Source organism: Treponema vincentii (assembly GCF_018336815.1).
Taxonomy (GTDB): domain Bacteria; phylum Spirochaetota; class Spirochaetia; order Treponematales; family Treponemataceae; genus Treponema.
This window is the reverse complement of sequence record NZ_CP050497.1, coordinates 518763-634105: the sequence shown is the minus strand read 5'-3', so window position 1 is coordinate 634105 and position 115343 is coordinate 518763. Positions and strand designations below refer to the sequence as shown.

99 protein-coding genes, 3 tRNA genes and 4 pseudogenes (2 of these 106 cut by a window edge) are annotated in these 115343 nt (G+C 44.7%); 38 read left to right on the top strand and 68 right to left on the bottom strand.

Annotated features, from left to right (window positions below; genetic code table 11):
- From fusA to GWP40_RS02855, 18 genes and pseudogenes are all read right to left on the bottom strand, one after another.
- Positions 1–229, bottom strand: partial view of an elongation factor G gene (gene fusA / locus GWP40_RS02935; protein WP_212565985.1) — the start only. The gene continues 1835 nt to the left of window position 1, outside the view; the window shows 229 of its 2064 coding nt (coding positions 1–229); its start codon is at positions 227–229; its stop codon lies off the left edge, out of view.
- Positions 230–246: 17 nt separating this feature from the next.
- Positions 247–3225, bottom strand: coding sequence for a ligand-binding sensor domain-containing protein (locus GWP40_RS02930; protein WP_212565984.1), 2979 nt, complete (start codon positions 3223–3225; stop codon positions 247–249).
- 183 nt (positions 3226–3408) lie between these two features.
- On the bottom strand, positions 3409–3807 hold the full coding sequence (gene secG / locus GWP40_RS02925) for a preprotein translocase subunit SecG (RefSeq protein ID WP_212565983.1): 399 nt from the start codon (positions 3805–3807) through the stop codon (positions 3409–3411).
- A gap of 62 nt (positions 3808–3869) precedes the next feature.
- Positions 3870–5144: a serine--tRNA ligase gene (gene serS, locus GWP40_RS02920; protein ID WP_212565982.1), complete on the bottom strand. Its 1275-nt coding sequence runs from the start codon at positions 5142–5144 to the stop codon at positions 3870–3872.
- A 44-nt stretch (positions 5145–5188) separates the two neighbouring features.
- Positions 5189–5746, bottom strand: coding sequence for a GNAT family N-acetyltransferase (locus GWP40_RS02915; RefSeq protein ID WP_212565981.1), 558 nt, complete (start codon positions 5744–5746; stop codon positions 5189–5191).
- A gap of 458 nt (positions 5747–6204) precedes the next feature.
- The gene (locus GWP40_RS02910) at positions 6205–6558 is read right to left on the bottom strand and encodes a HigA family addiction module antitoxin (protein WP_230974560.1); all 354 of its coding nucleotides are present in this window, start codon (positions 6556–6558) and stop codon (positions 6205–6207) included.
- Positions 6559–6599: 41 nt separating this feature from the next.
- Positions 6600–6851: a hypothetical protein gene (locus GWP40_RS02905; protein WP_212565980.1), complete on the bottom strand. Its 252-nt coding sequence runs from the start codon at positions 6849–6851 to the stop codon at positions 6600–6602.
- Between the two features lie 341 nt (positions 6852–7192).
- Positions 7193–8086, bottom strand: a complete 894-nt coding sequence (locus GWP40_RS02900) for an Rpn family recombination-promoting nuclease/putative transposase (RefSeq protein WP_212565979.1) — start codon at positions 8084–8086, stop codon at positions 7193–7195.
- Positions 8087–8239: 153 nt separating this feature from the next.
- Positions 8240–9859 (bottom strand): InlB B-repeat-containing protein, encoded by a 1620-nt coding sequence (locus tag GWP40_RS02895; protein ID WP_212565978.1) that lies wholly within the window; start codon positions 9857–9859, stop codon positions 8240–8242.
- 156 nt (positions 9860–10015) lie between these two features.
- Positions 10016–10129, bottom strand: a pseudogene (locus GWP40_RS12620) (InlB B-repeat-containing protein); the annotation flags it as partial.
- A 7-nt stretch (positions 10130–10136) separates the two neighbouring features.
- On the bottom strand, positions 10137–10334 hold the full coding sequence (locus GWP40_RS02890) for a hypothetical protein (protein ID WP_212565977.1): 198 nt from the start codon (positions 10332–10334) through the stop codon (positions 10137–10139).
- Between the two features lie 496 nt (positions 10335–10830).
- On the bottom strand, positions 10831–12180 hold the full coding sequence (locus GWP40_RS02885; protein WP_212565976.1) for an acetate kinase: 1350 nt from the start codon (positions 12178–12180) through the stop codon (positions 10831–10833).
- A gap of 500 nt (positions 12181–12680) precedes the next feature.
- Complete coding sequence (locus tag GWP40_RS02880) at positions 12681–13127, bottom strand: hypothetical protein (protein ID WP_212565975.1); 447 nt, start codon at positions 13125–13127, stop codon at positions 12681–12683.
- Positions 13128–13259: 132 nt separating this feature from the next.
- Positions 13260–13742 carry a hypothetical protein gene (locus tag GWP40_RS02875; RefSeq protein ID WP_212565974.1) on the bottom strand — a complete coding sequence of 161 codons (483 nt, stop codon included), beginning with the start codon at positions 13740–13742 and terminating at the stop codon, positions 13260–13262.
- A 4-nt stretch (positions 13743–13746) separates the two neighbouring features.
- Positions 13747–14193, bottom strand: coding sequence for a YkvA family protein (locus GWP40_RS12615; RefSeq protein WP_230974559.1), 447 nt, complete (start codon positions 14191–14193; stop codon positions 13747–13749).
- 3 nt (positions 14194–14196) lie between these two features.
- The gene (locus GWP40_RS02865; RefSeq protein ID WP_212565973.1) at positions 14197–14361 is read right to left on the bottom strand and encodes a hypothetical protein; all 165 of its coding nucleotides are present in this window, start codon (positions 14359–14361) and stop codon (positions 14197–14199) included.
- Positions 14362–14479: 118 nt separating this feature from the next.
- Positions 14480–14914, bottom strand: a complete 435-nt coding sequence (gene vapC, locus GWP40_RS02860) for a type II toxin-antitoxin system VapC family toxin (RefSeq protein ID WP_212565972.1) — start codon at positions 14912–14914, stop codon at positions 14480–14482.
- Positions 14911–15108 (bottom strand): type II toxin-antitoxin system VapB family antitoxin, encoded by a 198-nt coding sequence (locus GWP40_RS02855; RefSeq protein WP_212565971.1) that lies wholly within the window; start codon positions 15106–15108, stop codon positions 14911–14913. The genes vapC (GWP40_RS02860) and GWP40_RS02855 overlap by 4 nt, the downstream gene beginning before the upstream one ends.
- A gap of 363 nt (positions 15109–15471) precedes the next feature.
- On the opposite strand from GWP40_RS02855, the pseudogene GWP40_RS12610 reads away from it, so the two are divergent.
- Positions 15472–15873 (top strand): annotated as a pseudogene (locus GWP40_RS12610) (hypothetical protein); the annotation flags it as partial.
- A gap of 299 nt (positions 15874–16172) precedes the next feature.
- On the opposite strand, the gene GWP40_RS02845 reads toward GWP40_RS12610, so the two are convergent.
- The 9 genes and pseudogenes from GWP40_RS02845 to GWP40_RS02805 form a co-directional block, all read right to left on the bottom strand.
- On the bottom strand, positions 16173–16613 hold the full coding sequence (locus tag GWP40_RS02845; RefSeq protein ID WP_212565969.1) for a DUF5680 domain-containing protein: 441 nt from the start codon (positions 16611–16613) through the stop codon (positions 16173–16175).
- Positions 16614–16834: 221 nt separating this feature from the next.
- Positions 16835–17128: a type II toxin-antitoxin system Phd/YefM family antitoxin gene (locus GWP40_RS02840; protein WP_212565968.1), complete on the bottom strand. Its 294-nt coding sequence runs from the start codon at positions 17126–17128 to the stop codon at positions 16835–16837.
- A 149-nt stretch (positions 17129–17277) separates the two neighbouring features.
- Positions 17278–17679, bottom strand: a complete 402-nt coding sequence (vapC, locus tag GWP40_RS02835) for a type II toxin-antitoxin system tRNA(fMet)-specific endonuclease VapC (RefSeq protein WP_162662476.1) — start codon at positions 17677–17679, stop codon at positions 17278–17280.
- Positions 17679–17900 carry a hypothetical protein gene (locus tag GWP40_RS02830; RefSeq protein ID WP_212565967.1) on the bottom strand — a complete coding sequence of 74 codons (222 nt, stop codon included), beginning with the start codon at positions 17898–17900 and terminating at the stop codon, positions 17679–17681. Before GWP40_RS02830 ends, vapC (GWP40_RS02835) begins: the two co-directional genes overlap by 1 nt.
- A 129-nt stretch (positions 17901–18029) precedes the next feature.
- A complete protein-coding gene (locus GWP40_RS02825) occupies positions 18030–18524 on the bottom strand; it encodes a hypothetical protein (protein ID WP_212565966.1) in 495 nt (164 codons plus the stop codon).
- Positions 18525–18971: 447 nt separating this feature from the next.
- On the bottom strand, positions 18972–19904 hold the full coding sequence (locus GWP40_RS02820) for an ABC transporter permease (RefSeq protein WP_212565965.1): 933 nt from the start codon (positions 19902–19904) through the stop codon (positions 18972–18974).
- A 3-nt stretch (positions 19905–19907) separates the two neighbouring features.
- Positions 19908–21008, bottom strand: a complete 1101-nt coding sequence (locus tag GWP40_RS02815; RefSeq protein ID WP_212565964.1) for an ABC transporter permease — start codon at positions 21006–21008, stop codon at positions 19908–19910.
- Positions 21008–22514 (bottom strand): annotated as a pseudogene (locus GWP40_RS02810) (ABC transporter ATP-binding protein). Before GWP40_RS02810 ends, GWP40_RS02815 begins: the two are co-directional and overlap by 1 nt.
- Before the next feature lie 134 nt (positions 22515–22648).
- Positions 22649–23740 carry a BMP family lipoprotein gene (locus tag GWP40_RS02805; protein WP_212565963.1) on the bottom strand — a complete coding sequence of 364 codons (1092 nt, stop codon included), beginning with the start codon at positions 23738–23740 and terminating at the stop codon, positions 22649–22651.
- A gap of 229 nt (positions 23741–23969) precedes the next feature.
- Here GWP40_RS02805 and GWP40_RS02800 point away from each other — a divergent pair, with 229 nt between their 5' ends.
- Positions 23970–24578: an ATP-dependent Clp protease proteolytic subunit gene (locus GWP40_RS02800; RefSeq protein WP_212565962.1), complete on the top strand. Its 609-nt coding sequence runs from the start codon at positions 23970–23972 to the stop codon at positions 24576–24578.
- 114 nt (positions 24579–24692) lie between these two features.
- On the opposite strand, the gene GWP40_RS02795 is transcribed toward GWP40_RS02800, so the two are convergent.
- On the bottom strand, positions 24693–25865 hold the full coding sequence (locus GWP40_RS02795) for a thymidine kinase (RefSeq protein WP_212565961.1): 1173 nt from the start codon (positions 25863–25865) through the stop codon (positions 24693–24695).
- Entirely contained in the window at positions 25866–27596 is a 1731-nt protein-coding gene (gene lepB, locus GWP40_RS02790; protein WP_212565960.1) for a signal peptidase I, read from the bottom strand.
- 447 nt (positions 27597–28043) lie between these two features.
- Here lepB and GWP40_RS02785 point away from each other — a divergent pair, with 447 nt between their 5' ends.
- Positions 28044–30146 (top strand): methyl-accepting chemotaxis protein, encoded by a 2103-nt coding sequence (locus GWP40_RS02785; RefSeq protein ID WP_212565959.1) that lies wholly within the window; start codon positions 28044–28046, stop codon positions 30144–30146.
- Between the two features lie 240 nt (positions 30147–30386).
- Here the strand turns inward: GWP40_RS02785 and htpG are convergent, their stop codons facing one another.
- From htpG to GWP40_RS02765, 4 genes are all read right to left on the bottom strand, one after another.
- The gene (gene htpG, locus GWP40_RS02780; protein WP_212565958.1) at positions 30387–32300 is read right to left on the bottom strand and encodes a molecular chaperone HtpG; all 1914 of its coding nucleotides are present in this window, start codon (positions 32298–32300) and stop codon (positions 30387–30389) included.
- Positions 32301–33132: 832 nt separating this feature from the next.
- Positions 33133–33573, bottom strand: a complete 441-nt coding sequence (locus GWP40_RS02775) for a Dps family protein (RefSeq protein ID WP_212565957.1) — start codon at positions 33571–33573, stop codon at positions 33133–33135.
- A 273-nt stretch (positions 33574–33846) separates the two neighbouring features.
- Positions 33847–35046 (bottom strand): knotted carbamoyltransferase YgeW, encoded by a 1200-nt coding sequence (ygeW, locus tag GWP40_RS02770; RefSeq protein WP_212565956.1) that lies wholly within the window; start codon positions 35044–35046, stop codon positions 33847–33849.
- Between the two features lie 61 nt (positions 35047–35107).
- Positions 35108–36454 (bottom strand): YgeY family selenium metabolism-linked hydrolase, encoded by a 1347-nt coding sequence (locus GWP40_RS02765; RefSeq protein WP_212565955.1) that lies wholly within the window; start codon positions 36452–36454, stop codon positions 35108–35110.
- Positions 36455–37020: 566 nt separating this feature from the next.
- On the opposite strand from GWP40_RS02765, the gene GWP40_RS02760 reads away from it, so the two are divergent.
- Genes GWP40_RS02760 through GWP40_RS12605 form a run of 5 tightly spaced genes read left to right on the top strand, consistent with a single transcriptional unit; the run spans position 37021 to position 43098 of the window.
- A complete protein-coding gene (locus GWP40_RS02760) occupies positions 37021–38574 on the top strand; it encodes a type I restriction-modification system subunit M (RefSeq protein WP_212565954.1) in 1554 nt (517 codons plus the stop codon).
- Positions 38575–38578: 4 nt separating this feature from the next.
- Positions 38579–38824, top strand: a complete 246-nt coding sequence (locus tag GWP40_RS02755; protein WP_212565953.1) for a virulence RhuM family protein — start codon at positions 38579–38581, stop codon at positions 38822–38824.
- Positions 38821–39993, top strand: a complete 1173-nt coding sequence (locus GWP40_RS02750; protein ID WP_212565952.1) for a restriction endonuclease subunit S — start codon at positions 38821–38823, stop codon at positions 39991–39993. The genes GWP40_RS02755 and GWP40_RS02750 overlap by 4 nt, the downstream gene beginning before the upstream one ends.
- On the top strand, positions 39990–42332 hold the full coding sequence (locus GWP40_RS02745; protein WP_230974557.1) for a type I restriction endonuclease subunit R: 2343 nt from the start codon (positions 39990–39992) through the stop codon (positions 42330–42332). Before GWP40_RS02750 ends, GWP40_RS02745 begins: the two co-directional genes overlap by 4 nt.
- A 22-nt stretch (positions 42333–42354) precedes the next feature.
- Positions 42355–43098 (top strand): type I restriction endonuclease subunit R, EcoR124 family, encoded by a 744-nt coding sequence (locus GWP40_RS12605; RefSeq protein WP_230974556.1) that lies wholly within the window; start codon positions 42355–42357, stop codon positions 43096–43098.
- Positions 43099–43260: 162 nt separating this feature from the next.
- Here GWP40_RS12605 and GWP40_RS02740 read toward each other — a convergent pair.
- Positions 43261–43334 (bottom strand) — tRNA-Val (locus GWP40_RS02740).
- A gap of 286 nt (positions 43335–43620) precedes the next feature.
- On the opposite strand from GWP40_RS02740, the gene GWP40_RS12600 reads away from it, so the two are divergent.
- From GWP40_RS12600 to GWP40_RS02720, 5 genes are read left to right on the top strand one after another with little or no spacing between them, the layout of a single operon-like run.
- Positions 43621–43812, top strand: coding sequence for a hypothetical protein (locus GWP40_RS12600; protein WP_230974555.1), 192 nt, complete (start codon positions 43621–43623; stop codon positions 43810–43812).
- Between the two features lie 9 nt (positions 43813–43821).
- Complete coding sequence (locus GWP40_RS02735; protein WP_230974554.1) at positions 43822–44925, top strand: TolC family protein; 1104 nt, start codon at positions 43822–43824, stop codon at positions 44923–44925.
- A gap of 57 nt (positions 44926–44982) precedes the next feature.
- Positions 44983–45957: an efflux RND transporter periplasmic adaptor subunit gene (locus tag GWP40_RS02730; RefSeq protein WP_230974553.1), complete on the top strand. Its 975-nt coding sequence runs from the start codon at positions 44983–44985 to the stop codon at positions 45955–45957.
- An 8-nt stretch (positions 45958–45965) separates the two neighbouring features.
- Positions 45966–49145 carry an efflux RND transporter permease subunit gene (locus tag GWP40_RS02725; RefSeq protein WP_212565951.1) on the top strand — a complete coding sequence of 1060 codons (3180 nt, stop codon included), beginning with the start codon at positions 45966–45968 and terminating at the stop codon, positions 49143–49145.
- Positions 49138–49443 carry a PG0541 family transporter-associated protein gene (locus GWP40_RS02720; protein ID WP_212565950.1) on the top strand — a complete coding sequence of 102 codons (306 nt, stop codon included), beginning with the start codon at positions 49138–49140 and terminating at the stop codon, positions 49441–49443. The genes GWP40_RS02725 and GWP40_RS02720 overlap by 8 nt, the downstream gene beginning before the upstream one ends.
- A gap of 428 nt (positions 49444–49871) precedes the next feature.
- Here GWP40_RS02720 and GWP40_RS02715 read toward each other — a convergent pair whose 3' ends face one another.
- The 6 genes from GWP40_RS02715 to GWP40_RS02690 form a co-directional block, all read right to left on the bottom strand.
- The gene (locus tag GWP40_RS02715; RefSeq protein ID WP_212565949.1) at positions 49872–50630 is read right to left on the bottom strand and encodes a TPM domain-containing protein; all 759 of its coding nucleotides are present in this window, start codon (positions 50628–50630) and stop codon (positions 49872–49874) included.
- Between the two features lie 16 nt (positions 50631–50646).
- Positions 50647–51309 (bottom strand): regulatory protein RecX, encoded by a 663-nt coding sequence (locus GWP40_RS02710; protein WP_212565948.1) that lies wholly within the window; start codon positions 51307–51309, stop codon positions 50647–50649.
- Positions 51263–51652 carry a 30S ribosomal protein S9 gene (gene rpsI / locus GWP40_RS02705; protein WP_044017141.1) on the bottom strand — a complete coding sequence of 130 codons (390 nt, stop codon included), beginning with the start codon at positions 51650–51652 and terminating at the stop codon, positions 51263–51265. The genes GWP40_RS02710 and rpsI overlap by 47 nt, the downstream gene beginning before the upstream one ends.
- Positions 51653–51667: 15 nt before the next feature.
- Positions 51668–52096, bottom strand: coding sequence for a 50S ribosomal protein L13 (gene rplM / locus GWP40_RS02700; RefSeq protein ID WP_212565947.1), 429 nt, complete (start codon positions 52094–52096; stop codon positions 51668–51670).
- A gap of 88 nt (positions 52097–52184) precedes the next feature.
- Positions 52185–52433: a hypothetical protein gene (locus tag GWP40_RS02695; RefSeq protein WP_212565946.1), complete on the bottom strand. Its 249-nt coding sequence runs from the start codon at positions 52431–52433 to the stop codon at positions 52185–52187.
- 20 nt (positions 52434–52453) lie between these two features.
- A tRNA-Arg gene (locus GWP40_RS02690) sits at positions 52454–52527 on the bottom strand.
- A gap of 178 nt (positions 52528–52705) precedes the next feature.
- Here GWP40_RS02690 and secA point away from each other — a divergent pair.
- Both secA and GWP40_RS02680 read left to right on the top strand, forming a co-directional pair.
- A complete protein-coding gene (secA, locus tag GWP40_RS02685; protein WP_230974552.1) occupies positions 52706–55453 on the top strand; it encodes a preprotein translocase subunit SecA in 2748 nt (915 codons plus the stop codon).
- A 512-nt stretch (positions 55454–55965) separates the two neighbouring features.
- Positions 55966–56445, top strand: a complete 480-nt coding sequence (locus tag GWP40_RS02680) for a hypothetical protein (protein ID WP_212565945.1) — start codon at positions 55966–55968, stop codon at positions 56443–56445.
- Between the two features lie 133 nt (positions 56446–56578).
- Here the strand turns inward: GWP40_RS02680 and GWP40_RS02675 are convergent, their stop codons facing one another.
- The 4 genes from GWP40_RS02675 to arcA all read right to left on the bottom strand — a co-directional run bounded on the left by GWP40_RS02675 (position 56579) and on the right by arcA (position 61508).
- A complete protein-coding gene (locus GWP40_RS02675; RefSeq protein WP_212565944.1) occupies positions 56579–58000 on the bottom strand; it encodes a YfcC family protein in 1422 nt (473 codons plus the stop codon).
- 158 nt (positions 58001–58158) lie between these two features.
- On the bottom strand, positions 58159–59103 hold the full coding sequence (arcC, locus tag GWP40_RS02670) for a carbamate kinase (RefSeq protein WP_212565943.1): 945 nt from the start codon (positions 59101–59103) through the stop codon (positions 58159–58161).
- Positions 59104–59122: 19 nt separating this feature from the next.
- Positions 59123–60115: an ornithine carbamoyltransferase gene (argF, locus tag GWP40_RS02665; RefSeq protein ID WP_212565942.1), complete on the bottom strand. Its 993-nt coding sequence runs from the start codon at positions 60113–60115 to the stop codon at positions 59123–59125.
- Between the two features lie 166 nt (positions 60116–60281).
- On the bottom strand, positions 60282–61508 hold the full coding sequence (gene arcA, locus GWP40_RS02660; RefSeq protein WP_212565941.1) for an arginine deiminase: 1227 nt from the start codon (positions 61506–61508) through the stop codon (positions 60282–60284).
- A gap of 320 nt (positions 61509–61828) precedes the next feature.
- Between arcA and argS the strand changes: the two genes are divergently transcribed.
- The 4 genes from argS (at position 61829) to lepA (ending at position 67463) form a co-directional block, all read left to right on the top strand.
- A complete protein-coding gene (gene argS / locus GWP40_RS02655; RefSeq protein ID WP_212565940.1) occupies positions 61829–63592 on the top strand; it encodes an arginine--tRNA ligase in 1764 nt (587 codons plus the stop codon).
- A gap of 85 nt (positions 63593–63677) precedes the next feature.
- Complete coding sequence (locus tag GWP40_RS02650) at positions 63678–64604, top strand: DUF58 domain-containing protein (RefSeq protein ID WP_212565939.1); 927 nt, start codon at positions 63678–63680, stop codon at positions 64602–64604.
- Positions 64601–65593 (top strand): hypothetical protein, encoded by a 993-nt coding sequence (locus GWP40_RS02645; RefSeq protein WP_212565938.1) that lies wholly within the window; start codon positions 64601–64603, stop codon positions 65591–65593. The genes GWP40_RS02650 and GWP40_RS02645 overlap by 4 nt, the downstream gene beginning before the upstream one ends.
- A 64-nt stretch (positions 65594–65657) precedes the next feature.
- The gene (gene lepA / locus GWP40_RS02640) at positions 65658–67463 is read left to right on the top strand and encodes a translation elongation factor 4 (RefSeq protein ID WP_212565937.1); all 1806 of its coding nucleotides are present in this window, start codon (positions 65658–65660) and stop codon (positions 67461–67463) included.
- Between the two features lie 10 nt (positions 67464–67473).
- On the opposite strand, the gene GWP40_RS02635 is transcribed toward lepA, so the two are convergent.
- The gene (locus tag GWP40_RS02635; protein WP_212565936.1) at positions 67474–68148 is read right to left on the bottom strand and encodes a B3/B4 domain-containing protein; all 675 of its coding nucleotides are present in this window, start codon (positions 68146–68148) and stop codon (positions 67474–67476) included.
- 253 nt (positions 68149–68401) lie between these two features.
- On the opposite strand from GWP40_RS02635, the gene GWP40_RS12595 reads away from it, so the two are divergent.
- The 10 genes from GWP40_RS12595 (at position 68402) to ruvC (ending at position 78399) form a co-directional block, all read left to right on the top strand.
- On the top strand, positions 68402–68761 hold the full coding sequence (locus tag GWP40_RS12595; protein WP_230974551.1) for a hypothetical protein: 360 nt from the start codon (positions 68402–68404) through the stop codon (positions 68759–68761).
- Positions 68718–70340 carry a beta-N-acetylhexosaminidase gene (locus tag GWP40_RS02630; protein WP_230974550.1) on the top strand — a complete coding sequence of 541 codons (1623 nt, stop codon included), beginning with the start codon at positions 68718–68720 and terminating at the stop codon, positions 70338–70340. Before GWP40_RS12595 ends, GWP40_RS02630 begins: the two co-directional genes overlap by 44 nt.
- A gap of 175 nt (positions 70341–70515) precedes the next feature.
- Positions 70516–71430, top strand: coding sequence for an alpha/beta hydrolase (locus GWP40_RS02625; RefSeq protein WP_212565935.1), 915 nt, complete (start codon positions 70516–70518; stop codon positions 71428–71430).
- A 42-nt stretch (positions 71431–71472) separates the two neighbouring features.
- Positions 71473–72051 (top strand): CPBP family intramembrane glutamic endopeptidase, encoded by a 579-nt coding sequence (locus tag GWP40_RS02620; RefSeq protein ID WP_212565934.1) that lies wholly within the window; start codon positions 71473–71475, stop codon positions 72049–72051.
- 160 nt (positions 72052–72211) lie between these two features.
- Complete coding sequence (locus tag GWP40_RS02615) at positions 72212–72949, top strand: class I SAM-dependent methyltransferase (RefSeq protein ID WP_212565933.1); 738 nt, start codon at positions 72212–72214, stop codon at positions 72947–72949.
- 67 nt (positions 72950–73016) lie between these two features.
- Positions 73017–73838 carry a glycoside hydrolase family 191 protein gene (locus GWP40_RS02610; protein ID WP_212565932.1) on the top strand — a complete coding sequence of 274 codons (822 nt, stop codon included), beginning with the start codon at positions 73017–73019 and terminating at the stop codon, positions 73836–73838.
- A gap of 117 nt (positions 73839–73955) precedes the next feature.
- Positions 73956–75503, top strand: a complete 1548-nt coding sequence (guaA, locus tag GWP40_RS02605) for a glutamine-hydrolyzing GMP synthase (RefSeq protein WP_212565931.1) — start codon at positions 73956–73958, stop codon at positions 75501–75503.
- Between the two features lie 69 nt (positions 75504–75572).
- Positions 75573–76130 (top strand): glucosaminidase domain-containing protein, encoded by a 558-nt coding sequence (locus GWP40_RS02600; protein ID WP_371922029.1) that lies wholly within the window; start codon positions 75573–75575, stop codon positions 76128–76130.
- A 12-nt stretch (positions 76131–76142) separates the two neighbouring features.
- Complete coding sequence (locus GWP40_RS02595) at positions 76143–77900, top strand: aminopeptidase P family protein (protein ID WP_212565929.1); 1758 nt, start codon at positions 76143–76145, stop codon at positions 77898–77900.
- Position 77901: 1 nt separating this feature from the next.
- Positions 77902–78399 (top strand): crossover junction endodeoxyribonuclease RuvC, encoded by a 498-nt coding sequence (ruvC, locus tag GWP40_RS02590; protein WP_212565928.1) that lies wholly within the window; start codon positions 77902–77904, stop codon positions 78397–78399.
- Positions 78400–78457: 58 nt separating this feature from the next.
- Here ruvC and GWP40_RS02585 read toward each other — a convergent pair whose 3' ends face one another.
- From GWP40_RS02585 to GWP40_RS02550, 8 genes are all read right to left on the bottom strand, one after another.
- On the bottom strand, positions 78458–79807 hold the full coding sequence (locus GWP40_RS02585; protein ID WP_212565927.1) for a sodium-dependent transporter: 1350 nt from the start codon (positions 79805–79807) through the stop codon (positions 78458–78460).
- Positions 79791–80720: a tetratricopeptide repeat protein gene (locus tag GWP40_RS02580; RefSeq protein ID WP_230974549.1), complete on the bottom strand. Its 930-nt coding sequence runs from the start codon at positions 80718–80720 to the stop codon at positions 79791–79793. The genes GWP40_RS02585 and GWP40_RS02580 overlap by 17 nt, the downstream gene beginning before the upstream one ends.
- Before the next feature lie 19 nt (positions 80721–80739).
- A complete protein-coding gene (locus GWP40_RS02575; protein ID WP_212565925.1) occupies positions 80740–81822 on the bottom strand; it encodes a uracil phosphoribosyltransferase in 1083 nt (360 codons plus the stop codon).
- A 253-nt stretch (positions 81823–82075) separates the two neighbouring features.
- Entirely contained in the window at positions 82076–83677 is a 1602-nt protein-coding gene (gene lysS / locus GWP40_RS02570; RefSeq protein WP_212565924.1) for a lysine--tRNA ligase, read from the bottom strand.
- A gap of 124 nt (positions 83678–83801) precedes the next feature.
- On the bottom strand, positions 83802–84806 hold the full coding sequence (gene holA, locus GWP40_RS02565) for a DNA polymerase III subunit delta (protein WP_212565923.1): 1005 nt from the start codon (positions 84804–84806) through the stop codon (positions 83802–83804).
- Positions 84807–84815: 9 nt separating this feature from the next.
- Positions 84816–85082, bottom strand: a complete 267-nt coding sequence (locus GWP40_RS02560) for an HPr family phosphocarrier protein (RefSeq protein ID WP_212565922.1) — start codon at positions 85080–85082, stop codon at positions 84816–84818.
- A gap of 11 nt (positions 85083–85093) precedes the next feature.
- Positions 85094–86083 carry an HPr(Ser) kinase/phosphatase gene (gene hprK / locus GWP40_RS02555; protein WP_212565921.1) on the bottom strand — a complete coding sequence of 330 codons (990 nt, stop codon included), beginning with the start codon at positions 86081–86083 and terminating at the stop codon, positions 85094–85096.
- A 52-nt stretch (positions 86084–86135) separates the two neighbouring features.
- The gene (locus GWP40_RS02550) at positions 86136–87434 is read right to left on the bottom strand and encodes a cyclic nucleotide-binding domain-containing protein (protein WP_212565920.1); all 1299 of its coding nucleotides are present in this window, start codon (positions 87432–87434) and stop codon (positions 86136–86138) included.
- A 344-nt stretch (positions 87435–87778) separates the two neighbouring features.
- On the opposite strand from GWP40_RS02550, the gene glgX reads away from it, so the two are divergent.
- From glgX to GWP40_RS02520, 6 genes and pseudogenes are all read left to right on the top strand, one after another.
- The gene (gene glgX / locus GWP40_RS02545; RefSeq protein ID WP_212565919.1) at positions 87779–89923 is read left to right on the top strand and encodes a glycogen debranching protein GlgX; all 2145 of its coding nucleotides are present in this window, start codon (positions 87779–87781) and stop codon (positions 89921–89923) included.
- Positions 89924–89933: 10 nt separating this feature from the next.
- Positions 89934–92384 (top strand): glycogen/starch/alpha-glucan phosphorylase, encoded by a 2451-nt coding sequence (locus GWP40_RS02540; RefSeq protein WP_212565918.1) that lies wholly within the window; start codon positions 89934–89936, stop codon positions 92382–92384.
- Between the two features lie 65 nt (positions 92385–92449).
- A pseudogene (ndk, locus tag GWP40_RS02535) lies at positions 92450–92894 on the top strand (nucleoside-diphosphate kinase).
- Between the two features lie 118 nt (positions 92895–93012).
- Positions 93013–94338, top strand: a complete 1326-nt coding sequence (gene ffh, locus GWP40_RS02530; protein WP_212565917.1) for a signal recognition particle protein — start codon at positions 93013–93015, stop codon at positions 94336–94338.
- A 93-nt stretch (positions 94339–94431) separates the two neighbouring features.
- Positions 94432–95163 carry a hypothetical protein gene (locus tag GWP40_RS02525; RefSeq protein WP_212565916.1) on the top strand — a complete coding sequence of 244 codons (732 nt, stop codon included), beginning with the start codon at positions 94432–94434 and terminating at the stop codon, positions 95161–95163.
- A 77-nt stretch (positions 95164–95240) separates the two neighbouring features.
- The gene (locus GWP40_RS02520; protein WP_212565915.1) at positions 95241–96023 is read left to right on the top strand and encodes a ComFC family protein; all 783 of its coding nucleotides are present in this window, start codon (positions 95241–95243) and stop codon (positions 96021–96023) included.
- A gap of 67 nt (positions 96024–96090) precedes the next feature.
- Here GWP40_RS02520 and secF read toward each other — a convergent pair whose 3' ends face one another.
- The 13 genes from secF to GWP40_RS02455 all read right to left on the bottom strand — a co-directional run bounded on the left by secF (position 96091) and on the right by GWP40_RS02455 (position 108656).
- Positions 96091–97329, bottom strand: a complete 1239-nt coding sequence (gene secF / locus GWP40_RS02515; RefSeq protein ID WP_212565914.1) for a protein translocase subunit SecF — start codon at positions 97327–97329, stop codon at positions 96091–96093.
- Positions 97326–99071 (bottom strand): protein translocase subunit SecD, encoded by a 1746-nt coding sequence (secD, locus tag GWP40_RS02510; protein WP_212565913.1) that lies wholly within the window; start codon positions 99069–99071, stop codon positions 97326–97328. Before secD ends, secF begins: the two co-directional genes overlap by 4 nt.
- Positions 99072–99165: 94 nt before the next feature.
- Positions 99166–99603 carry a preprotein translocase subunit YajC gene (yajC, locus tag GWP40_RS02505; RefSeq protein WP_212565912.1) on the bottom strand — a complete coding sequence of 146 codons (438 nt, stop codon included), beginning with the start codon at positions 99601–99603 and terminating at the stop codon, positions 99166–99168.
- Between the two features lie 84 nt (positions 99604–99687).
- The gene (locus GWP40_RS02500) at positions 99688–100758 is read right to left on the bottom strand and encodes a peptidylprolyl isomerase (RefSeq protein ID WP_212565911.1); all 1071 of its coding nucleotides are present in this window, start codon (positions 100756–100758) and stop codon (positions 99688–99690) included.
- Positions 100759–100768: 10 nt separating this feature from the next.
- A complete protein-coding gene (locus GWP40_RS02495) occupies positions 100769–101572 on the bottom strand; it encodes a DUF6675 family protein (RefSeq protein WP_212565910.1) in 804 nt (267 codons plus the stop codon).
- A 3-nt stretch (positions 101573–101575) separates the two neighbouring features.
- Positions 101576–102256 carry an RNA-binding cell elongation regulator Jag/EloR gene (jag, locus tag GWP40_RS02490; RefSeq protein ID WP_212565909.1) on the bottom strand — a complete coding sequence of 227 codons (681 nt, stop codon included), beginning with the start codon at positions 102254–102256 and terminating at the stop codon, positions 101576–101578.
- Positions 102253–104010, bottom strand: coding sequence for a membrane protein insertase YidC (gene yidC / locus GWP40_RS02485; protein WP_212565908.1), 1758 nt, complete (start codon positions 104008–104010; stop codon positions 102253–102255). Before yidC ends, jag begins: the two co-directional genes overlap by 4 nt.
- A gap of 11 nt (positions 104011–104021) precedes the next feature.
- Complete coding sequence (yidD, locus tag GWP40_RS02480; RefSeq protein ID WP_371922018.1) at positions 104022–104267, bottom strand: membrane protein insertion efficiency factor YidD; 246 nt, start codon at positions 104265–104267, stop codon at positions 104022–104024.
- A gap of 1 nt (position 104268) precedes the next feature.
- A complete protein-coding gene (locus tag GWP40_RS02475) occupies positions 104269–104625 on the bottom strand; it encodes a ribonuclease P protein component (protein WP_212565907.1) in 357 nt (118 codons plus the stop codon).
- A gap of 12 nt (positions 104626–104637) precedes the next feature.
- The gene (rpmH, locus tag GWP40_RS02470; protein WP_006188846.1) at positions 104638–104793 is read right to left on the bottom strand and encodes a 50S ribosomal protein L34; all 156 of its coding nucleotides are present in this window, start codon (positions 104791–104793) and stop codon (positions 104638–104640) included.
- 591 nt (positions 104794–105384) lie between these two features.
- Positions 105385–105457, bottom strand: a tRNA-Met gene (locus GWP40_RS02465).
- A 61-nt stretch (positions 105458–105518) separates the two neighbouring features.
- Entirely contained in the window at positions 105519–107744 is a 2226-nt protein-coding gene (locus GWP40_RS02460) for a SpoIIE family protein phosphatase (protein WP_212565906.1), read from the bottom strand.
- A 246-nt stretch (positions 107745–107990) separates the two neighbouring features.
- Positions 107991–108656, bottom strand: a complete 666-nt coding sequence (locus GWP40_RS02455) for a CAP domain-containing protein (RefSeq protein WP_212565905.1) — start codon at positions 108654–108656, stop codon at positions 107991–107993.
- A gap of 82 nt (positions 108657–108738) precedes the next feature.
- Here GWP40_RS02455 and GWP40_RS02450 point away from each other — a divergent pair, with 82 nt between their 5' ends.
- Entirely contained in the window at positions 108739–110760 is a 2022-nt protein-coding gene (locus tag GWP40_RS02450) for a putative glycoside hydrolase (protein ID WP_212565904.1), read from the top strand.
- Between the two features lie 56 nt (positions 110761–110816).
- On the opposite strand, the gene GWP40_RS02445 is transcribed toward GWP40_RS02450, so the two are convergent.
- Positions 110817–111944 carry a glycosyltransferase family 4 protein gene (locus GWP40_RS02445; protein WP_212565903.1) on the bottom strand — a complete coding sequence of 376 codons (1128 nt, stop codon included), beginning with the start codon at positions 111942–111944 and terminating at the stop codon, positions 110817–110819.
- A gap of 52 nt (positions 111945–111996) precedes the next feature.
- Here GWP40_RS02445 and GWP40_RS02440 point away from each other — a divergent pair, with 52 nt between their 5' ends.
- Complete coding sequence (locus GWP40_RS02440; protein ID WP_230974548.1) at positions 111997–113310, top strand: DEAD/DEAH box helicase; 1314 nt, start codon at positions 111997–111999, stop codon at positions 113308–113310.
- A gap of 452 nt (positions 113311–113762) precedes the next feature.
- Positions 113763–115262, top strand: a complete 1500-nt coding sequence (locus GWP40_RS02435) for an NAD(P)-dependent malic enzyme (protein WP_212565902.1) — start codon at positions 113763–113765, stop codon at positions 115260–115262.
- 72 nt (positions 115263–115334) lie between these two features.
- Here GWP40_RS02435 and GWP40_RS02430 read toward each other — a convergent pair whose 3' ends face one another.
- Positions 115335–115343: the 3' portion of a single-stranded DNA-binding protein gene (locus GWP40_RS02430; RefSeq protein WP_212565901.1), read on the bottom strand. 402 nt of this gene lie beyond the right edge of the window; only the last 9 of its 411 coding nucleotides appear in the window; its start codon lies off the right edge, out of view; the stop codon is at positions 115335–115337.

Sequence of the window (115343 nt, the reverse complement as noted above, 5' to 3'; positions counted from 1 at the left end):
TGTCGATAATGTTGATTTGATGATCACGCCAATAGGTTGTCGTTGCAGCGCTCTGAATGGTGATACCCCTGTCTTGTTCTTGCTGCATCCAATCCATTGCCGCAGCTCCGTCATCAATTTCTCCAATACGGTGAATTTTTCCGGTATAAAAAAGAATACGTTCGGTTGTTGTTGTTTTTCCGGCATCGATATGCGCCATGATGCCGATATTTCGCATAGTGTTAAGCACGTGCTGCTCCTTTTTAATCAGTGACAGTCGGTTATTTGATCCATCGTTGTGTCATAAAATACAACTTTATTTCTTCCCGTCTGTTTTGCACGATAGAGTGCACAGTCCGCTTTATGGATCATTTGTTCAAAAGTGTCTTTTTCGGTAGGTTCCCCCGCAAAAACTCCGATACTGATAGTTGTTTGTCCTACCATTTCTTTGGCATGCCGCTCATGCATCGTTTCCACTGTTTTTCGGATTCCTTCCGCAATATGCATTGCCTTTTCGGGAAGCAAGTTATACAACACAATCAAAAATTCTTCGCCACCGTATCGACCGATTAAGTCTGTTTCCGTCCGGATGCGCTTCTTTAAATCCGTTCCGATTAAACGCAACAGTTCATCGCCTGCCTGATGACCGAAGCAGTCGTTATAATTTTTAAACAAGTCGATATCAAACATCATAACCGCTATCGAAACATTATGCTCTACCGCCATTTGCCATATCTTTAAGCCGATCATATCGATATACCGGCGGTTCCCAATGCCGGTTAAGTGGTCGAGCAAGGAAAGCTCTTTAAGGGTAAAGTTGTCTTGAATCAATACCAGCTGTTTTTCCTCAAGCAGGTCTGCATACCGCTGCAGCCAATATAGCTTATGAATCTTGTAAGCCAAGAAGATAATAATGGCTATAATTACTATATAGAACCAAATCATAACGGGTGAGATGAGAAAACTTTGTCGTATGGTGAACGAGACTCTGTCTTGTACGACACTCCGATCCTCTGCCGCATTTTTTACTAAAAACGTATACGATCCGGGGGGCAGATGTGTATATTGTACATAATTTCGATCGGATGCAACAATCCAGTCTTTATCAAAGCCGACTAATTTATAGGCGTAGACCGGTTTCTTGCGTCGGGAAGAATAGGGTGCAGCAAATGAAATTTTAATATCATTTGTTTTGTAATCAAATATGAACGGCTGCTTTTTTGTATAGAGATTAACCGACTGTCCGTCTACCGTAAGTCCCCGTATCTTAATAGGTATAAATTGGAGACGGGATGCATAGAGTTTTGCTTGAGAGATTTTTAATATGCCTTTATTGGTGCCGAAGAAAAACATCCCCTTATTTTTTAAAGCGATGGGGGGGCAAGAAAAATAACCGTATTGGTGTATGTTCGTGATATTATACGCTTGGGCTGTTTGATGGGCTGTATCGAATAAATTTAAATATTTGAGTCCCGCTATCCATAAAAAGTCGTCATCTGCATCGGTTATACCGATAATCTGATTGGAGGAGAGTCCGATATCCTTTGTATAGGTACGGAAAAGTTCTGTTTTTGGGTCAAACCGGCAAATACCGCCATCGTTTGTACCGAACCATAGATATCCCTTTGAATCTTCACAAAAAGAATCGACACGGTTGGCGGAAATACCGGTCGGTTTATTTACATCATATAAATACGAAATAAAATCCTGTGTTTCGGGGACGTACCGGCATAGACCTTTGTTTGTACCGATCCACAACGTACCGCGACTGTCTCGGTTGATAAAAAAGATAATGTCATTACTTAACGAACGCGGGGCATCGGAATGACGGTACTGTGCTAGAATACCGTTTTCGGGAGAAAAATGGATAAGCCCTGCGCCATACGTGCCTATCCAGAGGGTATTATCTGAATCTTGATAGATAGACCGTATCAAAAAACTTGAAGCATCGGATATCCGGTTATTATATAATGAAATAGGCGTAAATGAAGCAGTGGTTGAATCAAAGAAAAACAGACCTTTGTTGGTACCGACCCATGCTTCCGTATCGCTGGTGGCACTGATAGAATAAATGAGTGCGCCGTTCACTTGATTTTTGCCTACTATGAACGGGAACTCTTCCGCTTCCCACTGATAAAAACTATATCGAACGAGAATATTATTGGAGGCTGCCCAGAGATAGTTATTACTGGCGGTTAAACAAGCAATACTATCATCAAGATGCAATAATTTTTTTTTGCTTGCGTAAGATTCGGCATGGAGCGGTACTGCAATATCACCCGAAAGGCGGTTTAAATCCGCTATATTGAGTGCATCCGCCGTTCCGACAAACAGCATGTTATATTTATTTATAAAGAATGAATATACGACATTATTGGTTAAAGAGCCCTCCGGGTTTTGATTCGCTTTATATGGGGTTACTTCTTTTGTTTTTTTGTTGATGATGTATATTCCGCCGCCCCATGTCCCCACTGCAATGTATTCGTCGGTAAGAAAATTATTATAGAGCGTATATATCCGTGCATCCGGCAGCGAGTATACCTCATAGCTGTTGTCGCCGGGCGTAATCCGGACAAGCCCGATACCCCAGACGGAAAGCCAGTACACACCATCGCTATCTTCTATAAAGTGATACACGACACCGCTTTTTCCGGGGCACCCTTCGGGTATCAAGCTACACGGTTCAAAAGCTCCTTCCGATTCGTTGTATTGCCATACTCCGTTATATGTTGAGGCATAGATGATACCATGAGAGTCTTCGCTGATGGATCGGATAGTATTGTTCCCGATAAAAGAATGATATTGATGGTTATTAAAAGGTATAAAGTTTTTGCAACTTCCATCGCGGCAAAAGTATAATCCGTTGATTGTCCCTACCCATAGCTGCCGTTTTGAATCGCGAAAAATCGCTGTAATGACATCATCGCTGACAGGAAAATGTTTGAGTATTCCGCTTTTGGTATCGAAACGCTCTAATCCGCTGTATGTACCAAGCCAAAGTACATCATCAGTATCCATATAAATGGTTTGAATTTGACTTGAGCGCATAGTGGTATTGTCAAAGGGAAGGTGTTCGTATTTTTCGCAAGTAATTCCGTTATACTTAATGAGTCCCGAACGGGTAGCAAAATACAGACAATCTTGACTGTCTTCTGCAACACCGACAACTGCATTAAAGGGGAATAAAGCCGGTTCGGTATAAAATGAAAGCGGCGCCAAGTCCGTACAAAATACTAAGCCGGCCATTAAAAAAAGTATGCTAACGAATGTAATAAAATATTTCACGCCTACTCGCACGCTCCTTTTACAGAGGAACAATCCTAACATGAGATGGCACTATATTCATCTCGTTGCAACTTATTGGAATACATATTCCAAGAAACAGTTATTAAACAGTTATTAAACAGTTATTAAATATGAGAACATTGCTTAATGAGATGTGTTTTCGGCAGCTGTTCCTTCGGAAGATTGAAGAGTAGTTTCGGTATCCTCCGCATTGTCGGTTCCATTAGCATCGGATGATGCCTCTTTCCACCATTCTGTTGCCGTTTCTGCCTGCTGTATTTGAGCATCCTGCTGTAAACCGGAATCCCCCGGACTCTTGTTTAACCATGCAAGGAAGAACGTAACAACAAAAAAGAGCGTTATCAGTGTATACGTTGCTCTTGTCAATATGTTGCCGGAACGTGAGCCGAAAGCGGAATTCGATCCGCCTGAAAAAAGACCGCCTAAGCTGTCTCCTTCTTCATTCTGCAATAACACCAGTCCGACAATCAAAAACGCAACTATAATAAAAAACACCAATAATGCGATACTTATTCCGCTCATAAATACTCCAGATTTAGTAAATTATCCTTCATTATATAAATAATTACAGGGTTATGCAAGCATTATTTCTTTTTGATGACATCAAATCCGCAGTAGGGTACCAATGCTTCAGGTATTTTGATGCTGCCGTCCTTCTGCTGATAGTTTTCGATAATAGCAACAAGCGCACGGGACACAGCAATCGCCGTACCGTTCAGCATGTGCACGTATTTGTTTTTCCCGTCATCGTCTTTAAACCGTACATTAAGGCGGCGTGCCTGATAGTCGGTACAATTCGATGTGGAGGTAACCTCACCCCACTCTCCGCCGTTGCGCCCGGGCATCCATGCTTCCAAGTCCCATTTACGGTAGGCGGGAGCGCCGAGGTCTCCGGTGCAGGTATCGACAACACGGAACGCAATGCCTAAACCGGTGAATATTTCTTCTTCGATAAGGCGGAGTTTTTCGTGGATTGCATCGGATTCTTCGGGGGTGCAGTATACGAACATTTCCAGCTTGGTAAATTGGTGTACGCGGTACAATCCCTTCGAGAACTGACCTGCCGCTCCCGCTTCGCGCCGGAAACAGTGCGAAAGACCGCAATACATCAACGGGAGCTTTGCTTTTTCAAGGATTTCGTCCGCGTGGTATCCGCCGAGCGTAATTTCCGCCGTGGCGACAAGGCAGGTGCCTTCGTCTTCTATAGTATAGACATTCGATTCGCTTCCGCGCGGATTAAAGCCGATACCGCGAAGGATTTCTTCTTTTGCAACGTCAGGGGTAATAAATGGAGTAAACCCGTGCTTGCGCAGAATATTCAAACCGTACAGCACCAGCGCCTGCTCCAAAAACACCGCCTCGTTTTTAAGATAGTAGAATTTTACGCCGGAAACCTTGGTTGCAGCATCGAAGTCGATTAAATCGAGCGCTTCCGCCAGTTGTACGTGATCTTTCGGCTCAAAATCAAACTGAGGAACGGTACCGACCTGTTTTACTTCGCAGTTTTCCGTATCTTCCTTGCCGATTGGAGCATCAGGATGTGCCATATTCGGGATCTGCATCATCGCTGCCTCAAGTGCCGCTTCTTTTTCTTTTAAAGCTGCTTCGGCAGCCGCGATTTCGGCTTTAATCGCCTTGCCCGTTTCGATGAGCGCATTGCGTTCTGCGACATCCTTTGCTTTTTTCATTGCAAGGGAGTTTTCGTTTCGTTTTGCCTGAAGCCCTTGCAATGCAGTTGTCATTTCAGTCCGTTCGTCAAAGAGGCGGACGGCAGCCTCTGCATCGGCATGCATAGCGCGGTTAATAATATTTTGTTTAACCGCTTCCAAATTATTTTTGATAAATCGATAGTCAAGCATAGTTGATATTGTATGAAGTTATTGTGCTTTATGCAAGCGTTTTCTTATTTTTCAATTTTATACTGCGGATTTGTTTCATAAAAATCTGCGGGTAGAATATCCATCAGTATAATGTTGTGATATTCCATATTCCTGATTAAGCCGTCACGGATTTCTCCTATTTTTTTAAAGCCGACTTTTTCGTAGCAGGCAATGGCACGTTGATTAAAGTCATACACTCGTAACAGAATATTATGCAGGTTGAGCTTTTTAAAAGCGTAATCCAGCAGCAGCGACAGCGCTTCTCGCCCGTATCCCTTACCCCAATAGCTCTTATTGCCGATGAAGATACCGATTTCCGCCGTCCGGTGAAGGTGATTGATATCGATAAAGCCGACATTGCCGAGCAGCTCATTAGTCTCTTTGTCGATGATGCCGTAATTGTGATCTTGAGCGAGTTTTTTTAGAAGCTCCCTTTCCCCATCGACGGGAATAATCGATGAAATTAATTGCAGATTTTCGGTGACTTCTACGTCGTTCAGCCAAACGGCATACTGTTCGGCATCTTCGATATTGAGCGGCGAAAGGTAGCATTGGGTGCCTACTAGTTTTTTTATGTACATACTAGTCTCCTTTTCTCCGTTTGAAAATATACGGCGCATCTACTTCGTTGCTGCGCACAAATTAATCCTCAACGTATCATAGATACGCCTGCGGTTAATTTGTGCTCGCGCCTCGTATCTGCATCGTCTATTTTCAAACGGCTTACGGAAAGTTTATTTTCAGAAGCGCTTATTTATCCGTGCCACTGCTGAAAATCCTCAACGTATCATAGTCATATTCGGCTGCTAACATTCGCTTAATCTGCAAATGGGCATAGTCCCGTTTGTCAGCATTGAAGCGGATGTTAGACAATTTATGCATATGCGTGCATTTTTATTGTTTCAAATTCTCGGGAATGATTATTGGGCATCTCTAAAAACTTGGTTAGATTTTTAGAGATGCCCGACGAGTATTTTTGATAAGTCTTTACATCGTTATGACTTATCAAAAAACATCGCAAAAAATCTAAGGAAAACCTCTAAAAAACTGAGGTTTTTAGAGGTTCCCAATTGTTTTCTTCTTCTAAATCATACAGATTCTGAAGATTGAGCCAGAATTCTGCTGTCGTCCCAAAGAATTTTGAAAATCTGATAGCGGTATCCGCAGTAATTGAACGCTTCCCGTGAATTATCTCTGAGATTCTTGTTTCAGGAACATTGATTTCTTTTGCCAGACGATATGCAGAAATGTTCATCGCATCTAAAAAATCTTCTTTAAGAATTTCCCCTGGATGAATATTGGGTAATTTTTCATCTTCATCAGTGATAATCTGTGATTCTAACGTTTTCTGCACCTCCATTTTCAAACTTAAATACAATTCTCCATTACACATTATCCATTGTTTACCTATCACCGATTGATTACTGCGCACTTCTAAAGCTTTTCGATTTCTTCAACAGAAAGACCTGTTCCTTCGGCTATTTTAGCAATGTCGATTCCAAGGCGCTTAAATGCTACGGCCGTTTCACGCTTTGTTTGGTATGAGCCTTCTGAAAAGCCTCGCTCAATACCTTGTTCAATTCCTTGTTCAATGCCTTGCTCAATGCCTTCAGCAAAGGCGATTTCATGTTCTTCGGCTCGCTGTACTGCAATATCTGTTTCATAATCATATTCGGCTATTAACAATATTTATTACCTCCTCTTTCGCAAATATGCGGGCATCTGCGTTGTCACTACGCCGAAATAAATGCTCAACGTATACCCGATACGTCTCCGCTTTATTTCGGCTAAGTTCCTAGCATCTGCTCCGCCTATTTGCAAAAGGCGGTTCAGGACCGTCATGGATGCCGCTACTGAACATCCTCAACGTATCAGAACGGACACGGATGTCCGTGGTGTAAGTCAGCAACGAGTTTAGACGTAAGGCTAAACTCGCAGTTAAAAAATATACACGGATGTATATTTTTTAACGTGCATGCGGTACTTTTTTGCCTAACTCCTTAGCGAAACGCATATATACGACCCAATTAGTTAATCGCTGCTACCTCTTCTTGCGAGAGTCCGGTCATCTTTGTAATCATACCAATATCAAAAGCTTCAAGCTTCATCAGTTTTGCTGTTTCGAGCGCTTTTTGGCGGGAACCTTGGGATATTCCTTGAGATATTCCTTGAGATATTCCTTGAGCAAAGGCTATTTTGCCTGCTTCTTCCCGCTGCACTGCTATATCCGTATCATAATCATATTCCGCTATTAACATGTTGATTACCTCCCGTGCTTTTCTTTGTAAATATTCTTTTAGGATCCCTTTTTCTATACATATCTTTACCGCATTAGTAAAGCCGTTTTCAGGGTCGAGTTGTGTTTGGATTCTCACTTCTTCTACAAAAAGGCTGTATTCGTCGAGCGTTTTACACGTCTTGAGTATTTCGCCACCTTTATCTTTATTTATATTCAGTACCCGTACTGTCAGCTCCAGTGGTGCCTGTTCAGGTTTTGTAATAAAAGCATCGGATAGTTTGAGCGTTATCGTTTCCGGATAATCTTCTATGCCATTGTAAAATACATAGAACTCAGGTGTCGGTATTTTTGATAGTGTTCTTAAATACCTGTCGGTTGGTTTTTGCAGTTTTTCATACAGTCTTGCGATGTATTGTAAAAAGCGTAAGGGCATATTCTCGTTTATTGTCGATTGATGTTCTGCCAATACAATAATCTTATCGTCTACAAGGCAGGAAACATCATTAACAATGTTCATGTACATTATATTATCAAGCCTTATATTTTCTACAGGACAGGAAAGCGGTAAATTAGTATGATGCAAAGCATTATAGAGTGATAAAAAGTTTTCTTTAGCCTTTTCATCTTCACTGAATAGGTCAACGAATACCGAATCTTTATACTTTCTGTTTGCCGTACTCATAGCGGTTTCCCTCACTTATTGCAGTATAGCATAACTTACTCGGATGTTCAAAGAGATCGAATAGGGGAAGAGTTTTCTTTTTTTCGATAAAAAGAAAACTCTTCCCCTCTGACCCCATAATCCACAATTACCCATTACCCATTACCAATTATCTTAAATGTCTTCCCCGAATCCGAATTTACCCATTTTTTGCACCTTCCAGTGCTTTATGTTTTTTGCGTCCTCAAAGGCTTTTTTAAGGCTTGCAGGCTGGGTGAAGTCGGTACAGTTGCCTTCGGCAACGTTTGTCTTCTTAATGTAAAGTATAGCCTTTGCCCCGTCGCTTTCTTCCCATTTCGGCAAATCGTTAAAGATTTTTATGAACGCATCGGCATTAAGCTTATTTTTGAAGCATTCCAGCGTTTTCAAAGAGGTGCAGCCTTGCACGTTGAGGGTGCTAAGCTGATTGGTGTGGCAGACAAGCTCTTGCAAAGCAGTTAAGCCTGACACATCAAGGTCGGCAAGCTGATTGCCTCGGCAGTAAAACTTTTGCAATGCGGTTAAGCCGTGTACATTAAGCTCAGGTATCTGATTGGTTCTGCAGTCAAGCTCTTTCAAGACAACGCAGTCTGATACGTTAAGAGTCTTGAGCTTATTGTACTGGCAGTTAAGCTCTTGCAATTCGGTTAAGCCGTGCACATTGAGGGTGGCGAGATAATCGTTGTCATTGCAGATAAGCTCTTGCAATTCAGTTAAGCCGTGCACGTTAAGGGCGGTAAGCTGATTGACGTTGCAGTCCAGCTTTTGCAATTTGGTTAAGCCTTGCACATCAAGGGCAGTAAGCATATTGCTGTTGCAGTAAAGCTCTTGCAATGCAGTTAAGCCTTGCACGTCAAACTCAGTAATAAAATTGAACTGGCAGTTAAGCTTTTGCAATGCGGTACAGCCTGAGACGTCAAGGGCGATGAGCGGTCTGTTACCGCCTACATTTTCATCACCCCTACAGTCAAGCTCGATGATGTCTCCTATGAGGACAAGTTTTCTCTCTGGGTTTGTTACAGTCAGTGTGGTTTCCGCCTCGTTTGCAAGCTCATTCACGGTGCAGCCTTCCACAGTTATGGGTTTGCCGTCAGCCGTCTTTGCCTTCACTTTGACGGTGTTTTTGCCTGCCTCAAGGGTGAGGAGGGCTTTTTTTAGCTCAAAGCTTACGGTGATTGTTGCAGGCTGGGTTACAGTAAGCGTGTATTCTGTGTTTGTGCCTGCTTCGGCGATGACCTCTTCGCCGAGCTTCCACTCTTTTATCCTATAGCCTGCGGCTGGCGTTGCGGTAAAGGTTACGGTTTTGCCGTGCTCGACCTTGTCGCCCGAGTTGATTTCGGTTTCGCCGACCGTTGCTTTAAGCGTGCCTCCGGCGCCGTCTACGCTAAAGGTGATTGCATAAACCGGTGCCCACTGTGCGGTGTATTCGGCATTAGCAGCAGGAAAGAGAAACGGTGTAGGCGGTTCGGGATTCCATCCTTTAAAAACAGAATCCGTTTTAACGGGAGCGGGGACTGTCAAGGCTGTTCCGTATTTGCCTGTTTTTATGATATCGGCCGTATTGCCGCTGACATTGCCGCCTGCAAGTTTAAGGGTTACGTTCACCGTATTGCGCTCGTAATAGAGTTCTACGACGGTGCTGTTGCCGGCGGCTATCGTACCTTCTGTCTGTACGGTGCCGTTTACTTTGGTAAGGGTAGGCTGATATGTAAAACCCTCGTAGGTCTTCGCCGTGTATGAAGCCTCGCCGTCCACAGTGCCGTTTAAGGTCTCGCTTTCCGTCGGTTCTGCAGGGTAGCCGCCTTCTATTTTTTCCCGATAGTGTTTTACCGTATACGAAGCTCCGCCTGCAAGAAAGCTTACCTTAACGGTTAGCGCTTTTGTTACGGTGCAGGTATAAGTGTTTGATGTACTGCCTGTAACAGCGGATCCGTCTGCCTTCCACTCTTTTACCGTATAGCCTGCATCCGGCGTTGCCGTAAAGGTTACGGTTTTATTCGCTTCTACTTCGTTACCGCTCTTTATTTCCGTTTCACCTATCTTTGCGGTAAGGGTACCCCCCCCCCCCGTCTACGTTAAAGGTTACCTTGTACTTGGTCGTTACCGTTTGCACCGTCGGCTGTTTACAAGCGGTAAAAGCCATCGCTGCAAGCGTAAAAAATGCAGCTATGATGAGCGCCGCGGCTCCTCTCAAGGTGCGCGCCTTTTTGCCGATTCTACACTTTGTCATATAAACCTCCTATATTCAATGTGTAATGGGTAATGTGTAATTCATAATTACTCATTACCAATTACCAATTACGCATTATTAAAACAATTATGATAGAAAAAATCTTCTTAATAAAGCAATTTTAATGAAAAAAGAACTCCGGTTGCTTAAAAAGAACCATGATTACAGTAAAAGGGGAGTGAGGGGAGAACGCTGCCTGATGGCAAATTTTGGCAAAGCCACAATATCGCTGCTGACAGGATGTCAGTGCTTCTCCGCAGAATCGAGTTTGTTCCACAAACTCGAAATTAAAAAATGTACACGGATGTACATTTTTTAATGATGCCGTCCGTGGCTGCCTCGTTAACCGATACGTTTGCCGTTCGGCAAACGTCACAGATTGTATGCCGTTTCTCACTAATGTTACGAAACGGCGTAATGCAACAGTTTCCAAAGTGCAAACTTTGTTCAACTGTTGCATTTTAAAGAACGCTCTGCGTCGAGGGGTGTTGATTTTTTACCGTGCGCCCGGAATCTTTACGACGATGTTTGCAAGCTCCGGTTTCTTTTCAAGGTCTTTTTTTAAGCCTTCTGCGCGAGCTTTGTTGACATAGTCGGGTGACTGGAATGAATAGGTGAACTTGGTATGCACGTCGTAGGTTCCCTTCATCAATGCATACGCGTCTTCCGTCATAACGAGCTCTTCGTCGGTGGGGATAACGAATATCTTTACCGGCGAGTCATCAGCGCTGATGCAGGTTTCCGCGTTGCGGGTGCGGGCAAGCGCGTTCTTCTTGGGATCAATCTTGATACCGAGATGAGTTAAGCCTTCGCAGACGGCGAGCCGGGTGTCAAAGCCGAATTCTCCGACACCGGCGGTGAAGACGATTGCATCCGGTTTTTGACCAAGCGCGGCGATATAGGCGCCGAAGTATTTTTGCAAGCGATATACTTCCATATTAAAGGCGAGCCGTGCCCGTTTATCGCCTTCTTCCATTGCCTTAGAAACATCGCGGCGGTCAACATATTGTCCGGTAACGCCGAGCAAGCCTGATTTTTTGTTCAAGGCAGTATCCATTTCCGCCGGTGTCATGCCGGTTTTCCGCATAATATAGAAAGGAAGCGCCGGGTCGCAGTCGCCGGAGCGGGTACCCATGACCAGGCCTTCCAAGGGGGTTAGTCCCATCGAGGTATCGAAACACTTGCCCTGCTTAACGCAGCACATCGATGCGCCGTTCCCGATATGCGCAATGACGATATTGGTATCCTCCGGCTTTTTCCCGAGAATGACGGCGGCGCGCTTGGCCGTGTAGAGGAAGCTGGTGCCGTGGAAGCCGTAACGGCGGGCGGAATATTTTTCGTACCATTCGTGGGGGATGGCGTACATAAAGCTTGTTTCGGGCATCGTCTGATGCCACGCCGTGTCAATAACCGCACAGTGCGGAACATTCGGCAGTACTTTCTGAGCAGCTTCGATACCCATAATATTGGCGGGGTTATGCAGCGGCCCTAAGTCCTGTACTTCACGGAACGTGTTAAGGATTTCGGGGGTTACGATAACCGACTTGATAAACTTATCTCCGCCGTGGGTTACGCGGTGCCCGACAGCCTTAATCACATTCATGTCGGTGATAACACCTACGGATGAATCTGTCAGGGTTTTAATGATAAGCTCAACCGCATGGGTATGGGTTGGGCAGGGGCTTTCCAGCACATACTTGTCTTTTCCCTTTGCTTCGTGGGTAATAACGCTGCCGGGCTGGGTTACCCGCTCTACAACACCCGATGCAAGGACGCTTTTATTGTCCCAATCATACACCTGATACTTTACCGAAGAACTGCCGCAGTTCAATGTCAAAATAACCATGAAAAAACTCCTGTTTATTGATAATAAATGTAGAATACCGATAGACTTTCTCTCTTTAAAGAGCTCCTATCATCTATGAGTGTTCAGTATATAGCGAAATCGGGGAAATGTCAAAAAGGAAGCCTGCCACTTGGAATATTTCAGATGCAGGAGCTTTCCTCCAGTGTTCGTATGGAGTGAATTTCGCAAACAGAATGCATATAAGCCGTAAATGCGCTCCTCGCTTTAATCAGCACTTCCTTAGATGTATAATTCATTTTCTTGCAAAAATAGAGTTTTTTAAATCATCTACATGATCGCGTCTTTGGTATAGCATTCTGAATAGATCTATTACTGCTTGCTGATAGGCTGGTCACATAACGGGCGGCGGATAAGCTGCATTTGCGCCTTTGCTGTCGCGAAGCGTAAGACAAAGTTGGCGAGAAAGTTGCGGTGCCGTATAGACACAGCAAGCAACTTTCGTGACAAAACAAATGTCAGTATTGAAGAGGGGTGTTATGCTATTCTTCAATATATAATTTGTCACGTTCAATATAAAATATCTTTCCATTAGAATCTAACTCTCTTATATTTTCGATTGTACTTTCAATATTAGCTTTTATAGAATTATTATACCTGTCCCGAGTTATTTCTCTAATACCTGTAATTATTGATTTTATTTCAATTACTTGTTGTTGCATTTTTATATTTGAAGCATTTTTTAATTGATGAATTATAATATCAATTTTGTAGTCTAACTGTTTTACTGTGTTTAAAAAGAGAACATCATCATCTGTATTTAATACAGACTTTATATCTTCAGCATTTTTTTCTGTAATACTTGAAGACAAGAAAAGAACAATCAATTTTAAACAACTTCGAGTTTCATATGCAAGTTTCAAGAAATCTTTATTTCTTCCCAATTCATTTCTAAGTGAACCATCTGCTATTTTATTTCTTTCTAACAATATTTTTAATTCATTTATTTTTGAATTTAATCTATTTTCAAAATAATAGATTTGTGAAGTTAGATTGTTTATTGTTGTAATTATATTTGAAATAATAGAATTTCTATAAGTCTCTAATTCTAAGATTATAGTCTAATCATTTTTTATTTCTTGCAGAAATATTGTTGAAGAAAAAATCAAAGCTTCTTGTGTTGTATCAATCTGATGCTGGACTTCTTCGATATTTTCCGTAAGAGCTTTTATCGATTGATTGATTTGAGCCATAAAATATTGACCGGTAATCATTGAAACCACTGAAAAAACTGCTAACGGAGATACTAAATTTGATAATGATTGCAATCCCTCTTGTCCAACAATTCTACCAGAGCCATCAATTATACTAGTTGTATTTAAGCCAGCATTTGTTCCATTTTTAATTTCCATTAATGTTCCTGTAACGCCTTTAGGAAAAATAACTTTGTAAGATTTTGATAACTGCTCTGCTGTAATCATATTGGGAATTTGATTAATAAGCATATTTGCAGAACCTATTTCTTTTCGATTCTTGCGTTCTTCAGTATCAGGTAAAACTTGGATAGTAGGAAGTTGGTAAGTATTATTTCCGATCATTTCCATATTTCTATTTTTCCTCGGCATATTCTTCGTCTAATATTTTCGAATTCTGTTTCCATGTTTTATACTTATCCAAATCACCTTTTACAAATGGAATACATAATCCTAAAATAAAAATATCATCAAGCCATCCAATTACAGGGATAATATCTAAAATTAAATCAATTGGGGATAAAATATACAAAAGTGTACATATTATTGCAGCAATAGCACCTACAGGAACTTCTTTATATTTTCCAGAAAAAACATCTTTCAACATTTCAAAGAAAAGTGGTATATAATCAGCATATTCTCCAAAATTTCCTTTTTTTACTTTTTCTTTAATCTTTTCTTCATTTTTAAATACTTTTTCAAAATCATTATCTGTATATTGATATGATTTAAATCCTTCAAATTTTTCACTTGCTTTAACTTTTTTCTTTTCATCAAATTTTTCAGACACAAATTCTTCCATATATTACTGCAACGCATTCAGGCGTGTGAGCATAACAGGCGGCGGATAAGCTGCAAGAAGCGAGAAGGCCGTAAGGCTTTTGAGCTTCGCCGTCAGCTTAATTTGCGTGTTGGACGGCGCTGTGCGCTTGACGACGGGCGGATGTTCCACCGCCCGTTGAACCTGCATTGCCGTGCCCGTATAGGGTTTGGCGTGGAAATTGCATAAAAGAAGCGTAGCCGCTTTAGCGGCGCAGCGACACAAGCAATTTACATGACAAAGGCTTTTGTCAGTGTTGAAGCGGGTGTTAGAACGTTTCTATATCCCATTTATTTTCATTAATAATATCTATATCAATATATTTTTTATAATTCCAAAAATCCTTATCTAAAGAAAGTATAGAAAAGTTATTATTCACTGCTACGCTACAAATTAAATAATCAATATGAGAACCTTGTAACCCATGTTTCCGGCAAAGATTAAAATATTCAGCAGCTGTCTCATAATCCTTTGTTGTTATTTCAAAGTCTGAAAATGTTTCAAGCCTCTGCCTCAGAACTATAAAGGTATTTAAATCAGAAATGCCGCTTAAAATTTCTTGACGTATCGGGCCAAGCATTATCACACATCCATTTCGTATCAGATTGATCAAATACAATTCAAGATTTTTGTCTTTTTGACAAAGCTCTCTTTTTCTGAGAATCAATGACCACACCGATGTATCTACAAGTATAAAATTCATCTGCTTCTCATTTTTTTGTAATCATAGTCTGAATCATATTCTATCTGGCCAAACATTTGTATCAGTTCTTCCGATTGCCGCCTTTGGATAAACTCCTTTAAGGCTGTATTCACTGTTTCTTTCTTTGAATGGTAACCGCCTATCTTATAGGCCGTTTCGAGAAGTGTTTCGCTTATTGCAAGATTCGTAGCCATACTAAACCTCCACACATATATTATACACATAATAGTGTGTAATCGCAAGGAAAATACAGTATAGTATCTTTTACGGTAAGTTGTAAAATAAAATGCCCAAAAAAGGAGAAAAAAAACGGTTCACCTGAACCGAAAAACCATTATAATGAGTTTGTGAAACAAGATAATAGGAGGAACAGATGAACCGTCTTGATAGTAGTACAAAAAGAAGAACGCGGACATACTTGAGCGAAAGAGAGCGCTACAGTATTGAACTCTTATTAAAAGAAGAGTTCAAGCCAAAACAAATAGCTAGAGACCTTACAGCGGGATAGAAGAACTATTGAGCGGGAAATAAAAAAAGGCACCGTCTGCAAACGTATTGAAAATACATACCTCAGCCGCAACCCTCAGGTACCCGATTATCTTGAAAAAGTCTTTTATTCTGCAAAAAGAGGACAAGAATATGCTGAGCGCAAGAAACTATGGAAAGGACGTGACTTAAAGATTAAAGGCGATCAGGCACTGTTGAAGCATTTAGAGAAGCGTATTGCAGACGATAAGTTCTCTCCAGATGCGGCTATAGGAGAAATAAAAGCGCAGAGGCTGACCTTTTCAGTGAGCATTTGCACTGGGAAATGGATGCAAGTGGTAGGTAAAGGCAAAGCTTGTCTGCAAGTCCTTACCGAACGGGTAACAAGGAAAGAACTGATAGTTAAGATACCCAATAAGAAACCGGAAACGATTGTCAAAACAATCGATATATTAGAAAAGCAGTATAAAGAACGCTCGTATCAGCGGATAGCATAAAATCCTTTTTGGGGCAATACCTCTTGCAATTTATATTTCATATTTTTTACTACTCGTGAATAAAGACATCTCTATGACCGTCCGAAGGACTTATAACTCTTTGATTCTCTGAACAAGTTTTGAAATCTGCTTAACCTGCATTTGTGCCTTTGCCGTCGCGCAAAGCGGCGGCAAAGTTGGCGCGAAAGTTGCATAAAAAGGGAGCCAGAGGCGACCGCCCAAGCAAGTTTCGTGACAAAACAAATGTCAGCGTTGAAGGGGGTGTTAGAACGCTTCTACTTTATCAACCCGCCATGAAAATAACATTCATAAACTTCTTTTCCGCAGAAACTTATTATTTCTTTCCCTTGAAACCAATCAAAATTCCCATTTATAGAACATTTATATTCATAACTACCGTCTTCATATTTTTCCGGACCTCTAAACGGTTTTTCAAAAGGAACATTCAATAATGCTTCCTTCAAAAAATCTACATTAAAATTTTCTCCAGTCACACGTCCAATATAATTCATGCTCCAATACGGATTATCTGCAATCCAAAGAGCTTCTTCTCCGGCAAATTTTTCCCCGCCAAGATAGGTATCATAATACATAAAATTATTTTCACGATATACTAAGTCATGTGATTTTTCTCTTGAAGAAACCGTTTCAGATCCTTTTCCTGCATACGTTTTCTGTTTAGCTTTTATTAAAAACTCAATTAGTTTCTTGTCCATTTTATTCCTCAATCGGTGTAAAGTCGCTATTTTTAAATCAAAGTCTCTTCATCCCTCCGTGAATATAAAATTCGTCTCACTTCCATTATATGATCAATTACCACATACCAAACCGTATAATTGCCTACATTAATCTTTCTATACGGATATTCGTGCGGAGGGTTTAATACTCCGGCGCTCTGCGCCGCAACTCAGGGTATTAAAGCCCGACTGCAACCATCTTATGAGAACAACATACCCCGATGCTCTGCGTCGGGGTTGTTGATTTGAGAACGGATATGAGAAAAAACTTCTTCATGCGAAAGACGAGCATTTGTTGATGCCGCTTGAGTATCCGCTTCATTAAGTTGGCTTTCAATAGTATGTGTAAGGCTTTCGTACAAATCAAGACTCATCACAACCATAGAGCCATAACCATTTTTTGTAAGGAATACAGGACTTCTGTTTGCTGAAACTATATTTTCTATTTCTGAAAATTTATTACGCAGATCTGAAACAGGTCTAATGTGCATCATACGAATCTCCATTATCAAGATAATATCATAATTTTATCATAATATCTAGGAATTTGTAGAAAAATGTCAGCAATATGTCGTTCTAACTTGCGTTTTAAACCGCAACGCAGCTTGCCTGCGCTGTCGGCTTTGAAAACGGTGTTAGGTTTTCATTCTTCTACCCAATCTTCAATTTTCAAATCGGTTACTCTTGAAAATTCATTCGTATTGTGAGTAATAAGAGTCGCTTTTTCATGCAGTGCGGCGGCGGCAATAAGCAAATCATTTGCACCTATCAGTGTACCTGCATGCTCCAAATCTTTTCGGATTTCTGCATAGTCGTAAGACATTTTGTCTGTAAAATCCACAATTTCAAACGGCTTTAAAAATTTTTCCACTTTCTCTGTAGTCTTTTCTCTTGTCTTGCTTTTAAATGCACCCAGCAAAAGCTCTCCTTTTACTACTGAAGAAATTTTTATCTCTTTTGGTGAAACTGACAAGAATTTTTCTCGAACAGACGGATACTTTCCATTCATAAAGTAAATGCAAGTGTTTGAGTCTACAAAATACATTAAAAAGCCTCTCGCATTCCAAGTTTTGGTTGATCCGGTCTGGTAAATGACGAATCTGAAACAGAACCGAACAAATCAGCCCAGCCCTCCGGATAATGCGGTTCTATCCTTTCCATAATTTTGCTTACAACCCATTTTGAAAGCGACATTTTTTCTGCATGAGCTTCGTTTTCAATTTTGAGAAACTGCTCTTGCGTAACATACAATGATAATTGCGGCATTTTCGCACCTCTTAGTATAAAAGTATAACATTTTATCGCAAAAATCAAGTATGTTTACAAGTATATTATAAAAAAGGCGGGATTGCCCCGCCGTACAAAATATTCAGCCAAGATGAACTTGGCTAAATATTAATCTAAAGCTTTTTGGGCTATATCTTTTTGAATACTATCAAACTGAGTTTTTTCAATTTTTGATAGCTTAAACTCCTTGTTTTTATCATAATACCCATGATAGTATATTGTTTCATTACTATCATCATTTGCGACCAACTTAGGATCAATTAAAGCACTTCCCTCGACTATAAATGCTTGTTTCCCATAGACATATGGAATATAAAAGGACTGTGAACGCAAAACTGCATCAACCAAAGCAACAGCTCCAGGCACTTTTCCTAAAGCATTATCGACTGCATCTTCAATAGTTATATTCCCTTTTGTTGGAACGAATACAACTATATGGCAAACATCTTCGCCAAGAACTCTATTGCTATTTCTTTGATATTCATTTGCTCTACTCCACTCAATGTTTTTGGTCGATATAACAGTGAATGTTCCTAATCTAGTAGCACAACTTGTAAAAAAAATACTTGCTAAAATTGCAAGATATAAAAATAGTTTTCTCATAAAATCCTCCTATGATTTTATTTCCTTTTTTGGAGAAAATCTGTCGGAAGATTTATCTTACTAACAGCAAGTGGCGCACTGCGCCATCAACCTAACATCTTTTCGACCTTTCCTCATAATACCATAAAAACTACCCGTTTGCAATCTAAACTGCTACAAGATAAGCAATTAATCTTTCTTCCATAGTATCCCACCGGAACACATCATCAACAGCCGGATTAGGCCTATCTTCACTAAACAGATTAAAGAAAAATTACTGCCTATCTATGGGAATCTGCACCCCGAGAGCATCGCGGTTGAGGATGTAGGTGTAAACCATAACCGAGCAAGAGGCAGAAAATGAGGTTATCAATAAGTGAAAAAAGATGTAATATTTTGAATTTCTTTGTAAATCTATATCAATCAACACCCCCGACGTAGAGCGCCGGGGTGTAAAGGGATAATTTTTTAATACGGTTCGCCGTTTGCTTTAGGAGCGGCGGAGTTCTTACTGAACAGCACGAGGGCTATCAGCGTAACAAGGTAGGGGAATATCTTGAGCCATACCGGCGGTATACCGCTTAAAGCGGGGATGACCTGCGAGACATTTGCTACGGTACGGGCAAAGCCGAAGAAGAAGGTTGCACCGAGGATTCCGAACGGCTTCCATTGACCGAAGATTAATGCTGCGATGGCCAAAAAGCCGAGGCCGTCTACGCTGCCGTTAAATTCTCCCGAATAGGTTACGAGGATAATAGCGCCGCCGAGTGCGGAAAGCGCACCGCTCGCACATACCGCGAAGTACCGCATTCGGTGTACATTGATACCGGCGCTCGCAACGGCGGACGGATGCTCGCCGCAGGCACGTAGCCGTAATCCGAATGAAGTTTTATACAGCAGTATCCACGATAAAATCAATATTACCAATACCAGCCACGTACTCCAGTATGCTTGCGAAAAGAAAAGCGGTCCCAATACGGGGATTTTTGAAAGCCCGGGGACGTCCTGCCGGATAATACTTGCGACACGCACGTTGCCTGATCCCGTTACGGTACGGGCAATATAAATCGTCAACGCAGCGGCGAGCATGTTGATGGCCGTACCGCTGATAACCTGATCCGCTTTCAGCGTAATCGATGCAAACGCATGCAGCAGCGAAAAAAGAATGCCGGCTATAGCCGCAACCAGCAAGCCGATCGGAATAACCAGTCCTGCCGGGATGGAGTGCTGCAGTAAATTGATAACTACCGCTGCGGAAAAACTTCCGATCAGCATCAAACCTTCAAGGCCGAGGTTGGTAACCCCGCTTCGTTCGCTGTATAATCCGCCGAGGGAAGTAATCAAAAGAGGAATTGTGTATGCAATTACATAGGGAAAAATTAAGGTTAAAATATGCCACATACGTTATACCTCCTCTGCAGAAAGCCCGGCTGTTTGGCGTGTACGTATCTTTTTGGAAATAGTTCCCCAGAAGCGTTTAAAGAGCAGACTGGTTGCAGTAAAATAGATAATAACCGCAATGATAGTGTCTGCAATTTCCGGCGGAACAATAGTGTTCGCGCTCATAAAGCCTTTGCCGACGTGCAGCACACCGAAGAAAATTGAACTGAGTGCAACTCCAATCGGTGTCCCTGCGCCGAGCAAAGAAACTGCGATGCCATCAAACCCTTGCGAGGGCATTACGCCGATCTGCATATTCAGCGCATAGCCGGTGTAGTAGGTAAGCCCTGCCAAGCCCGAAAGCGCTCCCGCTATCATCATCGAAATAACGATATTCCGGTTTACTTTAATTCCTGCATACTCCGCACAGTTGCGGTTATAACCGACTGCTTTTAATTCAAAGCCGAGGGTTGTTTTGTCCAAAATAATTTTAAGAAGAATCATTGCAAGAATGCCGAGAAAGATACCGTAGTTGACGTATTCACTGCTGAACAAGTTGGTAAGCCATGGAGTACGAAGCGAACGGGCAACTGCAATGGATTTACTTTCCGTTTCCAGATATTCCGCTTTTAAGTAACCCGGTACGATATAAAAGACCAACCAATAGGCAATCCAGTTCATCATAATGGTGGAAACGACTTCGTGTACATTGAACAGAGCTTTTAATAGACCGGGAACGAGACCCCAAACCGCACCGCCTGCGACACCGATAAGAATCAGTAAAATAAAAAAGAGCGGGCGGGGCATGGACGTTGCCGACAACGCAAACATACTGCCGAGCAATCCGCCGATCAGCATTTGCCCCGAACCTCCGATATTAAAGAGACCGGTTTTAAATGCAAATGAGACGGAAAGGCCGACCAACAAAAGCGTCGTTGCCGTTGCAAGCGTATTCCCGATACGTTCGATGTTCATCAAACCGCCGCGAAAAAGATAGCTAAAGGCAATAAAAGGGTTTTCACCGATACAAACGATGAGAATTGCTCCTGCAATTAAACCGAGCAATACGGCAGAAAGGCTGATTACGAGGGTATTATCCGCAAGCGCCGTGTGTTTTTTTATCATCACTGTTGGCCTCCATGTTTGTGCTTGTCCCCAGCCATCATCAAGCCTACTTCTTCGACTGTGGTTTCTTCCGGGCGGACAATACCGGTTAATGCGCCGCGGTGCATGACCGCAATTCGATCCGATAGGTTGAAGATTTCGTCCAACTCAAAGGAAATGAGTAAAACTGCCCGTCCTCTGTCGCGGTGCTTTACCAATTCTTTATGGATTGCTTCAATAGCGCCGACGTCCAACCCGCGGGTAGGCTGCACGGCAATCAGTAATTCGGGGTCAAGGGCAATTTCGCGGCCAAGGATAGCCTTTTGCTGATTACCACCGCTCAAGTTGCGTGCTGCGGAATAAACGCCTTCACCCGAACGGACGTCGAATTGTTTGGTGATATCGCCTGCAAATGAGAACATCTTGTTTTTATGCAGGAAGCCGTGCTTTTGGAAAGGTTCTTTGTAGTACGATTTAATAATCGTGTTTTCGGCAATGGAATACTGCATAACCAACCCGTGCTTTTGGCGGTCTTCGGGAACCAAACCCATACCTGATTCGTTACGTTCGCGGATTGAAGTTTGGGTAATATCCTTACCGCAAAGCAGAACAGATCCTTCCGCGACCGGCATTAAGCCTGAAAGTGCATGAACAAGCTCGCTTTGTCCGTTCCCGTCTACACCTGCGATACCGACGATTTCACCCTTGCGTACTTGCAGCGAAAAATCGTTGACAGCAGGTACTTTTTTTTGCCCCGATAACTTTGAGGTGTTGTATATCAAGCACTACTTCACCGGGTTGGGCGGGGGCTTTTTGTACTTTAAATTCAACCGGACGCCCGACCATTTTTGCCGCCATCTCATTTTTGGAAGTAGTCGCAACGTCTATCACGTCGATAAGTTTTCCTCTCCGTATGATGGTGCAGCGATCTGCAACGTCCTTAATTTCCTGTAATTTATGGGTGATGAGGATAATGGATTTTCCTTCTTTTACCAGATTCCTCATTATTTGGATAAGTTCTTCAATTTCTTGCGGAGTTAAGACAGCGGTCGGTTCGTCAAAGATCAGCACTTCCGCATCACGGTACAGCATTTTTAAAATCTCTACGCGCTGCTGCATACCGACCGTTATATCCATAATGCGTGCATTCGGATCGATTTGTAATCCGTAGCGGGCGCTTAATTCTTTAATCTTTTTTTCGGCCTTATGCAGGTCAAGAAAAAAGCCGCCTTCTTTCCCGAGGATAATATTTTCGGTAACGGTAAAGTTATGTACAAGCTGGAAATGCTGGTGTACCATACCGATACCGAGTTCATTGGCATCATTCGGATTATTGATAACTACCGGCTTACCGTTTACGAAGATTTCTCCCGCATCGGGGTGATATAAACCGAATAAGATACTCATAAGGGTGGATTTACCTGCGCCGTTTTCCCCGAGAATTGCGTGGATTTCCCCTTTTTTTACCTGCAATGTTATATCATCATTTGCAACAATACCGGGGAATTCTTTGCGGATATGGCGCATTTCGATAGCATATTGTTCAGACAGATCAGGCCTTCCTTTATTTACACTGTAAACTTTTATCTAATTAACGAACAAAGAAAAATCCGAGGTATATGCACTCATACAGCCTCGGATTCACAAAAAACGATTATCGATTAACGGAACAAATCGCCCTGCTTGTCGGCAACGACGATGGCTCCCGATTTGATCTGCTGATAAATTTCATCTACTTTCTTTTGTACATCATCGGAAAGATTGGGGTTTTCAGGAGGAATACCGACCGCATCTTCTTTAGCAGTCAATACAAGTGTGGCTCCGCCCTTGAATTTTCCGTCGAGTTCATCTTTGATCATATCATAGGACGCACGATCGACATACTTCATTGCAGAGGTCAGGATGATCGATTTTCCGTCGGGGAGTAATCCTTCGTTATACTGATTGACGTCAACGCCGACAACCCATACGTCTTTTCCAACCTGACGACGTGCTTTTGCTTCGTTGATAACGCCAACGCCGACACCGCCTGCCGCCGCGTGGATACAGGTAACGCCGCGGTCAAACATAGAAGCTGCAATCTGCTGTCCCGCTGCGATATCGCTGAATGTCCCCTGATATACAAAGTCTTCCGGATGCATTTCGATGTTTGTTCCGAGATTTTCATTGGCATATTTGATACCCTGCTGCCATCCCCAGTTAAACTTCTGGACAGCCGGGATTTCCATACCGCCGATAAAGCCGAAACGACCTTCCTGCAACTGGAGCGCTGCGGCAAGTCCTGCGGCAAAGCCTGCTTCTTGTTCGGCAAAGAGAATACCGATGGTATTCGGTCCGTTTTGAGCATCATAAGAATCGGCCGGGTGAGCGTTACCGTCGATGATAACGAGCTTTGCATCAGGATATTTTGTCTGGGCCTTGAAAATTGCGGTTTCAAACTTAAAGCCGGGGCACACGATGAATTTATATCCTGAATCATAAAGGTTGGAAATTTCTTTTACATAGTCCGCTTCGGTTGTCCCGACCGGCTTTAAGTATTTAATTTCAACGCCGAGTTCTTTTTCTGCGCGGATAATACCTTCCCATGTTCCCTGATTGAATGATTTATCATCAATCGTCCCCGCGTCGGTAACCATACCGACTTTCATAGCTTTCTTTGCCGTTTCTTCGCTCTTTGTACATGAGCAAATGACAAACGCACTGAATACCAGTAGAGCTGTTCCCAGTACTGTTTTTAAGCTTATTTTTCGCATATTTGCGCCTCCTCAAATAAGTTGAGTAAGTATACCTCAATAGAAATGCCGTGTCAAATCGTTAATACTGAGTTAATGTAGAGTAATCGCATCAGAGTTTTTTTAACAGCTCCGCAGAATAATCTAATCCGGTTTGCCGCTGTACTAAAGCGATTTTTTTTAGTATGTTAGAACCTCAACGGTTTTTATGGTAACCGTATTTTTATTTAAACTTATAAAGGGCGGCTGAATGAATACTTTTTATAACGCGGAAGAAACATCAAAAGAAAAAACAAACGATAGCGCGAATGAGCAGCTGATGCAAAAATTCCTGAACACTCGTCAAATTATCTTATCGGGTGAAGTGAATAAAGAACTGGCGGAAAAGGTTATCCGTCAGCTGTTGATACTTGAAGCCGATTCCGCTTCAAAACCGATTTATGTGTATATCGATTCTCCTGGAGGAGATGTTGATGCCGGTTTTGCGATTTTTGATATGATCCGGTTTATCAAACCGCCGGTTTATACGATCGGTATGGGATTAGTAGCCAGTGCAGGCGCACTTATTCTTTTAGCGGCGCCGAAAAACTACCGGCTCGGGCTCCCGAACAGCCACTACCTCATCCATCAGCCGTTATCCGGCATCAAAGGGGTCGCGACGGATATCGAAATCCATGCAAAAGAAATTGAAAAAATCCGTGCAAAAATAAATGCGCTTATCGCCGAAGAAACCGGTAAGAACGTAGCGGCAGTTGCAAAGGATACCGACCGTGACTATTGGCTTTCGGCTGATGAAGCAGTCTCTTACGGGCTGATCTTACAGGTCATTAAAACCCGCAGCGACCTTCCCAAAAAATAAAAACAGCATCCTTGACGCAGTGTATAGCCGTAAAACGTCAGGTACTAACCCTTTCACATGGATAACAGGCGGCTCTTAATCTACATGGTTGACTTCAATTTTAGAGCCGTCTGTTCAGTTCCACACAAGCGGCCGTTTGTTATCGGACAGCCGCTTATCAAGATATTCCTTATTTAAGTGCAGCTCTTTTACTAATGTCCGCATTTGATCGGCGGAGAGCAGGTTCTGTTCGGCAAAAAGGAAGATGAGCGCCCGCTCCGCAATACAGGGAACGCGGAGAGCATTGATCCGTTCCGGCGAAGGATTGGCACAGTCGAGGTATTCAGCCTTAAATGTATTGAATAATACGGAATGCTCCATATCATTTTGAATTGCTGCCAGCTCCTGCATAAGCGGCTGCATATTTCCTCTGCTTGCTTCTATTCCGAGCGGCTTTAACGTAAAGAACGTGTATTGCTTGCCGGGTAGAAAATGATGCTGGTCGCAGCGGGTACAGTAATTCGGCTCGAAGGGATCTTCTTTTTTGCGGTCTCCGCCGATGATAATCAGCGGATCAAAATAGAGTGCGGGACATTCAACACCGTTTACAATATAATAACGATAGGTGTTGTAGCCGTTTTGCAGACAATCGGGATGTTCGCAATAGGCGGAGAACGGATATATTTCCGTCGCTGTTTCCACTAAGAGCCGCGCCGTCGCATTGAAGATTTCGCCGCGGAAGTTTAATAGCAAGGTCGGCATAACAAACACAAGCCCGCGCCGGTCGCTTTCCTTTTTAATCACGTATGCAAGCCGTTCGTCGTAGAAAGCCGCCTCGTCGATAATCCACGTACCGATGTGCGGGTTTTCCTGCAATAGTTTTTCAAGCGCAAACGAATTGCCGACCGTCGCGATATTTTCTCCGCACCGTTGATAACCGCCGCGGTAAGCAAGCGCGTCATCAGGATAATCGGGGAACCGTTCTTTATCGAGGCTGTAGCGCGCAAAAAACGTGTACCGTCTATCCGCCGAACCGATACCGCTTGCAGGGTCAAACAAGTCTTTTTGAGAGTTTGCACCGCTGGTCAGTTTTTGCACGGCGCCGCTTTTGGTACGGGCAACTTGCGCATCCCGCCATACGTTCCCCGCATATTCTGTTTTTCCCGAACCCATCGGGCCGACCACCAGAATACGGCGAGAGGCAGTAGTAAAGTCAAAATGAGCTTTCGGCTCATGCATCAATAAAGAAGGAAAACCAAGGTTTTTAAACCAAGCGTTAATCTGTTCTTGTGCGGGTTCCAATTGCATTTATAAAGCTCCAAATCGTGAGAAGGGGAATACCCGCAGTATTGTTGTGCCGAGTATTTTTTCTGCAGGGACATATTTCGGTTCGATATTACTTAAAAATCGAATTGATTGCGCATCGTTTTTATCAACAGAAGTTAATTTAAAAACAGTGGTATGGCGCATATCGGTTGAATTGAACCGGTTGTCGCCCATCATAAAATATGCGTTTTCGGGAATATACTCATCCGCTCCGGCAGGGAAGACATTCATATTGCGCTGATTAGTCCATACAAGATAAAAGGCGTAATTTTGCGCTTCTTGCAAAAGCCTATTTCGCACTTCGTCGTTGATGAATTGCTCCGCCGTAGCGTTTGCGCGGAATAGCTCGATATTGCGGATAACGATTTTACCGAAGCAGAGTTTGATAAGCGCATTTAATTGCGCAAACCGTTTTTCGTATAATGAAGCGTGCTGAGTATCGCCGCTTTGCCAATAGGGTACCCACCCTGTCATAAAGCTGCGGAACCATGCAAGCCCGCCGTTGGTGGTTAAAATTTCGCGGCTTATCGTATCGTTGGCACGGAAGAGTGCACTCATTTCATATTCGGATTCTCGCAAGAAATCTGCAGCTGCCGCCGTATCCTTATTATCTTTTAAGAGAGCAAGACGTCTAATAAGCGATTCGGTTTGCCGTACCGCATCGGCTAAGTTGAGTTCTTTCCGCTGCGATTCAACCGCTTCCAGCACACGCAGTTCTTCGGCGCCGATGTATATGTCTTTGATTAAACGGCGCTCCGATTCAGGCAGACTCGCTAAATCCCAATGTGCATAGAGACTATCTTCTTCTACCGGTAAAAATTCGGTATCGCCGCGGTGTTTAACGTACAAAACCCCGTCGACCAGCATCAGCTTTTCGCCGGGAAGCCCCGTAACCCGCTTTACCAGCGGATCCGCTTTCAGTTTGCCATTATCATCAGTATTGATATTAACTTGCGCAAGGGTGAGCATATATACCAGCTGCGACATAAAAGTTTTAAGCCGCGCCTTGGGCGTATTGGGATAATTCGGATTATTTAAGATAACAATGTCGCCGCGTTTGTAGTGCTTCCACTGAGGAAGTCTAAAAGAAGAAAGCGGGAAAGCAGGCCCCGAAGGGGTTTTAACGCCGATCACCGTATCGCCGATCATAAATTCAGGCACCATAGATTCCGAAGGAATGCGGTATACTTGAAAGATAAAGATATTGACGAGCAGCACAAAAAAGATTGCATAAAAAGCGGCATCGACCCATTCGAGTAATTCAATGAATAGTGATTTTAGTATTTCGCCGCCTTTTTTACCCTTGCGTGGAAACATCTTTTTCTTTAATTGAATGGGTTGAATATCCGGAAAATATTTTTTTAAATTTTTATTTTTCAGATAATGAACGGTAACGGCTTTTAAAATAACGATACCGAACCACAGCAGTGCAAGAATGGCATCCAACATATAAGGTGAATGTTCTACAAGTGCACGGGAGCAGATAAAACAGGCAATCATAACAAACGGCCAGTAATCAAAGAGCTTTCTTGTGATAACCAGCGAGATGTAAGTTCCTTTCCGCTTTAATTGCAATTGCGAATACACAAGCGCCGCAGAAAAAACGATACCGGCAATGCTCCCCGTAATGGCTAAGCCGTGTATATTATTGACAACTAATAAAAGTGAAAAAATAAAAGACAGTCCCGTACAAATACGGAAAAATATCACCATGGATTACCTCGTAAATGATTTTTTATTGTAGCGGTTATCATTCAGAATGTCAATTTTTCGATTTGTGCATTGTTCATAGCATTGCTGTACTTTCGTACGCCGTACCTTGAACAGTTAATAATAAAATGATAGTATTTATTCCTAATTAGAGAAAGCTGATACGGGGACTCATAATATCAGCATTTCTCTATTGGCAAGCGTTTGCTTGCTGCGCATCCTACAAGTGAAGTACCCCCATAATTACAGCGGATTTTCTAGCAATTATTCACTGCTAACACGGACGGTCTCCACGGTATTCAATGTAATGCAGTAGTTGATGTATAATTCTATTATCAAAAGGAGATACTTGACAAAATGAAAGAAAAAAGTATAATACCCCCGATACATACACCTGCCAATAAGCCTATACACATACAGGAATCATCATTGCAAGACGGGAGATACCTTATGACTACGGGAAAGAAAATTTTTTCGCTTAGATATAAGCTTGCTTTGCTTTTCGGTGCATTAATTTTAATTGTCGGTGTTACGATGGGTGTTTTAGCTGTCAGAATAGCCCGTAAAGCGGTAATCGAAAAAATTGAGGCGCATCTTACCGATAAGGCAACGGATGTCGCCGCGATTGTGGACGGAAAAATGTCCGCGGTTATGCAATTTATCGAAGGTCTTGCCCGTATGCCGTTCTTACGCGACGAGAACCTTTCTTTGCAGCAAAAAGCGCAAATGTTGGAACAAGAGGCGAAGCGTAATGCAAAAATAGACTATTTCGGGATATGCGATCTTGAAGGCAATCGGTATGACGCACATAGAGCTCTTACGTTTGTAAATGACAGGGTATGGTTCCAAACCGCTGCTAAAGGAAAAAGTTATATTATGGAACCGTTCCTTTCTCAAATAACGAATGATATGCAAATACTCTTTGCCGTTCCGATTTATGACGATGCGAATACCATCATCGGTGTCCTTAGCGCAGCCGTGCCGGCAAAGCTGCTTTCTGAAGAAATAAGTGATATTGTAGTCGGTCAAAACGGATACTGTTATATTGAGGATTCGTCGGGTACAGTCATCGCGCATAGAGATTTCTCGTTAGTGCAGAGCCGTGCTAATTCACAAGAAAAAGTGAAAACAGACGCAGCGCTTGAGTCTCTGTCCGCGTTTGAAAAACAGGCGTTAGCATCGCAAGTTTCTTCCGTAGGATACTATGAGTATAACGGCATCGATAATATAGCTTCTTATGCGACAATTTCGTTAACCGGTTGGACGGTTATTATAAAAGCCCCTGTTAATGAGTTTATGGGAACCGTTAAGACGCTTCGAATCAGCATCCGTATTCTGGGAATTGTTCTTTTTGCAATAAGTCTTATTGTTGTTTATATTATCGCCTATAGAATTATGCGTCCTATTCAGTCGGTTGTGGCTGCATTACGGGATATCGCTCGCGGTGAAGGAGATTTAACGGTTCGTTTGCCGGTTTTCGGAAATGATGAAATAACAAATTTGTCCGCATACTTCAACGAAACAATAGAAAAGATTGCTTTATCGGTACGTGCTGTCGCAACCAATAGTGAGTCAATGGAAGAAATCGGAACCGAGCTTGCTTCCAATATGACCGAAACTGCAAGCGCTATTCATCAAATCAGCGCCAATATCGAAGGGGTAAAACAGCAGGCAATGACACAAGCTGCAAGCGTAACGGAAACAGCAGCCACGATCGAAGAAATTGTTCGGACAATTAAACAGCTTAACACCAGCATCGAAACACAGGCGGCAAGTGTTGCACAGTCCTCAGCTTCGGTAGAACAGATGGTTGCAAATATCACTTCAATCACGAAGACCCTTGAAAATACCGACAGTACGATTAAAAAGCTGGCCTCTGCAACCGGAGACGGAAAAGAAACAGTTGTAACCGCCAATAGCGTAACGCAAAAAATTGCAGAGGAGTCAGGTGGTTTGCTGGAAGCTTCGAGTGTTATTCAGCATATTGCTTCGCAGACAAACTTGCTTGCAATGAACGCGGCAATAGAAGCTGCTCATGCAGGAGAGGCCGGTAAGGGTTTTGCGGTTGTTGCTGACGAAATCCGAAAGCTGGCGGAAGATTCCGCAACACAAGGAAAGGCAATAACTGCGACACTGAAAATATTAAGCGGAGAAATCGAAATGCTTTCGGATTCTTCCAGAACAGCTGAAGAGAAATTCAATACTATCTTTAACTTATCGGAGCAGGTAAAGTCGATGAGCGACCGTTTAACCGAAGCCATGCGTGAACAAGAAAACGGTAGTAGGGAAGTTCTTACTGCAATTAAAAATATCAATATGGTAACGATTGAAGTAAGCGAGGGCTCTGCCGAAATGCTCAAAGGGGGCGAAGGTGTTGCGGAAGAGATGCAAAAGCTGAATGATCTTACTCGTATTATTACCGACAGCATGAATGAGATGGCTGCAGGCGCGGTACAAATCAATAATGCCGTGCAGGAAGTAAATGAAATTACACAAAAGAATAAACAGAATATTGAAGGCTTAGTAGCCGAAGTCAATAAGTTTAAGGTTTAACACCTCTGTTTTACAAATACACCAAAGGGGAGACGAATTTGTTGTCTGCCCTTTGGATGTATCCACCTGCTTTTAATTTCCTCTATAAACTATTATTATGTTTATAACATCTCCTGCGAACTCTGTAAGGGGGGCCTTGACTTTTAGGGGGGGGGGTATTGAACCAGACGGTTGGCATTGCTAGTAACCTTTCCGGTAATCCCGATAGGAAGAAAGCCTTTCTATCGGGATTTTTTTACCCTACCTCGCAAGCAGCTTGTTCAAGCGTTTTACAAAGTCGGCGGTGTCTTTGAGCGTACTGCCTTCCAGCAGCAGCGCCTGATCTAACAGCACAAATGCAGTGTCGGCAATGAACGCTTCATCATCGGTATCCTTGAGCCGCTGTAGGATGGGGTGTTCCGCATTGATTTCCAAAATAGGCTTCACCTCGCCGCGGAGCTGCTGCCCCATTGCCCGCATCATGCGCTCCATTTGCAAGCTCGGATCGTTTTCATCCACAACAATACACGAAGGCGAGTCGGCAAGCCGCTTGGAGAGGCGCACTTCTTTTACCGCATCGCCGAGCGCGTTTTTAATCTTTTCGACAATCGGCTTAAAGTCCTTTTCCTTCTGCTTTGCTTCTTTCTTTTCTTCGTCGGTGCTCAGCTCTTCGTCGGAGCCGGCGCGGTTTGCTGCCTTGAGTTCCCAATCCTTATACTTGCCGACGGAGGGAATAACAATATCGTCAATTTCATCCGGCATAATCAGCACTTCAAAGCCCTTTGCCTTGTATGCTTCCAAGTGCGGGGACTGTCTCAGCGCCTTTTCATCGCCGCCGGTGATATAGTAAATCGCCTTTTGCCCTTCCTTCATCCGCTGTACATAGTCGGCAAGGCTCGTCCATGTGTTTTCCTCATTCGTTGTTCTAAAGCGGATCAGTTCCAAAAGCTCGTCGCGATGTTCGTAGTCGCTGTACAAGCCTTCTTTTAACGGGCGGTTATATTCGGCGATAAAGGTTTCGTATTTTTCCTTATCGCTTTCTGCAAGTTTTTTAAATTCGCCTAAGAGTTTTTTTACCGATGCAGAGCGGATATTGTTCAAAATACGGTTCTGCTGCAGGATTTCGCGGCTGACGTTGAGCGGCAGGTCTTCACTGTCGATAATACCGCGCACAAACCGCAGATACACCGGCAGCAATTCTTTTTCGTCCTCCGTGATAAACACCCGCTTTACAAAGAGCTTTACGCCGGGCTTGTAGTCGGCATGGTACATATCGAACGGAGCTTTTGCCGGAACATAAAAGAGCGTAGTGTACTCCAGCGTTCCCTCCGCCTTGGTGTGGACATATAAGAGAGGATCGGTAGAATCGTGCGAAAGCGACTTATAAAAATTCTTGTAGTCCTCGTCTTTCAGCTCAGACTTAGGTTTTTGCCACAGAGCGCTCGCATCGTTGATCTGCTCGCTCTTTGCTGCCTGCGATTTTTCGTTGCCCTTATCATCATATTCTTTGTGAATATAATGGAGATAAATCGGGAATGCGATATGATCCGAATAGCGTTTGATAATGTCTTCAATCTTCCAGCGGCTTGCAAATTCGGAATCTTCATTGTTTAAATACAGGGTGATGCAAGTACCGTTGGCGCCTTCGGGAACATCATCGATGAGCGGAAACGCAGAATCATCGGTTTGCTCCAGTTCATATTCGCCCTTACCGTCGGAAATCCACTTCCATACGGTATTTTCGCCTGCTTTCTTCGAAATCACTTCGATTTTTGACGCAACCATAAAGGCTGAATAAAAACCGACGCCGAATTGCCCGATCAGGTTGGAGTCTTTTTTATCATCCGCGGCAAGCTGCTCCAAAAACGCCTTGGTGCCGGATCGGGCAATCGTTCCGAGGTTATTTTTGATATCCTCATCGTTCATACCGATACCCGTGTCGCGGATAGTCAGTGTTGGTGTTGCGGCATCTTCGTTAAACGTAATATCGATACGGGGATTGAATTGCAGATTTTTTAATGCGGCATCCGATACGGTCAGATATTTCAGCTTATCGAGCGCATCGGAGGCATTCGACACCAGCTCCCGCAGGAATATTTCCTTATTTGAATACAGAGAATGGATAATCAGGTGGAGCAGCTGATTAACTTCCGTTTGAAATTCATACTTTGCCATACTATAACCTCAATATATGTAAGTAATTTGAGCGGTTTGAAGCCTATTCATTACTGAATGATAAGTAATACCGCTTTTAAGCCTTTGCTGTTTTTAAATGAAAAGGCAGATTAAATGTACTTAAAATAGAGAGAAACGGCAAATCGCTGTAGCGTCCGGGTAAACGCATCAGACATTTGGGCGTAGTTTCTCGCAAAATAATGAGGCTGGAGCAGCATTTGAGTCACGAAGTGGCGAAATTCTGCTGATACAGCCTCATTATTTTGCGATTTATATTTATTCTGTCTGATGCGTTTACCCTGCTTACAGAGAAAAAAAGGGGGCGCGAAATTTTGAACAAAATTTCGCATCCAAGGAAGGGACGAGATTCGTGCGTAACACAAATCTTGCTACTGCTTATAACCACGGACATCCCTCATCAGCATAGCTGATAACGAGTTTAAAGTTAAGTTTTTATACAGTAATGATTTTTAAATTAGCCATGGATGGCAGTGGTTTTAACAGTAACAAGTTTTCGATGAGAAAACTTGAAGATAAAGACGGTACAAGGACGTACCGTTTTTATCGTAACATCGCATCTAGATCTAAGGAAACTGCCCAAAAACTATTACGCAATCCGCTTTAGCGGATATGATAAATCATTTCCTTACAGAAAAGCCGATAGGCTTCCAGTTTTTGGACAGCTCCTTTGGAAGCATAAAAATGAATTTATTCAAAAAATCAGGAGTTTTTAAAAGATGCCCATAGCAACAAAAAAAAGGAAATTCCAAAACTCTGTTATTTTAGAATTTCCTTGTGTGTTCGCTTTCAACAATCGTTAAACACTCGTCTCTTAGCTCTGATATGCTTTTAGCATCCACGCCAGTTTTTGATAGTCTTTGGTATAACCGTTGAACATATCAGCCGTAACGCCATCTTCTTCTTTTTCCGCAAGTTCGACAATTTCTTTCGAATCTTTAATCCAACAGTCGGTATCGGCAATGAGCGTTTTTATTGTCTGCTCGGTTGATTTAGGACCGTCTTCCAGTTCTTTAATCGTTGCAATTGCGAGTGCTTCTTTCATGTTGGAAACAGGATTACCGCCGAGCGAGAGAATGCGTTCAGCAACTTCATCAAGAATGTCGCCCGCTTCGTCGTATAATTCTTCAAGTTTTGCATGAAGAGTAAAAAAGTTACTTCCCTTTAAATTCCAGTGCAGATTATGTTTTTTTACATAATCGACCAGTTGATTGGCAAGATACAGATTTAATTTCTGTCCTAATTCTTTTGTCATATTCGGCTCCTATTGAAAGATTTACTCTTTTGCACTTCTAAAGAAATGCATCATAAGTATTGTTTTTAAGATACGTAAAAAAAAGGCAGTTGTCAACAAAGTTTATAGCAATATTGATGCAGGTTATTTTTATACTGGCTTCATGGTGTAAATCAAGTGGCATCTATCGGAGAATTAAAGAGCCGGATACACAACCGAAGCTACGTATTCTCGGCTCCTTAACGGTTTATTTTTAACTGTTAAAAAACTAACCGAGCTTTTTTAGATGCCCGGCTATCTGCCGGTATGGCGGAGCGTTGCCCGCTTTTCCAGTTCTTCCAGCGTAAGCTGCGGATAGCGTACTTTCGCAAGGAAGATCATTGCGGCGATGATGTACGGCTTAAAGCTTGCTTGCTTGTAGAGCGGTATGCGGTAGCGGTCGAACACCGAACCGGCAACTTCGCCCTCTTTGCAGCTGACGCCGGTAATATCCGCCGGTAAGCAGTGCAGATAGAGCGCTTTACCGTCTTTGGTCAGCTTCATCATATCTTCGGTGCATTCCCAATCTTTATGTTTAGCATTCTGAGCAAGCAGCTCTTTTTCGAGGGCTTTGATGCCGTCAAAGTCGCCTGCGCCGTAGAGGTTCGTCCGTTTTTCCATTGCGGTAAAGGGCGCCCAGCTCTTAGGATACACAATATCGGCGCCCTTAAAGGCTTCTTTCATGCTGTTGGTCTTGGTAAAGGAACCGCCCGATGCTTTGGACTGCTTCTTTGCGACTTCTTCAACCTCAGGCATAATCTCGTATCCTTCCGGATGCGCAAGCACAACGTCCATTCCCAAGCGGGAGAACAGGCCGATTGCGCCCTGCGGAACGGAAAGCGGTTTTCCGTAAGAGGGTGAATATGCCCATGTCATGGCGATTTTCTTGCCTTTCAGGTTTTCAAGTCCGCCGAATTCATGGATGATATGGAGCGTGTCCGCCATAATCTGTGTGGGGTGGTCTATATCGCACTGTAGATTGACAAGAGTCGGGCGCTGTTCGAGCACGCCGTCCTTATTGCCTTCGGCAACCGCATCCATAAAGGTGTGCATATAGGTATTGCCCTTACCGATGTACATATCGTCGCGGATACCGATAACGTCCGCCATAAACGAAACCATATTAGCGGTTTCGCGGACGGTTTCTCCGTGGGCAATTTGAGACTTTCCTTCGTCCAAATCCTGTACTTCCAAGCCGAGCAGGTTACAAGCAGACGCAAAGCTGAACCGAGTACGGGTTGAGTTGTCGCGGAACAGCGAAATTCCGAGGCCGCTTTCAAAAATCTTGGTGGAAATGTTAGCTTCCCGCAAGGTGCGCAGCGCATCGGCTACCGTCCATGTTGCAAGAATTTCATCGAAGGTTTTTTCCCATGTCAGGAAAAAGTCATTGTTGTACATCTTCTTAAAGCTCAAACTATTGAGCTTTGTAATGTACGGATCCATAATCAAGGCCATAATTACTCCTAAGGGCATGGGGATGGTTCAAAAGCGGCTGCTTTTTACCATCCCCGCTTTTTTATAGTTTTTCAACGTATATGGACGGCAGCGCGGCATACACAGCAGCGCACGTTACCAAATCCTGTTTCCAAGTAATTTCGTTCGGGGCATGAGCCTGTGCTTCCGCTCCCGGTCCGAAACCGACGCAGGGGACTTTGTTCCGTCCCATAATGGACACGCCGTTTGTGGAGAATGTCCACTTATCGACGAGCGGGCGGGCTTCGCGCATTGCGATCTGATCTTTCGGGCCGATACGCTTATCGCCGTACAAGTTGTGATATGCTTCCACGATTGAGCGGGCAACGACATGCTCATTCGGCAGTACCCACGTGGGGAAGAAACATTCGATCGGATATTGTTCTCCCGTCCATGACGGCCGGTCGTAATTGTACATCGACACCTTTACGTCTTTTCCGTACTTTTTAACGGCGGGAAGCTGGCGGATTTCTTCCAAGCAGGATTCCCATGTTTCTCCGGCCGTCATACGGCGGTCAAGCGAAACGGAGCAGGAGTCCGCAACGGCGCAGCGGCTCGGGCTGGTATAGAAAATTTCGGAAACGGTAACGGTTCCGCGGCCAAGGAAGTTTGCTTCTTCCCATTCCTTGTTGTATTTTTTATCGAGCATTTTGACGAGACCTTTAATTTCGGTGCCGTCTGCAGCATCGTTTTCGTTTAACTTGCGTACTTCCTGCAGGATGTCGGACATCTTGTAGATTGCGTTATCGCCGCGCTCCGGTGCGGAACCGTGACAAGAAACGCCTTTAACGTCGATGCGGATTTCCATACGTCCGCGGTGCCCTCGGTAAATACCGCCGTCGGTCGGTTCGGTGGAAACGACAAAGTCGGGCTTGCAGAGTTTTTCATATCCGGGTACTTTGACGTCTTTTTTCAGGATATACTCCCAGCACATACCGTCGCAGTCTTCTTCCTGTACGGAGCCTACTACCATAGCGGTGTATTTATCGTTAAGAAGGCCTAAGTCCTTCATCATCTTACAGGCATACATTGCAGAAACAACGCCGCCGGTTTGATCCGAAACCCCACGTCCACCGATGAATATATCGTCTTCGAATCCTTCGTAGGGGTCAAACTTCCAGTTGTCGCGGTTACCGATACCGACCGTATCGATATGACCGTCAAAACAAACAATGTGCGGGCCGGTACCCATCCATCCCATTACGTTACCAAGCGGATCGATCCACGTTTTGTTAAATCCGAGCTCGTCCATTTTCTTTTGGATGCGCTTTGCTTTTTCCCCTTCCTGACTGCTTTCGCTGGGAAGGCGGATAATTTCGCGCAGAAAGGCGGTCATGTCGGCCTTATATCCTTCTGCTGCAGTTTTAATCTTGTTAAAATCCAAACTCATGTTTTCTCCCATAAAAAGTCAAGAAGAAAGTATCAACTTTCGATTGACTTTTTACGCACGTTCATAACGAAGTGAGAACGTGCATATAATAATACAAGTTTGCAGCACGCAAACTTGGGTAAATAAAAGCCGTGCCATTTGTACGGCTTTTATTTTACACTCCTCTATCGCTTTTCAAGCATTCCGCTCAATACGATATTGATTACAACCCGGCTCCTATAAAAATACGTAAAAATATATCCGGATGAAGGAACCTTAGGTTAATTTAATTATAGAAGCGAAAAATTCTTATGTCAAGCATAATCTTCTAAAGTTTTTTTAGCTATACTAATTATTTTTTAGCTTTGTAAAAAAGTCAACTGTTAGGACGTTTTTGGACAATCTGATGGAGGAACGATGGATATTGAAGGGGTGCGTGTTTTGTGTCAACTACAGTTGATAGATAACGTCCTGAATGTCACAGGAGTAAGATATATAATGACAACTCATTTTGATTATGATATTCTAAGAACAATATTTAAAAATGTAATATACTATAATTAAGAAAACCAAAGGATCGGTTACTCATGATAAACACAAGTATAAGTCAACGGGCTGCCTTGCAAGCTCAGATTTGGAGCATCGCCAATGAGGTACGTGGTGCCGTTGACGGATGGGATTTTAAGCAATTCGTCTTAGGAACACTCTTTTATCGCTTTATCAGCGAAAATTTTACCGCCTTTATTGAAAACGGTGATGAAAATGTCCGCTATGCCGAGCTATCTGACGATGTAATTACGCCTGAAATAAAAGACGATGCCATCAAAACAAAAGGGTATTTTATCTATCCCAGTCAACTTTTTGCCAACATTGCCAAGACAGCCAATACCAATGAGCAGTTAAACACGGATTTAGCGAATATTTTTCAGGCGATAGAAAGTTCAGCTCAAGGATATGCCTCCGAGCACAACATTAAGGGCCTTTTTGCCGACTTCGATACGACAAGTAACCGCTTAGGCAGCACCGTAAAAGAAAAAAGTAAGCGTTTAGCAGCCGTCATTAATGGAGTGGAACGCCTAAACTTCGGTAGTTTTGAGCATAATGAAATTGATCTGTTCGGCGATGCCTACGAATTTCTGATTTCCAACTATGCTGCCAATGCCGGTAAATCCGGCGGAGAGTTTTTTACTCCTCAAAATGTTTCAAAATTGATTGCGCAATTAGCGCTGTTGGGACAAACATCCGTCAATAAAATTTACGATCCGGCGTGCGGTTCCGGTTCATTACTGCTGCAAGCTAAAAAGCAATTTGATGCCCATTTAATAGAAGAAGGTTTTTTCGGGCAGGAAATTAACCACACCACATACAACCTCGCGCGTATGAACATGTTTTTGCACAATATCAATTACGATAAGTTTAATATATCGCAGGGGGACACGCTCATCAATCCGATGTACGGAAATGAAAAACCCTTCGATGCCATCGTTTCAAATCCGCCCTATTCGGTAAAATGGGTAGGCAGTGATGATCCTACGCTCATCAATGATGACCGATTTGCTCCAGCCGGTGTGTTGGCTCCCAAGTCCAAAGCCGACTTTGCGTTTGTATTACATTCTCTCAGCTATCTTTCGGCTAAGGGGCGCGCGGCTATCGTATGCTTTCCCGGTATCTTTTATCGGGGCGGAGCTGAGAAGAAAATACGGCAATATCTGGTAGAGCATAACTTTGTCGAAACAGTTATCTCGCTGGCGCCTAATCTGTTTTACGGTACGGGTATCCCCGTCAACATCCTCGTACTTTCCAAGCACAAGCAGGACACAAAGACACAGTTCATAGATGCCAGCGGAGAGGCATTCTTTAAAAAAGAAACGAATAACAATGTGCTCACCGATGAGCATATTGCAAAGATTGTCAGTCTTTTTGAGAAAAAAAAGGATGTCGCCTATACCACCATATCGGTTGAAAACAGCACAATAGCGGAAAACGATTACAACCTTTCCGTCAGTTCGTATGTGGAAGCAGAAGATAAACGCGAGGTTATTGATATCGTCAAAGTCAATGCCGAAGTAGCAGAAACAGTCAAACGGATAGACACACTGCGGGCAGATATCGACAAAATAATAGCGGAGTTGGAGAGGTAGATGAATGAATAAAGAATTGCAATATTTAGTTTATAATACGCCCGAAGGCGCGGCGTCGGTAAATGCGATTGTCAAAGACGAGACCATTTGGCTCACACAAAAAGCAATCGCAGAATATAAAAAATACAAGGCCAAGACTTTGAGCAATGTGGAAAAAGATTATTTAAACTCCATCACTATGTTAGCGCAAACAGCAAAAAAGGCAAATAGCCTAAAAGCAGTATCAAAAGAGAAAAGAGAAAAAAGATGAATAAGATACAACAGTTATTGCAAGAGCACTGCCCCAACGGAGTGGAATGGAAGCCGCTGGGAGAGGTTACCGAATATGAGCAGCCTACCGCGTATTTGGTAAAATCAACAAATTACAAGGCAGAGTATCCTACCCCTGTGCTGACTGCAGGAAAGACGTTTATTCTTGGGTATACCGATGAAACAGATGGTATCTATCAGGCTTCCGTACATCCTGTAATTATTTTTGATGATTTTACTACCGCTCACAAATGGGTAGATTTTGATTTTAAAGCAAAATCATCTGCAATGAAAATGATTACATCTAAAGATGAAACTCAAGTATTATTACAGTATATTTATCATTGGCTGAATACCTTACCAAGTGAACTTGCCGAAGGAGATCATAAACGACAATGGATAAGCAATTACTCTCATAAAAAAATCCCTCTTCCGCCTCGCCCTGTTCAGGAAGAGATCGTTCGTATTCTCGACAAATTCACGGAGCTGGAGGCGGAGCTGGAGGCGGAGCTGGAGGCGGAGCTGGAGGCGCGTAAAAAACAGTATGAGTATTATAGAGACAATCTGCTTACCTTTGGCGATGAGGTGGAATGGAAACCGCTGGGGGAAATAACGGAGATTGGAACGGGTTTACATAATACGAATGAAGCTTTAGATAATGGAGAATATCCCTTTTTTGTCCGTTCACAAATTCCGAGAGCCATTGGATCGTATGATTTTGATGAAACGGCAGTAATCACCGCTGGAGATGGTGTAGGGGTTGGTAAGGTATTTCATTATATTTCAGGTAAATATGCTTTACACCAAAGGGCTTATCGTTTTATTGTAAAGGATAAATCGCAGCTGAATCCTAAATTCTTATATTATTTCTTCTTGGCTCATTTCTATAATTTTATAATGAAACAGTCTGTGCATTCATCAGTAACTTCTTTACGTTTACCAATGTTGAAGAAATTTCCTATTTTCGTTCCACCGCTTTCTGAGCAAGCCCGTATCGTTGCCATCCTCGATAAGTTCGATACCTTGGTCAATTCCATCAGCGAGGGGTTACCGAAAGAAATAGCGCTGCGCCGTAAGCAGTATGAGTATTACCGGGAGCAATTACTATCATTTCCAAAACATGAGGTAACGGCACAACGACCTCAATGCCGGAAGGAGACACCGCAATGACACAATACGGCACAATAGCAGAATTGCCGAACTTTATCGTCCTTGATAAATACACCAAAGATTCAATGGTGAGCGAACCCTCTGTAGGCTATCAGCCGGAAGCTGCTTTGGAACGGGAGCTGATCCAAGATTTACGCAACCAAGGCTACGAGTATCTTCCCGATATTACTACTCCCGCTGCACTCCTCGCTCATGTAAGAAAGCAGTTACAAGAACTCAACAAGACTGTTTTTACCGATGCGGAATGGCAGCGGTTTCTGGATGAGTATTTGGATAAACCGAGTGAAGGTATTATAGATAAAACACGGAAGATACACGATGATTATATCTATGATTTTGTTTTTGACGACGGGCACATTCAAAATATCTATTTGGTCGACAAACAGAACATTGCCCGCAACAAAGTGCAGGTGATCAACCAGTTTGAACAAACGGGCACACAGGCAAACCGGTATGATGTAACTATTTTGGTGAATGGGCTGCCGCTGGTACAGATAGAGCTGAAAAAACGAGGAGTTGCAATCCGCGAAGCGTTTAATCAGGTACACCGCTATAGCAAGGAAAGTTTTAATAGCGAAAGTTCCTTATATAAATACCTGCAAATGTTTATTATTTCCAACGGAACAGATACCCGCTATTTTGCCAATACGGTAAAGAGAGATAAAAACAGTTTTGATTTTACAATGAATTGGGCAAAATCGGACAATACACTGATTAAAGACCTTAAAGATTTTACGGCGACCTTCTTTCAGAAAAATACACTGCTGCAAGTATTGCTTACCTATTCCGTGTTTGATACCGGCAATACCTTGCTCATTATGCGCCCGTATCAAATTGCTGCAACGGAACGTATCTTATGGAAAATAAAAAGTTCGTTTCAAGCAAAGAAATGGAGTACACCGGATGGCGGCGGCTATATTTGGCATACGACCGGTTCCGGAAAAACACTCACGAGCTTTAAAGCTGCTCGCCTTGCTACGCAGCTTGAATTTATCGATAAGGTGTTTTTCGTTGTTGACCGCAAAGACTTGGACTATCAGACAATGAAAGAGTACCAGCGCTTTTCGCCGGATAGTGTAAACGGTTCGGAAAGCACTGCAGGGTTAAAACGGAATATTGAGAAAGACGATAATAAAATTATTGTAACAACTATTCAAAAACTGAACAACCTTATGAAAGGAGAAGGCGATTTACCTATCTATCAAAAACAGGTTGTCTTTATCTTTGATGAATGTCATCGCTCTCAATTCGGTGAAGCGCAAAAAAACTTACGGAAGAAATTCAAGAAATATTATCAATTCGGATTTACCGGAACACCTATTTTTCCTGAGAATGCATTGGGCACAGAAACTACGGCGAGTGTGTTTGGACGTGAGCTGCATTCCTATGTTATCACTGATGCAATCCGAGATGAAAAAGTATTAAAATTCAAGGTTGACTATAACGATGTGCGCCCCACGTTCAAAGCCTTGGAAACAGAGCAGGACGAAGCAAAAATCAGCGCTGCAGAAGAAAAGAAACTCTTGCTCCATCCCGACCGGATAAAAGAAATTGCTCAATACATCTTACGGAATTTTAGTATAAAGACTCATCGGATGCAAGGAAGCAGGATGGGCTTTAATGCTATGTTTGCAGTCAGCAGTGTTGAAGCTGCCAAACTCTATTATGAACAACTGAATCTCCTCCAGCAAGAAAGTGAAAAGCCGTTAAAAATAGCAACCATATTTTCTTTTGCAGCGAACGAAGAACAGAATGCCATTGGGGATATTCTTGAAGAAACGTTTGAAGTGTCTGCAATGGACTCCAGCGCCAAGGAGTTTTTGGCAAAAGCCATTCGCGACTATAACGAAATGTTTCAGACCAGTTTCGGTGTAGACAGTAAGGAGTTTCAAAACTACTACCGCGATTTAGCAAAAAGAGTGAAGAGCAAAGAGATCGACCTTTTGATTGTGGTTGGAATGTTTCTTACCGGTTTTGATGCGCAAACATTGAACACACTCTTTGTAGACAAGAACTTACGCTATCATGGTTTGATACAGGCATTTTCACGTACCAACCGTATCTATGATGCAACAAAAACATTCGGCAATATCGTTACGTTTAGAGATTTGGAGCAAGCAACAATAGATGCAATTACGCTTTTCGGTAGTCAGAATACCAAGAACGTGGTGCTTGAAAAAAGTTACAAAGAATATATCGACGGATTCACCGATAGTGTAACCGGTGAAGTACACAGGGGCTACACAGAGGTCGTTCGGGAACTGAAAGCGCAATTTCCTAAGCCGGACGCAATAACAACCGAAGCCGCTAAAAAAAGTCTTTGTTCAGCTTTTCGGTGAGTACCTTCGCATCGAAAACATCTTGCGCAATTATGATGAATTTACACAGCTGAAAGCCTTGCAGTCTATCGATCCGACAGACCGCGTTGCTCTCCAAGCATTTAAAGACCGCTGCTTTTTAACAGATGAAGCGTTTACAGAAATGCAGAAAATAGATGTGCTGACCGAACGGGCTGTGCAGGATTATTGTTCTACATATAACGATATACGAGACTGGTTTAGACGGGAGCGGGGCGGTAAGAGTCCGGAACATACAAAAATAGATTGGGATGATGTGGTTTTTGAAGTTGATTTGCTGAAATCGCAAGAGATCGACCTTGACTATATTCTGGCTCTTATTTTTGAACATAATAAGAAGACAAACGATAAAGCAAAATTGGTAGATGATGTGCGCAGGATAATCAGATCCGGTATTGGAAATAGGGCAAAAGAAAGCTTGATTGTTGATTTTATCAACGAAACGGATTTTGAGCCGATTAAAGATAAGGCAGAAGTTATCCAAGCGTTCTTTATGTATGCTCAGAAAAAGCAGAAAGAGGAGGCCGCTGCGCTGATTGCCGAAGAAAAGCTTAATGAAGAAGCTGCAAAACGATATATACAAACCTCATTAAAACACGAGTATGCCAGCGAAATCGGTACCGATCTGAATGCCGTTTTGCCCAAACTCAGCCCGCTCAATCCTGAGTATTTAACAAAAAAACAAAAGGTCTTTCAAAAAATTGTTGCTTTTGTTGAAAAATTCAAAGGAGTCGGCGGAACAATTTGATAGTGTGTTTAGCGAGGAATGTCCACAAATATGAGTATTCGGATAGTCTTCTTGGTTTTAGCTATTATATGATAATCCATATATAAACTCCCGACTTGACCTGTTAAAAATCAATTAAAAGCAATGATTTGATAAGTCTATATATAGCAAGGAAGGAAACTATGGGCGCTGACGGGATCGAACCGCCGACATTTTGGGTGTAAACCAAACGCTCGTACCAGCTGAGCTAAGCGCCCTAATAACAGAAAAGACTATATATAAACCCGATAAAAATGTCAACAGGGTTGTTTCATTTATCGACAATAAACAACCCCGACGTGAGCGTCGGGGCGTTAAATCCTCCACACGAATAAAGTGAAAAGGTGAGCGCTCTGCGATAGTAAAAAACGTCTGACGCGGTTGCCCTGATTCAGCCCCCTCGGTAACCTGTACTTAGATGAAATGTTTTACTATTATTATGCAATCGGCTTATACCTTACATAAGCCGAGCAACGTCTGTCTTATCCCATATAGGAGGGAAGCATGAAGCAGAAACTCATCATACTTGCGCTGTCGATCCTATTTACGTTCAATAGTTTTGGAGAAAAAACACAAATTCCTGATAAAACTATTGATGTGGAAACTGCCGTACAGTCAGCGTTACAAACACATCTTTCGGTTAGGCAAAGTGAAATACAGCTTGAGCAAACCAAAAGGAAGTATGAACATTCGTAGAATAATTTTTTGCCGTCTCTTTCGGCAAACGTAAGCGGCGGTGCAAATGGCGGCTTGACCTCTACGGCAACCAATGCGCTTACGTTTTCTACCGGAATCAATACAAATTTGAATATCAGTCTCGGCGTCGGTAAAAAGATTGCCGCTTTAAAAGCAGCATACGAAAGCGGACAAAAAGATTATGAAGATACTGTCCGCGAAATTGAAACGGAAATCCGTAAGAGCTTTTATTCGCTTTTATATATGCAAGGACAGGTAGACATCAGTAGGGCATCGGTAAACGCCAACGAAGCACAATATAATCAGACAAAGATTAAAAAGAGCCAAGGTCTTGTTACAGAGCTTGATTTATTGACCAGTCAGGTAAATTATGAAACGGCAAAAATCAATTTACGGAATACCGAAAAGGCATACTTTACTGCAACGTTTAAATTCTTAAATGAAATCGGTGTCAATGTGGAGCCGGGGCAGCGCGTTTCTTTTGAGGGAAGCCTTGATGATTATGTAAATGCAAATGATTTTGAGCTTTCACAAGGAAACTTGGATGAGCTGATAGAAAATAGTCCCGCTATCCGTACTATAAAGAATACCTTGAATAAAAATAAAATATCCCGTTCTCAACTTACCCTATCTGCATATCTTCCCAATATAATGCTCAGCGCCAATATCAGTCCCTATTCGTATTCCTATAATTTACCTAATAAAATGGGAAGTAAAAGAGACAGTTGGTCTGTTTCTGCAGGTCTCTCGTTTGCATTAGATAATTATATTCCGGGATCTGCCGTGAGGGACAATATTGCAGATATGGATGATTCGATTAAAACGCTCGAAATGCAGCTCGATAAAAAAAGACAGCAGATAAAAACAAATATCATCGAAATACTGAATGAAATTGAGATTGCGAAGGAAGGTTTGGAAAACTGCCGGTTAAATAGTGAGTTGGCAAAGAAAAGTTATGAAATGGCAGAGATTGCCTATAAAAACGGAACGAAAGATTTGAATAGCTTGCAAGCTATTCACAATGCGTATAGCAATGCCGAACTTCAGTATAAAAATCAGCAACTGTCTTTGATAAACAGCAGACTAACGCTTAAAAGTCTTATCGGCAAATAACCTTGAGAAGCTCTCTAAAGAACTTCCTTAACTGAGTGAGAAATGATGGAGAACACTATGAAATCAAAGAAAATTATGCGACGGATTTTATTAGTAGCCGGTGTTATTGCGGTTATTGCAATCATTGCACTATTGCCCAAAAACAAAGGCGGAATGTCCGGCGGTGCAGGCAGTATGCCGGACAGCAAAGATGGAATGCACGGAGCGTCTGCAAATGCTGCGGCAACTGTTTATTCCGTAACAACACAAGTGTTGTCAAAAACAGAGTTGCAGGAATATTTAACCATGAACGGCAATGTCCAAGCTAATAACACCATTTCCGTTTATCCCGGAATCGGAGGAAAAATTACCCGTGTGTATGTAACGCTCGGCTCAATCGTAAAACGAGGAGACAAACTTGCCGAAATCGATCCTTCAACCCCCGGAACGTATTATGAAATAAGTCCTGTGTATGCACCGATTTCAGGTACAATTACGGCGTTGCCGTTAACGGTAGGAACCTCCGTCAACACAAATACCGCTGTAGCTCAGATTGGAAATATCCGTGAACTCCAGATTAAAGCAAAGGTGCCGGAGCGGGATGTTTCGGTACTAAAACAAGATCTGAAAGCTCAAGTCTCTCTTGTTGCTTATAAAAATCAGATTTTTGATGCTCATGTTATACGGGTGTCTCCAATTGTAGATGAGGTTTCGCGAACTAAAGAAATATATCTGGCATTCGATACCATCGATCCTAAGATAAACGCCGGAATGTATGCAAAAATTAAACTTTTAACCGTACTGCATAAAGATGCGCTCTGTCTTCCTATCGATGCAATTCAAACTCTGGACGGTAAAAATTTTGTGTATGTAGTTCAATCCGATTCAACAGTAACAGTACGCAATGTAGACATCGGTGTGAATGTAGACGGTATTGTGGAAATTGTGAACGGACTTTCGGAAGGGGATAAAATAGTTGTAGACGGAACACAAAACTTGAGCGAAGGAGCGCAAATAAAGGAAGCAGCCGCAAATACGGCAAGCGCTTTATAGGAGTACGTATGAGTATATCGAAAAAAATACTCGAACATCCGGTATTAATGCTTTGTACTTTCGTATTGATTGCGATTGTATCAGTGTTTACGCTGGGGAATATAACTATCGCTTTGATGCCGGATATGGATATGCCGGTAGCAATGGTCAGTACCTCGTATCCGAATGCAGGGCCGGAAACGGTTGAAAAGTCGGTTACACAAGTGTTAGAGGGAAGTCTTATCAGTGTAACGAATCTCAAGAAGATGACCTCGACTTCATCGGAAGGGATGTCTTCCATCTCGCTTCAATTTAACTACGGCACGGATATGGATGTTGCGGTAAATGACTTACGAGATAAGATCGATAAGGTCAAGCAGGCATTGCCGACTAACGCGACTACCCCTTCTATTTTTCAATTTGATACGTCTTCCATGCCTATTATCACGCTTGCCGTCAATGGCAACCGTTCGGAAGAGTCGCTAAAGAAAATAGCCGATGAACAAATTTCCAGTTTATTAGAGCAAGCGGACGGTGTCGCACAAGCCTCAGTCCGCGGCGGACGCAGTGCAATCGTAAGAATTGAACTTGATCAAAATCGGCTGGAAGCGTACGGTCTGACTCTGTCTTCTATTGCGAGAGGTCTTTCTTCTCAAAATATCGAAGTAGGCGGCGGAAGTGTCAGTGAAGGAACAAAAAAATATACGGTTAGAACAACCGGCGAATTTGAGTCCATTGATGACATTAACCATAGTGTTGTCGGAACGTATAACGGGTATGATGTAAAGCTTGAAGATATCGGGACTGCCTTTATGGGCTACTCTGATGCAACAAGTAAAATTTACATAAACGGAAAACCCGGTGTCTATGTTTCCGTTCAAAAACAAAGCGGTTCAAACACGGTTAATGTTGCAAAAGCGGTAAAAGAAAAAATAAAGGAAATTGAAAAAACACTGCCTGCCGATATAAAAATAGAAATTATCAGCGATGATTCTACATCAGTCAGTGATACCTTGACCGAGCTTATTAAATCGATTGTGCAAGGTTTTATTCTTTCAGTTTTAGTCCTATTCATATTTTTGCGCAGCGGACGAAGTACCTTTATTATGGCTATTTCCATCCCGTTCTGTATTTTAATCACCCTTACCATTATGTCGTTTGCCGGCATAACGATGAATATGATTACCATGACCGGTTTAATTTTAGGACTCGGTATGGTTGTGGACGCTTCCGTTGTCGTATTGGAAAATATTTATGTCTATCGGAATCGAGGAACACAGGCTTTGACCGCCGCTGTTATCGGCACTCAAGAAGTAATGGCTTCCGTAGCTGCCGGAAACCTTACGACTATTTGCGTCTTTATCCCCTTCTTCGTTTTTAAAAATAAGCTTGAAATGCTTGGACAAATGTTCAGCAGCTTGATGTCCGTTATCTTAATTGCGATTCTTTCCTCGCTTTTTGTTGCCGTGTTCCTAGTACCGGTCTTAGCAGGAAAGTTTTTGCCGGTCAGTAATAGAAAAGAGCATCCTATCAAAAATAAGTTTCTTGCAAAATGCGATAAGAGTATTGAAAGGGCGTTGAATCGGCTTACAACTCTGTATCAGAAAGGTTTACACTTTGTTTTGCGCCGCCGCTTTGCAACCGTTGTTATTGCCTTCGGAATTTTTGCAGCATCGCTTGTACTGATCGGCCGTCTAAACATAAGTTTTATGTCCAATTTTAACGATTCCTCGGTTTCCTTAAATGTTACCTTACCCTTGGGGACAAAACTTGAAGAGACTCAGGCAATCCTCGATGACTTTTATCAGTTTGCGCAGGATGAAATTAAAGGCTATGATAATATCGTGGTCAGTATCGGTTCCGGCGGCGGGGGAAGAATGTCGGATACGTCGTATAAAGGCTCGTTAACCGTCTACCTACCCGATGCATCCAAGCAAATTGATAATGCCCAAACGGTAAAAGAGAAACTCAGAGCCCATTTTGATTCTTATCCTGCAGCAACGCTGAGCTTTAATGAAGGGATGATGCAGCAAATGAGCGGAAACGATGTTAATATTGTTTTCCGTTCAAATGATTTGGATGCAAGTGTTGCCCTCGCAAAGAAAATTCAAGCACTGATAAAAGAGCAGCTTCCTTCGGTTACCGAACCTCAGATTGATATGCAAGATGGGTTACCTCAAGTTGAAATAAAGGTTGACCGTGAACGGGCATATAGTTTTGGAATTTCTATCATGTCGATTGCAAATGAAATTAACTATTGCATCAACGGGATGACAGCTACCACCTATCATAAAAACGGCGATAGTTACGATGTCGTTGTGTTGCTTATGAAAGAGGATAGAGATGAAATTCCCGATTTGGAAAAGATTTATGTTGCAGGGCGATCCGGTCTTTATTCCGTAGCAAACTTTGCAGAAATTATCCGCGGTACAGGACCGGTTTCCATCAATCGCGAAAATCAATCCCGCATTATTCACCTGACTGCGGGGCTCAAAGATTCAAGCAGCAGCGCGCGGGAAGTAGAAGAGCAAATAAAGCAGTTGATAAGCGATAATCTGGTAATTCCGGACAATATAACGCTCACGTATGAGGGTTCATGGAAAAATACCAGAAATACCTCCAATGTGTTTCTTTCTATTATCATATTGGCGATTATCCTCGTATTCGGCGTTATGGCTGGAACTTATGAGGATTTTAAAAATCCCTTTATCAACCTCTTCACGATGCCCTTCCTCGTTGTCGGCGTTGTTCTTATTCATCTGATAACAGGACAGGCGTTCAGTATGGTGTCGTTAATCGGAGTGGTTATGCTGCTGGGAATTGTTGTCAATAACGGTATCATCTTGGTAGACCAGACAAACCTCTTAGTACGGCGAGGCCGTCCTGTGCTGCAAGCATGTGAGGAAGCTGGAGCGAGCCGGTTGCGTCCCGTTTTGATGACTACGCTTACGACTATTTTGGGAATGATCCCTATGGCGTTCTTCGGCGGAGACAGTGCAAGCGTAACGCAGCCGATCGGCTTGTGTATAATCGGCGGCTTGTTTTCCAGTACCTTGGTAACATTGTTTATTATTCCGGTGATTTACTCTTTATTTAACGGAAAGGCAAATGCAAAAGCGACGATGTCCCTTCCTCCGGATCTTGCCGCGATTAGGGCTGAATATTTTACAGCAGAAACACAGGGACAAGGAGGAAATAACAATGATTAGAATTGAAATAATAGCAAACCAGTCCGTTTATCCGGAACTCATTGCAAATCTTGAAGCCTGTTTGCCGGATTTTCTCTATACTTCCATTCCGTTGGCTTACGGGAGGGGGAGAGATTCGTATAAACTTGGCAACAGTACGTGGCCGGAGACTAACTTTGTGTTAATTGCCTACGCAGATAATACCGTCGAGCAGAAGGTTGCGCAGATTGTTCGGTATATAAAGTTAAAATTTCCAACGGAGGGAATAAAACTGTTTGTACTGCATGATAAAAATATCAATGATCCGGCAGTAAGCTAGCAGGTCAAACGCATCGGAAATATTTTAAGCGGTTGCCTTCCATCTGTGCGAAATTTTAAATAAAATTTCGCACATTTTTTTCAGCAAGCGGGCAAATGCATCAGACCGTATAGATAAAAGTCGCAGAATAACAGAGGTTGGGCGACCATTTGAGCCATCTTCAACTGATGTACATCCGTGTACATCAGTTGAAGGCGAGTTTTGTGCGCGCACAAAACATCTCTACTGCATGGTACCACTGCCATCCATGGCAGTTCCGATTGAACAGTCTCTTCGTAAGCCTTTTGAAAATAGGTGGCGCAGATGCTAGAAGCTAGCCGAAATAAAGCGGAGACGTACTTGTTGTACGTTGAGCATTTATTTTGGCGTAGCGACAACGCAGATGCCCGCATATTTTCAAAAGGCCTGATGCGTTTGCCCTGCGTACCTTACCACGAGCCGGAAGAACCGCCTCCGCCAAAGCTGCCTCCGCCTCCGCTGAAACCGCCGCCAAAGCCTCCACTGCCAAAACCTCCGCCGCGTCCTGAATAACCGCCTCTCCGTCCTGATGAAAGAAATAGCAACGGCCAGAATAAACCGCCTGGCATAAAACGGGAGCCGAATAGAAAGATAATAATCAGGAAAATGATGAGCGGCAGCGGAATAGAATCGTCATCCTGCCGGTCAGCCTCTTTTACAGCCTCGTTGATGAGGCTTTTGTCTTGGAGTGCAAGTCCTGCAAGATTTTTTACCCCTAAAAGAACACCTTTTCCGTATTCCTGCTGTTTAAAGTAAGGTGCGATGATTGAACGGATAATCCTGCTGCTTTGTGCATCGGTGATACGATCCTCGAGTCCGTATCCCACTTCGATGCGCAGCTTTCGGTCTTGTACAGCAATTACTAAGATAACACCGCTGTCCTTCCCTTTTTGCCCGATCTGCCATTTTTCCGCGACGCGGATGGAGTAATCTTCAAGGCTTTCCCCCTCCAACGAGGGAATGGTCAATACCGCTATCTGTAAATCGCTTTGGTGATCAATGCTATATAAATACGCATTTAATTCCTGTGACTCGCTTGCGCTGAATATATGTGCATAATCGTTGACCGGACCGTTCAGCGGCGGAACGTCAAGAGCAAACAGAAAGGCGCTTTGCACACAAAGGCAGGCAATAATGATAAACCGGAAAGGATATTTTGAAAATTTCATAGGTTCCCCTTTAATTTTACGATGCGGAGGATGAAAGGTGTCGAACACACCGCTTAATCATAGAGAATGGAAAGCCTTTCCGTTGAAGGGCGTTGTAGAGTTTTTGTTCGGTATAGCCCTTACGAATAAGGCTGCGTGCGGCGCCTTCACATACTGCTGCTTCGTCAACCTCCGAAAAAAAATCGTTGAGCGCTTGCTTTGCCGTGTCCGCAGCGATTCCGCGCTTACGCAGTTCCGAAAAGAGGCGTGCATACCCCTCTTTTTTTGAAAGGCTTCTCGTATGTAAATATGCACCGGCAAAGCGGGAATCGTCAAGCGTGCCTTCGGCGCGTAAATAATCCAACGCAGGCTGATATTCATTTTTTATATAGCCTTTTTTTTGCAATTTGATTGTCAGTTGATAAGAAGAATGTTCGGCGCGGTTAAGATAAGCAACAGCATGCTTTTCAGCTAAAAAACGCCGACCTGCCTGATAGAGATATTCTGTTTGGGATTCTGTAAGAGGGAGCGGAAGGTCATCTATCGTAAGCGGTTCATCAAAGTAACAAAACCGGCTTACGATAGAAATATCCCCGGAAAGTAGCAGTTTGACGGTATCCGAGGATGTATACTCCACCGCAATAAGGGTAGGATTAACGCTTGCTGAACTGGAAGCGTCGGCGAGCACCGCGTTGGCCATACTTTTTGCGTTCAACCATTCTGGAATCACGAGTTAATAAGCCATTCGCTTTAAGTGAACTGTGGTTAGAGGCATCTACCTGTGCAAGTGCACGTGCAATACCATGAGAACAAGCGCCTGCCTGTCCGTTTAAACCACCGCCATATACGGTAATGATGATATCATAGCGGGTATCGCTGCCGGTAACAAACAAAGGCCGTTTTGCCATTTGAACTTGCTCGGGAGTCGCAAAGTAGTCGTCCATATTCTTATTGTTGACGGTTACCGAACCCTTTCCTTCGCGGATATATACCCGCGCCACCGAGGTTTTTCTTCGTCCTGTTCCTATTCCGATATTTTTCACAACCATTCTCCTAAATTATAACGCTACCGCAACAGGATTTTGTGCCGCATGCGGATGTTCGCTACCTGCATAAATTTTTACGTTTTTAAGCAGTTTACGTCCGAGCGGGCCTTTGGGCAGCATACCTTTTACCGCGATATACAACGGTTCGGTCGGCTTTTTCCCGATAAGGGTGTTAAAATTGACGGATTTAAGCCCTCCGGGGAAACCGGTGTGATGATAATACATCTTATCCTTATCTTTATTCCCTGTAACGGCAACTTTATCGGCATTGATAACGATAATATAATCGCCTGATTCCTGATGGGGCGCATAGAGAGCCTTGTGCTTTCCTCGCGCCATTGCAGCAACTTTTGCAGCGACCCGTCCAAGCGGCTTTCCTGCAGCGTCGATAACATACCAGCTTCGCGGTATTTCGCGCTCTTTATAAAAAATTGTTTTCATCTTTTGTGTACCTTATATATTTTTATTGCAGATAATGTGGGTAGAGTACTATATCAAAAAATCAGCTATGCAGTCAACCCGCAGAACTTTATTCGTTTTTATTTTCTCCTGCTTTCATCGCCGCTTCTTCTTTTTTCGCATCCTGTTTGTCTTTAATGTCCGCAATACCGATGAACACAGCAATTAAGCCGACAAAGGCCGTAAAAATCGGTAAGCCGCCGCGCAAAAAGAGCAGGATATCTTTTCCCCAGCCGAGTCCGAAACCGGCAGTCTCCGGCGGAAGCGCTGCAAAGACTGTAAAGAGAATCATTGCTGCCCCAATAATAAGCGCAATCATACCAACCTCCTATTAAAGAATGACCCGTACACGATTCGAACGTGCGACCTGCTGCTTAGGAGGCAACCGCTCTATCCACCTGAGCTAACGGATCAAAAAATCATGCTGCCTATATCGGCATATCAACTATGCTTCTTAAACAGCCTGTATCTGAGTGAGTATAAAAAAAAAAGCGGCTTTTTACAAGCCCTCGCATTGTTACTTTTTTTGATGTTTTATAGGTTTTTTCTCCGAAAATTGACATTTAGCTCAAATCGCGGTACATTGATACAATGATTGCAGATAAAATAATTAAAGCCGTTTTCGGTTCACAGCACGAACGGGACATTAAAGCGCTCCTTCCCGTTCTTCATCAGATAAATGAAAAAGAAGCATGGGCGCTCGCTCTTGCTCCCGAAGATTTTAAGCAAAAGACTGCCGAGTTTAAGGAGCGGTTTGCAAAAGGCGAATCCCTCGATGCGTTTATTCCCGAAGCCTTTGCGCTTGCACGGGAAGCTGCGCGGCGTATTTTGCACGAGCGTATGTACGATGTACAGCTCTTAGGTTCGCTGGTTCTCCATTCGGGACGCATCGTCGAAATGAAGACCGGTGAAGGTAAAACCTTGATGAGTATCGCCGCTTCATATCTCAACAGCCTTTCCGGGAAGGGTGTACACATTGTAACCGTCAACGACTACCTTGCAGAACGCGACGCCGATTGGATGCGTCCCGTCTACGCATATCTCGGAGTCAGTGTCGGCGCAATCCTTTCCAACATGGATAACGCCGCGCGGAAGGCTGCCTACAATGCGGACATTACCTACGGTACCAATAACGAATTCGGTTTTGACTATCTGCGCGACAATATGCAACTTACAATAGAAGAAAAAGTGCAGCGCGGCTTTTCTTTCGCGGTTGTGGACGAAATAGACTCCATCCTTATCGACGAAGCGCGTACCCCGCTCATTATTTCCGGCGCTGCCGAGGATGACACCAAGCGATATTTTGATGTCGATAAGTTCGTCGATCAGCTTGAAGAGGTCAAGAAAAATCCCGAAACCGGCGAATATCCCAACGAGCTGGAAGGGGAAGAGATTATCGGCGACTACACGCTCGACGAAAAGAGCCGCCGTGTGTCCTTTACCGACTCCGGTATGTTGCACATTCAGGATATTCTGCAAAAACAGGGGCTGATTAACGGCAGTCTCTTTGAAGAAGAAAACTTTGAATATATCCACTACTTTACGCAGGCGGTACGCGCCCACATCCTCTATCACATCGATGTCGATTATGTTGTAAAAGAAGGGCAGGTGCAGATTGTTGATGAGTTCACAGGGCGTATTCTTGAAGGACGCCGCTATTCGGACGGCTTGCATCAGGCTATCGAAGCAAAGGAGCATATCCGCATTGCCCAACGCAACCGCACGATGGCAACCATCACCTTTCAGAACTTCTTCCGTATGTACGACAAGCTATCCGGTATGACCGGTACGGCGGACACCGAAGCGGTTGAATTCAACAAGATTTACTCGCTTGATGTTGTGGTTATCCCGACCAACTTGCCGGTTATCCGCAAGGACGAGCACGACGTGGTCTACCTAAACGAAGCGGAAAAATGGGAAGCGCTCTGTAACGAAATTGCCGAAGCGCATAAACGCGGACAGCCGGTACTGGTCGGTACGGTGTCTATCGAAAAATCGGAAAAGCTTTCGGCACTACTCACCCGAAAAGGTGTCCGGCACGAGGTATTGAACGCCAAGAACCACGCACGGGAAGCGCTCATCATCGCGGAAGCGGGCGCAAAAGGCTCGGTTACGATTGCAACAAACATGGCGGGACGCGGTACCGACATCAAGCTCGGCGGCAGTCCCGAATTTAGGGCACGCAGACGGGCAGGAACCGAAGCCGAGCCGGAAGTGTATCAAAAAATATACGACGAAGAATACAAGAAGTGGCAGGAAGACTACAAGGAAGTTAAATCGCTCGGCGGGTTGTATGTTATCGGTACCGAACGGCACGAAAGCCGCCGTATCGACAATCAGCTGCGCGGCCGTTCCGGACGGCAGGGCGATCCGGGGCGTTCAAAATTCTTCCTTTCCCTCGATGACGACCTGATGCGTCTGTTCGGCGGCGAAAACCTCAAGCGGGTGATGGCAAAGGTCGGTATGGAACCCGGCGAGCCGATTGAACACCCGTGGCTCAACAAGAGTATTGAAAAGGCGCAAACCAAGGTTGAAGAGCGCAACTTCGATATCCGTAAGCATCTCCTTGAATACGACGACGTGCTGAACGAGCAGCGCGGCTTTATCTATGAACAGCGTGATAAAATTTTGCAGGATGAGCGCCTCGTTGAGCGCATTTACACCACGATAGAAGAGTACCTCGATGATGCATTCGAGCAGTTCAAGCACGGTTCCCGCAAGGAAAAACCGGAAGAACTCAAGGAACTGCAAGCAAATCTCAAGGCAAAATTCGGCTACATCTTCAGTGATGAGGATACGAAGCTGGCTCAAGCTGGCGATACCGCCGCACTGCAACAGAAAATCTACGCCGCGCTCAAAGCAAATATCGAAGAAAAAATCGCGCTTGCCGGTAACGAAAACCTCAATATGTTCATTCGTTATCAGTATTTACAGGCGATAGACCGTAAATGGCTCGATCACTTGGAAAATCTGGAAGCCTTACGCGAAGCCGTCTATCTTCGTTCTTACGGTCAAAAAAACCCGCTTACGGAATACAAGCTTGAAGGTTTCGACATCTTCTACGCGATGCTCGACGAAATCCGCTTCTCCATTGCCTCCTTACTGGTATTGGTACGGATTAGCACCGAAGAACCCGCTTCGCGCACTCAGGGGCGCCGTATTCCGCAAGGCTCCGCGCACCACAGCTCCATGGCTTCTTTCCACCAGAGCAGCTCCCCGATGGGTTCCAGCAGCAAGCCGGAAAACGTCCAAGTAGTACGCACCGCGCCTAAAGTCGGCAGAAACGATCCCTGCCCCTGCGGCTCCGGTAAAAAATACAAGCACTGCTGCGGCAGGTAAGGCAGCTTAACCCGAACGGGGCTATCAAAAAAGATCCTTAAAATGCAACAGTTGAACAACGTGTGAACTTTGGAAACTGTTGCATTGATGCGCTTTTGTACTGGAATTACACAATACGGAATATTCCATCGCGGATATTGCCACACAGGCATCAATTCTAATGCTTAATACTTTCTTTTGCAGTTTCCACGAGCTTCAAGTAGGGAAGAGCGCGTTTTGCTAAAAATATTTTTGTGAGGCGAGTATAACACAAGATTGGAACGCTTGCCCTTTACAACATCCCTCAGGACTGTTACGGCACGGCATTGACATGTCATCTAGCACCTTATAGAATCATAGAAAGGAGTTTTGTATGAAAAAAAATAGGACTTGGTATTTGTATCGGATTATGCTGTCTAAGTTTAACAGGCTGTATCGACATCGTCCAACATGTCACTCGTAAAAGTGACGGAACGGATCAAAACACCATCAGCATTACTGTCGCAAAAGCGATATTGGAGATGGCGGCAGCTATGCAGAATAATGCTCCTGTTAATTATGATGAGCTTTTTTCCGAATTCAGCACATCGGATATGAAAGAATATGAGCAATTCGGTGCAAAAATAACAAAGATAAATGATCAGGTCAATGTCGGATACCTTATCGATATAAATCTCAACTATAAAAATAAGGACATACTTAAAGCCATTAATGCAGAGGATATTGACTTTATACCGAAATATGCAAAAAAGAAAATGTCAATTTACGTCGGTTCGCTGCAAGGTGATGATTCCTCACAAACCGATAACGAAATGTTTCAATTGTTTTTAGCAGCCAGCAAATATCGGCTACTGGTCAGTAAATCCTGCATGCCTTCTATCAGTAAAGTTATTCTTAAAAGGTCAAAAAAAACTACAGAAGTAAGTTATCTTGATTTATACGATGAATATCTAATCGAGATACCGATTATGCATCTTTTAAAAGATAAGGTTACGATAGAGATTTATCAATAAACAGCATGTATAAAAAAACAGCCTATTAATCCAAACGGGTTAATAGGCTGTTTTCGTTAAATATGATAGACACCGTAAAAACCGAAATTTTTAGATGTCCGATACATCAGGCTTTTACGCCTAAAGATTATTTTTAAAGAACCATCATTCCTACAGTCAGAACGACAAGGTTGACGATAAACAGTACAGCAAGTATCTTACCGACAAACTTGAGCCATGTGCTGTATTGGATACGAGCACTTGCAAGACCACCCATAACAACACCGCTTGTGGGGGTAAAGAGGTTCAGGATACCGGATGCTGCAGAGAAAATCATAACCATAACAGCGGGGTTGTAGCCTAAGTTCTGCGCAAGCGGTCCCATAATCGGCATTGATACGGTTGCCAAACCGGAGGTTGATGGGATAACAAATGACAGCAAAGCATACAGGATGTATGAAAGCGGTGCAAATGCAAATGCCGGCAAACCTTCCAACGCTTGTGAAGCATGCTCAAGAACATACTTATCCAAACCGGTTTCACCCATCAATACGGAAGCGCCACGTGCAACAGCGATAACGAGAACAACGCCCATAATATCCTTTGCGCCTTCCATAAATGCGGAAACAATTTCATTTTCGGTAAATCTATTGATAAATGCAATAATCAAACCGATGATAAAGAACCACATACCCAATTCGCCGAACCACCATTCACCGATTGCAGCGCCTGTCAGGAAAGAAGACCAACCTTGGAATGCGGTAACATTGAACTTATCCCACGGAATAACGGAAATAATCATCACGAAGAAGCCGAACGCGAAGATAGCCATTGAAAGCTTCATTTTTCCGGTATATGCAACTTCGACATCCGTATCTTTTTTTGAAAATTCCTCATTCATGATTTCTTGTTCTTGTAAAGACAGGATCGTAGAACCCTTATCTTTCTTTACTTTCTTTGCATAAGACATGACAAATGCACATGCGATGATAAGAGAAGAAAGCCAAAGAACAATACCCAATGCAATAACAATACCGTTATTTACGCTGCTCTGAATACCAAGTTCTTCAAAGCTCTTGTTAACACTGTCAATAGCGATACCGGTTGCAAAGGGGTTTACCGTTGAACCGAGAACGCCGACACCCGCACCGAGCAATACCGTAGCAGCACCGACCACCGAATCAAAACCGGCGGCAACCATCGTTGCAGCAAGCAATCCATAGAATGCAACAGTCTCTTCAGCCATACCGTAAGTAGTACCGCCGATTGAGAACAACGTCATCAGAATCGGAATAAGGATAAGTTCATTGCCCTTTAATTTTTTTACAAGGTGAGTAATCCCTGCATTAAGAGCGCCGGTTTTCGTTACAATGCCCAAGAAACCGCCGAGTACCAATACGAAGAAACAAACGTCAAGCGCATTGGCAAATCCGTTGTATGACGCCATAACAATTGTTCCGAGCGTCGCACTTTGTACATCGGGAATAATCCATGTGATTACTGCCAAGACGAGCAGAATGATGTACAAAATAGAGAATGCAGAGAGAGAAGACCTCTTTTTTTTATCTTTTCCCATTTTTTTTCCTCCAATTTATTTAAAAACCGGTTTGCATGATATACAATCCTTATACGATGCAAGCTCCGGTTAGAAAGACAACGTCTTTTCAACCGGAATACCGGAAATAACCGGAAGCACTGCGGTAAATAACGTATATTTATCCGCAGTACCGTAAATTAGTTAGCGGTAATAACCGTACTGTTACCGCCTTTCAGCGCATTGCCCGCATTTGCCAGCGAGGTAATAACCGCTTGTCCTTCTTTGTGATTGCGGACAAACTGTAAACATGCTTCTACCTTTGGGAGCATGCTGCCCTTTGCAAAATGCCCTTCGGCAATGTATTTTTCCGCTTCGGCAATGTTCAGTTTGCTTAAAGCCTGCTGATTGGGTTTGTTAAAGTTGATACAAACCTGCTCTACCGCCGTTAAAATGACGAGCTTATCGGCTTTCACATCCGCTGCAAGCTTTGCACAGGATTTATCTTTGTCGATAACCGCATCAACGCCGTGTAAACCGTCTGCTTTTTGCAGAACCGGAATACCGCCGCCTCCGACGGTAATAACGATATGCCCTGCGGCAACCAACTCTTCGATAACGGGACGCTCGATAATCGCGACCGGCTGCGGCGACGGAACTACGCGGCGGTAGCCTCTGCCTGCATCCTCAACAAATGTTTGATCCGGTTTTTCAGCCTTAATTTTATCAGCCTGTTCTTTTGTATAGAACATACCGATGGGCTTACTGGGGTTTGTGAACGCAGGATCGTTTTCCGATACTAAAACCTGCGTGATAAGGCATACAACATCGCGCTTAACATTCCGACGTTTCAGTTCGTCGCCGATTGCCTGCTGCAAATGATAGCCGATGTATCCTTGGCTCATGGCTCCGCATTCGGCGAACGGCATTGCTGGAGTTCCCGCACTTCCGTTTGCTGCATAGTCCATCGCCAAATTGATCATACCGACCTGTGGTCCGTTACCGTGCCCGATAACGATCTCATAGCCGCTTTCCGCCAATGCGACAATCGATTTTGCCGTTTCTTTTACTAACGCAAGCTGCTCCTGCGGATTGTTTCCCAGTGCATTTCCGCCAAGCGCTACAACAATTCTTTCTTTTTTCATACTCGTAGTAACGCTCGCTTTATTTTAAGGTTGCATACATAACCGCTTTAATGGTATGCATGCGGTTTTCAGCCTGATCGAACACTTTTGACTGTACCGATTCAAAGACTTCGTTGCTTACTTCCATTTCAGGAATACCGAATTTTTCATTTACTTCGCGTCCGACTTTTGTGTTCAAATCGTGGAACGAGGGCAAGCAGTGCAGGAAGATAGCATTGTGGTTAGCCAGAGCCATCATCTTCTTGTTCACCTGATATTTACTCAACAACTTAATGCGGGATTCCCATACGCTGTCGGGTTCACCCATCGATACCCATATATCGGTGTACAATACGTCTGCATCTTTACAGCCTTTTTCTACATCATCGGTAAGGGTGATGGTTGCGCCGGTCTCTTTTGCAATCGCTTCAGCAGTCTTTACTAAGTCGGCTGCGGGGAACAGATCCTTGGGGCCGCATGCGGTAAAGTGCATACCCATCTTTGCGCAGACAATCATCAATGAATTGGCAACGTTATTGCGAGCATCGCCGACAAACGTCAGCTTGATACCTTTCAAATGACCGAAGTGCTCTTCAACGGTGAGTACGTCTGCGAGCATCTGAGTGGGATGGAATTCGTTGGTTAATCCGTTCCAAACCGGTACGCCTGCATATTTTGCCAGTTTTTCAACAATCTCTTGGCTGAATCCGCGATATTCGATACCGTCGTACATACGGCCTAAAACCCGTGCGGTATCTTCGATGCTTTCTTTATGTCCCATTTGGGAGCTTGCCGGATCAAGGAAGGTTGAACCCATACCTAAATCCATTGCGGCGACTTCAAAAGAACAGCGTGTGCGTGTTGAGGTTTTTTCAAACAGCAATACGATGTTTTTTCCTTTTAAGTGATCGTGCGGGGTATGTGTCATCTTCAACTTTTTTAATTCTTTTGAAAGATCCAACAAATACCTGATCTCTGCTGAGCTGAAATCCAATAACTTTAAGAAGCTGCGTCCTAAAAGATTCACACCCATAAAAACTCCTTGCTATTGTTATACATAGCGCTAAATTGATGCCTGCTCCCTTGCAGGCAGTAAAGAATAAGGGAAACGCCTCCAATACTTATTCGTACGAAGACGCTTCCCATTTCTGGAAAACGAGTGCAAAATTTTGAATAAAATTTCGCACAAAATGTATGATTTAGTTGTCGCGTACGAGCGGCATACTCATACAGCGGGGACCGCCGCGTCCGCGTGAAAGCTCGGCGCTCGGCATAGTCAAAACTTTCAGTCCGCGCTTTGCGAGAATCTCGTTGGTAACATCATTTCTTTCGTATACAACGATTGTTCCGGGAGCGATACACAGTGTGTTTGAACCGTCGTTCCACTGCTCACGCGCTGCAGCAATCTTGTCGCCGCCTGCACACTGAATCAGTTCTGCATGGCCGGTACCGGTGTACTGAGCAAGCGTTTTCTCGAGCGTCGTATCATTTTCTACGATCTTCAACTCGCCTTTCGTAGCGCCTTTGGTAATGGTGAATACGCGGAGCGGGCCGAGAATACCGGGATGGATTGTGAACTTGTCGTGATCGATCTGTGTAAAGACCGTATCCAAGTGCATAAATGCGCGGCTTACCGGAATATCAAACGCGAGGATCGTTTCAATCTTTGAATCGCTGTTAAAGAAAATCTTTTTTGCGATAATATCGATGGCATTTGCAGTTGTACGCTGGGAAATACCGATGGCTAAAACTTTTTCATTTATATTGAGGATATCGCCGCCTTCAATGTGGGGCGGATCATAGCGATCGTAGAACTTGGGTACTTTACCGGCATAATCGGGATGATGATTAAAGATATATTCGGCATAGATTGTTTCACGGTTACGAGTAACGGAGAACATTCTATTCAAGCTTACACCGTTTCCGATTGTAGCAAAAGGATCGCGGGTAAAATACAGGTTAGGCATAGGATTGACAACCATTGACGAATCGGAATCGGCAACGAAGTCTACCAACGAGGCATTACCTTTGATATTAAGTTCTTTAATATCAATACCTTCCATCGTTTTTAAAATCAGTTGTTTGTTATCTTTGATGTTGTTCAGCAGTTCGCGAATGCTTTCCTTGTGTTTTTCGGAATAAACATCGCTTTCGTTAATAAACTGCTCAATAAACTTTGTTCTAATTTCCGGTTTTTTAATTGCTTCTGCGGCAAGGTCTTCGAGGTACAGAACTTCGGCTCCGTTATCTCTCAAAATCTTGGCAAAGGCGTCGTGTTCTGCCTGAGCGACTTTTAAGAACGGAATGTCGTCAAACAGCAGTTCGCCTAAGGTGTCGGGAGTTAAATGAAGTAGTTCGGCACCAGGCCTATGAAGCAATACTTTACGCAGTGTTTTAATTTCACTGGTAACACTTAATACGGACATATAAGCCTCCTATAACTTATAGTGCAGGATGCGGTAACTATACCGCCCAAAGGCTGCTTCGCGTAAAAAAACACTATCAGCCGTGTCTCCCTGCAAAAGATAGAAATAATTATAACACAGTTTTTCTTAAATGCAAGCAAAATTTACAATAAAATTAGAGCAAATTCATAATTATAAATACTCTTGCACTAAGCCACGGAATTTTCTATACTGATATGAGCCTCTTACAATCGATAATTCCGGAGGTTTTTCCTAAATCAGAAACACAAAGGCATCTCTAAAAACGAAATCTTTTAGCGGTTCCTATAAGTGAGGTAATTATGAACGATATACGGTTATTATGGAAAGAAAGTATTGCACGCGCACTTACATCGATGCTGCCTGAAGGCGCCGAAGCCGTTACGGCGGAGCGAATTGCAATGGAAACGCCACCCGATCCGAATCTGGGCGATTTAGGTTTTCCGCTTTTTAGTTTTGCAAAAACATTGCGTTCCGCTCCTGCTAAAATAGCAACGGAACTGTTACCCAAGCTGCAAGCCGATGCTGCCCTCAAAGGAAAGGGAGAAGTGAAAGCGGTGGGGCCGTATATTAACGTCTTTTTGCCCAAGGGTGAAACGGCTGCTCAGATTCTCAACACCATTATTAGCGAGAATGAAAACTACGGAAAGACAACGACCCTTGCCGGTAAAAAAATCATGGTTGAGTTTTCAAGCCCTAACACCAATAAACCGCTACACCTCGGACACCTGCGTAATGACGCTATCGGCGAAAGCCTCTCCCGCATTCTCCAGTTCAGCGGAGCGGATGTATACAAAACCAACATCATCAACGACCGCGGCGTACACATCTGTAAATCGATGCTCGCGTATAAACTTTTCGGAAACGGTATCGATCCTGTAAAGGAAGGCATAAAACCCGATAAGTTTGTCGGCGATATGTATGTTCAGTTTCACAAATACAGCAAAGATCATCCCGAAGCCGAAGATGAAGCGCAGGAGATGCTGCGAAAATGGGAAGCGGGCGATCCTGAAACAATGAAGCTGTGGAAGACGATGAACGGCTGGGCGCTGCAGGGTATTGAACAAACATATAAACGCACGGGTGTCTCGTTCGATAAGCTTTTCTTTGAAAGCGATGTATTCCGCAAAGGTCGCGCTGAAATTATGGAAGGCTTAAAAAAAGGTATCTTCTACAAAGACGAGGACGGATCCATTTGGGTTGACCTTAAAGCACTCGGGTTTGAAAAGAAACTGTTACTGCGCGGAGACGGAACGTCGGTGTACATTACGCAAGATATCGGACTTGCAATAACCCGCCACGGTGAATGGCCGTTTGACAAGCTCATCTACGTCGTAGGTAATGAACAAATTTACCATTTTAAAGTACTCTTCTATATTATGAAGCTGCTTGGCTATGATTGGTATGCCGGTTTGTATCACCTCGCTTATGGTATGGTGAACTTGCCTGAAGGTAAAATGAAGAGCCGCGAAGGTACCGTTGTCGATGCGGACGATCTTATTACCGAACTTAAAAATAGCGCGTTAAAGGAGATCGCCTCCAAGGGACGCGAAGACGCGGTAGGAAATCCTGAAGAAGTCGCGGAAAAAGTCGCACTCGGTGCATTGCACTACTTCTTGCTTCAAGTAGACACGATAAAAGATATGCTGTTCAATGCTTCCGAATCTCTTTCGTTCAACGGCAACACCGGTCCCTATATCCAATACATGGGCGCCCGTATTTCTTCTATTTTACGCAAGGCTGATACTGAAGAAGGCAAAAAAGCGAAGGCAGGCGTTTGCAAGCCGGAACTGCTTAGCTCCGATATAGAATGGGAATTACTGAAAAAACTGGAAGAATTTCCCGCTCAAGTAGACAAGGCCGCCGCCCAGTATGCACCGATGCTGATAACAAGCTATCTTTACGACCTCTGCAAGCTGTTTAGCCGCTTCTATCATGACTGCCCCATCCTCAGTGCGGAAGATCCCGATGTTGCTGCAACCCGGCTTGCGCTTGCAAAAGCCGTATATATCGTACTGAAAAATGCAACAGGACTTGTGATTGTTCCCTTCCTTGAGGTTATGTAAGCGAGCAGCCTTTTAACAATTGTACGGGGAGCGGACAGCTGCGCAGATGCTCACGAAGCAGCTGCCGATTCCGGATACGAGGCAGATGAAAACCGGTTATTTAGCGGAACGGTCAAAACAGTTACAGCTGGCAGCGCTCTCCATCGCGCAGGGAATGCAAGCCGGAAGCTTCCGCAGTCATTTTCGCGGCAGAGGCATTGAGTTTGATGCACTGCGTGAATATGAAGCGGGGGATGATATCCGCAGTATCGACTGGAACTTGATGGCACGGAGCGGCAAAACCTTTGTGAAGCTCTACCGTGAAGAACGGGACTTGCGGCTTTTTTTGATTGCCGATGTTTCCGCTTCGATGGAAGCAGGCTGTACTATTGATTCACCGCAAGAAAAACTATTGGAAGCAGCAGCGCTGATCACCTTTGCAGCGGAACACTTACATAGCTATACGGGACTCCTCGCTTTTGACGGAAAGGTTGCGCGAATATTCCAGCTCCGGCGCGGAAGAGAGCCAAGCTTGCATATACTGAGCGCTCTGGAACGGATTGCCGTTTCGGGCGCTAAAAGCAAAGGAACCGCCCTAGCGCCTGCGCTTGAAGCGGCGGCAAAGCTGCTACGGCAGCGGGCGCTCGTTATTATTCTCTCCGATTTTAAAGTAGAAAATTTTGAAAAAGAGTTGGGTCTATTGGCGCGCCGTCATGACGTTGCAGCAATCCGTATCACAGCCCCTTATGATGAAGCGCTGCCCGCCGCAGGGATATTACGCTTTGCCGACCCCGAAACGGGGTTGGAGCGGCTATTACCGACCAATTCGCATCAGTTCCGGCAGGATCGTATCCGCCGTATAACCGAAGACACCCAACAATGGGAAAACACCTGTATACGCTGCGGAGCATATCCGCTCGTGCTACCATACGACGGCAATACGGTAAAGCTCTTAAATCAATTTTTTTTGACCGGCAAATACGGTGCTCACCCCTTTAGCCGATACCGGCCGCAAGCGGATACGGCATTATGAACGGGGTACTCATTCCTCAGCGTATCTTTGTCGGCGATACGGCGCAGTTTCTTTTCCCGTTGTCCGAAAAAGAATACAAATCTTTAACCGCGAGCGGCTTTACTGCTGCCGTACCTATTCCGCTTAAAGGCATGACGCAAAGCGACGTAATGACAATCAACGAAATCATGATTGTGAAACGGGAAACAGGGTACTACCTCGCCATTACATTCGTCCCATGGGAAACAGGCGAAATTGAGTTCCCCGCTCTTACTTTCTTACAATTACACCGTAAACTTCCGGCAATCTCCGTTTCTTCACTCTTAGGAACCGGCGAACGGGTAAGCCTTCAGCCGCCGAAGCCGCCGCTATTACCGCCGGGAACCGATTTTTTATTATACGGCGCGGCGATTATAAGTGTCGGGCTGCTTGCGGCGGTAGGTACCGGAGTATGGCTGCTGCTTCGTAAACTACGAAAAAAAACACTTGGCACGGCAAGAAAACGGCTGGCGGTACTGCGTAAGCAGCTAAAGCGATTATATAAAGCAGCACGGAAAATTCAAAAACACATGCCTCCGCTCGGTGCAGCTTTCGATACAAATCCGGTTTCTGCGGATATGAACTCGATTGCCGGCGAAGTTTCTCAAAATACGAAAAGCGCCATAGAAAGCTGGTATGCGGGCATTGATCGCTGCCTTCGCAACTATATATGGGCTTTGTATATGGACAATACCTGTGAAGCCCCAACAAAGGATGAAGCATATTTTTTAAGCGCGACATACACGGAGTTAACGAAAACCCTTACGGAACTATTTGCTCCAAAACGAAATATTGCCGATCTATTTTACATCTTTTATGCTATGCTGGAACAACAGCGCTTTGCAAGTACCCCCACTGATCTAATCCGCAACTATACTGCCGTTTCTCAGGATATGCTTAAACAAGTCCCGCGCATTGCCGAAAAAGCGGAAGCTGAATGCGCCCTACTCATCGAAATAATTCATAATTAAGAATTCATAGCTATAAATGCGCGCTCTGGACAGCCGCCCGTATTTCCAATACTATAGAGAACCTATGTATTCAATCGACCATATCCGCAATTTTTGTATTGTTGCTCATATCGATCACGGAAAGTCTACGCTTGCCGACCGTCTTATAGAAAAAGCAAAGGTTATCGACGAACGCTATTATCGGGCGCAGATGACCGATAACATGGACATTGAACGGGAGCGCGGCATCACTATCAAAAGCCAAGCGGTTACCATCCCGTACCGTGCCGCCGACGGGCAGGATTATCTTTTAAACTTTGTCGACACTCCCGGACACGTTGACTTTACGTATGAGGTCTCCCGCGCTATTGCATCCTGCGAGGGGGCAATTTTGATTGTAGATGCGACGCAGGGTGTGGAGTCTCAAACACTTTCCAATATGTACCTTGCGCTTGAGCATAACCTCGAAATTCTGCCGGTCATCAACAAGATCGATTTACCGGCGGCGGATATTCCGGCAGTGTCTGCTCAGATTGATCACGATTTAGGGCTTGATTCCGATATCGCCGTTGCGGTTTCGGCAAAGACCGGCAAAAATATCGATGCGCTTTTTGAAGCTATTGTAAAACACTTTCCGCCGCCGACCGGTTCTGCAGAAGCGCCCTTGCAGGCGCTCATCTTCGACTGCCACTACGACGCATACCGCGGCGTTATTATCCACCTGCGGGTGTTTGAAGGGACGGTAACGCCCGGAATGACCATCCGCTTTATGCACAGCAATGCGGAATACCGTGTAGAAGAAACCGGTGTTTTTATCCTTGACCTTGTGCAGCGGGATTCTCTCCGTGCCGGAGAAGTCGGCTACATTATCGCGGGGATTAAAACAGTCTCCGATGTGCAAGTCGGCGACACGATCACCGATGCGGCACGCCCCTGTGCGGAACCCCGTGCAGGGTTTAAAGCGGTTAAGCCCGTAGTGTTTTCTTCCGTGTATCCCGTCGACACCAACGACTACGAACAGCTGCGCGATGCCTTTGACAAGCTCAAGCTCAATGACGCAAGCCTCACCTACGAAAAAGACTCTTCCGTTGCGCTTGGGCACGGGTTCCGCTGCGGCTTTTTGGGGCTGCTCCATCTGGAGATTGTGCAAGAGCGACTTGAACGGGAATTCGACCAAGCGGTTATCTTTACCGCGCCGTCCGTGCAGTATCGCATCCATCTGCGGAACGGAGAAACGATGATCTGCGACAACCCCGCCGAATACCCCGACGAAGGTAAGATCGCTTCTGCGGATGAGCCGTATATCAAAGCGAATATCATCACCCCGACGGAATACCTCGGTAATATCATCTCCCTCTGCATCGAAAAACGCGGCGTGCAGACCAATATGAACTACCTTGACCAAAAACGGGTAGAGGTTACGTATGAAATGCCGCTTGCGGAAGTACTGTTTGAATTTTACGACCGGCTTAAAAGCATCAGCCGCGGCTACGCGTCGTTTGAATATGAAGTAATCGAAATGCGCCCGACGGAGCTGGTTAAAATTGATATTCTGCTGAACGGCAAACCGGTGGACGCACTTGCGCAGCTTTCGTATAAACCCAACGCCTACAACAAGGCGCGCCACGTGTGCGAGCAGCTAAAGGAAGAAATTACGCGCCAGCAGTTCAAAATCGCTATTCAAGGCGCAATCGGCAGCCAAGTTATCGCACGGGAAACGGTTAATCCGGTGCGCAAGGACGTGCTGGCAAAGTGCTACGGCGGCGACATTACCCGCAAACGCAAGCTCCTTGAAAAGCAGAAAGAGGGAAAGAAGCGCATGAAGATGGTCGGCGATGTGGAGCTGCCGCAGTCTGCCTTCCTTTCGGTACTCAAAACCAAGAGCGAATAGCGGTTTGAGCCTATCCTTCGATAACCTGTATCTCAAATTCCAGCTGAGGCATACACTCCGCCAAATCGCTTTGAATCCGCTTAAGCGCTTCCACACGCATTTCTACGGAAGTATCGGCATTCCCTGTGATAATAAAGATTGCGTTTTTTGTTCCGTCGTCAAATTTATAATCTTCCCCGTCGCGGACACCAAGCCATGCAATAATACCTTTAGAGTCGCGGTATACGTAATCGGTTTCGGCAACATGCTTCTCAGTCGATGAAATCGGAAGAAAAACCCCCGCTTCCTTATTGACGGTAAATTCTATCTGCCCGTCTATCTTATCAAGATCGTGCCCGCCAATCGCTAAAAGCGAATGTAATGATTCGACGTTGTAGATATCGATAACACTATTGATGTGCGGCATAGAACCGCGGCGCTGAATGTTCCGAATAAATGCGGGAACAGTCGGCGGATACTTTTTGATACTGCGCCCGACGCTTTGCAGCAAATCGGCATAGCCTTGAGTAATCGGATTATGCAAAACCTCATCAACATCGCACTGTAATGCCCAATCTTCCATCTTTTTTTGCTTTTTTAAGAATGAATCGGATAATTTCGCGTGCGGATCGATATTTTTTGCAACGCCAATCACAACACTTGTAATCCCGAGTTCAACGATACTTTTATCGATAATACATTTCATAGCAGCATGCCTCCGAATTCTTATATTAGACCTATTCGATAACTGCGTTTTCGAACAGGTTTATTGTATATAATTCCTATTTCTAATTATACCTTCGTTAGTAATTTTTTAAAAGCCTATGCAAAATTTACGCAAAATTTGCGCTGTCATTTCTTTATAACTGTGGTATAATGGTCTTTACTATTTAGAAACTCTAAAACCTAAAATTTTTAGAGGGTTTCTTTAATTATTTTTGATGGATAAAATAATGTGTATGGCAATAAAACCGTTGAAACCGTTAAAACTTGATCTATCCGATCTTGACGAAAAAATGACGCTCGCAGTTGCAGAACTGAGAAAAAGCTATCCGCTTAGAATTAGCGAAGACGGTATTCCCGTTATGTTCAAAAAAGTGAAGAACTCCGAAATTTCCACAACTTTTAGAAACGGCGTGTGCGAAATTGAAGCGGATTCTGCGCCGCATTTTTATTTTGCGTTGTCGATGTTGTTGCTTAAAAGTCAAACAATTGAAGATTCTCTGCTCTACTCAAGGCGGGATGCCCAGCGTTTATTGGAATTCCGCATGGATCATGTTTTTACAAAAAAACGGCTTAATGCTCGATCTTTCCCGTAATGCTGTTGCACATATCGATATGCTAAAACAGCTTATTCGCGAAATGGCCTTTATGGGACATTCGTGGTTTATGCTGTATATGGAAGATGTGTACGAAGTTGAAGGCGCTCCTTACTTTGGTGCATTACGCGGACGGTATTCCATCAAAGATTTGCAGGAGCTCGACCGCTATGCGCAGATTTTCGGCGTACAGTTGGTTCCGTGCATCCAGACGCTTGCTCACATGGATCAATATTTTATGTGGGAGGCGATAGAATACAAGTATAAAGATATCGATAACATCTTTAATATTGCTAATGCTGAAGTCCGGGTACTGCTTACACGGATGATTGCGTCGTTACGCAAAGCATTTTCTTCGGATATTATCCATATCGGAATGGACGAAGCCCATAATCTGGGACGTGGGCGCTATTTGGATGAAAACGGACTCAAACAAAAGAGGAATATTATGGAGGAGCATCTTGCTTTTATGAAAAACCTCTGCAAAACATACGGCTTTAAGCCTATCGTTTGGGATGATATGTTCTTTGGCCGCTATTCCAATAACAAAGAAAATACTGAGCCGATTATCCCCCATCAGGTAGGATTAATGTACTGGGATTACTATAGCTGCTTGACCAAGCATTACCGAAAACACCTGCAAGTATGCCGAGCGCTTACGAAAAAGACCATGTTTGCCGGCGGAGCATGGCGCTGGACGGGATATATACCGCATCATAAGAAAACCCTTGAAACAACACTTGCTGCTATTGAAGCTTGCCGAAAGGAAAAAGTCAAAGAAGTCATCGTTACTTCATGGGGTGATGACGGCAGCGAGGCTCCGCTCTATACCTGTATGTTCGGTTTGGTGCTCTTCGCCTATCTTGACTGTCATCCCAAATATCAAGAAGCGGGATTTGCGCAGTATCTAAGGCTCTATACCGGTATGGGGCTTGACGAATGGATGCGACAGGGAGAGCCGGATTTGTTTGAAGGAACAACCGGTAACGATTATGATATAACGCCGTCGAAGTATCTGTTATATCAAGACCCGCTCGGTTCAAAATTTCTGTATTATATACGGACGTTGACAACTGATATGGATGCCGTCTATAAAAAACTGGAGCAAGCCTTTACCGAGGATGCAGCCAATACGGATAATCCTCTTCAGCGCAGCATTGCCGAATTTTATGCATTGATGATGAAGACGCTTTACTATAAGTGGAGACTCCCCTTGGATATTTGGGAGGCCTATAAAAAAGCGGATAAAAGAGCATTGCAGGCATTGATCGAAAAGAAGATACAACCGCTCAAAATGGCATTAGCCACAATGGCGAAGGCACGGCGGCGGGTATGGATGGAAGAATGCCGCGGGTTCGGTTCAGAGGTGTTGGATCATCGCTTCGGGGCAATGTTGATGCGGCTGGAAGTTACGCAGGAATTACTAGCCGATTATATACAGGGTAAGATTACGCACATTGATGAACTTGAAGAAGAACGGCTCGATCCATGCCCCGAAGCGAATAAAACACTTGAACCGCAAGCGGTACGCTATAACCGTGCCTTACGCATTATGACCGCCTGCCGAGAAACGTGGTAAGGCAAAAAGGAGTGTAAAATAAAAGCCGTACAAATGGCACGGCTTTTATTTACTCAAGTTTGCTCAAACGCAAACTTGTATATCATCTGCACGTTCTCACTTCGTTGTGAACGTGCGTAAAAAGTCAATCGAAAGTTGATACTTTCTTCTTGACTTTTTATGGGAGATAAAGACGATGCAAACTACGTATCAGACAATGAGCGATGGCGCTTCCCTCGCCGTTTATACATGGCTTCCTGAACAACATCCGAAGGCGGTGCTGCATATCGTGCACGGGATGGCGGAGCACGCTCTCCGGTATGATGATTTTGCACAGGCAGCGTGCAAAAAAGGTTTTGCCGTAGTTGCATCCGACCACCGCGGTCACGGAAAGACCGGTGCAAAGAGCGGCTTAATGGGGTACCTTGCCGACGGAGACGGGTTCGGACGTGTTGTCGAAGATCAAAAAGAAATCAATGCGGAGATACAAAAACAGTATCCTGCACTTCCAAATGTCATCGTCGGGCATTCGTTCGGCTCCTTTGTAACGCAGGAATACATCGAACGGTACGGTACAACGGTAAAGGCGGCCGTTCTCATCGGTTCTGCAGGTCCTAACCCCAGCGTATCTGTTGCCTCGCTGCTTGCAAGCCTTACCTGCGCATTCAAAGGGAGAAAATCCGTTGCCAAGTTTATGAATGCATTAGTTTTCGGTTCGTATAACAACAGAATCAAAAATCCGCACACAGCCTTTGACTGGCTTTCGAGGGATGAAAACGAAGTAAAAAAATATATCGATGATGAATACTGCGGATTTGTCTGTACTGCAGGTTTCTTTCAGGATTTTATGCGCGGTTTAAAAAGGCTCCATACGCAAGAAGCTTTAAAAGGTATACCAACTGATTTACCTATTCTCATTACCGCCGGTTCGGAAGACCCCGTTTCCAACGGAGGCAAAATGCTGAAAACCCTTTATCGTATCTATCAGAATATCGGGATACGGGATGTAACGTTAAAACTATACGAAAACGCCCGACACGAAATCTTAAATGAGACAAATAAAGAAGAAGTAAAAGCCGATATCTTGGGATGGATAGAAAACAGGCTATAACCTGCTTTTAAGGAAAAGATTACAATAAAATAGCGGGATGAAATGGAATGGCGCTTTAGTAAAAAAGATGCACTCTTCTTTAGTGAATTTGCAGCGGTAACCGCTTTTTTATTACTTCCTCCGCTGTTTTCAGCGGTACCGTTTACCCTTCCGCCTAAGCCGACCGGACTATATGCGCAGAGCGTTTTTTGCTGTTACACGATATGCGCAGCTGTGTATGAAGAAATACTATACCGGCTCTATACTCCGAATCGGCTGCATCGCATTTACACTCATTATGTCGAACCGCGCTTGCAAAAAAATTCGCCCGCAGCAAAATGCTCTGCACGTTTACCGCTTTCGTCTTTCTCTTATATATGCAGCGAGAATAACATCGCGTCGTTTTTTGAATTGTGCTTCACCGAATTTTCCGCCCTCTTGCTCTTCACACTGGCACACCGTTACCTCGGACTCTCTTCCATGCTCTTTGCCGCAGGAGCCGGAATCGTATTCCGCATTGCCTATCTCAAGCTCAAACAGGTGACTCATCCCGCGGCGAGTATCGCACTAGTAGCCGCAGTCCACGGCCTTTGGAATATCGGGGTGTATTATTATCTGTGGGGTCACAGCGCTGCAGCTTAACTTTCCGCCGTAGATTTATTCCTTACAATCACCCCGTATCTGTTATCTGTATAACTGCAAATTAGGTTATAAGCTCATTTCGTCATTTTGATCATATCGTTCTCCTATAGCACATTGTATCGATATAGTATACCATAATTGCAGCGGTGGAGAAGAGTAAATGAACGTATATGATTTGATTGCAGACCATTACAGCGAACTTTTCCCAGTTGAGGCGGAAAAGCTTGATTTTATCCAACACCTTTGTCCGTTGCCGGGCAGATTGTGTGATGCCGGTTGTGCAACCGGCGATCTGGCGTTGGGATTACATCAACGCGGATACGATATATACGGACTTGACTTAAATGCAAAGATGATCGGAATTGCCGAACAAAAAGCTGCCTATACGTTCGGTATCCGCACATCAGGAGAATTGGCATTCCATCAAGCGAACATCGCCGATATTCTGCAATTCGGTACCTGTAACGGCGTACTGTGTTTCGGCAATACGCTCCCGCATTTACCTGATGAAGCAGCGCTTCGCCGTTTTTTCAGTTCCGTGTATCAGTCGTTACAGGGGTACGGTATTTTTATTGTTGAAGTTCTCAATTACGACCGCATCCTTGCTGAGAAAAAAATGAACTTTAAGGATAAAGAAACGGACGCCTTTATTTTTAAGCGGCGCTATGATTTTTTACCGGACGGGAATATCAAGTTTACTATAGAATTTACCGACAAGACGCACGATACTATAGATTCAGACTTTACGGTGCTGCATCCGCTGCAACGGCAAACACTTTTAACCTTATTTGAACAGACGGGATTCCAGTCCGCTGCCGCCTATTCGGACTACAGTTTTACCGAAAGCCGTGCAGAGGATTACGCTGTAGTATATGTTGCAAAAAAAAATGTATTTTGAAGGATGCGTAGCAAATTTTCCCGATCTTTTATAGATGTCATATTCTCATTTTGATCAGGAGCAACTTATGCGAACCGTAAAAACCTTTTGTATGTCCCTCATTTTTTTTGCACTTATTGTGATAAACGGTATATCCGCAGAAAGTACCAAAGATTATAAAGTGCTGATCGGTATGTCGCCCGACAAGGCGGTACAGCTTAAAGGAATTAAGACGCTGGTAATTGATGCGGAATTTTTTTCTCAAGAAGATATTGCACAGCTTCACAAAAACGGAAACACGTATATCTTTTCTTATTTAAATATCGGCTCTATCGAAACATTCCGCGATGATTACGCAGCATTTACAGATACGGCGTTAGGACACTACGAAAATTGGGATGAAGAAAAATGGGTAAATGTTGCGGATAAAAAATGGCAGAACAGAATAAAAAATAAGGCGCAGCTTTTGTCTCAAAAAGGCATAGACGGTTTTTTTCTTGATAACGCTGACGTGTATTATCATTATCACACACCCGAAATATATCAGGGACTGATAGCTCTCTTGCATACAATACATACGGAGCATAAACCCATTATCATTAACGGCGGCGATACGTTTATAACCGAAGCGATGCGGCAAGATTCCATTAAAGTGATGGTACACGGGGTTAATCAAGAAAGCGTCTTTACCGAAATACATTTTAAGAATAATACATTCGGAGCAAAGTCTGCAGAAGATAGAGAGTATTTTTTGGAATATCTGGCTCAATGTAAAAGGTATGGCCTCGCCGTCTATATACTCGAATACGGCGCAACGAAAAAGCTGACAAAAGAAATAAAAGCATATTGCGAACGCAACGGATTTACCTACGACATATCCCCTTCATTACAACTCGATAAGCTATTTTGAGGTTAGACAAATGGCATAACATATCAAAACCGCCCGCTATCCATGGCGGTTCGGAAAGTCTTGACCTCTAATCGAAAGACTGCTTGTCTAACAGCTCATACACTGATATAGTACGCTATGCACACAGAAAAAATTATTATCCTTGATTTCGGAGGGCAGTATAGCCAGCTCATTGCCCGCCGTGTCCGCGAATGCGGAGTATATTGCGAAGTCCTTCCTTTCGACGCGGAACTTTCCCGCATACAAAGCGTTTCTTTAAAAGGGATTATTTTAACCGGAGCGCCCGATTCGGTATATGCCGATGATGCGGCAACCTGTAACCCTGAAATATTCAACTTAAAAGTACCGGTGTTGGGTATCTGCTACGGAATGCAGTTGATGACCTATTTGCTCGGCGGAAAAGTGCAGCCTGCAGAAAAAAGCGAATTCGGTAAGACGAAGCTGTACACCGGCGGAGATGCAGCGGGTGCAGCGCTCTGGAAAGATTGCCCGGCAGACTCCATCGTGTGGATGAGCCATAACGACAGCGTATCCGCCCTTCCCCAAGGCTTTACCGTTATTGCGAAAACGGATAACTGTCCTATCGCCGCAATGGCGAATACCGAGCGCAAATATTACGGCGTACAATTCCATCCCGAAGTATTACACTCCGTATACGGCACACAAATGCTCAAAAACTTTGTGCGCGGTATTTGCGGATGTACCGAAGTCTGGAACGCCGCAACCGCCGCCGACACGGTTATTCAGGAAATAAAACGAAAGGTCGGCAACAAAAAGGTTATATCGGCTCTGTCCGGCGGAGTTGATTCCTCCGTCGCTTCGGTGCTGGTGCATAAAGCCGTCGGCGATCAGCTTACCTGTATTTTTGTCGATCACGGTCTTTTACGCAAAGACGAAGCGGCACAGGTATTAAAAACATACCGTGAAACACTCGGTCTTAACATCATCCATGTGGATGCCTCAGAGCGGTTCTTAAAAAAACTTGCCGGAGTAACCGAACCCGAACGCAAGCGGAAGATTATCGGTGAAGAATTTATCCGTGTTTTTGAAGAAGAAGCAAAAAAGATCGGCACCGTCGATTTTTTAGTACAAGGAACCATCTATCCCGATGTTATTGAATCCGGCGGCAGCAAAAAGGCGGCGGTCATAAAATCCCATCACAATGTCGGCGGGCTTCCCGAACATATCGACTTTAAGGAACTGATTGAACCGCTGCGGATGCTGTTTAAGGACGAGGTACGGGCGCTCGGCACGGCGCTCGGTATTCCCGACGAACTGGTTAAGCGGCAGCCCTTCCCCGGCCCGGGACTTGCGGTGCGTATCTTAGGAGAAATCACTCCCGAACGACTACATTGGGTACGCGAAAGCGATGCCATTCTCCGAGAAGAGATTGCGCAGGCGGGCTTGGCGGATTCTATTTGGCAGTATTTTACCGTATTCCCCAATGTCCGCACGGTCGGCGCCATGGGCGACGGCAGAACGTATGACAACCTGATAGCAATACGGGCGGTAACATCCGTCGATGCGATGACGGTTGAGGTCGCAGAAATCCCATATCCGCTGCTGCAAAAGATTACGCTCCGCATCATCAACGAAGTAAAAGGCATCAACCGTGTGGTGTATGACATTACGCCCAAGCCTCCTGCAACCATTGAATGGGAGTAACATAACCGTATGAGCATTTCCCACTTTCGCATAAAGCGTTTTTTAAACCATCCTTTTACCCTTATTACCATGCTTGCGGTATTGCTTTGTTTTTCATGCCGGTCGGTTCCGCCATCCATTCCTAAAGCGATTATGGGAACCGGACGCATGACGCAGGAGCAACTTGTTTCGTTTTTTTTAACGCAAACCGCCTTAGCGCAAGCAGCCGAAGCCGATCAGGAAAAAGTAAAACGATTAGCAGGGTATTATCTGGAAGAGTCCGCCGCCGAAGGGATAAATGCCGATATCGCTTTTGTGCAGATGTGCTTGGAAACCGGCTTTTTACGGTTCGGCGGATTGGTAACCGCAGACATGAACAATTTTTGCGGACTCGGCGCCGTCAACGCAGAAAACCCGGGCTTGGCGTTCCCCGACGAACAAATGGGAGTCAGGGCGCATATTCAGCATTTAAAGGCGTATGCCAGTGCCGAACCGCTCAACCTTCCGTCCGTAGATCCGCGTTATCGCTATGTAAACCCAAAAGGCAAGGCGCCGTATATTTACAACCTTGCCGGAACGTGGGCATCGGATCCCGCTTACGGGCATAAGATAGACCAGCTCCTGCGCCGCATGTACGCAGGACTATAGAAGGAGATCAGAATGACAATAGCTGAACGTATTAACGTATTGCGCAATAAAATGGCGGAATGCGGATTTGACGCGTATTATATTCCAACCGCCGACCCGCATCAGTGTGAATATCTTGCCGAACACGATAAGACCCGCGTCTTTATTTCCGGCTTTACCGGCTCTGCGGGCGCCGTATTGGTTACAAAAGACAAGGCCTTTTTATGGACTGACGGTCGCTATTTTTTACAGGCTGAAAAAGAATTGGAGGGAAGCGGTATCCTCTTGCAAAAAAGCGGAGAGCCGAATGTACCGACTGTGTTTGAATATCTTGCGCAAACGCTTCCTGCGGGAAGTACGATCGGCATGGACGGGAAAGTGATGTCGGTCAATTCGTTCGCACAGTTTAACTCGTCGCTTCCCGATATGAAGTTTGTTACTGACCGTGATCTTATCGGGGAAATGTGGACTGACCGCCCTGCACCCGTATTAAGCGCCGCCTTTATACTCGATGTCCGCTATACGGGAAAATCCGCCTCCGAGAAAATCGAGGAAGTCCGCGCAGCGCTTCGGGAAAAGAAAGCGGAGTCAACGGTTATCGGGGCTTTGGAGGATGTTTGTTACCTCTTTAATATCCGCGGCAACGATATTGAATGCACGCCGGTTGTTACCGCCTACGCCTTGGTTGATATGCAGAACGCACGGCTTTACATTGACGCGCGGCAAATGACAGATACGGTAAAGGCGACGCTGGAAAACGAAGGAGTCTCCGTTGCACCGTATGAAGCGATTTTCGCCGATGCCGAAAAGCTGCAGGGTACGGTCTACCTTGATCCCGCACGGACAAATATCTTCTTACGCAACAAGATTAAAGCGGATATAATAGAAGGTCTTAATATCACCTCTTCGATGAAAGCGGTGAAAAACAAAATCGAAATTAAAAACTACCGGCATGCGTTCCTTAAAGACGGTATCGCGATGGTCAAAATCCTTAAATGGGCGGAAGATCATGCCGATAGCGGCGTTACCGAATGGGATGTTTCCGAACAGCTGTTGCGCTTCCGTGCCGAACAGCCCGACTTTATCGAGGCGAGCTTTACCACGATTGCAGGATACGGGGCGAATGCGGCGATTATTCACTACGGACCTAAAAAAGCAACGGCCGCAACCTTACAGCCCAAAGGCTTTTTATTGCTTGATTCAGGCGGACAATATAAAGACGGAACAACGGATATTACCCGTACCATTCCGCTTGGCCCGCTCACCGCAGAAGAAAAAGAGGACTATACGCTGGTGCTCAAAGGGCATATCCAGCTTGCTTTAGCCCGCTTCCCGGAAAACACCACCGGCTATAAGCTCGATATCCTCGCCCGCAATCCGCTCCGAAAATACGGCAAGGACTATAAGCATGGTACCGGACACGGCGTCGGGTATGTGTTGGCCGTTCACGAAGGGCCGCAGAATATCGGACTTCGCTATACGGATACTCCGATGAAGGCGGGAATGATTACCTCCAACGAACCCGGTTTTTACTGCGCCGGAAGTCACGGTATCCGCATCGAAAATCTCACACTGACAAAGGAATGGAAAACGACGGAGTACGGCACCTTCTTGGAGTTTGAAACGCTGACGCTCTGCCCGATCGACACACGGCCGGTAGTGAAGGAGCTGTTACTCCCCGAAGAACTCAAGTGGCTGAACGATTATAATCAAGCGGTTCGCACGGCGCTGGAACCTCATTTGGATGAAACACATCGCGCCTTCTTAAAAGAGCGAACACGGGCGCTGTAAGATGGCAGAACAGCAGACAGCTGCAGGACGGATTATTATGGGGCTTGACCCCGGGCTTGCCCATACCGGCTACGGCATTATTGCTGTGTCAGGCAGCAGGATGCGCTGTATCGATTACGGTGTTATTCAAACGGAGGCGGGACAGGTACAGGGAAACCGGCTGCTCATTGTCTTTGACCGGCTCACGGAGCTTATCCGCACATACCAACCCGCCGCCGCCGGTATCGAAACGCTCTATTTTGCAAAAAACGTAACGAGCGCTTTGAGTGTTTCGGAAGCGCGCGGCGTAACCCTGCTTGCCTTAGCGCAGGCGGGAGTTCCCGTCTTTCAATACGCGCCGAACGCTATTAAAAAAGCGGTTACCGGCATCGCACAGGCGGAAAAACAGCAAGTGCAGCTCACCGTCCAGCTGCTGCTCGGCCTTAAAGCGATACCGAAACCCGACCACGCCGCCGATGCGCTGGCGGCAGCTATTACATACATAAATACAGGTGTTTAGATTTTCCCAACTAAGTCAATCGACGGATACAGCGTTTTTTCACAGGGGTGCCGTTTTCCTAGAACCCTTCGCCGCGCACTAATGCGACAACGCACAAAAACAGTGCAAAGAGCGTGTATACGTATTTGCCGAGGTAGTACCATCCGTTGCCGTAGCGTTTCTTTGCTCCGGTGTTGATTTCGTCCAACAGCTCATCTTTTTTCATTACCCAGAACCACGAAACGGCGCCGAGCACTGCCCCGATCGGAATAATATATGTGGAAACCAAATCCATCCATGCGCCCCATCCGCCGAGAATTGCGCCCTTAGTTTCTGCGATCGGTTCCATAAATACACCAATGCCGAAGGTGATTATGCCGAGCACAATAATCACTGCGGTGCGTTTTAAGCCTTTAAACGTGTGCATCAGCGATTCGGCGACAACTTCAAGCATATTCTGCAAGGACGAAATTCCTCCGAACACGACGACAAGGTACAGGATGATACCGAATATTCTGCCGCCGGGCATTTTTTGAAGGATAGAAGGGAGGACAACGAACAGCAAACCGGGGCCGCCTGCGGGATCCATCCGATAAGCGAAACACGCGGGGATCATCACAAGGGCTGCAACAACCGCCGCGATGGTATCAAACAGTGCGGTATTTTTTGCTCCCGCTACGCAGTCATGATCTTTACTTAAATAAGCGCCGTAGACAATCATCCCCGATCCGGTAATGGAGAGCGAGAAAAAGGCCTGCCCCATCGCGGTTATCCATACAGACGGATTTTTTAAATGGCTCCAATCGGGAGTAAATAAAAACGTATACCCTGCAAAAGCGCCGGGCAAAAATGCCATACGAACTGCCAATGCTGCAAACAATATGAAAAAGAGCGGCATCATTATTTTATTTGTTTTTTCTATCGTATGTGCACCGAGCACAATAGTCAGCAGCGTTACAATAATAATAACCGCGTGATAGGGTACAACGCTGAACTGCTTAAAGGCAAAGGATTCAAACCACTGTCCGGGTTCTACCGTCATAATATTGCCAAATACGGACTGCGTAAAAGCTTTTAGTACATACGCGATGATAACGGCATACCCGATAGCGATTGTAATTGAACCCGCCAAGGGCAGCCATCCGACTATCTTACCGATGCTCTCGAGGTCTTTACGGCCGTGTTTCCACGCATAGGCATAGGAACCGAGCGTCCCCGTACCGCTGCGGCGGCCGATTGCGTATTCCGCGGAAAGCCCGACATACCCGAAAAGGATAACAAATAAGACATAGATGAGCAAAAAGGCGCCGCCGCCGTTGCTTCCGAGCTTGTAGGGGAAGCCCCACACATTCGCCATACCGACAGCTGAGCCGACGCAGGCGAGAATAAACCCTATGTTGCTGACAAACCTGTTATGTTTTTTTTCCATCTTTTACCTTTACATCTGAGGCTTCGGTTCCTGTCGCCGGTTTTATAGGCGTTGACGACGACGTTTTAGAATCAGCTGACGGTTTCGTCTGTGAGTTCTCATCTTTTACCGTACCTGTCTCGGTTGGTTTCGCAGCATCTTGTCCGCTCTTAGAATGGGAATCGGCCTTTTCCGCTTGGCTTTCGGCGGCGTCTGCCGTATCTTTCTTATCCTTCATGTTATCGTTCTGATCCTGCATTTTACCGTCTTTATCCTGACTTTCGTTTTCCTGTTTTTCCGGCTCTTCCTGCGCTTTTTTGATTTTTTCTTCAAGTTCCGCTAAGGCCTTGTTCTCGCTGCTTTCGGTAAATCGGGTTTTCAGCTCTGTAATAAAAGCCGTTGCTTCATCATAGCGTTTGGAAAGAATCAGTATGCGGGCATAATTGAGCGCTGCATCGGGATTTTCCGAATCCTCATCGTACAGTTTTTTATACATTTCACAGGCGCGCGATTCATCGCCGGTTGCTGCAAGGCTATAGGAGTATGCTTTTAATATCAGCACATTGCCGGGTGCGTCTTTATATTGCCGTTCGAGGATATTCTTTGCTTTCCCCCAGTCGCCTTGCAGCCCGTACACCCGTGCCAAATTATATTCCGCCGCATTTTTATGTGCAGGATCCTTTGCCGCCTTTAGATAAAACTCCACCGCTTTATCGTACTTTGATACTTCGGTATAGGCTTGGGCAATCTCAAAATAGGCTTTCGCCGTTTCGGAGTCGACATTACCCTTTGCAAACGTGCCTGCAGCGGTTATAAAAAGCAGTAAGCAAAACAGTATGATTTTTTTCGGTACCCGATCGGCACTATTGCGGACAGCCTCGGCGGAGTTAACAGCTGTACTCTGTTGAATCGCCGCTCCCGCCGTCAATTGCACAGCTCTCTCATCAATACGCTTATTTATTTTGAAGTACCACATTCTCAATCGCTCTCAACTGGTGCCGGTAAAGGCCTGCAATAGTCGCGCCATAATCTGCAATAAGCTGAATCATATTCCGCGGATGCTCAGCCTCATCGATGCCGTTGATTCTATCGCCCGCGTCTCCCAGCCCGGGAAGGATATAGGCGGCGGAGTTCAATGCGGGATCCATCCATAGCGTGTATACCGTACAGTTTTTTAAGGCGCGGGCGGCACAAAGGGCTCCCTTGAGCGAGGAGATGACATGGAAACAGCTGATCGATTTCGGTTTTACCCCCTGCCGTTCAAGGTATTTGACAACGGTAATCAAACTGCCGCCGGTTGCATTCATCGGATCGGCAAAGATAAGATCCTTTCCGTTTAAGTCGTCCAGATTAAAATACGACATATCCAAATTGAGAACGTACTGCATATCATCGACTTTTTTTGTATCATCCCGTTTAATCTTAAACAGTGCAAACGGGGTTACATAGCCGTGCGAAGAATACTCTTCAATCTCCTTGGACATAATCATCGAGGGAAGGAGTGCACCGCGCAGCATAACGCACATGACGGTGTTTTCTATTTTGTGATCGATGTCGCAGATCTTATGCACGGCATAGTTCTGTACGGGGACGGTAACCGGCGTTTTGGAAATAAGGTAGTTTTTGCTGTCCTCGTGGCTTCCGCTATATGCAAGTTTAAACAGCATCTCATAAGCACGCTGCGTATAATAGATGAATTCATTATGACCGGTTTCGCTACTACGCAGTTTTGCTATAACACGGGAGGCTTCCGCATGGCTTGCAAAATCGGTATTGAATGAATAGACCTTGAGCTGAGGTACTTCTTTGCAGATTTCCTGCAAAATCTTTCCCATTTTATCATATAATGCGATAATCTCAGTTTCAGCCGTATCTTTTTCTTTTATATCCGCGGCAGCATCGAGCCGTGTAAATTGTTGCATTGTCTGATTATACAATTCATCCAATTTCTTGAGGTATGCAGTATCCTTCGATGTTAAATACCCTTGAAGCGATTCCGCTTCCATAATAACTTGTTTCATATCAAACTCCTCCATATAAACACGGACGAAGCATTCGGCACAATACGAAGATGATCATAAATACGGCCGGCCTTTTAAGACATCTAAGACATCCGTGTTCACAAAAAAAAACGCCCTTAAAAAAGAGCGTTTAAAAAAAATTCACTAAAATGAAACACCGGCTGCAAAGGGAAAGGCAACAACAGCGGAATACCTTCCCCATTTTTTCGAGTACAGAATTTACATCCAATGCCGAAGTGCAACCATGTTTTGCCATTTGCGCAGTATTCTAATAGAATGAAAGCAATTGTGCAAGCCGTTCCTTTCCGATTATCTTCATAAAACCGGCAAGGCGCGGTCCTTGGTCTTTCCCAATCAACGCCTGATAAACAGCGGTAAACAGCGCTTTCGGTTCGATTTCGCACGCATGAGCTACATCATACAGCGCAGTTGAAAAAGCTTTTTCATCAAGCGCGTCCATCTGCGGTAACAGCTCGTCGCGGATTTTGCAGAGCGCAGCGGTTTCGGCTGCGGAAAGAGCCGCCTTGCCGCCGTCAGTACGCAGCGCAAACCGGAAATCTTCCGGCGCACATTCAGTAATCCAATACCATGCGCACTTCGCCCGCGCTTCAAAACGCTCCCGCTGTTCTTCTTTCATATCCGGCAAAAGCTTCATGACTGCAGCGATGTCTCCTGCGTTAATTTGCAATAAATTACAGAGGTGTCTGAACGGAATTTGATAGGATATGCACGGCGGCATTCCCTCAACCTGTGAAAGTTCATAGATGCGGCGCTCCTTTGCATATACCTCATCGTTTTTCGCTTTATCGACACCCCATGCGATGCGCTCGGTTTTATCGTAATCCTCATAGGTTTTGATAACGTCCAAGTCGAAGCTGATGGAGAATTCCGTGTTCGGCCTCGTTCCGGCAAACAGGTACCGCGCAATTTCAGGCTGATACACGTTCAAGACATCGGACAGACTGATAACCTTCCCTTTCGACGACGACATTTTACCCGGCAAGCCTTTAATGCCGATAAAATCGTAGCGGAAGCTGACGGGAGCAGGCCAGTTATAAATTTCATCCGCGACAAGCCGCGCCGTGTCGAATGAGCCGCCTTGGCTGTGATGGTCTTTTCCGGCAGGTTCAAAAACCGTTTTTTCAAACTGCCAGCGCATCGGCCAGTCGACTCTCCATCCAAGTTTTAATTCCTTTGAAGTACGCAAGTCAGCCTTTTCCTGATGCCCGCAGCTTGTGCAGCGGTATTCCAATCCGTATTCGCCGTCATAAGAAATTATTTCCGTAGTGTCTTTATTACACTTGCAGCAAAAAGCCGCGACCGGCCAATATTCTTCCGTTGCAGGAATTTTATGCTCATCGTCGCGGTAACGGTTTAAACAATCTTTTATTTTGTCGCGGCTCTGCAGCGCTTTTTTCATCCCCTCGGCATACATACCGCTGCGGTACCGTTCAGCCTGATATAAAAACTCGGGATAAATACCAACGCGCGGCAGCGTCTGCTCTACATCCACTTCGTGATGGCGCGCATACGAGGTGTCGCGACCGGTTGTATCGGGAACCATCGTTATAGGATACCGCAGATAGTTTTGCAGCGTTTCCTTTCCGGGCATATTTTCTGGTACTTTGCGGAACACATCGTAATCGTCCCAAGAATAAATAAAGCGTACCTTTTTGCCGCGGTCGCGCAACGCGCGTACAACTAAATCGACCGAGATAATTTCTCGGAAGTTACCGATGTGAACGGTTCCCGACGGCGTAATCCCCGAAGCGCACGTATAAGAATCCAAATCGCCGCGCTCGCGTATAATCTTCTCCGCGGTTTGATCCGCCCAATGTACTAATTTCTGATTGTTTTGTTCTTTACTCATGTTGTCCTTGTGTTGAACTCAAACGCCCCTGTCAATCAGGCTCGAAAGGTCGTGTTTTAGTGATTATTCGAAAAATATTGCGGAATTGTATACTGCGCAGTCGATTGTGTCAATTGAAAATGCACTACCGTGCAGCGTTGCTGTACGCCGCCAATTCACGCCCTTGATTATAAATAATGCTGTAAAGGCAGGTGTCCAGCAACACACCCGAAAGTTCTTGCCCCATCGTGCGGATTTGCATATCGGTTTTATTTAAGAGCGATATAATGCGGTATACGGTCTGCTCACTCCACTGTTTACTCGCCCGGCGATATTGGTCGATTGCTTTTTTCGAGGTAAAGCCTGCTTTTTTTAAGCTGAAATCGTCAAGCCCGCCGGTTTGCGCAAGATTGTGCCAGTCACGCAGCCGCCGAAAGCAGTAAGTAAGTCCCGCAATCAGCTGTACCGGAGAGGATTCTTTGGAAAGGGTCAGCTTTTGGCGGATATTCAGCGCATATTCCAGATTGGCATTGCTCAGCGCGTCAAAAAGCGTAAACGGCGTTTCTTCTTTGTTATGCGCAAGCAGGTGTTCAACGGTTTCCGCAGTCAGCGTTGCACCCTGTTCAAAAAAGAGGCTGATATGCGCACAGGTAGTTTTTAACGCTTCGGTGTTATTTTCTACCAACTCCAGCAGTACCTCGATAGCATCCTGCTCAATACTGATCTTCGACTGCGCAAAAAAACGGCGGATCCAATCCTGCTTTCTATTTTCAAAAAGCTCCCAGAATATTTTTTTATGATCTTTGGGAACCAGCGCTTCAATTTTTTTATCGATGCCGATTTCATCGGAGATCAGGACTAAAAAAGCGCCGACTTCGGAAGGAGTCTGCTCAACCCACTGCGTAAGCGCCTGTATATCTTCCTTTTTTTTGATTATTTCCGCATTTCTGACAACGGCAAACCGAGCTTCCGCAAACAGGGAGCCGTTCTGCACGGCATCCAAAACAACCGATATTGAAGTATCCGCTGCATAAAAGAGATGATTGTCGAGCTGTCCGTATTTTTTTTCCGCGCTTTTTCGCAGCGCTTCAAGCGCATCGTTCCGCTCTCCCAACTCGGGGCCGGTAAAAAGCCATAAAGGAGCACTCATCTTTTTGCGTTATTCCTCTTCAAATTTCGAGGCAAAAAGCTGTTCAAGCGCTGCGATGGCTTCGGCTTCATCGGCGCCGTCTGCGGAAACGGTCAGTTCGGTTTGATACCCTGCTGCCATTGTCATTACACCCATAATGGATTTTGCATTCACGGTAATGTTTTCTTTTTCAAACATAATATTCGACTGAAACTTAGCTGCCGTTTGTACAATCAACGATGAAGGACGCGCATGGATGCCGGCGCGATTTTGCACAATAATCTTCTTTGTTACCATAGATATTTTCCTTAGTAGGTATCATCCGCCGAATAATAAGGTACACGGCTTGTATCGCTTTCCATCCAGCGCAGAATATTTTGATTAAATTCTTTCGCAGAATAAACGCCCATACTTTTAAGCCGCTCATTCATTGCGGCCGTTTCTAAAATAATCGGAATATTCCGCCCCGATTTTACCGGTATTTCCAAAAGCGGTAGTTTTACATCCAGTATCTCGGTGGTAAGCTCTTCAGTACCGATGCGGTCATATACTTTGTGCGAATCCCACTCTTCCAACTTTGCCACCAGCTGTATCTGCTTCTGTTCCCGCACCGATCGGACACCATACAGCTGCATGATATTGATAATGCCCAGCCCCCGTATTTCCATGTGGTGACCGATCATCTTATTGGCGCCGCGCCCGATTAAGCTATTCCCGTTGATACAGGTGATCTCGACCACATCATCAACCACCAATCGGTGTCCGCGTTCCACAAGCTCAAGCGCCGTTTCGCTTTTGCCGACCCCAGAATCACCTAAAATAAGAATACCAAGTCCGTACACTTCTACCAGAACACCATGGATTGCCACCGTCGGGGCGAACACGTTAGAGAGAACACGCATCAACCGCACGGAAAGCGCACTGGAAGAAAGATCCGTTTGCAGCACGGGGCAGCCGGTTTCCTGTACCAGTTCCAGAAATACCGGAGGCGGAGTGATATTATGAGAGAAAATACAGCAAGGGATATCGTAGGTCATCATTTTTTTTATATTTTCGACGGTATTGCTTTCGATGAGTTTTTGTAAATACGCGCATTCCCCCCTGCCAAACAACTGAACGCGCTGATACGCAAAGGAATCAAAGAAACCTGAAAGCGCAAGCCCGGGACGATTTAAATCCGCAACGGTAATGCTGCGCGTCAATCCCTTTTGTCCGCACACGCAATGCAGGTGAAGCGCATCGTGCTCCGTTAGGTCGAGATCGAGTAACTCAAGTACCGTTAAACTCTTAGAAAGCATATACGCGAGTATAGCGAACCGGCGTATCTTTGTAAATGTGTTTACCCTAAGCTCAATCTTTCAAGGCTTTCAGTTCGGTCTTGAGCGAGGCGCTTTCGCGTGATTGGCGAGCAAGGCGGTCAGCAAGAAGCCGCGACAAAAAAATACCGTAATGCGGGTAAGATTCGATCAGCTTCATAAATTTCATCTTAGGCACTTTAACTAACGTACCATTTCCGATTGCGACAACCGTTGCCGACCGTCTATCATTAGTGAGAAATGCCATCTCTCCGATAAAAATATCCGCGGGAGTCAGCACCGTTAACAGCGTATTGTCGACATAAACAGCATAGCGGCCGGAGCGAATATAAAAAAGATTGCTTGATTCATCGTTTTGACGGCATACCACCTGCAAGTGATTAAAATGAAAGGTTTCCTGCTCCCGCAAAATTGCCGGTGTGAGGTTTGCACTGTTTTTTTGATTTGGAACCTCGAATGAAACCTCGTTCCCCGCATCATTATAATACAGTTCTTTTACAAAACTTTGGCTCATCTTAATGCCCATCCCATGTAAACCTGCTTCAAAAGGCGCATCGAGCGCGGAACGCCAGTCAAACCCTGGGCCATCATCTTTGATGGTAATCCGCGTGCGTTCAGGAGAAATATTGTATGTGATGAGAACTTTTTTCGTTCCGACAGCAGGATCCATCTGCTTTATTCTGATAAGCTCAAGTACATCCTTTCCCTGTTTAAGCCATTCGGTTTTCTCATCATAACTGATATTGCAATTACCGTGCTCTACAGCGTTCAGCAGCAACTCCATCATCGCGCCCTGAAACGCACTCCGTTCCGCTTCATTCACACGATCGGTATTATAAAGGTATGTAGAGATAAGATTTGCATAGAACATAATTTCAAACGGATCGGTCTCACTGGTAAAACTGCCGTGTTCAAGCTCGTTTGCCGGATGACTCATTCCACGGTTGACTAAAAAATGTTCATGATGATTTAAGATTTTAATAATCTGCGCAACATACTGTTCAAATTCCTTGCGCGTTAAAACAAATAAAAAGTTAGGCTCTTTCCGTTGTGTCAGTGTCGCTTTTTGTTCCTGCGAATCGGTAATTGCAATAACTCCTCCAAACAGCAGCCACGGATCATCCTTTACTACTTTAAGGCATTTTTCCGCATGAACCGCCGGATCACCGAAATCGATAATCTTGATCTCCGGCATTTCGTATCGGAAAGCCGAAAGCACCTCGGCGTAATCATGTAATTGTTGCGAAATAATACTGAAATTAGACTGTTTACATGCCTGCTCCATCGCATCTACGGTGGTTGCAACGGTACTGACAATCGGTATCTTCTTCATAACTTTTATCCTTCTGTGTGAAATTTTGTAGATATACAAAATTTCACACTACTTTTAGGAAAGACGGACAAACGCATCAGAAATAGTTTAAGCGCTGCCTTTCATGCAAAATTTTGCTAAAAATTTTGCACATTTTATTTTGAGAAGCAGGATAAACACATCAGGTTATTAATCAAATATCGAAAAATAAAGAGGCTGTGAGACCATTTGAACCGCGAAGAGGTTCAATTCTGGTTGAACAGCCTCTTTATTTTTCGGGGTACTATAAAAAAGCTGATGTGTTTATCCTAACTTTGGATGAGTATAGCATAATTTTATTTTTCGTGCTACATTTCGTTTTGTTCATGGAAACCCTATCATTTTTGCCGGGGAGTCCGCTTCCTGCCGGCGCTGCCGTCTATAGCGACGGTGTGAATTTCAGTATCTTTTCCCGCCATGCCTTTTCGGTAACGTTGGATATCTTTGTAAATCCCGAAGATTCTGCGCCTTGTTGCTCATACACTTTTGACCCTCATACGAATAAAACAGGGGATATCTGGCACGTTTTTATCACAGGCTTACCGAAAAACGCCTTATACCTTTACCGCGTCGACGGTCCCTTTGCTCCTTATGAAGGAATGCGCTTTAATGCCGGCAATTATCTGCTCGACCCATACGCACAGGGGCTTGCTAATACGGAATCTTTTAGCGGAAATTTTTCTACACAAACACCTCCGCCGCATATAGACGGCGACCTTGCTTTTTTAACCCAACAGTCAGCTGCTCCTTTTCCCAAGTGCATCGCAGTAGCTCACGATGATTTTGACTGGCAGGGCGACCATCCGCTCAATTATCCGCTGAAAGACTGCATCATATACGAGGCGCATGTAAAAGGGCTTTCGTGCCATCCCAATGCGCCGCAGCAGCATAAAGGAACGTATCAAGGTATTATCGATACTATTCCGTACCTAAAAGAACTGGGCATTACCAGCCTTGAGCTATTGCCTATTCAGGAATTTAACGAGCATGAACTCACCGGAATCAACCCGCGGACGGGCACGGTATTAAAAAACTACTGGGGATATAGCACCATCGCTTTTTTTGCGCCAAAATCGTCGTATGCCTCCGAACGTGAAGGTATAGGGGCGGTATTCGAGTTTAAACGGATGGTGCGCGAACTGCATAAAAACGGCATCGAAGTGATTCTGGACATCGTATTTAATCATACGGCGGAGGGGAGCGAATTCGGCCCGACCCTTTCGTTCCGCGGCTTGGACAATACCATCTATTATATACTGGAAGATAATGCACGTTATTACCGCAACTACTCAGGCTGCGGCAACACCTTCAACTGTAATCACCCGATTGTGCAGACCTTTATCTTAGACTGTCTGCGGTACTGGGTTATCGAAATGCACGTCGACGGCTTCCGATTCGACCTCGGCTCCATCTTGGGTAGAGATCAAAAAGGAAAACTGATGGATAATCCGCCGACCCTTGAGCATATTGCCGAAGACCCCATATTGAGAAAAACAAAGATCATCGCCGAAGCGTGGGATGCGGGCGGCGCCTATCAGGTTGGAAATTTCCCCGGCGGCAGGTGGGCTGAATGGAATGACCGTTTCCGTGATGATGTGCGGCTCTTTTGGCGCGGGGATTCTTTCCATGCCAAGGAACTTGCGACACGGGTAACCGGTTCCGCCGATTTGTACTCCGGCAACGGACGCAAGCCCTTCCATTCCATCAACTTTGTTACCAGCCACGATGGATTTACCCTCTACGATTTATTAAGCTACGATAAAAAGCACAACGAAGAGAACGGAGAGAACAATCGGGACGGTACCGATTTTAATTGCAGCTATAACAACGGCTTTGAAGGAAAAACCGAAAACACTCGCATTGAGACCTTGCGAAAGCAAAAAGCAAAGAATATTCTGCTGACGCTTATTTTATCACTGGGTACTCCGATGTTGACTGCCGGAGATGAGGTATTGCGAACGCAAGGGGGGAACAACAACCCCTACTGTCAAGACAACGAGATCAGCTGGTTCGACTGGTCGCTCACCCAAAGCAATGCCGATATATTAACATTTGTGAAAAAACTGATCCGCCTGCGTAAGCAGCATCCGGTGTTTTCGCGCTCGGAATTTTTAACGGGAACGCAATCGGACGACCGGCGTAAACCGGATATTAGTTGGTACGACGCGCAGGGCGGCGCTCCCGATTGGAACCAGCCTTCGTCTTTTTTGGCATATTTTCTTGACGGTTCCACGGCGGAAACGAGAGCCGAACGCGATGATAACAGCTTTTATATCATATTGAACGGAGGCAGTTTTGACGTTACCGCAACAATCTGCCCACCGCCGGAAGGAAAGCATTGGTACCGGCTGATCGATACATCCTATCCGGCTGGAGAAGATTTTACCACACCCGAACAGGCGCCGCTTTTGGAAAATCAGCAAAAATATGTCGCGTTGGCAGCGACTGCCGTCGTGTTAATTCTGAAATAAGAGGTAATTTATGTCTCAGTTAAAAGGAACTTTACGGGCAAGCATCTTAGGTAAGCTGAAACGGAATTTCAGCAAGGACTTATTCGAAGCAACAAAACGGGAACTGTATGATGCCGTGGCAAGCAGTATCATGGATAGCATTCAACCCAATATATCCGCAACACGGAATGCGCAAGAGCAGCCCGATGTGCGACAGATGTATTATTTTTCCGCCGAATTTCTGATGGGACGGGCGCTTTCGAATAATCTGAACAACACCGGTATGCGTGCCGTAATGGAAGAACTTTTAACGGAACTTTCCGCCACGTATCGGGACATCGAGGATGAAGAACCTGATGCAGGGCTTGGAAACGGAGGCCTTGGCCGACTCGCCGCCTGTTTTTTGGATTCGCTTGCTACGCTCGACTATCCCGGGCACGGCTACGGTATCCGCTATCAATACGGTATGTTTGAACAACGGATTGAAAACGGGTATCAGGTAGAGTACCCCGACAACTGGCGGCGCTACCGCGATCCATGGGAAATACGCCGTGACGATTTAGCAGTAACGGTGCGCTTTGGCGGAACCCCGATATGCACACAACAAGAAGACGGTACGCTCCTCTACCGCTTGGAAAACGCCGAAGAGGTCATCGCAACCCCTTATGATATGGCAATCATCGGCTACGGTACCAAAACCGTCAACCGCCTGCGCCTCTGGGAAGCGTCCTCTCCCGACGGCTTCGATCTCCAGCTCTTTAACAATATGGAATACACCGCTGCGGTTGCAAAGCAGAACTCCGCAGAAAATATTTCCCGCGTACTATACCCCAACGACACCGGTCCATCGGGAAAAGCGCTCCGTTTAAAGCAGCAGTATTTTTTCACTTCCGCAAGTTTACAGGATTTGGTGCGTTCGTTCATCCATAAGCACGGTACAAATTTCGCCGATTTTCCGCGCTATAACGTTATCCAGCTAAACGATACGCACCCCGTCGTGGCAATCCCCGAGCTGATGCGCCTTTTGATGGACGAACACCACCTCGGCTGGGATGCGGCATGGGCGATTGTTACTCAAACCTTTGCATACACAAACCATACGATTTTAGCGGAAGCTTTGGAAAAATGGCCGATCGAGATATTCCAAGGCTTACTGCCGCGCGTGTATCAAATTGTAGAAGAGATAAACCGCCGCTTCCTGCTGGAGCTGCGGGAAAAATATCCGAACGATTGGAAAAAACACAACAAGATGTCCATTATCGGCGAAGGGAAAATCCGTATGGCATGGCTCGCGATTGCCGGTTCGTTTTCGGTCAACGGTGTCGCGGCGCTGCACACCGAAATCCTTAAAACCAAAGAGCTGTCCGATTGGTATAATCTGTATCCGCAGAAATTTAACAATAAGACAAACGGCGTTACGCAGCGCCGCTGGCTTTTAACTGCGAACCCCGCGCTTTCGGCCTTTATTACGAAGCATATCGGCGACGGCTGGATTAAAGACCTTACCCAGCTGCGGCAGCTTGAAAAACTGGCGGATAATCAGGAAGCCTTACAGGAACTAATCGCAATAAAAAAACACAATAAAGAGCGGCTTGCGGAATTCCTCAAACGGACGCAGGGAGTTGTGATCGATCCCAACTCGATTTTTGACGTACAGATAAAACGGCTCCACGAATACAAACGCCAACTCTTAAACATCCTGCATGTGATGACACTCTATAACAGAATTATCGAAGACCCGACGTATGATCCTATTCCGCACACCTTTATCTTCGGTGCAAAAGCGGCGTCGGGCTATCGGCGGGCAAAGCTCATCATTAAGCTGATCAATACCGTTGCCGACCGCATCAACAACGATCACCGCGTACGGGGAAAATTAAAGGTGGTGTTTGCAGCAAACTATTGCGTCTCAACTGCCGAAAAGATTTTCCCCGCCTCGGATATTTCCGAGCAGATTTCCACCGCGGGTAAGGAAGCGTCGGGAACCGGCAATATGAAGTTTATGCTGAACGGAGCCATCACACTCGGAACACTGGACGGCGCTAACATCGAAATTGTGGAAGAAGTAGGCGCGGAAAACGCCGTCATTTTCGGCATCACAGCCGATGAGATTCACACGATTGAGCACGAGCACAGCTATAATCCGCAAGAATACCTGAACCGCAATCCCGCACTGGCGAGGGCATTGACCCAGCTTATCGACGGGACGTATACGCCGCCCTTTGACAACAGTTTTAGAGAATTGTATGATTCGCTGGTATATGGCGTGGAAGGTCAGCGGCCGGACGTCTATTACGTACTGGCGGACTTCGATGCTTATGCGGCGGCGCAGGAGCGGATTGTCGAATACTACCGCGACCCGATGAAATGGGCTAAAATGTGCCTTCTGAACATCGCCCGATCGGGTAAGTTCAGTTCAGACCGTACCATCGAAGACTATGTGCGGGATATCTGGAAGCTGGAAAAAGTCATTGTTCAGTAATTAAGAATTAAGAAAAATTACGAATTTTTAATTATTAATTATTTTATATCTTGGAGAAATAAATTATGGAAAGAACATTTGTAATGATGAAGCCCGGTGTAGTTCAGCGGCGGATTGCCGGAGAAGTGCTCAGCCGGTTTGAAAAAAAAAGGACTCAAACTGGTTGCCTTAAAACTGATGCGTATCAGTCCCGAACTTGCAAAAAAACACTATGCCGAACATGCCGATAAACCGTTTTTCGGTGAATTGGTGCAGTATATCACCTCCGGCCCCGTAGTTGCGATGGCTTTTGAAGGCGATGAGGCTGTTGCGATTGTGCGGAAACTCTGCGGAGCGACAAAGGTTTTGAATGCGGAGCCGGGAACCATCAGGGGCGATTATGCCTTGCATACCAATATCAATGTTGTCCATTCGTCAGACTCCGCCGAAAGCGCCGCACGGGAGCTTAGCCTGTTTTTTCAGCCGGAAGAATTTTTCAGCTGGGAAGACGGTAATAAGGACTGGTTCTAACGAAAACGGACATCCAGCCCGATCGCTTTAGCCGATTACCTTTGGATATATTTGGAATATCGTTAAAAAGATCGAAGTTTTTAGAACTTTCCTTTAAATATTTGATTAAGGATGAAAAATGCTTGAAAAAATTACCAATACGTTTAGCGGCATTGTCCGCAAGATAAGCGGCAAGGCAACTATTACCGAAAAAAATATTGAAGAAGCGGTAGAGGAAATAAAAATTGCGCTGCTTGAAGCGGATGTCAACCTCCGCGTGGTGCGCCGTTTTATCAATGCAACAATCGAAGAAGCAAAGGGAGAAACCGTATTAAAATCGGTTAATCCCGGTCAGCAGTTTATCAAGATTGTCCACGATAAAATCCTTTCGTTTTTAGGCGACGAAAAGAAAAGCCTGCAACTGAAAGGTCCCGACACGCAATCGGTTATCCTCTTTCTCGGTTTGCAGGGTTCCGGTAAAACGACATCCGCAGCGAAACTGGCGGCTCGTTTAAAGAAAGAAGGCCGTAAGCCGCTGCTCGTTGCCTGCGACCTCGTCCGTCCCGCCGCTGTGGAGCAGCTCTCCTCTTTAGGAGAGCGTATCGACGTCCCCGTATATAAAGAAGACACCAAGGATGCGGTACGGGTTGCGCAAAATGCGGTTACATTCGCACGGAAAAACGACTTTGATACCGTTATCGTCGATACGGCGGGACGGCTACAAATCGACGAAGCGATGATGCAGGAAATTGCCGCGGTAAAAAAGGCGGTTAATCCGGTAGAAACCCTCCTCGTCGCCGATGCAATGACAGGACAAAATGCCGCCGAGGTTGCTAAAGCCTTTGATGAACAGGCGGGTCTGACCGGTGTTATTTTAACCAAATTCGACTCCGATGCTCGCGGCGGTGCGGCATTATCGTTAAAAACCGTAACCGGCAAGCCTATCCTGTATGTCGGTGTCGGTGAAAAAATTGAAGATTTTGAACCGTTCTACCCCGACCGTATTGCCGGCAGAATTCTCGGTATGGGTGATATTGTTTCGCTCGTAGAAAAAGCGCAGGAAAACATCGATGCGGAAGAAGCAGCCCGCTTGCAGAAAAAAATGGCGTCGGAAACCTTCACCCTTTCCGATATGCTCGACCAGCTTGAAAATGTCGAAAAGATGGGTTCGATTGAATCTATGCTTGATATGATGCCGGGGCTTGCCGGTCAAATTTCCGCCGAGGATATCGATAAGGCGGGCTTTAAGCGGCAGAAGGCGATTATCCAGTCGATGACGCTTAAAGAGCGGGAAAATCACCATATCATCGGGCCGCCCCGCCGCAAGCGTATTGCGAAAGGTTCCGGCACCTCCGTCGCCGAAGTGAACAAACTGTTAAAGCAGTTTGAAAAGACCCGTCAAACAATGCGGAAGGTCGCAAAAAGCAAGGGGCTTCAAGCGCGGCTTATGGGACTGATGGGATAACGCTGTAGGGCAAATGCATCAGGTATTTTTTGGATATCCACGCAGAATAATATAGAATCCAAATAACAATGTGTGTTCTAAAAGGAGATTTCTATGAATACTATATTAAAAATCATTTTGATTCCGGCGGCTGTTTGTGCATTCTGCCTTACAGCTTGTACGACATTGCCGGCTAAGGCGTTGTATACGGAACCGACAGTTACCGGTGTTACGGTTAATACGGAAAATAACCATTTTGACGTGGTATACGCTATTAACTGCTGTGTAATGCCCAAAGCAAAAGACGATTTTATTAGTTTCAAAGTCGATACGATGCTGTATACCTATCGGCTCGATTTTTCCGTAAATACCGGAATGAAGGCTATACTCGACCGTTTTTTCAGCATAAGCACTCTTGCCGATTCCCAGCATAGACAGAACGGTCATCGGTACCTTGGTGAAACAACTCTTTATGCTTATGCATCATCTGCAGAGACAATAAGCAGACTTGTTGCTGAAGGGAAAATTGCAAACCATGTACGATTCAGTTTTTTGCTGAAAGATGGGAAAAAATATCTCTTGCTTGAAGGTTTTCAGGTACAAACGCTCGATGGAAAATTAGCAATCGACGACTATATCGACAGCATTCCATTCCATTATGACGATATAAAAAAGGCGTATGACTTTTTTAACGATACGGAGCAGCTTGAAGAAAACCGACAAAAGCAGTTGCAAATCGCCCTTGCAGCAAAGCAAGCTGAAAAAGAGAGAAAGGCAGCAAAAACGGAAAACGAAAACACTGATGTTATGATAAATTCTGAAGAAACTTCTGTCGAAGATCAATAAAAACAAGCCATTTTCTTTCTCGTGCTATATAAGACTATAACAAGGCTGAAAAAATCAGCCTTGTTATAGGAGATTATATGAAGCGTATAGCATTTTTACATCACGCAAAAAATATAGCGCGTAAATTTTATAGCAATCTTTTATTTCCGCAACCGTGCCGTCTCTGCGGAAACATAAGCGAAGCGGGATTACCGCTCTGTAATCATTGCATTCAAACCGAATTCATACCGTATATTGCCGCTACTGATGCGGAGAAGCAGTCACAAAAAGCTGAATCCCGCTGCAAACATTGTGGAAAGATCCTCATTTCCGAACATGAGTATTGTACCCGCTGTAGACCGTCCGATGACGAAAAGGTGGAAAAGCAAAAACCTGCCTGCGATCGTATTTTTACGCTTTTTCCCTATATCGGACTTGGGCAAAAATTACTACCTGTTTGGAAGAATAATAATATTCGCAGTTTTTCCACCGCATTTGCACCGCTTATCCACAGTTTTCTCACACAACATCCGAAACTTATGAGTATTCCACTCGTACCGGTACCGCCACGCCCCAAAAAATTGCGAGAAAAAGGCTGGGATCAAATTGAAGATCTTGTAAAGGATTTATCGGTTTATCCAAAACCAGCAATATACCGGTGTTTAAGACGGCAGGATAGCACTCCGCAAAAAAAACTGTCCAAGACAGAACGCGCAGTGAATTTGCAGGGAAAAATAAAACTTGCAGCAAAGACCGTTCCTAAGACGCTCATCTTGCTCGATGATGTAATGACCACCGGCGCGACGCTCGAAGCCTGTGCTCATATATTAAAAGCTGCCGGATGCAAAAACGTCTACGGACTTTGCCTTTTTTTCGACTAAAAGGAAAAAAAACCTCTAAAAACCAACAGTTTTTAGAGGTTCACAATTTTAGAGGCGTGTCTAGTAATTACACCGTTACTTCGGGAACGGGAGTTCTTTTTTCACTGCCGAGCGCCAACTCACCTGCCCGTTTGTTACCGGAAAAGAAGGTGATACAAGCGCCGGCAATGTAGATTGTCGAATATACACCGCTTATCATACCTACCAATAAGGCAAGCGCAAAGTCTTTCATACTGCCGGATGTAAAGATGTAAAGCGAAATAGCGGCAAGCATTGTGGTAACGGTTGTGATAATCGTTCTGCTTAATACTTCCGTTTGTGCAAGATCTAAAACATCAACTAATGCAAGTTTCGGATTCAGCCGGATATTTTCGCGGATACGGTCGAATACGACGACCGTGTCGTTTATTGAGTATCCGACAATTGTCAAAATTGCTGCAATGGTGGTGGAATTAAACTCCATCTGCGTCCACACGATGAAGGTAATCATAATCAAAACATCGTGAACCAGCGCAAGTACGGCGCCCAATGCAAATGTCCAACGGAAACGGATTAAAGCGTAAATGAAGATTAAGAATAATGCGCCAATTACCAGAAGTATCGCTTGGCGAGCAAGCGAACCGGAAAAGCGAGAGCCGACAAAATCGGTACTCAATACGGCAAAATTATCCGCTTCATAAGCTGCTACCAACGCAGTGTTTATCAATGCCCGCAGTTCGGCATTTGCATTGGTGTATGTGCCGTTATCAGGTAATCGAATTTGGAACACACGGTCGCGTGATTCGCCGACCTGCTGTACCGAAACCGAAGGGACGGATGCAAGTGCGTGGCGCACTTCATCTGCATCGATCGGCTGTATTTGATCAGGAATATAATGAACGCGGAATGGCTCCGTTGTAAGACGGGAAATCTCCGAAGTAATAAACACGCTTTGTAATGCGGTATCGGTCTTTGCAAGCACTTTTGCCTGTACACCATCAATTTGCTGCTGTACAGCTTCGATAAACTGTCCAACGGTGGGGTATTCGGCATACTTAAAGGACACAACCTTATTTTCAGCATCCACCGAAATAACGGTAATATCAATCCCTTGGGAATTTTGTGCTACCTGTATATTTTTCTCGCCGCTATACGTTAAAATGAATGCAGAAGGCGCGAACCGTACTTTCTCGATAAATCCTGCCTGAAAGTCAATACCGAAGTTAATTCCTTTAGTAAAAAGACCTACAATACCGGAAATAATAAGTGCGCAGCTTACGACAACCATAACACCGAAAAGCTTGCTGAATTTTATCGTTTTTTTCATACGAGTGACCTCCAAGTAATATGCAGCTTCTTCTGATGTAATGTTTCCGTGCCGAAATCAAAGATCAACCGTGAAACAAAAAGAGCTGTAAATACGGAAGAAACAACACCGATTGTCAAGCTGTAAGCAAATCCTTTGATCGGTCCGGTTCCCAGTATCGACAAGAACAGAGCTGCAATAAAGGTTGTGATATTGGAGTCCATAATCGCCCAGAATGCATGAGCAAAACCGGTTTGAATAGCAGCCTCCCTACTCTTATGCAATGCAAGTTCTTCTTTAATTCGCTCAAAGATAACAACGTTGGCATCAACCGCCATACCGATGGTCAAAATCATACCCGCGATACTCGGCAGCGTGAGCGTAAGGTTAAATGCGGAAAGTACGCTGAACACGATATAAAGGTTCAATATCTGTGCGACACAGGCATTAATGCCGGCAGCGCGATACCAAATCAGCATAAACGCCAAAACAGCAATTAGCCCCCATCGCAGCGCCATTAAACCTTGATTGATCGCTTGCTCACCCATGCTGGCGCCTATCACCTGCTGGTTTTCCAATTCAAGCGGTACATTAAGCCATGCAGTACGTAAAATTGTTTTAAGGTTTTCCGCCTCGTCTGCACTGAACCCGCTGATGGTTCCCGTACCGCCGGTAATCGGTTCCTTGATATTCGGCGCCGACTTTATTTTATCATCGGATACAATAGCCAGCCGTTTGCCTTGGTTTTCAGTCGTAACGGTTGCAAAGATTTCCGCACCTTCCTTATCGAGTTCGAATACAACCAACGGCTCATTGGTTTGGCTAGTCGTCGTGCTTACCCGCTGCAGGTGTCTGCCTTCAAGAGCAGCCTCTTTCTTAATAACAAGGAAGCCCTGCCGTTCATCCAAACCGTACGCATCCTTGCTATATACGCCGAGTACCTTGGTATCTGCAGGAATAATCGAAGGATTGATGAGATTATAATCCGCATCAAACGTATGCGTCGGGTTAGCATTATAATAGGAATAAAAAGCTTGAGTTGCATCGTCGTCTACGATATGGAATGCAAGCAAGCCGCGCCCCATGATAATCGAGTTGATCTTATCGGCATCGGCTGCACCGGGGATTTCAACATAGATACGGTCATCACCCTGTTGTCTGATAACGGGTTCGGTCAGACCGAATTTATCGATGCGGCTTGAAATGGTATCGATGGCTAAATTCATCGCCTCTTTTTTTGCCGAAGTAGTCGTATCGCCGCTATCGCCGGTTACCGCACTTAAATCGGCCTTAATGATGATGCTCATACCGCCGGAAAGGTCAAGTCCGAGCTTTACCGCATTTGCCTGTGCATTTTTGATACCGAGTATCTTATTTCGGTATGAATCTTCCATTACGGGACTCATTGCAGCCCGTGCTTTATCCTCAGAATTTTCAGGGAATGCCGCAAGCAATGCGCCTGCCGTCCACACGGAAGGCTGCTCTTTGCCGAGACTTTTTAAATTCTTCTTTGCAGCACTAATAAGCGGATCATATTTTGCCGGAACAGGATTGGAATCGCCTTGCTTCGCAGATGCGATTAATGCGTCGATATCCGTTTTTGTCATATTTATGACATAATCTTTAATTTTTTCTCTGGAGCCGAGAGCCAGCGCCTTATCGTCTTTATCTGTCCAAAAATACCATTTAAGGGTAGGATATAAAAATGCAAAGCAGAGGCCTAGTACAGCCAGCACAATCACGAATCGAGTTCGCTTTCTCATGTCTATCTCCTCATCTAACGGAAATAAACGTTCATACTGCGGTTATGCACAGCATGAACGCTTATCAGCCGATACGTTCCTATACGGTACGTTTTTACTCCGCTTCGCCGGAAAAATCGGGCGGCTGCGGTTTTTCGGAGCTGGAATCTTCAACTTTCTTTTCTTTCTTTTTAAAGAGAGTAGCAAACGGAGAAGTCTTTTCCGGCACATTTGCCAGACGGCTTGCTTTTGTCTTTTCATCCAAAATAACGCTCCCGATTGCGGAACGATTCATTTCAAGCTTACAATTATCGTCAACTTTCAGAATGATCGTCGTTTCTTTTACGGAAGACACAACACCGTGAATACCGCCGATTGTGATAATTTTGTCACCCTTTTGAACGGAGGCTATCATTTCTTGCGTTTTTTTCTGCTCCTTTTTTTGAGGGCCGATAATAAAAACGTAGAAAATTACAAAGATAAGACCGAGAGCGAGAAGCGGAATAAAACTACCCCCCGATGCGGCTTGCTGCAACAATGGAATCGCATTCATTATTTACATCCTTATTTATGATAAATATCCTTAAAATACTAGCACAAAAAAAATGCGTAGTCAATTCACAGGTTATTCTGACGGTTACTTTACCGACAGCAACTCAAGTTCAAATACCAAATAGCTGTCGGGAGGGATAACTCCGCCTGCACCGCGTGAACCGTATCCAAGTTCCGGCGGAATAACAATCGTTCGTTTTTCACCGACAGCCATTTGCATGGCTTGCTGGTCGAAGCCGGCAATGAGCTGCCCCGCTCCCGCAACAAATTTCAGCGGTTCATGCATATCGGAATCGTCGAACACCGTACCGTCCAGCAAAGATCCCTTATATTTCATAGTCAGGGTTTTACCTGCTTGAGCTTTAACTCCTTTACCTTCTTTTATAATGGTATAGAAGATACCGTTTTCATTCTTAACGGCATTGGGGAACTTTTGTTTTATCAAAGCCTCATTCTTTTCACGTCTTAAAGTGGTACGCTGTTTTGCCCGTTCTTCGGCTCCTGCAAGATAAGCGTTAAAATCTTTCTGGGTTGCGGTAAACTTTTGCGCCTCAGAGCCTTTGCGGATAATCGATATGGAATTCATACGGTCGCCCTGCACGATCTTGTTTACAACATCCTGTCCCTTTACAACACGGCCGAATACCGTATGCTTTCCGTCAAGCCACGGGGTCGGTACGTGGGTAATAAAAAACTGCGACCCGTTTGTTCCCGGTCCCGAATTTGCCATCGAAAGGATACCGGCGGTATTATGCTTGAGGTTGTCAACAAACTCATCAGGGAAGCGATAACCCGGCCCGCCGGTTCCTTTACCGTCGGGGTCGCCGCCCTGAATCATAAAATTCGCGATGACACGGTGGAAGGTTAAGCCGTCATAAAAAGGCTTTCCCTTTGCAGCGTCCAATGTTCCTTCTGCCAATCCGACAAAGTTACATACCGTCATGGGCGTTTCCTTATAGAACAATTCCAAAACGATATCGCCCTTATTCGTATCGATAACGGCATAGACGCCGTCCTTTTGTAATTCTGCACTTATTGCGTTCATTTTTCTTCCTTTTTCAGAATCTCCCGTTAAAATAATCGCAGCAGCAGCTGCTGTCGCAATAATCAAAAAAGTAATCGGTAAAACCAATACCGCAATTTTATTCACCCGCATAGTTCCTCCATCAAGATGCTGCGCTATTCTCATATTGTGCAATGAACCATCCGTACACAGCTTCTCCCCGTGTTCTAAACGAATTTTGCACTCGCTCCCGAAAAACGGAAGGGGCGGTAAAATCGGCGCGTGTCAACATGTGTATCAGCAGATATTCTCCAAGATCGGTTACGGCAATCGACGCCTCTAAATTTTCAGGTTCAATCGCTTTAAATATCGAATACTTTAATACACCGATATTTGTAGAAATGAACCCTGCAGAATCGAAATCTGAGCAAAACCGATAACGATAAATATTTTTATCGAAGGTTAAATCCTTTTGCACCACATAGACCGAAAAATCCGTGGAAGGATTGTCAACAGGATCGGCAACTCTCCCTTCCGTTTTAGGATCGTCGATAATATACGATGCTTCGTAGAGCGTCCGCATCTTTTTTCGACTGCTCGAATAATATTGCAGTCCTTCCAATTTTGAAACGGAACGCAGAATACAGGATATTTTCTCTACATCTTTTATGCTGCCTTGCGTCTTTTTATGCAAATACAACGCCTCTATTAAAAAAGTGGGATTACCCTTATCCCAATTTTCTGCAAATGTCTGGGGCACAGCAAAAAGCGGCACGAGCCGCGGCACAGCGTTTTCTTTATTATACACTGAGCGGAAAAGATGTCCTTGCTTAAGCAATTCTATCCGCTGCTCAGCGGATAAAAATGAATCCAGCGCCGAAATCACCGAATCCGGTACATTACCGATATCCTGCGCAAAAAGAGAACAGCCTGCCAAAAGAGCAAGAAGAACAAGACACCGCCTCATTCACTAAAGCCCTTTATACAATACACGCACTTGCTTGTATAAACCTTCCCCTTCGCTCTTTGTATCGACATCCCGAATATCGGTAAGCGTACTGTGAATAAGTCTGCGTTCATAGGGATTCATCGGTTCAAGCAACACTGAAGCCTTCGTTGTTACAACTTGATCGGCGGTGGTATAGGCAAGCCGTACCAACGATTCTTCACGGCGAAGCCGATAATTTTCACAATCAAGCATGATCCGCTCAGAGATGCCGATTTTGCCGGCATACACATTGGCGATCAGTTGGAGCGCATCCAGATTTTTTCCCTTCTTTCCGATTAAAATAGCGGAATCTTCGGATGAAAGCCGTATAAGCAGCTTATGTTCTTCGTGTGAAAGGATTTCGATATTTGCGGTATATCCCATTGCCTGAATAAGCTCGCCGATAAATTTCACCAGCTCAGCTTTTTTATCCGTAGCGACCTCGTGTGAAGGCGCCGGTTGATGGGGAGTATCAACAATAGGCTTCCCCGCAGCGGCTTTATCGTCAATATGCACGCGAATTTTGGCATAGCCTTTCTTAAAAAGCGAGTTTTTTTGAATTTCGACGATTTCCACATCGAACTGATCCGCCTCTACGCCAAGCTCGGCGATTGCTTTATCTATAGCATCACGTTCGGTTTTTCCTTCGAATTCATAGATCATTTCCGACCCTCCTTTTTCTTCATCATTGCCTTAATGATGAGCTGTTGAACGAGCATCAAGAAGTTCGTGCTTGTCCAATAGAGCAGCAATCCTGACGGCGCATTATAGAACATAAAGAAGAAGAATAACGGCATACCGTAGAGCATAACTTTCATTGTGCTATTTTGCTGCTGATCGCTTGTGGGAGTTTGCGTTATCTTTCCAAACACCATCTGCGAAATCACATAGACAATCGGCAAAATACGCAGCTCCGTCCATCCGAGGAAGGGAATGGGATTGGGAAACTGCAAAACACTATCACCGACAGACAAATCCGGTATCCAATGAGGAATAAACATTGCACCGCGGAATTCAAAATAGTTATTAAACAGCCGGTACATTGCAAACAAGATCGGCAATTGGATCAATAAAGGCAGACAACCCGAAAGAGGGTTATAACCGGCTTCTTTGTAAAGCTTAGCCATCTCCTCGTTCAGCTTTTGCGGTTTTCCTTTATATTTCGCCTGTAATTCCTGAATCTTAGGCTGCATTTTTTGCATTTGCTGCGTTGATTCCGAGCTTTTCTTGGTAAGCGGGAAAAAGATAACCTTTATCAAAATTGTTACAAGGATAATCGAAACACCCCAGTTCGGAATAAGTTTATAGAAGAATTGCAACAGCCATTTAAGCAATACCTCAAGCGGACGCCAAATCCCGCTGGAAACGGCGACCGTATCAATCCGCAGATTATCATAGTTGTAGTTATTTTTTGATGGAATATTGTAAGTACTTAAAATATTTTCGGAACAAGGGCCGAGGTAGATACGGTATACGTCGGTTGCCTTATTGCCGGTAATCACAGGCCGCGAAAAAAACAGCTGGCCGTCTTGTACCGTATCCGCATTAGGCTGTGCAGCGGAATACAATATCTGCTGTGCGGGAATCGAAGGAATAACGATAAGGCTGAAATACTTGCCTGAAATTCCCGCCCACGGAACGGAATCCGTAATCACTTTGGTCTGGTTGGCTTTTAATGCAGTGTCTTTTTTCTTTCCGTTTATGTAAGAAAAAAAGCGCCGGTATTCGTAACGGTCTGCTTTTGCATCCCAGTCGGGACCGATTTGAGGCATTGTCCTCAGCGTATACCCTGCATTATCAAAATTCAGCCCTTTCATATCGGCATCGCCGCTTATTGTAACGGCAAGTTCAAACATATAGTCATCAGGCAGAAAGGTATATCTTTTAGCAAGCGTAAATGAAGATACGGAACCGTCTTGGTTCTTTATCGAAATTGTCTTAAAAAAGCCGACAATCTGCTTTCCATTTACCGTTTCTTCTTTGACATTAAAGAATTGATTTAAAGCGGAAGCCTGAGCACCGCCCAGCGCAATCGAGAATGCTCTATTCCGATCGGTTAGGTTTTTTACCAATTCCACATAAGAATCGCCTTTGGAACTGCTGTGCTCCAACAGCTTATACGAAATGATATCGCCACCTCGGTTTGTAAGCGTGATTTCCGCAATATCGGTTTTAACGGTAACAGTCTGCTCACCGATAACGGTTTCGTCAGGAGTTTCCAGCACTCCGAAATCGGCGGGAGCGGTCTCCGCTACAAAGGTATTTTGCGGAACTTCTGCCTGCTGCTCCGTTGTAGAAGCGGTGGTAGACGGCTGTTGCTGTACGGGTGCAGGAGGAAAAAATTTGTATTGCACAAACATCGCAGCTGCAATGACAAGACCGGAAAGGACCATTGCAATAACGGTATTTTTATTCATAAACGAATCTCCTAGGGAACGGGATCATACCCTCCCTTATGAAAAGGATGACATCTAAGGATTCGTCTTACCGCTAAATACCCTCCCTTAACAGGCCCGTATTTGGTCAGGCTTTCAAGGGCGTAATGAGAACAGGTGGGATAATATCTACAACAAGGCGGAAACAAGGGAGAAATACACTTTTGGTATGCCTTTACCCCCGCACATAATAAAGACGTAAAAATACGCTCAATCGTTTTCAGATAATTGTGTTTCATATTATTGAGATCGAATAGAGAACATATCCGCTTTTTTAAACAAACAGTCCAGCTGAGCCATACGTAGAGAAAAAGTATCGTGCCCCGGAAATATAAGCAAAAGAATATCCTTCCCTATTACAAGCTGGGATTTCATTTGCCGGTATACCTCTTTAGATAAACGGCGCGCTTTATTTCTTTGTACAGCAGAACCGTAATGTCGCTTAAATGTACAAACAAAACGATTATATGGTAATTTATTCGGTAAAACGAACAACTTCGCGCCGTCGCAGCTATAGCGGTGTCCTATTTTAAACATTTCCCGTATCCGCACGGCGCCGCAAAGGCGCTCTTCTTTAGGTAAACAAGAGCGCTCCATGTGTTAAAACTCTTAGTAACTCTTTTTTTCGTCGGATACGGAAAGCTTATAGCGTCCTTTTGCACGGCGGCTTTTTAAAACAGCGCGCCCTCCGCGTGTTGCCATACGCGCACGAAATCCATGACGGCGCAAACGTTTCGTTCTACTCGGTTGAAATGTCCGTTTCATAAAACTAGACTCCTTCTATATATAGTTATCAGGCGCATTATCCGCCTAAAAGATATCGGGATAGCGAGGAAAGCCAAATTTCCTTAAAATGCAACGACCGAACAAAATATCAATTTTGGAGATTGTTGCATTGATGCGCGAAACGCGCATACGTCAATAAGCGACGTTCGCGAAAGCGAACTCGCCGTGTTTTTCAGCCGCGCTATCTTTAGCGGCTGAAAATAAACCTTCCTCAATATACTAGACAGACGACTATACTATAGCACTATAAAAAAGTCAATCTATCGCTTCGGGGTAAAACGCATCAGATCCTTTAATACACGCCCGCAGAATAAAGAGGCTGTTCAACCAGAGTTGAACCACTTCGCGGTTCAAATGGTCTCACAGCCTCTTTATTCTGTGGTATTTGATTTATTTCTCTGATGCGTTTTCCCCCTTTTACTGAAAAAAGGGCTCAATAAACAACCCCGACGCAAGCGTCGGGGTATTAAACCATCGCACGAATAAAAAAATGCGCGAAATTTTATTTAAAACTTCGCGCATTGAGAATCCAAAAAAAGGCATCCTTAAATAAGGATGCCTTTTCAAACCTAGCAGGGGTAGGACTTGAACCTACGACTTCCGGGTTATGAGCCCGACGAGCTGCCAACTGCTCTACCCTGCGATGTACGGCGCCTAAGATAAACCACAATCGGAAAAATGTCAAGCGTATCAAAACAAATTATTTACACCGGTACGCGCCGTGCAATGCCGAGGATGGTTAAATCATCGTATTGAATATCTTCCTTTATTTGTTGGTAGTAAACATATTCATCGTAAATAGGATGAGGCGCCTTGTCGCAACAGTAAATATCATATTGCAAGAAGCACTTACTCAAGAATGCATCAATTTTTTTATCCACTTGGACACAATCAAAGGATTGCGCGGAGCTGTCTTTATACATTCTAAAGACTTTTTCAACGGAAATAAGTGCCAAAACAGCATCTTCAATCGTTCCATTACACGAAGAAAAATCAAAATCCATCTGTTCGTAGATAAAATCACTCTGCCGTTTTTTGAGCGTAAATTTTTTTCGGGCAAAAACAGCCTCAATAATCGCTTCAACCCTATCTTTTCCCAATGTTTCGCTGTCGGTACCCAGCAGATGACTACTATCGCCATTATCCTCCAACAGTATAGGATCGGAACCATCCTTCGACTTCAAAATCGGCACACGAAGCTTTCGTTTCGATTCTTCAATACCGTCAGTATAAAGGAACAGTATATCTCCACAATTCAAGTGTATTTTTTCAACAGGGTATCCGCCATTAAGATTTATCATCTCTGAAGAAAAGGCTCCGGCTGCTGAGCCTGAACGCAATGTATAGCTTTTCAAACGCCGTGTCTGCTTATCGTAGATATGAACAATATTATCGCCGGCATTACAAAAATACGCATCGCCGACACGCATATTGATAATACAAAGGCTGAATGCAGCAAAACGTCCCACAAATCCGTGCGATTCGATAACGTCATTAATCCGCATAACGATATTGCTGAGGTTATAGCCATCGCGTTTATAGTTCCAATTTTGAAAATAATTTTGAAACAAAGTCGCAACTTCTACCATAATAAGGGCAGCAGGAACCCCCTTCCCTGCAACATCGCACTTTATAACAGCATAGTGGAAAGCATCCAATTTCCGATAATCAAAATAATCACCCGAAACACCGTGCGCACCTTCATAGTACCCGAAAAACTCGGAATAGAGGTCGCGATGGCTACCCGTTGTCAGCTTTCTGCCGGAGGAACTGAGATCCAGCGGGATAAACATCTTTTGTATTTCTTTCCCAACCTTTAAATCTTTAGAAATAGCAGCAGCGGCGGCCAATCTTTCAGTCATATCGTTAATCGTTGTTCCCAGCATTCCAAATTCGTCTCGTGAAGTAACTTGAACTGACTTACCGGCCAATTTCTCTTTATCTTCGGTATCGCGAATTAATGCAACATGCGCTGCCAATAGACCGAGCGGACGTACAAATAATGAGCTAAGGATCCATGCGGTAAAGATACCTGCAATCAACACAACCAATGAGATTTTGACAATAAGGCGAATCAATCGGTTTTGCTGTTCGTTTATTTTTTTCAATAGATTTTCTACCGAAACATCAACAAATACGATACCCTGCACGCTCTCTTGCGGATTTGCAGGATTATAATAGATAATAGGTTCGTAAAATAAATACTCGGTTCGTTTTTTTGAAAGATTCTGCATTGAATAGTCAGGATATGAACCAAAACCTTGATCGGCCAGCGCCGAAAGATTAGCTTGCAGCTTTGCTTCCAGATGTCTGATATTTGCCTGAATTTCAGTTTGGCGTTTAAGCATATATGGATCACGATGTATATTCAGTTCATCCATCTCATTCGTGAGTAGTTGAAGCGAGTCGATGTACTGCTGAACGATTATTGAGGCCTCGTTATTGATATGCGTCAGCTTTTGTAAGATTTCTTCGATTCCTTCAGGATAAAACTGAGATTCTCCGGGAATATACCGATGAGTATTAATCATTTTAGTGATATCCTGATAGTCGGTCGCGAGGACATAATGAAGCCCTGTCCGCCCGGGAAGATTGCTCCTGCCTGTAACAACGACATATTTTGCTTCGGGAAAAGTAACGCGATTCAATAACAAAAGATCAAAATCTTCCTGATTGGGATCCGAAAAATGAGTTTGAACCCGTAATTCAAGGTTATCGAGCAATATTTTTGTTTGCAACAAGAGACTGTTCGAAAGTAAATCTTTATATGGGCGAATAATGGTAATGGCAAGAGATGTGGCAACACTTGAAATAACGACAAGCAAAATAATAACAATAATAACTACGAACTTTATACGGACACTACTCCATAAATGTACTGTCGGTTTATATTTTTTTGTGTTGTCAACTGCCTCTTTGCTTGCGTCCATGCTCACTCCCGGTAAAATGCTTGATTTTGAATAAAGAATATTATATCGTAAATATCCCACAAAAAAAAGAGGGTATTCATAAAAAAATAAGTAAAATTTTAACAAAAAAACTTTTAGTATTTCTAGAGGGAACCTCTAAAAACCTCAGTTTTTTAGAGGTTTTCCTTAGATTTACTTGCGATGTTTTGCTTTAAGTCATTACAATATAAAGACTTAAAGTAAAACTCGTCGGGCATCTCTAAAAATTTATTGTGAAATATAACTGCCCGCAAAATCCATTACGGTAACGGCGCCATACGGTGCATTTCCGGTCTCGTTAAAGCCGATACCAACCTTCTTAAACTCCTGTTTTAGGATGTTGATTCGGTGTCCCCTACTCGGAACTCCGTCATCGATCAAAAGCTGAACAACGATTTCCCGTGCCGTAACGCTGCCGTAAGCGCAGTTTTCGCCGCAAAGCACACCCCATGTACCATAGCGGTTGATGCGGGTAGCAAGGTCGGAACCATCGCTCCCCGTATGCCCCATCTCTCCGGTACGCGCCTGATCATCCGCAAGCCATTGTGCCGAACGGCACAGCCCCGTTTCCAAGGTTAAAGGTTCCACAGCAGCCGTAGTCTTTAGTACCCGGATACATTCCTGTAATGGTGCAATACCTTCTTGGGTCAAAAGCCGGACTTTTCCCGGTTCGGCATACATGTTCCCATCAAAGTATTTAAGCCGCGGTTCCAATACTTCCGCCGCATACTGCTTAGGATTTGTCCGTACGAAATTCAGCTCTTTTACGATTTCTTCTGCAAGTGTTCTCGTCTCGCTTGACGGCATATCCGGCACCATCATATTATTGCCGGTAGTACAAGAAAACAAAAAGAGCACAAACGTCATCAGTAAAACAAACAGTTTCTTTTCCATAATATCACAGTGTATTCAATTTGCAGTAAATAAGCAAGATTTCCATAGACCCCCGTTATTATATAAGTTATAATTGCCCCCTATGAAACGGCTGTTGATTGTTTTATTGTTTGTTACTGCGATGTCGGTTCATGCGCAGGATTTCCTTCTGGCAGGTACGCAAGACGGATTATATAGACTTACCTCGGTGTCCACACAAAAGATTTGGGATACGGCTGCGGTGCGTAAAATTATCAGAAGCGGGAATACATGGTTTTTCCTCACCGATAACGGCATTGCACGCTCAAATGATTTAATACGGTTTGACTATATCAACAATGGCCTTCCGATAAAAGTGATAAAAAAGATACCCGATGGGGAAAAATCCTTTATTAAAAAGCCTCAGATGTTAAAAGATTTGGAAGCGCATCCGTCCCGCCCCGATACCCTTATTACCGCAACAAACAGCGCCGTATTTTTAAGCGAAGACGGCGGACGGCATTGGTGCAATCTCGGCTGCCATACTCAGGTCAACGGATTAAAAGCTGTCTGCGTGCTCGATTTGCCGGATGCGCAGGGAAATCCGCAGCTAACCGTCCTTGCCTCCCACTCCATCTACGGCGTGGCATGGAAACAGCCGTCCGTTTCCGACAAATGGCAACCTTTGAGCGAGGGACTTATCCCCGGACCGGAAAGCGATGAAGAAATTTCAGATATTGTTGTGTATACCCATCAGCAAAAACAGGAGGTGTATGCTGCGCAAACATTTACCGGCAAACTGTACCAGCTCGATTGGACGGCAAAACGCTTCTATGCTGTCGCGGAGTGGACGGACAGCATTACAGCTGCACGCTGCATCGACGGACTCAGCCCTGCTGCGGTATCCATCATCGGCTGTAAAAACGGCGGCTTGTTTGAAATACCGCTGATGCTGCCAGCACCCGCTCCCAACCGACTAAAAGGAATAGAATTCAGCCTGAAACGTATTGCCTCACAGCCTCTTTCGGCGTGGATACCGCAACGGATGACGCGGCTCGGCAAAGCAGTCAGTCTTTCGGAATTGTGGCTGTTCGACGAAGGAGAAAAAACACGGAAAACGGAATATCTCCGCCGCGCTACGGGACGGAAAGGAGTGTATCTACCGGCGTATCAGGCAAGGACGGCTGCCGGTTTGCAGCGTTACTTTGACCTGCTTGAACAAAATAAGCTCGACACGCTCGTTATCGATATGAAAGATGATTTCGGTTTTGTCCGCTACGATTCGCAGGATGAAGAAATACAGGCAGTGGGAGCGGTGCGCCCCTTTATTCAGCTTGAAGATTTTACCGCAAAAGCGAAAGAACGTAACGTCTACCTCGTTGCCCGCATCGTCGTGTTCAAAGATAAGCAGCTGTATCGATACCGAAAAAATGTATATGCGGTAAAGGATAAAAACGGTAACCCGTGGCAGGGTTATAAAACCGTTGACGAAACGGCAGAGCCGATTGAAGAATATTGGGTAGACCCCTACAACGAAAATGTGTGGAAGTACAATACGGCTATTGCGGAAGAGCTGATCCGGAGAGGTTTTGATGAAGTTCAGTTCGACTATATCCGCTTCCCTACCGATGGAGAGAATCTCTATGCGGCGCGATACCCTGCGCAAGAACAGGGTATGGATAAGGAAAGTGCAATCATGTCCTTTCTTGCCTATGCCCGGGAAAAAATTCACGCGCCGATTTCAATCGATATTTACGGGGCGAACGGATGGTACCGCACCGGAGCGCGCACGGGGCAGGAGGTGGAAGTACTTGCCGACTACGTTGATGTGATATGCCCGATGTTTTATCCCAGCCATTTCCGGCAAAGCTTTCTTGCGCAAAAACCCGCTGAGGAACGCCCGTACCGTATTTATCAGCAAGGCTCCTACCGGAACAAGATTATTGCGCACAATAAAGTGATTATCCGACCGTGGACACAGGCGTTTTACATTCCCGTATCCTACGACAAAAAGTATTATAATGAAGATTATGTGCAGCGGCAGATTATCGGCATCAAGGATTCCATTGATGAAGGCTATGCCTATTGGAATAATTCCGGCCGATACGCCGACATCCGCCCCGACGGTCTCCCGCTACCGAAATAAAGTTTCCGCGGGGTTTAAAAAAAACAGCCTGATGCATTTACCCTAATTATCATCAATTATCTAATAGTCTCCAAATAGGCAAGCGTTTCTTCCGCCGTTTTTTTCCAGCTGTATTGCTTTACCCATTCTATTCCTGCATCAATCAGTTTTTGCCGCCGCTCTTTATTTGCACCGGCGGTATCGTTGATAAGGCTGCCGATGACTGAGGCAATCTCTTCCGGCTTATCGGGTTCAAAATAGCAGGTGCAGTCGCCTGCAATTTCCGGTAGTGCACCTGCACGGACGCAGGCGGTCGGAATACCGCAAGCCATCGCTTCGATTACCGGCAAGCCGACTCCTTCGACGGGCGACGGAAACACACAAAGATCCGCTGCAGAATAGAGGAGCGGAAGATTTTCGTGCGGGAAATATCCGGTAAGCAAGATGTCCGATGCAAAGGGAGAGCGAAGAACAGCCTGATGCACCTGTTCCGCCTGTTCACCGTCCGCTCCGGCAATTACCAGCCGATGCGGCGCCTTTGTTTTTTGCTTAAAGATAGAAAAAGCATTTATCAACTCGATATGCCGTTTTTCAGGATGAATAATCCGCGAGGCATAAATAATGTATGGACGCCGAATAGCAAAAGGCTTAATCATCAGCGCTTCCTGCGCTTGCAGGTTATGCGGATGAAACAGCTCGGTGTCGATTCCGTTGTGGATAACCCTAATTTTATCTTCCGTAAGACCGTTTTTAAGCAGATTATTCTTGATATAATTACTGGGGCTGATGATACCTTTGATAGCTCTGAGCGTTAATTTTGATACAAGTGATGATATGTTTTTTAAATACCCTTGGGAGTTATCCCCAAGTATATTCTGCATAACCAGTACCGCAGGAACCTCAAAACGCATAGGTAAAAGCTTTGTGCCCGACGGGAATAAAACAATGTCATATTGCTGCTTACGAGCAAAGCTATTAAAAGAGAGATGATGCCATGTCTGCTCGGCAAAAGCAGAATCCCCGACGGAGACGCAGGTGTATTTGACCCCTTCAACACCCGACGTATAGGTATATTTATCCAATTCGTGCCCAAAAAGCTGAATACTGTGCTCGGTTTTTGGCAAGTTATGTACTAATGAAAGAATGTATGCCCCGATCCCCGATCTGCCATGATCGCATCCGAGCGTATCAATCCCTATTTTCAAAATAAGCCTCTTTTTTTATTTTTAAGCATCTCAGAGCAGTCTCACCGGATAAATGAATCAAAATCGCAGCCTCGATTATTCTGCGGGGTTATATAAAACATCCGGTGAGACTGCTCTGGCGGATACACTCTCGATTATAGCATTTACCGTAACAATATGCTATCCTTGCCGAATGACTGACTTTTTGGATTTGCCGCTGTACAAACCTTTTGTTGAAACACTTGCCGCCGGAGGGATTATACACTTGACCCCTATACAAGAAAAAGTAATACCGCTTGCCTTAGAAGGCAAAAGCGTCTTTTTTGAATCCGAAACCGGAACGGGTAAAACCTTTGCCTTTTTGCTGCCGCTTTTAACTCGGTTGATGCAGGAAGAGAAAAAGTCAACCGCTCCGCGTATTCTTATTTTAAGTCCGACGGTAGAGCTTGCATCTCAAATTAAAGAAGCGGCTGCACAATTACAAGGAGTTGATACTAAATGTTTTAAGACGCTGCTCTGTGTCGGCGGCAGCTCGCTAAAACGGCAAATAGACGGATTAAAAGAAAAACCTGCCGTAATCATCGGAACACCGGCGCGTATTTCCGATTTGATCGGACTAAAGAAGCTCAAGCTGCAAGAAATAAAAGCTGTAGTGATTGACGAAGCAGACCGGCAGCTTACGAGGGAAAGCAGAGATGCGCTGCAAACCGTTCTTGCAGCGCTGCCGCAAGATGTGCAGGCGCTTGCGTGTTCGGCAACTTTTAACAGAAAAAATAGTGCATTACTCAACGTTTTTTTGCGGCGTTCAGAAACCGCTGTATTACCGGATCATATTTCGATTGCAAATACGGGTGTACTGCAAAAGTCCATCGAGCATTGGGCTCTTTTGAGCGAGCGGCGCGGCAAAGCCGATACCTTACGTGCGTTAATTCATGCTTTGAACACTGCAACAGTGGATTCCCCCAAAAAAATGCTCATTTTTACGGCGCCTGCACAAGAAGTTGAAAACCTTGCACAAAAGCTGCAATATAAAAAGATCGATGCCGTGCCGCTATACGGTAAACTGAACGGTTCCGAGCGAAAACAAATTATCGCTCGGTTCAGATCGGGTAAAACGCGGATATTGATTACCAGCGATTTGTCCGCCCGAGGACTCGATATTGCCGACATTGATTACATCGTACAGATGCAGCTTTCAAAGGATGCCGATGTCTTTATACACCGCGCGGGGCGTACCGGAAGGGCTGGGAGAAAAGGTATCAACATCGTCATCGGAGACGAATACGAGCTGCGCCTTTTGCAAGGCATCGAGAAGAAACTGGGCATAACAGTGTATCCAAAAATCCTCACCGGTGGAAAAATCGAAGCTGCTACGGAAACTATGTAAATCAAGTTTTTGATACGTCGAGGATTTGCCCCCTCCGTAAGCCTTTTGAAAATAGCCTGTTGAACAGTGTACTTCCGTGTACACTGTTCAACGTCGAGTTTGCGGGGCAAACTCGCTGCTGCTCAATTTCACGGACATCCCTGTCCGTTCTGAAAAGTCTTTCACCGTAAGCCTTTTGAAAATAGTGATACCGGATACAAGGCGCGAACAAAAATAAAGCGGAGGCGTACTTGTTGTACGTCGAGCATTTATTGCAGTAGCGGCATTTACTGTTCATCCTTTCCGTAAGCCTTTTGAAATAGATGATGCAGATGCTAGGAGCGTACAAAAAACACCCGCAGGCGTACTTGTTGTACGTCGAGGACTGTTTTTTGTTAAGCGACAACGCAGATGCGTCGTATATTTCAAAAGGATAGCTTGCAGGGACAGTATAACCGTGCTACACTTATCCTATGAAAACTATCAATAAAGATTTACAATCTATTACGGAACACTTCCCTTCCGACTTTACGGAAAATGAAAAAGCGGCGGCGAAAACGCTGTTTTTAAAAAAACTTTCACTGTTAACACACGAATTTTATGGCGGAAAACTGCAAACCGTCCCAAAATGCGGGATTTACGGATTTAACTGGTTTAACGTTTGGTATACGCCGGGCGTATCCGCCGTTTCTACCGGTATCCGCGATAATCACGACAGCTCCTTTATGCTTTCCAATCGAGGGAATCTTGTAGCGGTTGTCAGTGATTCCACCCGCGTACTGGGCGACGGGGATTGTTCTCCTTCCGGCGGACTTGGTGTTATGGAAGGTAAATGTATGCTGATGAAGTACTTAGGCGGTGTGGACGCCTATCCCATCTGTATCGATTCCTACGTCAAGCCGAATGAAGAAAAGAAATACAACTTCCCCGCCGGTAAACATTGCCCCGATAAGATTATCGATTTTGTGAAAATGCTGGAACCGAGCGCCGGCGCAGTTAATCTGGAAGATATTCAGCAGCCGGATTGCTTTAAAGTTCTGGATACGCTGCGGGAAGAATGCGACATTCCTGTTTGGCACGACGACGCTCAAGGAACGGCCTGTATTACGCTTGCCGGTTTACTCAATGCGCTGAAACTTGCCGGTAAAAAAATTGGAGACTGCCGCATTGTACTTCTCGGTGCAGGCGCTTCCAACACGACGATTGCACGCCTCATCCTGCAGGACGGCGGAGATCCCGCAAAGATGATTATTTGCGACTCCAAGGGTGCGCTCCATGCAGGCAGGGAAGACATCAAAGCCGACACACGTTATTACCGCAAGTGGGAGCTGTGTCAAGCGACAAACCCCAACCGGATAAACGACTTTAACGAAGCGCTAAAAGGCGCCGACGTGCTGATCGCTCTGTCCAAACCGGGTCCCAACACGGTAACCAAAGAGCAAATTGCCTCTATGGGCGATAAACCCATCGTGTTTACCTGCGCAAATCCCGTTCCCGAAATTTGGCCGCACGATGCCAAAGCTGCCGGCGCCTTTATTACCGGTACCGGGCGCGGAGACTTCCCGAACCAGATCAATAACTCCGTCTGCTTCCCCGGAATTTTGAAAGGTGCGTTGTTGGTTCGTGCACGGAAGATTTCCGACGGTATGGCTATCCGCTGTGCGCACTCCATTGCCGACTATTCGGAGAAAAAAGGCATTGATCCCGAAAACATCGTTGTAAAGATGGATGATGAAGATGTCTTTGCCGTCGAAGCGGCCGATGTCGCAATGCAGGCGATAAAAGAAGGTCTTGCCCGTATCACCATTACATGGGATGAAGCGTTTAAGCAGGCTAAGGCCGAGATTGCAGAAAGCAGAGCGCTGACGCAGCAGCTGATGGATAGCGGATTTATCAAAGAACCTCCGCAAGACTTCTTTAATCAAGCGATGGACTACGCAATCGAACAAATCAAAAATCAGCGTAGCAAATAATACTTTTGAGACTTTGTGTTAGCAACATACTATCTGCCGGTGGTTCTAAATATGGAGCCACCGGCATTTTTTTTAAAAGGC

What these genes read in the sequence shown, in the direction of transcription:
- GWP40_RS02495 (WP_212565910.1), bottom strand. Translation starts at nt 101,572, where the DNA reads ATGAGGCGGTGTCTTGTTCTTCTTGCTCTTTTGGCAGGCTGTTCTCTT.
- GWP40_RS02725 (WP_212565951.1), top strand. Translation starts at nt 45,966, where the DNA reads ATGAGTATATCGAAAAAAATACTCGAACATCCGGTATTAATGCTTTGT.
- GWP40_RS02500 (WP_212565911.1), bottom strand. Translation starts at nt 100,758, where the DNA reads ATGCGGGTGAATAAAATTGCGGTATTGGTTTTACCGATTACTTTTTTG.
- GWP40_RS02610 (WP_212565932.1), top strand. Translation starts at nt 73,017, where the DNA reads ATGCGAACCGTAAAAACCTTTTGTATGTCCCTCATTTTTTTTGCACTT.
- vapC (WP_212565972.1), bottom strand. Translation starts at nt 14,914, where the DNA reads ATGAATTTTATACTTGTAGATACATCGGTGTGGTCATTGATTCTCAGA.
- GWP40_RS02845 (WP_212565969.1), bottom strand. Translation starts at nt 16,613, where the DNA reads ATGGACAAGAAACTAATTGAGTTTTTAATAAAAGCTAAACAGAAAACG.
- GWP40_RS02800 (WP_212565962.1), top strand. Translation starts at nt 23,970, where the DNA reads ATGAATACTTTTTATAACGCGGAAGAAACATCAAAAGAAAAAACAAAC.
- GWP40_RS02795 (WP_212565961.1), bottom strand. Translation starts at nt 25,865, where the DNA reads ATGCAATTGGAACCCGCACAAGAACAGATTAACGCTTGGTTTAAAAAC.
- GWP40_RS02695 (WP_212565946.1), bottom strand. Translation starts at nt 52,433, where the DNA reads ATGATTGCGCTTATTATTGGGGCAGCAATGATTCTCTTTACAGTCTTT.
- GWP40_RS02600 (WP_371922029.1), top strand. Translation starts at nt 75,573, where the DNA reads ATGCTTGCGGTATTGCTTTGTTTTTCATGCCGGTCGGTTCCGCCATCC.
- GWP40_RS02710 (WP_212565948.1), bottom strand. Translation starts at nt 51,309, where the DNA reads ATGGCCAACGCGGTGCTCGCCGACGCTTCCAGTTCAGCAAGCGTTAAT.
- arcA (WP_212565941.1), bottom strand. Translation starts at nt 61,508, where the DNA reads ATGTCCGTATTAAGTGTTACCAGTGAAATTAAAACACTGCGTAAAGTA.
- lepB (WP_212565960.1), bottom strand. Translation starts at nt 27,596, where the DNA reads ATGGTGATATTTTTCCGTATTTGTACGGGACTGTCTTTTATTTTTTCA.
- GWP40_RS02460 (WP_212565906.1), bottom strand. Translation starts at nt 107,744, where the DNA reads ATGGACGCAAGCAAAGAGGCAGTTGACAACACAAAAAAATATAAACCG.
- GWP40_RS02830 (WP_212565967.1), bottom strand. Translation starts at nt 17,900, where the DNA reads ATGCCGCAATTATCATTGTATGTTACGCAAGAGCAGTTTCTCAAAATT.
- lysS (WP_212565924.1), bottom strand. Translation starts at nt 83,677, where the DNA reads ATGAGTAAAGAACAAAACAATCAGAAATTAGTACATTGGGCGGATCAA.
- argS (WP_212565940.1), top strand. Translation starts at nt 61,829, where the DNA reads ATGAACGATATACGGTTATTATGGAAAGAAAGTATTGCACGCGCACTT.
- GWP40_RS02625 (WP_212565935.1), top strand. Translation starts at nt 70,516, where the DNA reads ATGCAAACTACGTATCAGACAATGAGCGATGGCGCTTCCCTCGCCGTT.
- GWP40_RS02540 (WP_212565918.1), top strand. Translation starts at nt 89,934, where the DNA reads ATGTCTCAGTTAAAAGGAACTTTACGGGCAAGCATCTTAGGTAAGCTG.
- GWP40_RS02865 (WP_212565973.1), bottom strand. Translation starts at nt 14,361, where the DNA reads ATGCAGGTTCAACGGGCGGTGGAACATCCGCCCGTCGTCAAGCGCACA.
- GWP40_RS02585 (WP_212565927.1), bottom strand. Translation starts at nt 79,807, where the DNA reads ATGGAAAAAAAACATAACAGGTTTGTCAGCAACATAGGGTTTATTCTC.
- GWP40_RS02805 (WP_212565963.1), bottom strand. Translation starts at nt 23,740, where the DNA reads ATGCGAAAAATAAGCTTAAAAACAGTACTGGGAACAGCTCTACTGGTA.
- GWP40_RS02730 (WP_230974553.1), top strand. Translation starts at nt 44,983, where the DNA reads ATGAAATCAAAGAAAATTATGCGACGGATTTTATTAGTAGCCGGTGTT.
- ruvC (WP_212565928.1), top strand. Translation starts at nt 77,902, where the DNA reads ATGGCAGAACAGCAGACAGCTGCAGGACGGATTATTATGGGGCTTGAC.
- jag (WP_212565909.1), bottom strand. Translation starts at nt 102,256, where the DNA reads ATGATCTATGAATTCGAAGGAAAAACCGAACGTGATGCTATAGATAAA.
- GWP40_RS02915 (WP_212565981.1), bottom strand. Translation starts at nt 5,746, where the DNA reads ATGTACATAAAAAAACTAGTAGGCACCCAATGCTACCTTTCGCCGCTC.
- GWP40_RS02715 (WP_212565949.1), bottom strand. Translation starts at nt 50,630, where the DNA reads ATGAAATTTTCAAAATATCCTTTCCGGTTTATCATTATTGCCTGCCTT.
- GWP40_RS02575 (WP_212565925.1), bottom strand. Translation starts at nt 81,822, where the DNA reads ATGGAGGAGTTTGATATGAAACAAGTTATTATGGAAGCGGAATCGCTT.
- yidC (WP_212565908.1), bottom strand. Translation starts at nt 104,010, where the DNA reads ATGAATAAAAATACCGTTATTGCAATGGTCCTTTCCGGTCTTGTCATT.
- GWP40_RS02615 (WP_212565933.1), top strand. Translation starts at nt 72,212, where the DNA reads ATGAACGTATATGATTTGATTGCAGACCATTACAGCGAACTTTTCCCA.
- secF (WP_212565914.1), bottom strand. Translation starts at nt 97,329, where the DNA reads ATGAAAAAAACGATAAAATTCAGCAAGCTTTTCGGTGTTATGGTTGTC.
- GWP40_RS12615 (WP_230974559.1), bottom strand. Translation starts at nt 14,193, where the DNA reads ATGGAAGAATTTGTGTCTGAAAAATTTGATGAAAAGAAAAAAGTTAAA.
- lepA (WP_212565937.1), top strand. Translation starts at nt 65,658, where the DNA reads ATGTATTCAATCGACCATATCCGCAATTTTTGTATTGTTGCTCATATC.
- GWP40_RS02520 (WP_212565915.1), top strand. Translation starts at nt 95,241, where the DNA reads ATGAAGCGTATAGCATTTTTACATCACGCAAAAAATATAGCGCGTAAA.
- GWP40_RS02680 (WP_212565945.1), top strand. Translation starts at nt 55,966, where the DNA reads ATGCAGAATAATGCTCCTGTTAATTATGATGAGCTTTTTTCCGAATTC.
- GWP40_RS02775 (WP_212565957.1), bottom strand. Translation starts at nt 33,573, where the DNA reads ATGACAAAAGAATTAGGACAGAAATTAAATCTGTATCTTGCCAATCAA.
- ygeW (WP_212565956.1), bottom strand. Translation starts at nt 35,046, where the DNA reads ATGGCCTTGATTATGGATCCGTACATTACAAAGCTCAATAGTTTGAGC.
- GWP40_RS02825 (WP_212565966.1), bottom strand. Translation starts at nt 18,524, where the DNA reads ATGAGAAAACTATTTTTATATCTTGCAATTTTAGCAAGTATTTTTTTT.
- rpmH (WP_006188846.1), bottom strand. Translation starts at nt 104,793, where the DNA reads ATGAAACGGACATTTCAACCGAGTAGAACGAAACGTTTGCGCCGTCAT.
- GWP40_RS02820 (WP_212565965.1), bottom strand. Translation starts at nt 19,904, where the DNA reads ATGTGGCATATTTTAACCTTAATTTTTCCCTATGTAATTGCATACACA.
- argF (WP_212565942.1), bottom strand. Translation starts at nt 60,115, where the DNA reads ATGGGTGTGAATCTTTTAGGACGCAGCTTCTTAAAGTTATTGGATTTC.
- GWP40_RS02595 (WP_212565929.1), top strand. Translation starts at nt 76,143, where the DNA reads ATGACAATAGCTGAACGTATTAACGTATTGCGCAATAAAATGGCGGAA.
- holA (WP_212565923.1), bottom strand. Translation starts at nt 84,806, where the DNA reads ATGAGTGCTCCTTTATGGCTTTTTACCGGCCCCGAGTTGGGAGAGCGG.
- GWP40_RS02650 (WP_212565939.1), top strand. Translation starts at nt 63,678, where the DNA reads ATGAAAACCGGTTATTTAGCGGAACGGTCAAAACAGTTACAGCTGGCA.
- GWP40_RS02525 (WP_212565916.1), top strand. Translation starts at nt 94,432, where the DNA reads ATGAATACTATATTAAAAATCATTTTGATTCCGGCGGCTGTTTGTGCA.
- GWP40_RS02675 (WP_212565944.1), bottom strand. Translation starts at nt 58,000, where the DNA reads ATGGGAAAAGATAAAAAAAAGAGGTCTTCTCTCTCTGCATTCTCTATT.
- GWP40_RS02890 (WP_212565977.1), bottom strand. Translation starts at nt 10,334, where the DNA reads ATGACAAAGTGTAGAATCGGCAAAAAGGCGCGCACCTTGAGAGGAGCC.
- yidD (WP_371922018.1), bottom strand. Translation starts at nt 104,267, where the DNA reads ATGAAACACAATTATCTGAAAACGATTGAGCGTATTTTTACGTCTTTA.
- GWP40_RS12595 (WP_230974551.1), top strand. Translation starts at nt 68,402, where the DNA reads ATGGCAATAAAACCGTTGAAACCGTTAAAACTTGATCTATCCGATCTT.
- vapC (WP_162662476.1), bottom strand. Translation starts at nt 17,679, where the DNA reads ATGTATTTTGTAGACTCAAACACTTGCATTTACTTTATGAATGGAAAG.
- GWP40_RS02900 (WP_212565979.1), bottom strand. Translation starts at nt 8,086, where the DNA reads ATGAGTACGGCAAACAGAAAGTATAAAGATTCGGTATTCGTTGACCTA.
- GWP40_RS02440 (WP_230974548.1), top strand. Translation starts at nt 111,997, where the DNA reads ATGAATCAAAATCGCAGCCTCGATTATTCTGCGGGGTTATATAAAACA.
- GWP40_RS02450 (WP_212565904.1), top strand. Translation starts at nt 108,739, where the DNA reads ATGAAACGGCTGTTGATTGTTTTATTGTTTGTTACTGCGATGTCGGTT.
- GWP40_RS02855 (WP_212565971.1), bottom strand. Translation starts at nt 15,108, where the DNA reads ATGGCTACGAATCTTGCAATAAGCGAAACACTTCTCGAAACGGCCTAT.
- GWP40_RS02560 (WP_212565922.1), bottom strand. Translation starts at nt 85,082, where the DNA reads ATGGTAACAAAGAAGATTATTGTGCAAAATCGCGCCGGCATCCATGCG.
- GWP40_RS02875 (WP_212565974.1), bottom strand. Translation starts at nt 13,742, where the DNA reads ATGGAAATGATCGGAAATAATACTTACCAACTTCCTACTATCCAAGTT.
- htpG (WP_212565958.1), bottom strand. Translation starts at nt 32,300, where the DNA reads ATGGCAAAGTATGAATTTCAAACGGAAGTTAATCAGCTGCTCCACCTG.
- GWP40_RS02630 (WP_230974550.1), top strand. Translation starts at nt 68,718, where the DNA reads ATGTTTTTACAAAAAAACGGCTTAATGCTCGATCTTTCCCGTAATGCT.
- hprK (WP_212565921.1), bottom strand. Translation starts at nt 86,083, where the DNA reads ATGCTTTCTAAGAGTTTAACGGTACTTGAGTTACTCGATCTCGACCTA.
- GWP40_RS02840 (WP_212565968.1), bottom strand. Translation starts at nt 17,128, where the DNA reads ATGATGCACATTAGACCTGTTTCAGATCTGCGTAATAAATTTTCAGAA.
- GWP40_RS02550 (WP_212565920.1), bottom strand. Translation starts at nt 87,434, where the DNA reads ATGAAGAAGATACCGATTGTCAGTACCGTTGCAACCACCGTAGATGCG.
- GWP40_RS02765 (WP_212565955.1), bottom strand. Translation starts at nt 36,454, where the DNA reads ATGAGTTTGGATTTTAACAAGATTAAAACTGCAGCAGAAGGATATAAG.
- ffh (WP_212565917.1), top strand. Translation starts at nt 93,013, where the DNA reads ATGCTTGAAAAAATTACCAATACGTTTAGCGGCATTGTCCGCAAGATA.
- guaA (WP_212565931.1), top strand. Translation starts at nt 73,956, where the DNA reads ATGCACACAGAAAAAATTATTATCCTTGATTTCGGAGGGCAGTATAGC.
- GWP40_RS02760 (WP_212565954.1), top strand. Translation starts at nt 37,021, where the DNA reads ATGATAAACACAAGTATAAGTCAACGGGCTGCCTTGCAAGCTCAGATT.
- GWP40_RS02635 (WP_212565936.1), bottom strand. Translation starts at nt 68,148, where the DNA reads ATGAAATGTATTATCGATAAAAGTATCGTTGAACTCGGGATTACAAGT.
- GWP40_RS02785 (WP_212565959.1), top strand. Translation starts at nt 28,044, where the DNA reads ATGACTACGGGAAAGAAAATTTTTTCGCTTAGATATAAGCTTGCTTTG.
- GWP40_RS02815 (WP_212565964.1), bottom strand. Translation starts at nt 21,008, where the DNA reads ATGATAAAAAAACACACGGCGCTTGCGGATAATACCCTCGTAATCAGC.
- GWP40_RS02910 (WP_230974560.1), bottom strand. Translation starts at nt 6,558, where the DNA reads ATGTGTAATGGAGAATTGTATTTAAGTTTGAAAATGGAGGTGCAGAAA.
- GWP40_RS02620 (WP_212565934.1), top strand. Translation starts at nt 71,473, where the DNA reads ATGGAATGGCGCTTTAGTAAAAAAGATGCACTCTTCTTTAGTGAATTT.
- GWP40_RS02745 (WP_230974557.1), top strand. Translation starts at nt 39,990, where the DNA reads ATGACACAATACGGCACAATAGCAGAATTGCCGAACTTTATCGTCCTT.
- GWP40_RS02750 (WP_212565952.1), top strand. Translation starts at nt 38,821, where the DNA reads ATGAATAAGATACAACAGTTATTGCAAGAGCACTGCCCCAACGGAGTG.
- GWP40_RS02435 (WP_212565902.1), top strand. Translation starts at nt 113,763, where the DNA reads ATGAAAACTATCAATAAAGATTTACAATCTATTACGGAACACTTCCCT.
- secA (WP_230974552.1), top strand. Translation starts at nt 52,706, where the DNA reads ATGATTGCAGATAAAATAATTAAAGCCGTTTTCGGTTCACAGCACGAA.
- serS (WP_212565982.1), bottom strand. Translation starts at nt 5,144, where the DNA reads ATGCTTGACTATCGATTTATCAAAAATAATTTGGAAGCGGTTAAACAA.
- secG (WP_212565983.1), bottom strand. Translation starts at nt 3,807, where the DNA reads ATGAGCGGAATAAGTATCGCATTATTGGTGTTTTTTATTATAGTTGCG.
- GWP40_RS02885 (WP_212565976.1), bottom strand. Translation starts at nt 12,180, where the DNA reads ATGGTTATTTTGACATTGAACTGCGGCAGTTCTTCGGTAAAGTATCAG.
- GWP40_RS02475 (WP_212565907.1), bottom strand. Translation starts at nt 104,625, where the DNA reads ATGGAGCGCTCTTGTTTACCTAAAGAAGAGCGCCTTTGCGGCGCCGTG.
- GWP40_RS02755 (WP_212565953.1), top strand. Translation starts at nt 38,579, where the DNA reads ATGAATAAAGAATTGCAATATTTAGTTTATAATACGCCCGAAGGCGCG.
- GWP40_RS02930 (WP_212565984.1), bottom strand. Translation starts at nt 3,225, where the DNA reads ATGGCCGGCTTAGTATTTTGTACGGACTTGGCGCCGCTTTCATTTTAT.
- yajC (WP_212565912.1), bottom strand. Translation starts at nt 99,603, where the DNA reads ATGAATGCGATTCCATTGTTGCAGCAAGCCGCATCGGGGGGTAGTTTT.
- glgX (WP_212565919.1), top strand. Translation starts at nt 87,779, where the DNA reads ATGGAAACCCTATCATTTTTGCCGGGGAGTCCGCTTCCTGCCGGCGCT.
- rplM (WP_212565947.1), bottom strand. Translation starts at nt 52,096, where the DNA reads ATGAAAACAATTTTTTATAAAGAGCGCGAAATACCGCGAAGCTGGTAT.
- GWP40_RS12600 (WP_230974555.1), top strand. Translation starts at nt 43,621, where the DNA reads ATGAAGCAGAAACTCATCATACTTGCGCTGTCGATCCTATTTACGTTC.
- arcC (WP_212565943.1), bottom strand. Translation starts at nt 59,103, where the DNA reads ATGAAAAAAGAAAGAATTGTTGTAGCGCTTGGCGGAAATGCACTGGGA.
- GWP40_RS02455 (WP_212565905.1), bottom strand. Translation starts at nt 108,656, where the DNA reads ATGGAAAAGAAACTGTTTGTTTTACTGATGACGTTTGTGCTCTTTTTG.
- GWP40_RS02645 (WP_212565938.1), top strand. Translation starts at nt 64,601, where the DNA reads ATGAACGGGGTACTCATTCCTCAGCGTATCTTTGTCGGCGATACGGCG.
- GWP40_RS02720 (WP_212565950.1), top strand. Translation starts at nt 49,138, where the DNA reads ATGATTAGAATTGAAATAATAGCAAACCAGTCCGTTTATCCGGAACTC.
- secD (WP_212565913.1), bottom strand. Translation starts at nt 99,071, where the DNA reads ATGAGAAAGCGAACTCGATTCGTGATTGTGCTGGCTGTACTAGGCCTC.